Source organism: Nocardioides ganghwensis (assembly GCF_014779655.1).
Lineage (GTDB): Bacteria > Actinomycetota > Actinomycetes > Propionibacteriales > Nocardioidaceae > Nocardioides > Nocardioides ganghwensis.
On sequence record NZ_JACXYX010000002.1, the window covers coordinates 228,038 to 341,145 of the forward strand.

Sequence of the window (113,108 nt, forward strand, 5' to 3'; positions counted from 1 at the left end):
GACGAGGCAGGCAACACCGCGTCTGCCGAGGCGGCAGTGGACCTCGACGCGACCGCCCCCGTCATCACCCCGACGGTCACCGGTCCGACCAAGGGCACCGAGTGGTTCACCGGTGACGTCACCGTGACGTGGAGCGTCGACGACCCGACCTCCGGCGTCGCCACGACCTCCGGCTGCGAGGAGGTCGCCGTGACCGAGGACACCGCCGGGACGACGTACACCTGCTCGGCGACCGATGCAGCCGGCAACACGACGAGCAAGGGCACCACGGTCAAGCGGGACGCCACTGCGCCCGTGCTGACCCTGACGGGCGGACCGGCGCACGGTGCGACGTACGACTTCGGGGACGTGCCGGCCCCGTCGACCTGCGCGGCGAGCGACGCCACGTCCGGCCTCGCGGGTGACTGCAGCGTCACGGCCGGCGGGACCGCGGTCAGCGCGGAGCGCACGCAGGTGGCAACCGTGACCGACCAGGCAGGCAACGTGGCCACGGAGACGCGCACCTATGCCGTCGCCGCCTGGAGGCTGGACGGCTTCTACAAGCCGGTGACCATGGGCACGGCGGTCGTCAACACGGTCAAGGCCGGCTCGACGGTGCCGCTGAAGTTCAACGTCCTCAAGGGCGGCACGGCCATGACGTCCGACATCGGTGCCTCGTTCAGCGCGAAGAAGGTGGGGTGCGACGGCTCGGACGTCCTGAACGCGGTCGAGGAGTTCGTCACCACCGGCAGCACCAGCCTCCGCTACGACGCGGCGGGCGGGCAGTGGGTGCAGAACTGGGCGACGCCAGCGGGCGGGAAGGGCTCCTGCTACCGCGTGACGATGACGACGGCCGACGGGTCCGCGATCTCGGCGGACTTCAAGCTCAAGTAGCACTGGGGGAGCTGCACTGGGGGAAGGGTGGGGGAAGGGGTCAGGGCCCGGGGGCTCCCGTAGGCTCCCGGGCCATGACCCGACTCTTCGGCACGGACGGGGTCCGGGGCCTGGCGAACGCCGATCTCACGGCGGAGCTGGCCCTGGACCTCTCCGTCTGTGCGGCACACGTCCTGGCCGACCGCGGCGAGTTCGAGGGGCACCGCCCCCTCGCCGTGGTGGGCCGCGACACCCGCATCTCCGGCCAGTTCCTCGAGGCCGCCGTCGTCGCCGGCCTCGCGTCGGCGGGCGTCGACGTGCTGCTCCTGGGTGTGCTGCCGACCCCCGGCGTGGCCTACATGACCGAGCGGCTCGGCGCCGACCTCGGCGTGATGCTGTCGGCCTCGCACAACCCGATGCCCGACAACGGCATCAAGTTCCTGGCCCGCGGCGGGCACAAGCTCGACGACGCGATCGAGATCGCGATCGAGCGCCGGATGGGCGAGCCGTGGGACCGGCCCACCGGCGGCAACGTCGGCCGCGTCGACGCCTACGAGACGGCTGTCGAGGAGTACGCCTCCCACCTCGAGAGCACCATCACGCACCCGCTCGTGGGGCTCAAGGTCGTCCTCGACTGCGCGGAGGGCGCCGCCCACGCCGCCGGCCCGCGCGCGCTCGAGGACGCCGGTGCGACCGTCATCGCGATCCACGCCGACCCCGACGGCCTCAACATCAACGACAGCTGCGGCTCGACGCACCTCGAGTCGCTGCGCGCGGCGGTCGTCGAGCACGGCGCCCACGCCGGCTTCGCGCTCGACGGTGACGCCGACCGCTGCCTGGCCGTCGACGCCGCGGGCAACGTGGTCGACGGCGACCAGATCCTCGCGATCCTGTCGCTGTCGCTGCTCGAGCAGGGGCGGCTCGCCAAGGACACCGTGGTCGCCACGGTGATGAGCAACCTCGGCTTCGTCCAGGCGATGCGCGCCGGCGGAGTCGGCGTACGCCAGACCAAGGTGGGCGACCGCTACGTCCTCGAGGCGATGAAGGTCTCGGGCTACAACCTCGGCGGCGAGCAGTCCGGGCACGTGATCCTCAGCGACCACGCGACCACCGGTGACGGCATCCTCACCACGCTCCACGTCATGGAGCGGATGGCGACGACCGGCAAGTCGCTGGCCGAGCTCGCGTCCGTGATGACCCGGCTCCCGCAGGTGCTGGTCAACGTGGCCGGCGTCGACAAGTCGCGCGCCGACGAGGACGCCGTGCTGGCCGCGGCCGTCGCCGAGGAGGAGGCGGTGCTCGGCGAGCGCGGCCGCATCCTGCTGCGGCCGTCGGGCACGGAGCCGATCGTCCGCGTCATGGTCGAGGCCCCCACCCAGGACGAGGCGCAGGGCGTGGCCACCCGCCTCGCCGACGTCGTACGCCGCCAGCTGGCGCTCTAGCCCAGGCGCCCGCCGGGTCGCAGGGCTACGCGTCCCGCAGGGCCGTCAGCACGTCTGCCGCCCGCCGTACCGCTCCTGCACGCTCGGGGACCGAGCCGGCGTACGCGCTGCCGGCCTCGTGCAGCGAGGCGATCTCTGCGTCGAGCACGGCACGCTCGTCGGCGTCGCTGAGGACGCGTCGCTTCGCCTCGGTGGCTCCCGCGCCGACCGGCGCGTCCTCCAGTGCCCCGCTCGCCCGACCGTGCGCCGGCACGGCCTCGGCGTTCTCGAGCGCGGCGAGGGCCGTCCGGATCGTCGACACCGTCTCGGCGTCCCGGGCCCGTCGGGCGTCGAGAAGCGCGGACCGCAGCCGCGATCGCAGGGGGGACTCGGTCGTCATGGCACCACCTTGTCGGGGCGTACGGCTGCGCGCACCCGGATATCCGCATGACGGGCCGCGGCCGCGCGGCTACGGTCGCCGCGTGGTCGACATCGAGCAGATCAACCCCCGCAACGAGGCCGCCCTGCGGGCCTGGTGGGAGGTCGGCCGGGCTGCCACCGCCGACCGCCCCGGAAAGCCGTGGCCGCTGTGGGAGCAGAGCCGGGTCGCGCTGCCGGCGGACAACCCCGAGCGCGGCGTCACGCTCGTCGGCGCGATCGACGGTCGCGAGATGGTGGGCGCCGGGTTGCTCACCCGCACGCTGAAGGAGAACCTGCACACCGCGATGGCCTTCGCCTTCGTCCGGCCGGACCGCACCCGCGAGGGCATCGGCCGCCGGCTCGTCGAGGAGCTCGAGGTCGTGGCCGTCGGCGACGGGCGCCCGACGGTGCAGAGCGAGGCCTACCTGCCGCCCGGCGGCTCGGGGGCCGCGGAGCACTTCGCGCGTGCCATGGGCTACGACGTGGCGAGCCGTGAGTCGATCAAGGAGCTCACGCTCACCGACTTCGTCGAGCGGCGCGACGCCCTGGCCGCCCGGGCACCGGTCCCCGAGGGCTACCGGATCATCACCTTCGACACGGTCTGCCCCGAGGAGCACCTCGCGTCGTTCGGCCGGCTGCTGGGGATGCTGATGTCGGAGGTGCCGCTGGGCGACCTCGACCTGGAGGCCTCGGAGTGGAGTGCCGAGAGGATCCGGGCGGCCGAGCAGCGCCAGGTCGACACGGGCCGGCACGTGCAGACCGCGATGGCGATCGCACCGGACGGATCGGTCGCGGGCGTGTCGGACGTACGCGTCGACGACAGCGACCCGGTCCACGGGCAGGTCGGCATCACGATCGTGGACCCCGCCCACCGCGGCCGTCGGCTCGGGCTGGCGCTCAAGGTCGCGACCCACGACCTGGCGGTGGCCACCTATCCCGACCTGGTGTCGGTCGACACCTCCAACGCCGAGGTCAACACGTGGATGAACGCCGTCAACGACGCGCTCGGATACCGCACGATCGAGACCCTGCTGGAGCTGCAGAAGAAGCTGTGATCAGCGGGCGTCGAGCGGCGGGTCGAGCGCCGCGTCGTAGGTCTCGCGCGCGCCGAGGATCTGCGACAGGTGGGTCTCGGCCCAGTCGGTGAGGGTCTGGATCGGGCCGGTGAGGGAGGCGCCGAGGTCGGTGAGCTCGTAGTCGACGCGCGGCGGCACCTGCGCGTGGACCGTACGGGTGAGCAGGCCGTCGCGCTCCATCGCCCGCAGCGTCTGGGTCAGCACCTTGGCAGCCACGCCGCCGACGCGCACCCGGAGCACGCTGAAGCGCAGGGGGCCGTCCTGGAGGGCGCCGATGACGAGCACCGTCCACTTGTCACCGATGCGGTCGAGCACGACGCGGGTCGGGCAGTCGGGGTCGAAGGCGTCGCCGCGGTCGGGGGTGCTCTTGGTTACCACAGGGTACTTATAGCACGTTGAAGTGCTTGGTTACCAATGGTTACTGTCGCGTCAACCTCCCACGACCCGAAGGACTCCACATGAAGATCGCCCTGTTCGGCGGCACCGGCATGGTCGGCTCCCGCATCGCCGCCGAGGCCGCCGGCCGCGGCCACGAGGTCACCGCGCTCAGCCGCTCGACCGGTGCCGACATGGCCGACGCGGCCGCCGTGCGCGATGCGGCGGCGACCCACGACGTCGTCGTGTCCGCCACCGGCCCGAGCCGCACCGGCGAGCCGCACGAGCCCTGGCTCGCCTCGGTCTCCACCCTCATCGAGAACGCCGCCGACGCCCGCGTCCTCTTCGTCGGCGGAGCCGGCTCGCTGCTCACCCCCGACGGCACCCGCCTGCTCGACACCGACGGCTTCCCCGAGGCGTACAAGGCCGAGGCCACGTCCGGTGCCGCCGCCCTCGACCTGTTCCGTGCTGCCCCCGAGTCGCTCGACTGGACCTTCGTCAGCCCGGCGCCCGTCATCGCTCCCGGCGAGCGCACCGGCTCGTACACCACCTCGCTCGACACCCCGGCCGGTGACTTCATCAGCGCCGAGGACTACGCCGTCGCCCTGGTCGACGAGATCGAGCAGCCGCAGCACCGGCGCCGGCGCTTCACCGCCGCCACCGTCTGACCGTTTCCCTCCGTACGCCGCCGTACGCCTCCCGCGGGTGTGACGTCATGGCGGGTGGTTGCCCCGCCGACCGCCCGCCATGACGTCGTACGACTGCGTCATGGGCGCTGGTCGACGGAGCGACCGCTGCCACTGACGTCGTCCGAGGGCCGCCAGGCGTCCACAGGACACCGTTCCGGACGCCTGTCCACAGGTGCGCGCCCGCGTCCGCGCCGGTGGTCGACGGTGGCGCCGATGCTGCCTCCATGGAACGTAAGCGACATGACCCCAGGCAGCGGCGCCGCATCCTCGGCGAGCTCGACGGCATCGCCGCGCGCCAGGGCGGCGTGGTCTCACGAGCCCAGGCGTACGCCACCGGGCTGACGCGCGGTGAGCTGCGGGCGCAGGTCAGGGCTCGGCGATGGCAGCGGGTGTGGTCCCGGTCGGTGTGCGTCCACACGGGCGAGGTCTCGGTGCTCGGCCGGCAGTGGGCGGCCGTGTTCGAGGGCGGCGACCGGGGGATGCTCGACGGTGAGTCCTCGCTCGTCGCCTCGGGGCTGAAGAACTACGAGACGTCCGTCCTCCGCGTGTCCGTTCCTCGCGGGGTGAAGCCACTGCGGGGCGTGGGGCTCGACATCCGGCGGACCCGACGATGGTCTGCCGACGACCTGGTCGCGACCGGGGTCCCGCGGACCAGGGTTCCCGTGGCTGCCGTTCGCGCGGCGATGTGGGCGAGGAGCGACAAACAGGCGTCCCTGCTGCTCATGATGCCGGTGCAGCAGGGCATGACCACGCCCGAGCACGTCGGCCGCGCACTGCTGGCCGTACGACGCGATCGCCGCCGCGAGCTCATGCACGCGGTGGTCGACGACATGCTCGGTGGCGTCCGGTCCGTGGGGGAGCTCGACTTCGCGCGGGAGTGCCGGCGGCGCGGGTTCCCCGAGCCGGACCGCCAGGTCGTGCGCCGCGGCAAGGACGGGCGCTACTACCTCGACGTGTGCTGGGACGACTTCGGCCTGGTCGTCGAGATCGACGGGATCCACCACTCGTGGGCGACCTCGGTCGTGCCGGACGCGCTCCGGCAGAACGAGGTCGCGCTGGGCAGGGCGACCGTCCTCCGGTTGCCGCTCCTCGGCCTCCGCGTAGCGGCCGACGAGTTCTTCGACCAGGTCGAGCGGGGCCTGCGCGACGGCGGCTGGTGCGCGGCCGCATGACGTCCGGCGCGTACGTCATGGAGCCCGGTCGCCCGGTCAGCCAGCCGCCATGACGACCCAGGCGTACGTCATGGCGCGCGGTCGCCCGGGCAACCAGCTGCCATGACGACAGGCGGGGGCGTACGGCGGCCGGGCGGCGTACGGCCGACGCCTCAGAGCTTGCGCAGCCGCACGTAGCGCACGGAGTGGTCGGTGTCCTTGCGCAGCACGAGGTTGGCGCGCGACCGGGTGGGGGCGACGTTCTGGACGAGGTTGGGCTCGTTGATCGAGTCCCAGATCCGGGTGGCCTGGTCGACCGCCTCGTCGTGGGAGAGCGCGGCGTACTTGCGGAAGTAGGACGCCGGGTCGCGGAACGCGGTCTCCCGCAGCCGCAGGAACCGGTCGACGTACCACCGCTTGATGTCGGTGAGCGCGGCGTCGACGTAGACGGAGAAGTCGAAGAAGTCGCTGACCGCGAGCCCGGTGCGGCCGTCGTCGCGCATCCGCGCCGGCTGGAGGACGTTGAGGCCCTCGATGATCACGATGTCGGGTCGCTTGACGACGACCTTCTCGTCGGGGAGCACGTCGTAGACGAGGTGGCTGTAGATCGGTGCCTCGACCTCGTCCTTGCCCGACTTGATGTCGATGACGAACTTCAGCAGGGCCTTGCGGTCGTACGACTCCGGGAAGCCCTTGCGGTGCAGGATCCCGCGTCGCTCGAGCTCGGCGTTGGGCAGCAGGAAGCCGTCGGTGGTCACGAGCGCGACGTTGGGGTGCTCGGGCCAGTGGGCCAGCATCTGCTGGAGCACGCGGGCCGTGGTCGACTTGCCGACCGCCACCGAGCCGGCGAGTCCGATCACGAAAGGTGTACGCGGCGGTGTCACGCGGTGCAGGAACTCCTCCTGCTCGCGGTGGAGGCGCGAGTTGGCCGCCACGTAGAGGCTCAGCAGGCGCGACAGCGGCAGGTAGACCTGCTCGATCTCGCGCAGGTCGAGCTGGTCGCCGAGGCCGCGGAGACGGGCGACCTCCTCGGGGGTGAGGACCGTCTCGGCGGTGCCGGCGAGCTCGGCCCACGCCGCCCGCTCCAGCTCGACGTAGGGCGAGGCCTCGTTGCCGTTGGTGCCGTTGGTGCCGCCGTTGGTGCCGCCGGGGGAGGGCGACGCGACCTCGGACATGGGTGCGATTGTGGCACCGTGAGGCCCCGCAGCCGCGCAGCGGCCTGCCGATAGACTCTCGGCCCATGTGTGGAATCGTCGGGTACGTAGGTGCCAAGCCGGCCGAGGGAGTGGTGATCGAGGGCCTCAGGCGGCTGGAGTACCGGGGGTACGACTCCGCCGGGATCGCCCTCGTCGACGCCGGGTCGATCGTCTCCGACAAGCGTGCGGGCAAGCTCGCCAACCTCGAGAAGGCCATCGCCGAGTCGCCCCTGCCGCCGGTCACCACCGGGATCGGCCACACCCGCTGGGCCACCCACGGTCCGCCGACCGACCGCAACGCGCACCCGCACGTGGGGCGCGCGCGCCGGGTCGCGCTGGTGCACAACGGCATCATCGAGAACTTCGCCGCGCTCCGCGGGCGCCTCGAGTCGGCCGGGGTCGAGATGGCCTCCGACACCGACACCGAGGTCGCGGCGCACCTGCTCGAGGAGCAGCTCGAGACCGGTGTCGACCTCACCGTCGCGATGCAGAACGTCTGCCGCGGCCTCGAGGGTGCCTTCACCCTGGTCGCCGTCGACTCCCAGGACCCCGACCGCGTGGTCGCGGCGCGCCGCAACAGCCCCCTCGTCGTCGGGATCGGCGAGGGAGAGAACTTCCTCGGCTCCGACGTCGCGGCCTTCATCGAGCACACCCGCGAGGCGATGGAGCTCGACCAGGACCAGGTCGTCACGATCACCCGCGAGGGCGTCGCGGTCTCCGGCTTCGACGGAACCCCGGCCGAGGGCCGCCGCTACCACGTCGACTGGGACCTGTCGGCCGCCGAGAAGGACGGCCACGACTGGTTCATGCGCAAGGAGATCTTCGAGCAGCCGCGCGCCGTCGCCGACTCGCTGCTCGGCCGCCGCGGCACCGACGGGCTGCTCCAGCTCGACGAGATGCGCCTGTCCGACCAGGACCTGCGCGACGTCGACAAGATCATCATCATCGCGGCCGGCACGTCGTTCTACGCCGGGATGGTCGCCAAGTACGCCATCGAGCACTGGTGCCGGATCCCGGTCGAGGTCGAGCTCGCCAGCGAGTTCCGCTACCGCGACCCCATCCTCACCAGCGACACCCTCGTCGTGGCGATCAGCCAGTCCGGCGAGACCGCCGACACCCTCCAGGCGATCCGCCACGCGCGCGAGCAGCGGTCCAAGGTCCTGTCGATCTGCAACACCAACGGCTCGACCATCCCGCGCGAGTCCGACGGCGTGATCTACACCCACGCCGGCCCGGAGATCGGCGTCGCGTCGACCAAGGGCTTCCTCACCCAGCTGGTCGCCTGCTACCTCCTCGCGCTCTACCTCGCCCAGGTCAAGGGCACCCGCTTCGGCGACGAGATCTCCCAGGTGATGGACCAGCTCGAGCGGATGCCGGCCCACGTGCAGTCCGTGCTCGACAAGGCCGAGGAGGTCTACTCCCTCGCCCGCGACCACGTCGGCAGCCGGTCGGTGCTCTTCCTCGGCCGCCACGCCGGCTATCCCGTCGCCCTCGAGGGCGCGCTCAAGCTCAAGGAGATCGCCTACCTCCACGCCGAGGGCTTCGCCGCCGGCGAGCTCAAGCACGGGCCGATCGCGCTGGTCGAGGAGGGGCTGCCGATCCTGTGCGTGGTGCCGCCCCGCGGACGCGACCAGCTGCACGACAAGATGATCAGCGGCATCCAGGAGGTCCGGGCCCGCGGCGCCCGTACGCTCTGCCTCGCCGAGGAGGGCGACACCACCATCGAGCCCTACGCCGACGTTCTGATCACCCTGCCCCAGGTGCCGGTGCTGCTGCAGCCGCTCGTCGCGGTGGTGCCGCTCCAGCTGTTCGCCTGCGAGCTGGCCACCCAGCTCGGCCACGACGTCGACCAGCCGCGCAACCTCGCCAAGTCCGTCACGGTCGAGTAGGACGGCGAGCGACCGTGCCCGTCATCGGCGTCGGCATCGACGTGGTCGACATCGACCGCTTCATGCAGTCCCTCGAGCGCACGCCCGCCCTGCGCGGACGGCTCTTCACCGCGGCGGAGTCGTCGCGCCCGCCCGCGTCGCTGGCGGCCCGGTTCGCAGCCAAGGAGGCGATGGCCAAGGCGCTGGGCGCCCCGGTCGGCATGGCGTGGCACGACGCCGAGATCGTCTCGGAGGAGACCGGTCGGCCCCGCTTCGAGATCCGCGGGACCGTGGCGGCCCGGGCAGACCAGCTGGGCGTCGCGCACGTGCACGTCTCGCTGTCCCACGACGCCGGCATCGCCTCGGCGGTCGTCGTCCTGGAGAGCTGAGGGGAGTCTGACGTGCTGCGCGCACACACCGTGGAGGACGTACGCCGGGCGGAGGCCGCCGTCATGGCGCGGCTGCCCGAGGGCGCCCTCATGCAGCAGGCCGCCGCCGGGCTCGCGGCCGCGGTCCTCGACCTGCTCGGTGGCGGCTACGGCCGCCACGTGCTGCTGCTCGTCGGCCCGGGCGACAACGGGGGTGACGCGCTGTGGGCCGGGGCCCGGCTCGCCGCCCGCGGGGCCCGGGTCGAGGCGCTGCTCCTCGCCGACCACGTCCACGAGGCCGGTCTGGCCGCGCTCCGGGCCGCCGGCGGGACCGCCACCCGCGCCCTCGCCGACCTCGATCCCGCCGCCGACGTCGTCGTCGACGGGATCGTCGGCATCGGCGGCCGTCCGGGCCTGCGCCCCGACGCGGTCGCGGCCCTGGAGGCGTACGCCGGGGTCCCGGTCGTCGCGGTCGACGTGCCGTCGGGCGTCGACGTCGACACCGGGGGGCTCGACGGGCCGCACGTGCGCGCCGACCTCACCGTCACCTTCGGCACCCACAAGGTGGCCCACCTCGTGGACCCGGCCGCCGCGGCGAGCGGGGCGCTCCACCTCGTCGACCTCGGCCTCGACCTCGGCGAGCCGGCAGTCGAGGCACTGCAGCCCGCCGACGTGCGCGCGCTGCTGCCGCGACCCGGCGACGCCGACCACAAGTACACCCGCGGCGTCGTCGGCGTGCGCGCCGGATCGGGCACCTACCCCGGAGCCGCGCTGCTCGCGGTGGCCGGCGCCAACACCGGCCTGGTCGGCATGGTCCGCTACGTCGGCCCCGCGGACATCGCCGACACCGTGCGCTCCGCGCACCCCGAGGTCGTGGGGGAGGGGCGCGTCCAGGCGTGGGTCGTCGGGCCCGGTGGCGGTGACGACGCCGACCGGATGCTCGCCGAGGCCCGCGCCGACGGTGTGCCCGTGGTCGTGGACGCCGACGCGCTGCGCCACGTCGACGGCCCCGTCCGCGGTGGCGTGCTCACGCCGCACGCGGGGGAGCTGGCCGCGATGCTCGGCGTCGACCGCGAGGAGGTGGAGGCCGCGCCCCTGGAGCACGCGCGTGCCGCCGCCCGCCGCTGGGACTGCGTGGTCCTGCTCAAGGGCCACCACACGCTCGTCGCCACACCGGACGGACGGGTCCGCGTCACCACCACGGGCGTGCCGTGGCTGGCCACGGCCGGGGCCGGCGACGTGCTCTCCGGCCTGGTCGGGGCCCTGCTCGCCGCGGGCCTCGAGCCGTACGACGCGGCGTCCGTGGGCTCGTGGCTGCACGGGGCCGCGGCGACCCGCGCGGCCGGGGGCGGCCCGCTCACCGCGAGCCGGGTCGCGGTCCAGATCCCGCGGCTGGTGCGGGAGATCCTCACCGGTTTGGGATGATCGAGCGCATGAGCGATGCCGTGCCGCCGCGCGCCGAGATAGTGGTGGACCTCGCCGCCGTGCGGCGCAACGTACGGATCCTCAAGGACCTCGTCTCTGTGGACGGCCCCGTCGCCCTGATGGCTGTCGTCAAGGCGGACGGCTACGGCCACGGCATGGTCGAGGTCGCGGACGCCGCCCGGGAGGGCGGTGCCGACTGGCTCGGCGTCGCGACGATCGAGGAGGCGCTCGCCCTGCGGGCCGCCGGTGACCGCGGGCACGTGCTCTGCTGGCTCAGCGCGCCGGGCGACGACTTCGCGTCCGCCGTCGCCGCGGGGATCGAGCTCACCGCCTACTCCGAGGCAGAGCTCGAGGAGATCGCCGCCGTCGGTGGCGCCCGGGTGCAGCTCAAGGTCGACACCGGCCTCTCGCGCGGCGGGGCCGCGCGGACGGAGTGGCACGACCTGTTCGCAGTGGCGAGCGACCTCGAGAGCGAGGGCCGGATCACCGTGACCGGCATCTGGTCGCACTTCGCCGCCAGCGACGAGCCGGCCCACCCCGCCAACGACGCCCAGGAGGCCGCCTTCCGCGACGCCCTCTCGCTGGCCGCGTCGGCAGGCCTCGACCCCGAGGTGACCCACCTGGCCAACTCGGCGGCGACGCTCCTGCGTCCGTCGTCGCACTTCGACCTCGTGCGCTGCGGCATCGCGACGTACGGCCTCGACCCGGCGCCCGGCACCAGCCCGCGCATCGGCCTGCGTCCGGCGATGACCGCGCGCGCCCGCCTCGTGATGAGCAAGGCGATCGCGGCCGGTGACGGCGTCTCCTACGGGCACACCTGGCACGCCGCGGAGGACACCACCGTCGGGCTCGTGCCCGCCGGCTACGGCGACGGGGTCCCGCGCGCCGCGGGCAACGTGGCCTCGGTGTGGGTCGAGGACTCGCTGCGCCCGATCCGCGGTCGCGTCTGCATGGACCAGGTCGTGGTCGACCTGCACGGCGAGCTGCCGCCGCCCGGCACCGAGGTGGTCCTCTTCGGCCCCGGCGACCTCGGCGAGCCGACCGCCCAGGACTGGGCCGACGCGGTGGGCACCATCAGCTACGAGATCGTGACCCGCATCGGCGGCCGGTTCGTCCGGCGCCACATCGACACCGACGCCCCTGACGGGGCGAGCGAAGGGACCTCGCGTTGAGCATCAAGGGCCGCATCTTCGGCACCGTCGTGGGCGCAGCCGGCCTGGCTGCGGCCGCCGGCGCGGTCGGCATCGCCCGCCAGAACCGCATCATCGGCAACCGCGCCGCCGGGGAGGAGGTGGCCTTCGGCGAGCTGCACAGCGCGCCGCGCGTGGTGGTCACCGACGACGCCGTCGACCTGCACGTCGAGATCGACGAGCCGGCCGACCACGGCGGCCGTCCCGCCACCGACGACGACCTCACCGTCGTCTTCGTCCACGGCTACTCGCTCAACCTCGACTGCTGGCACTTCCAGCGCGCCGCCTACCGCGGCCAGGTGCGCACCGTCTTCTACGACCAGCGCAGCCACGGCCGGTCCGCGCGCTCCGACGAGGAGCACTGCACCGTCGAACAGCTCGGCCACGACCTGCGCCGCGTCATCGAGCACACCGTGCCCGGCCGGTGCGTGGTCGTCGGCCACTCGATGGGCGGTATGAGCGTGATCTCCCTCGCCGAGCAGCACCCCGACTTCTTCGGCGACAAGGTCGTCGGCGCCGCCCTGATCTCCACCACCGCCGGCGGCCTCGACCCCGGGCGCATCCTGTTCCCGATGGTGCCGCTGGGCCTCGGCGGCCGGTTCGTCGGGCGCGTCGTGCGCACCCTCGACCGCGGCCACCGCGTCGTCGACCTCGCCCGCTCCTGGGGACACGCCGTGGCCGACGTGGTCACCGACCTCTACGCCTTCGGCGACGACGTGCCCGCCTCGCACGTCGAGTTCGTCTACTCGATGCTCAACGCGACGCCGTTCGCGGTGGTCGCCGACTTCTACCCGGCGTTCGCGACGCTCGACCACTTCGAGCACCTCGAGCCGCTGGGTCGGGTGCCCACGGCGATCATCTGCGGCACCGAGGACAAGATCACCTCGGTCGGCCACAGCCGCAAGCTGCACAGCCGGATCCCCGGCTCCAGCCTCCTCGAGTGCGAGGGCGCGGGCCACATGGTGCTGCTCGAGCGCCACAAGCAGGTGACGGCCGAGCTCGACGACCTGATCTCGCTCGCCCAGGCGCAGGAGGCCCGATGAGCGTGGTCGTACGCCGCGTCGGCCCGGAGGCTGCCGCCGAGGTCCTGGCCGTGGTGCAGGAGGCGTTCGGGGCGCGTCCCGTCCTCGACCCGCCCGCGGACGCCCTGGGCGAGGACCTCGACTCGATCCGGCGGCTGCTCGCGCGGCGGGGCGGCCTGCTCGCCACGCTCGACGACGTCCCGGTCGGCTGCGTGGTGCTCGACCCCGACCCCGACGGCCTGGTGCTGCGGCGCTTCGGCGTCACCCCGGCCGCCCAGGGCAGGGGCGTGGCGTCCGCCCTCGTGGAGGCGGCCGTCGAGGCCGCGACCGGCCGGTCGTCCGTGCGGGTCGTCGCGCGCGAGGAGCTCCCCGACACCGTCGCCTTCTGGGAGGCCCAGGACTTCGTCGTCACCGGCCGGCGCAGCCCCTACGTCGAGCTCGCCCGCTGGCTCGGCAGCACCTTCGACGCCCCTGACGCCGAGACGATGCGCGGCCTCGGCGCGCGCATCGGCGCCAGCCTCGTGGCCGGCGACCTGGTCGTGCTCACCGGCGAGCTCGGAGCCGGCAAGACGACCTTCACCCAGGGCCTCGGGGCCGGCCTCCAGGTCCGCGGCCAGATCGCCTCGCCGACCTTCGTCATCGCCCGGGTGCACCCCTCGCTCGGCGACGGACCCGCGCTGGTGCACGTCGACGCCTACCGCCTCGGCTCGCTCGAGGAGCTCGACGACCTCGATCTCGACACCTCGCTCGACTCCGCGGTCACCGTCGTGGAGTGGGGCGCGGGGCTGGCCGAGGGCCTGGCCGACTCGCGACTCGAGGTCGTCATCGACCGCGCCGTGGGCGCCGCCCCGGACGACGACGAGCTCGATCCGCGCCGGGTTTCGCTCCGCTGGATCGTCGGCCAGTAACCTCGACGCCGTGCTCCTCGCCTTCGACACCGCGACCCAGCTGGTCTCCGTCGCCCTCCACGACGGCGAGCGGGTGGTCGTCGAGCTCTCCTCCGACCAGCCCATGAAGCACGGCGAGCACCTCGCCCCGCTCATCGCCCGGTCGCTCGAGGAGGCCGGCATCGTGCGCCAGGACCTCACCGCCATCGCGGTCGGGGTCGGCCCCGGCCCGTTCACCGGGCTGCGCGTCGGTGTCGTGACCGCGCGGACCCTCGGCTTCGTGCTCGACGTCCCGGTCTACGGGGTGTGCTCGCTCGACGCGGTAGCCCTCGAGGTGGTCGCCACCCGGGCGACGCCGGGCAGCTTCCTCGTGGCCACCGACGCACGGCGCAAGGAGGTCTACCTCGCCTCCTACGACGCCGACGGCCGTCGGCTGGAGGGTCCCGTCGTCACCAGGCCTGCCGAGGTGGCCACCGAGGTTCCTGTCGCGGGGGCCGGCCCGGAGCTCTACCCCGACGCGTTCCCGCACGCGATCGCCCCCGTACGCCCGGGTGCCGGCTGGCTCGCCGCCGGCGTCGGTTCCGAGCTCGTAGAATTGCTGGACCCCGAGCCCCTCTACCTGCGACGCCCCGACGCGGTCGCCGGCGCACCCAGAAAGCCCGTCTCGTGATCCGACCCGCCACGCCGGCCGACATCCCGGCCCTCGCCGCGCTCGAGCAGGAGCTGTTCGGGCCCGACGCGTGGAGCGAGGAGCTGATCCGGCAGGAGGTCGAGGGCCCGGGCCGGACCTTCGTGGTGACCGACGACCTCTCCGGCTACGGGGTGACGATGACGGCCGGTGACATCGTCGACCTGCTGCGCATCGGCGTACGCCCCGACGCCCGCCGCTCCGGAGTGGCCTCGGCCCTGCTGGACGAGCTGCTGGTCGGCACCGACGACGCCTCGCGGATGCTGCTGGAGGTGAGCGTGACCAACGCGGCTGCGCTCGGCTTCTACGTCGCGCGCCAGTTCAGCGTCATCGACGTACGTCCGCACTACTACCGCGACGGGTCCGAGGCCCTGGTGATGTGCCGCTGGCTCCCGGGTGCCGCGCGGACGCAGACCGCCACCGCGCACGACTGACGCGACCTCCGCGCGCGACCCGCCTCCGGACGACGAAGGTCCCCGCCCGAGAGCGGGGACCTGCATCTCGAACACCCGATGAGGCGTGGCTCAGTCGAGGACCCCGGGTGCGACGTCGTCGTCGCCGAGCCAGTCCTGGTCGTAGACCAGGCTGTCGCGCTGCTGCGCCTCGTCGCGGTCGCCCCTGCGGCCGCCGCGTCCGGACGCGCCACCGACGCCTGTGCTGCGCGCGCCGCTCGCACCACGCCCGCCCGCACGGGAACCGGCGGTCGAGCCGGTCGCCGCACCGCGGCCGCCGGCCGACCCGGCACCGCCGCGCGCGCCGGCCGAACCAGCGGACCCGGCCGCACCGCGCGCGCCCGCCGAACCTGCCGAACCAGCCGAACCGCGAGAGGTCGGGCTGCCGGCCGTGCCGCTGCGCGCGGCGGGCGAGCCGCTCGAGGCAGCGGGCGTACGGGAGAGCGCGCCGGCGCTGCCGCTGCGACCGGTCGCGCCGATCGGGCGCGTCGGTGCGCTGCCGGCCGATGCGGAGGCCGCCCGTCCGCCGCCCATCATGCCGCTCGCACCGCCGGCCGCGCCCGCAGCGCCGAAGGCGGCTGCGTTCATGCCGCCCGCACCGCCCGCGCCACCGGCCCCGCCCGACGAGGTCGGGGCCGAGACCTGCGGACCCTGGTAGGTCACGCCGCTCTGCTGGCTGCCCCCCACCGTGGTCGTCTCGGTCGGCACAGTGGGCACCGTGATCGGCTGCGTGGGATAGGTCGGGTGGGTGATCGGAGGAGTGGTGATGGGCTGCGGCGGGTTCGTGGTGGTCGTGGTGGTCGTGGTGACCTCGGTGCCGGACGGGGTCCAGCTGTCGAGGTGGAAGCCCTGGGCGTTCTTGCTGCCGCCGCCGGCACCGCCGCCCGTGGTCGGCGGGGCCTGGGTGCCGGGCAGGTAGGGGCCGCCGGGACGGGAGGGGACGTCGTCGGTCGGCTCGGTGGGGTCGTCCTGCCCGTGGATCTCCTTCATCGGCGGGATGGCGCCGAGGAACGCGGCGTCGAGCTCCTTGGTGAGCGCGAGCGACCTGGCCTCCTGCCGGTCGTACTGCGTCTGCCAGGCGTTGCGCTCGTTCTGGCGGGCCTGGGCGGCCTGGGCCTGGGCCTGGAGCTCCTCGGGGGTCGGCTCCACGCCGGGCGTGCCGGCAGGAGCCTGGTAGGCAGCAGGCTTGGGCCCGAGGTCGGCCATCGCGTCGCGGGCGTCCTTGGTGTCGTTGATCTGCTGCCCGACGGTGACGAGGGCCTCGCCAGCGGCGCGGAGCGTGTCGGCCTTCTCGGACATCGACGTGGAGGACTTCTCCATGCCGGCGCGGAGGGCCGGGCCGGTGAGGGTCTGCTCGCCGATGCGGAGCTCGGCCTGCGCGGCGGCGAGCTTGAGGGCGTCGCTCAGGGTCTGGAGGTCCTGCGCCTTGCGCTTCCAGTCGCGGCCGACCACCTGCACGTGCCCGCCGAGGGCACTGTCGAGGTAGGTGTCGAGGTTGATCCGGTTGGGTCCCTTGGTCACGGCGTCAGTCCTGGTTGTCGGTCGGCAGCGTGCACTGGCTGGAGGAGAAGTCGGGTGCGGCGACGCAGTCGGTGGCGACCTCGATCCGGGCGGCCGTGGCCACGCTCTGCTCGGTGGTCTGCTGCACGTCGTTGCTGAACTGCTGGACCGAGGCGCCCATCTCGCGCAGGCCCGCGATCATCCGGTTGAGCTCCTCGCCGACGGCGTCGTGGGCCATCTGGACGTTGGTGGCGAGGCGGTAGCCACCGGTGAAGGACTCGCCGAACGACGTCTGGTGCACGGCGGCGATCGGGTCGTTCTCCAGGCCGGTGGCGGCCATGTCGAACGAGACCAGCAGGGACGAGATGGTCTCGGGGTCGATGTTGAGCCCCAGCATCGTCTGGTTGAGCAGTTCGCGGTCTTCGAGCGGCAGCATGGTCTGTCCTTTCCCCCTGGTCACAGAACCGAAACCAACCTTAGGTGGCTGATCTGGGTGCGCCACCATCGTCCCCCGCGGCTAGGCTCGATGCATGACTTCTCGGGCAGATCGTCCTCGTCGTGCGCTCTCGACGGCCGTCGCGGTGGGCGTCCTGGCCGTCACTGCCGGCTGCCAGTCCTCCTCGGGGGAGTCAGCGAGGGAGCCGACCACGGGCACGCCGACGACCTCCACCACCCCGGTGCCGGTGCCGGTGCCCAGCACCCCTGTCGTCGAGCCGGCCGACGGCAAGGTGGTGAAGGTGCCGGGGGCGTCGATGCGCGCGCTCAGGTCCTACAAGCGGGTCAGCGACTACGGCATCGTCCAGGGCTACAACGACGAGAAGAGCGCACTCACGCTGTCGCCCAACCTGACTCTCGCGAAGTCGCTCGACGGCTTCGCCAAGGAGTGGATCCGCGCCCACGGCGGCCCCCGGGTCATGGAGCGCCAGGACGACGTGGTCGTCGGCGGCAAGTACAACGCGTGGCACGTGATCGACTCCCGTGACGACAACGAGGAGTCCCACTACTACGGCGTGATGTTCCTCGACAGCGCGTGGCTGATCAACATCGCGATCTACCAGGGCGACCCGTGGAGCCTGACGCCCGAGGAGGGCGAGGAGGTCGTCGCGAGCCTCCTCGCGTCGTTCAAGACCGACCTCGACTAGCGGACCTCGGCCATCGTGAGCCCGGACTCTCCGGCGCTCTCGATGCCGAGGCGCTGCACGGTGCCGTCCAACCCGAGGCGGACGATCACGCTGTCCTCGCCACCCGGCCAGACCCGTGCGACCAGGTGGTCGTCGTCCTCCCAGAGGATGTTGGTCTCGTTGACGCCGCCGACCTGGCGGCGGGGCAGCACCAGCTCGAAGTCGACGACCACCTCGCCGGACGTCGCGTCGAGGACCGCCAGCGTCGGTGAGCCGTACTCTCCACCGGACGCGACCGTGCCGACGACGTGCTGACCATCGGGGCTGAAGTGGTCGAGTGCGTAGTCGCAGGTCTCCCACGCTACGGCGCCGCTGGGCGACGTACCGTCGATGACGGCGGAGCACGAGCCCTCGATGTCCGAGCTGATGAAGGCGGCGACCACGCCGGCGACCGGTGACGCCGACCGCGCACTGATCGGGCCGGGCAACGCGGTGGGGGTGTCCCCGTCGGCGATGAAGGTCGAGGTGGTGCCGTCGCCGTGGTTCTGCGTCGCGGCGACCTCCACGTCCGACACGAACCCGATCGGTGCGACCCGGTGCTCCCGCGGGCTCGGCGGGAACTCGAGGTAGGTCGAGATCGGGCCGCCGGCGACCTCGGCGATCTTGACGCGCCACTGGACGTCGTCGTACTCCGACCACGCGACGCGGCTGCCGTCCGGGCTCACCACGACGCCGCCGGTGGGCCCGACCTGGTCCACCAGCTCGAGGTCGGCGTCGAGGACCTCCAAGGTGTAGCTGCCCTCGTCGTTGGCGACGGCCATCCAGCCGTCCCGGTAGGGCGTGACCGTCTCGTAGGCCTTCGGCAGCTGGATCGTGCGCTCGGGAGTGATGAGGCTGGGGCTGTCGACGTCGACCAACGGGACTCCGACCGAGTCGATGACCGCCGCGCTGCGGGGGTCGATGATGACGGTGCCGGTGACTGTGGGGGACGGCGGCTGGGTGGCAGGAGGCACCTCGCTGCGCTGCGCGGGCCCCACCGTGCTGAGCCCGATCGGTACGGCGACGGCCACCATCGCCGCCACGGCGGCGCCGGCCACCGCGGCGCGGCGACGCTGGATGCGGCGGGCGCGCGTACGGACGTCGCCGACCGTGAACGGGTGGCGCTCCAGCGGGTCAGCCGTGCGGTGCAGGGCGTCGTGGACCTGGTCCTCGAGAGGAGTGTGGTTCATCGCGCATCGTCTCCGGACTCGTGGGGGTGGAGCCCATGTGGGTTGAGGGACTGGGGGGCCCGCGCACGCAGGCCCGCGAGCGCGCGGCTGGCCTGGGACTTCACGGTCCCGACGGAGATGCCGAGGGTGTCGGCGATCTCGGCCTCGCTGAGCTGCTCGTAGTAGCGCAGCACGATCACCGACCGCTGCTTGGGAGGCAACGTCTGGACGAACGACCAGAGCGCGCCGCCCATGCCGTCGTCGTAGGTGTCGACGGTGCCGGTCTCCGGCATCGTGTCGGTCGAGTGCTCCTTGCGCTTCCACGCCCGGCGCCACAGCGAGTTGTTCTCGTTGACCATGATCCGGCGGACGTAGCCGTCGAGGGCCTCCCGGTCGCGCACCTTGTCCCACGACAGGTAGAGCTTGGCGAAGGCGTTCTGGAGCAGGTCTTCGGCGGTCGCGTGGTCACCGGCGAGCAGGTACGCCGTCCGGTAGAGGGCGGCCTGGCGCGCGGACATGTACGCCGAGAAGTCAGCGTCCTTGTCGGCTCGCCGGTCGTGCGCTCCCATGTCGACGAGTGTCGCGGTCACCCTGCACCTCCTGCTCGATCTCGGGTGTTCCGTGCTGTGGCGTGTCGGGGTGAGGACGCGACCCGGTCGACGAAGGTTGCATCCGTTTGGGAGGGTCGTGTCACCACGTCGTAGGAGGAACGCTCATGCAGCAGGTCAAGGCCGTCGTCGCGCTCGCCAAGGGTGTGCCGGTGCAGCTCACCACGATCAACGTCCCCGACCCGGGTCCGGGCGAGGCGGTGGTCAAGATCCAGGCCTGCGGGGTGTGCCACACCGACCTGCACTACCGGGAGGGCGGCATCAACGACGACTTCCCGTTCCTGCTCGGACACGAGGCCGCGGGCGTGGTCGAGTCGGTGGGCCCGGACGTGACCGGCGTCGAGCCGGGGGACTTCGTGGTGCTGAACTGGCGCGCGGTCTGCGGCGACTGCCGTGCCTGCAACCGGGGCGAGCCGTGGTACTGCTTCTCGACCCACAACGCCACCCAGAAGATGACGCTCGCGGAGGGCGAGCTGGCCGGCACCAAGCTCTCGCCCGCGCTGGGCATCGGTGCGTTCGCCGAGAAGACCCTCGTCGCGGCCGGTCAGTGCACGAAGGTCGACCCCTCGGCGCGGGCCGCGGCCGTCGGCCTCCTCGGGTGCGGCGTGATGGCCGGGCTGGGCGCGGCGATCAACACCGGCAACGTGGGCCGCGGCTCGACCGTCGCCGTGATCGGCTGCGGCGGTGTCGGGGCGGCGGCGGTCGCCGGCGCCGCGCTGGCCGGCGCCTCGAAGATCATCGCCGTCGACATCGACGACCGGAAGCTCGAGACCGCGAAGAAGCTGGGCGCCACCCACACCGTGAACTCCAGCGAGGTGGACGCGGTCACCGCGATCCGCGAGCTGACCCCGCCGCCCGACGGCACCGGCCACGAGGGCGGCGCTGACGTGGTCATCGACGCGGTCGGTCGCCCGGAGACGTGGAAGCAGGCGTTCTACGCCCGTGACCTGGCCGGCACGGTCGTGCTGGTCGGTGTCCCGACCCCGGACATGAAGGTCCCCGACCTCCCGCTCATCGACGTCTTCGGGCGCGGCGGGTCGCTCAAGTCGTCCTGGTACGGCGACTGCCTGCCCTCACGTGACTTCCCGATGCTCGTCGACCTCTACCAGCAGGGCCGGCTCGACCTCGACGCCTTCGTGACCGAGGAGATCGGCATCGGCGACGTCGAGGCCGCGTTCGACAAGATGCACGGTGGCCCTGACTCCGAGACGGTGCTCCGCTCGGTGGTGGTGCTCTGATGGCCGGGGGTGTGCGTGTGGACCACGCCGTGGTCTCCGGGACCTTCTCGCTGGACGGCGAGACGCACGAGGTCGACAACAACGTGTGGGTGATCGGCGACGACGAGCAGTGCCTGGTCATCGATGCCCCGCACGACGCCGACGCGATCCTCGAGGTCGTCGCCGGCCGGGCCGTGAAGGCGATCGTGTGCACCCACGCCCACGACGACCACGTACGGGTCGCGCCCGAGCTCCGCCGGCGCACGGGCGCACCGATCCTGCTCCACCCCGACGACCGCCCCCTGTGGGAGCTCACCCACGGCGGCGACCAGCCTGATGGGGAGGGCGCCGAGCTGTGGGACGTCGACCTCACCGACGGCCAGACGCTGACGATCGGCGGTGCCGCGGTCACGGTCATCCACACGCCCGGCCACGCACCGGGCGCCGTGTGCCTCTACGTCCACGACCTCGGCTGCGTCTTCACCGGCGACACCCTCTTCGAGGGCGGGCCGGGCGCCACGGGGCGCTCGTACAGCGACTCCGACCTCATCAAGGACTCGATCCGCCGGCGCCTGCTCGACCTGCCCGACGAGACGGTCGTGCACACCGGGCACGGCCCGGACACCACGATCGGGGCCGAGCGGCAGAACCTCTGACGCCGCTCAGGCCGTCAGCCAGCCTGCAGGCGGTCGGAACCACGGTCGCTCCTCGAGGATGCGTCGCCGGCGCTGCTCCCTGAGCTCGTCGAGGTGGACCGCCTCCGCCACAAGCTGTTCGTGCGAGGGGTGGTCCACCGGGGTTCCGTCGAGGAGCCGGTAGAGGTGCCGCAACGAGGTGTGGAAGACGACCCTCGGCGCTCGCCTCCGACGGGAGTGACGACGCCACCACAGGACGTCGGCCGTGGACTCGACCCCACGTGGACGCCACCAGCCGGCGACGTACAGGTCGACGTGCGCCGGGAAGCGGCGCCCGCCGCGGTCGCGCGCCCCGTCGTCGCGCATCGGCTCGACCTCCTCGCCCGTCTCGACGTCGTGGATTCGGCTCCCGAGACCGGCGAGGTGCAGCAGGTGCTGCAGCACCGAGGCCCGCGGACTCGTCCGGCCCGTCTCCCAGCGAGCCACGACGGACTGGGACACGCCCAGGATCGCGGCGAGGCCGCGCTGCGACACGTCGAGCACCCGCCGGACGCGGCGTACGGTGCCCGGGATCCCGCCGTCGAACGGCCCCATGGCGTACCACTCCACCTCCTCGGGGGTCCAGCCCTCCATCTGCTGCCAGTCGAACTCCGTCTCCATGCCTTCCCCCTACGTCGGTGTGTCCCTGCATCACACCGGCGCGCACCGACAGTCGGGAGCGCTTCTCCACAGGCTGCGCGGCCGTCCGGGTCGCCGTCCCCGCGTCGAGGGTCGTCGCGCTCACTCGCGACTGAGTCTCTGAGCGACTCAGTCGCCAGGGGGCGGGCCGGGCGGTGGGGGCGGGCTGGGCGGTGGGGAGCGGGCTGGGCGCGGAGAAGGGGCGATCGGACGATCGGGGAACGGATAGGCGGGAACGGTGCAGCGTGGGTACGGTCGCGGTGTGGGGACCAACGCATTCGTTCCGTCGGACTTCCAGCCGCCGACCTCGCTGGGGACGGAGAGCTTCCGGCTCGCGCCGCTCGGGCCGCAGCACAACGAGTCCGACCACGCGGCCTGGACGTCGAGCATCGCGCACATCCGTTCCACTCCGGGCTACCCGGACGGACGGTGGCCGCCCGCTGAGGGCATGTCGCTCGAGGAGAACCTCGCCGACCTGACCCGCCACGCAGCCGACTTCGAGGCGCGCAAGGGGTTCACGTACACGGTTCTCGACCCGTCGAGCGGTGAGGTGATCGGGTGTGTCTACCTGTACCCGTCGGCGTCGCCCGAGCACGACGTCGAGGTGCAGTCCTGGGTGCGGGTCGACCGGGCCGAGCTGGACGAGCCGCTCGCCGATGCGGTGGCTGCCTGGCTGGAGTCCGAGTGGCCGTGGGAGCGTCCCGACCGACATGGCCGGTGACCGACGACGGGTCGACATCGGTGTCCGTGCCACCATGACGGGATGCGTGCGCGGTCGATCTCCCTCCTGACGACGCTCGCGCTGGTGGCGTCCCTGAGCGCGTGCGACGGCGACGGCGGAGCCGAGGGTCCGGACCGGGGATCGGCGGAGACCGGTGCGGCGGGTGAGCCGACCAGTACGCCGACCGTCCCGCCGACGCCGTCGGAGGAGCTCGGCCTGGTGGAGGGCTGGGGGCCGGACCGGTCCGAGCTGGACCGCGCCGCCAGGATCGTGGGACGGATGCGGTTGCCGGACCTCGCCGGCCAGGTCATCGTCGCCGACTGGCAGGGGACCGAGGCCCCGGTGCGGATGGTGCGCGAGCTGCACCTCGGAGGCGTCATCGCCTTCTCGTCCAACGTCGCCTCGGCCGCCCAGGTCGCCCGCGTGAACACCACGTTGACGCGCCAGGTGCGACGGAAGTGGCCGCTGTTCCTCGGCGTCGACCAGGAGGGCGGGGTGGTCGAGCGCCTGCGCGGCGCGGCGACGAGGTTCCCCACGTTCATGAGCGCAGGGGCAGCGGGGGATGTCTCCCTCACCGAGCAGGCGTACGCGGCGAGCGGAGCCGAGCTGCGCCGACTCGGCTTCACCGTGGACTTCGCCCCCGACGCGGACGTGACCTCCGGGCCCGGCGATCCCACCATCGGGTCGCGCTCGGCCTCCTCGAGGCCGGGTCACGCCGCCGACCACGTGGTCGCGGCGGCCGCAGGGTTCGGTGCGGCGGGCGTGGTGCCGGTCGTCAAGCACTTCCCGGGGCACGGGTCGGTGCCGGCCGACAGCCACCTGACGCTCCCGGTGCAGACCAAGACGTCGGCCCAGCTCGAGGCGACGGACCTGGTCCCGTTCCGCGCGGCCGTCGAGGCGGGGGTGCCCGCGGTGATGGTCGGTCACATCGACGTCCGGGCCGTCGACCCGCGGGTGCCGTCGTCCCTGTCGCGCAAGGTGACGACCGGGCTGCTGCGCGAGGAGCTCGGCTTCGGCGGCCTGGTGGTGACCGACTCGCTGGAGATGGCCGCGGTCACGCGTGGCCGGGACCCACGACGTACGGCCGTGCAGGCGATGCGGGCCGGTTCCGACGTGCTCCTGATGCCGCCGTCGCCGGTCGTCGCGCGTGCCGCGCTGGTCCGTGCGGTCAGGTCGGGGGCGCTGCCGCGGCGTCGCCTGGAGCAGGCAGCAGCCCGTCAGATCGCGTTGCTGACACACCTGGCGGACGCGCAGCAGGAGCAGGCGGTCGCGCCCGCTGACGCGTCGCGGGCGCTGTCGGCGGCCGCCGTGACGGTGACGGACGGGGCGTGCTCGGGTCGCCTGACGGGTGACACGGTCCACCCGTACGGCGACCCCGGGGCCGTCGCCGTGTTCGCCGCCGCCGCTCGGGCGGCCGGCATGACGGTGCTGGTCCGCCAGTCGCCGCCGTCGAAGCTCACCGACGCGAAGCCCCGCCCGGAGCGACGCAAGAAGGAGGGCAAGCGGGCCTTCAAGAGGCGGACGCGGGAGTGGGTGCAGGCGGAGGAGAGACGCGTACGCCGCCTCGCGGCCTGGACCGCCCGGGAGGATGCCCGGCTCGCAGCCGGGACGGCCATCGGCTTCACGGGCTTCCGCGACGCCCCGGTCGACGGCCAGGTCGCCGTCGCCACCGACGCACCGTGGGTGCTCGGCAGGGTCACCGCGCCCACGCGGATCGCGACCTTCGGCGACACGCCTGCGGCGATGGCGGTCCTGGTCGAGGTGCTCCAGGGCCGGGCGACGGCGCCGGGCCGGCTCCCGGTCAAGGTCGCCGGGGTGGCGCGCCCCGGCTGCTAGCCGCAGCCCGGGTCAGAACGGCTCGACCAGAAGTGCCGTGCCATGCCCGGCGACCCGCGTCATCACGAGCGTGGCCTCGTTGTCGCCGCGGAGGGCGAGCCGCTTGCGCAGCTCCTCGGGGACGACCTGCACGCCACGCTTCTTGATCGTCAGGCGGCCGATCCCGCGCTGGTGCAGCGCGGCCCGGAGCGGCTTCTCGCGGTAGGGCAGCTGCTCGAGCACGCGGTAGCCGCGGGCGAAGGGCGTACGGAAGGACGCGTCGCTGGTGACGTAGGCGATGTGCTCGTCGACCAGTCCGCCGTCGACCCCGGCGGCCACAGCCGTCACCAGCCCGGCACGCACGACGGCGCCGTCCGGCTCGTAGAGGTACGTCCCGACCTCGCGCACGCCGGCGCCCGGGTCGTCCTCGTCGGTGAGGGTGGCGAGCCCGCGCTCGCCGATCACGGTGGCGCGACGGTCGGTAGTCGACAGGCCGGGCGACCAGATGACCGCCTCCTTGACCTCGCCGCCGTCGCTGACCCACTCCGCCTCCGCGCCGGGCGGCACGAGGTCGTGGCCGATGCCAGGGGCCACCTTGACGACGGCACGCCGCTGGAGCAGGTCGAGCACCCACGGCCACGGCGGCGTCCAGCCGTCCACGTCGAAGACGCGACCCCGGCCGCCGCGGCGGGCAGGATCGGCGAAGGCGGCGTCGAAGCCGCTCGGGTCGACCGTGGTGGCATCGCCTGCCTGGACCGCGCCGGGGAGCCCGAGAGCGTCGAGGTTGGCCCGCGCCATCGCGACGCGGACCGGGTCGAGGTCGATCCCGGCGGCGACGAGCCCGGCCCGGGCGAAGGCGATCAGGTCGCCGCCGATGCCGCAGCCGAGGTCCACGACGCTGCCGCCCGGGATCGCCGCGGCCAGCCGGGCCGCCCGGTGGTCCGCGACCCGCGTGCGCGTGGCCTGCTCGAGTGCATCGGGGGTGAAGAACATCTGGTGGGCGGCTTCGCCGAACTTGGCCACGCCCTTCGCGCGCAGCTGCGCCTGGGTGGTGGCGGCGGCGGCCTTCTCGGCGTCGGGCTCGAGGCGGCGTACGGCGGCGGCGACGCGCACCGGGTCGCCCGCGTGGTCCTCCCAGGCCCGGGTCGCGTGGACGAGCAGGCGACCACCCTCGGTCGTCCGCAGCCAGTCCAGCGTCTCGAGCTCCACGTGGGCATCCTGTCAGGCGCCGCGTGAGACGCCCGGTGCGGACCGGGAACAGGTCCGGCTAGCACTCGGTTGGTCAGAGTGCTAGCGTCTGTTCTGGCACTCTCGACCCGAGAGCGCCAACGCTCGTGAGCCTGGCACGACCCCCGCGACGGCGTGCCGCCCGGATCGCGAGCCCACGTCCTGGGAGCCCGGGCAAATCGATCCGGTCTCCTGAAGAATCTCGTGCAGAGAAAGTGGAGGTTGATCCGAAGTGTCGGTCAACATCAAGCCCCTCGAGGACCGCATCGTCGTCCAGACGCTCGAAGCCGAGCAGACCACCGCCTCCGGCCTGGTCATCCCGGACACCGCCAAGGAGAAGCCCCAGGAGGGCGAGGTCGTGGCGATCGGTCCCGGTCGCATCGACGACAACGGCAACCGTGTCCCGCTCGACGTCGCGGTGGGCGACAAGGTCATCTACAGCAAGTACGGCGGCACCGAGGTCAAGTACTCCGGCCAGGAGTACCTGATCCTCTCCGCCCGCGACATCCTCGCGGTCGTCTCCTGACGCACCTGGCATCCCGGCCGGCCCCCGCGCCGGCCGGGATCCGTGCACGTCAGGCCCTGATCAACCCTTCCTAGGAGCACACCCAGATGCCCAAGATCCTGGAGTTCGACGAGAACGCCCGCCGCGCGCTCGAGCGCGGCGTCGACGCCCTCGCCAACGCCGTCAAGGTGACGCTCGGCCCCAAGGGCCGCTACGTCGTCCTCGACAAGAAGTGGGGCGCCCCCACGATCACCAACGACGGGGTGACCGTCGCTCGCGAGATCGAGCTCGACGACCCGTTCGAGAACCTCGGTGCCCAGCTCACCAAGGAGGTGGCCACCAAGACCAACGACATCGCCGGTGACGGCACCACCACCGCCACCGTGCTGGCCCAGGCCATGGTCCACGAGGGCCTGCGCGCCGTCGCGGCCGGTGCCAACCCGATGGGCCTCAAGCGGGGCATGGACGCCGCGGCCGAGGCCGTCGGCGACGCGCTGCGCGAGGCCGCCCGCGAGGTCGAGACCCGCGAGGACATGGCGTCCGTCGCCACGATCTCCAGCCGCGACAGCCACATCGGCGACCTGCTCGCCCAGGCCTTCGACAAGGTCGGCAAGGACGGCGTGATCACGGTCGAGGAGTCCAACACCATGGGCACCGAGCTCGAGTTCACCGAGGGCATGCAGTTCGACAAGGGCTACATCTCGGCCTACTTCGTCACCGACCCGGAGTCGATGGAGACGGTCCTCGACGACCCCTACATCCTCCTCCACCAGGGCAAGATCTCCTCGATCCAGGAGCTGCTTCCGGTGCTCGAGAAGGTCATCGCGACCGGCAAGCCGCTCTTCATCCTCGCCGAGGACGTCGAGGGCGAGGCGCTCTCGACCCTGGTCGTCAACAAGATCCGCGGCACCTTCAACGTCGCCGCGGTGAAGAGCCCGGCGTTCGGTGACCGCCGCAAGGCGATGATGCAGGACATCGCCGTCCTGACCGGTGGTCAGGTCGTCGCCCCCGAGGTCGGCCTCAAGCTCGACCAGGTGGGCCTCGAGGTCCTCGGTCAGGCGCGTCGCGTCGTCATCACCAAGGACAACACGACCATCGTCGACGGCGCCGGCGACGCCACCGCCGTCGAGGGCCGCGTCAACCAGATCAAGGCCGAGATCGAGAACACCGACTCCGACTGGGACCGCGAGAAGCTCCAGGAGCGCCTCGCCAAGCTCGCCGGCGGTGTCTGCGTGATCAAGGTCGGCGCCGCCACCGAGGTGGAGCTGAAGGAGAAGAAGCACCGCATCGAGGACGCTGTCTCCGCGACGCGCGCCGCGATCGAGGAGGGCATCGTCCCCGGCGGTGGCTCCGCGCTCATCCACGCCGTGTCGGTGCTCGAGGGCAACCTCGGCCTGACCGGCGACGAGGCAGCGGGTGTCCGCGTGGTCCGCAAGGCGTGCGACGAGCCGCTGCGCTGGATCGCCGAGAACGGCGGCGTCAACGGCTACGTCGTGACCTCCAAGGTCCGCGAGCTCGGCGTCGGCAACGGCTACAACGCCGCCACCGACGAGTACGGCGACCTGGTCGCCCAGGGTGTCCTCGACCCGGTCAAGGTCACCCGCTCGGCGCTCGTCAACGCGACGTCCATCGCCGCGATGCTGCTCACGACGGAGACCCTCATCGTCGAGAAGCCCGAGGACGAGGAGCCGGCCGCCGCCGGCGGCCACGGGCACGGCCACGGTCACTGACCACGGCCGCTCATCGAGCACGCACGGCCCGCTCCGCACTCCGCCACCTCGGCGGGGGCGGGGCGGGCCGTCGCCGTTCCAGGCCGCGGTGTGACGTGCGCGTTACGCCTCGCACCACCTCCCGAAACATCGCCCGGGCAGCATGGGCGACATGCTGTGGAGAGTGCGTACGACCCTGGACGACCGGCCCGGTGCCCTGGCCGAGCTGACGTCCGCCTGCGGCTCGGCGGGTGTGAACATCCTGGGGCTCCAGGTCTTCCCCGGCCTGGACCGGGTGACCGACGAGCTCGTCCTCCGTACGCCCGACGACTGGGAGCTCGCCGACCTCGCGGACCTCGTCGAGCGGTCCGGCGGCACCGGTGTGAGCGTGCTCCCGTGCACCGAGGCCGCGCTGGCCGACCAGCCCACCCGCTACGTGCTGGCGGCGCGGAGCATCCTCGCCGCTCCGGCGACCTTCCCCGACGTCGTGGCCCAGCTCTTCGACGCCGAGGCCGACCCCGACGGGGCGGGTCTCTCGGCGGTGATGGACGGCATGGACCTCGAGATCGGCGACGTCGTGGTCCAGCTGCGGCGTACGGCGCCGTTCACCGCAGCTGAGCACGCCCGCGGCCGGGCGCTCGCCGAGCTCGTCGCGGACGTGCTCGCCGCCTCGGCGGCCTCGGCCGCGCCCGAGCCGAAGGACCTGTCCACCGACGAGGAGCCGGTCCTCGAGGTCCGTGAGGGGGAGGTGTGCGCCGTCGTCGCGGCCGTCGTCGTCGGCCGGGCCGCCTGGGAGGTCGACGACGACGATCACGTGTGGCACGTCGAGCTGGCGGTCGACCCGGCCTGGCGGCGCCGCCGGATCGGGTCGCGGCTGCTCCTCGAGACGGCTCGTGCAGCCCGGGGCTCGGACGCCGACGAGATCGTCCTGCGGACCGCCGCGGACAACCCGGCAGTGCTGCCGCTCGTGCTCGGCACGGGGCTGCGCGGCCGGATCCGGATGGGCAGCGACGACCTCACCGTGCGGATCCCGGTGCGGAGGCTCGCCACGGTCTGACGGGCGTGGTCAGCGGATGATCTCGCCGAGGTGTGCGGTCGCCCCGCTGCGGCCGAACAGCTCCACCTTGCTCCCGGCGGGCGTGGACCACAGGAGCTGGTCGCCGGGAGCGGGCCCCGCGGCGACGTTCCAGGCCGACGTGCCGTCGCCCAGCCGCAGCAGCCGACCCTCCTCGAAGTCGTAGAGGTAGGTGCCTCCCGTCGCCCTGTCGTACGCGGTCATGGTCAGGTAGTCCCCACCCCCGACCAGCTGACCGCCCTCGACACCGCTGTCCTGCACGGTCATGACCTGGTCGCCGTCCGTCGTGACGACCTGGACGCGGTCGTCCCGCACGCCGCCCTCGTAGGTGCCGCAGTACTGCGACATGGCGATGCGGTCGCCCGCCGCGCTGAAGCCGAGGAGGTTGCAGCGCTCCCCGAGGGCGGGGTCGAAGGAGGTCTCCTCGCCGGTGGCGAGGTCGCGCACGTGCACCCGACCGGCGTCGCCGTTCTGCGAGTCGGTCCACACCAGCGCGTCCTGCGTGAAGGCGAACGCGCCGACCCGCAGGCCCTCGTCGCGCACGTCACGCTGCTCGGTGAGCGACACCGACCACAGGTCGTAGGTGTCGCCCTCGGCGTCGGCGTCGTCGGCCTCACCGTCGGGGCCCATCGGCCAGCCGCCCTCCGGGACCTCGCCCCGGGTCGCGAGCACGGGGACGTAGAGGCGCCCGTCCGGGCCGACCCGGGCGCCCCACGGCCCGTCGGTCGCCGGGAGGCCGGTCCAGCGCAACGTGTCCCAGGTGTCGCTCGCACGGTCGTACACGTGCGCCGTCAGGGCCATCGCCAGGTCGTCGCCGGACTCCACCGGCTCGCCGGGGCTCACGAGCACGAGCCGCTGCTCGCTGAGCTCGACGGCCCACAGCTGGCTCTGGCCGATGTCGCGGGCTTCCGTCAGCCAGTCCTTCTCCCCGGTCGCGGGGTCGAGGAGCGCGAAGCGCGGGTAGAGCTGCGTGGACCGCGGACCGTCCCGGAAGAGGACGAGGCCGTCGTCGGTGACCCCGTCGAAGTACTGGCCGTTGTCGGAGTCGAGGTCGTCGTTGGTGTGCGATGCCAGCTCCCGGTAGTCCTGGCCCTCCACCGCCGGCGTGGCCTCGGTGAGGCGCACGGTCGGTCCTGCCGGTCGGGGGACGCCGGCCGCGGCGAGGTCGGCCGGCGCCGGGTTGGTCCAGGCGAGCGACCCGAGGGCGATGGCGCCCGCCGCGAGCGACGTGCCGCCTGCGATCGCGACGCGCCGGACCCGCACCCGGCGCCGCCCCCGCCCGAGCACCGCGGTCAGGTCCGTACGGTCCTGCGGCGGGCTGGCCGACGCCTCGCGCATCAGCTCACGCAGCTCGTTCACCATGACACCGCTCCCTCGGCCTGCTCGCTGGTCGGCGAGTCGCTCAACACGGACCGGAGCGAGAACAGCGCACGCGAGGTCTGGCTCTTCACCGTGCCCTCGGTGCACCCCAGCAGGGCCGCCGTCTCCGCCACCGAGAGGTCCTCGAAGTAGCGCAGCACCACGCACGCGCGCTGCCGCGGCGGCAGGTCGGCGAGGGTGGACATCAGCGCCTGGCGGGTGGCTACGGCGGTGGCGACGTCCTCGCCGCTGGCCGTCGTGTGGTCGGCCTCCTGCGGTCGCTCGGTGCTGGACCGCCGCCGGGCGTGGTCGAGGCACGCGCTCACCACGGCCTTGCGGGCGTAGGCGAGCTCGCCGCCGTTGCGCTCCAGCCGCGGCCACCGGACGTACACCCGGATCAGCCCCTCCTGGACGAAGTCCGAGGCCCGCTCCCAGTCGCCGCACATCAGGTAGGCGGTGCGCCGGAGGTGGGCGCGCGACGACGCGGCGAACTCCACGAACGCCGCCTCGTCACGCAATGTTCTGCTCCATGTCCGTCTGAACGCAGTGGCGCGGCCCGCAGGTTGCACGCACGTCCCGGGAATCCTCGACCACCCCGGGTCACCCGGGCCGGACGCCCCGCCGCCGCACCGTAGAATGTGACCCGTGGAGATCCCGGAGAAGTTCGCTGCGCTCGGCCTCACCTACGACGACGTGCTGCTGCTGCCGGGGGAGTCCGACCTCGCGCCCAGCGACATCGACACCACCACCCGCCTGACCCGCGAGATCTCGATCCGCGTGCCGCTGATCAGCGCCGCGATGGACACCGTCACCGAGGCGCGGATGGCGATCGCGATGGCACGCGAGGGCGGCATCGGCGTGCTGCACCGCAACCTCTCCATCGAGGACCAGGCCCGCCAGGTCGACCTGGTCAAGCGCACCCAGACCGGGATCATCTCCAACCCCGTCACCATCGGCCCCGACGCGACCCTCGAGGAGCTCGACCGGCTCTGCGGCGAGTACCGCGTCTCCGGCCTGCCCGTCGTCGACGTCGACAACCACCTGCTCGGCATCATCACCAACCGCGACCTCCGGTTCACCCCGGTCGCGGAGTGGGCGACGACCAAGGTCGACGAGGTGATGACCCGCGAGGGGCTCATCACCGGCCACGTCGGGATCTCGCGCGACGAGGCGACCACCCTGCTGCGCGCCCACAAGCGCGAGCGGCTCCCGCTCGTCGACGCCGAGGGCCGGCTCAGCGGCCTGATCACCGTGAAGGACTTCGTCAAGGGCGAGCAGTTCCCGCACGCGTCGTACGACGCCGACGGCCGGCTGCTCGTCGGTGCGGCCATCGGCTACTTCGGCGACGCGTGGGAGCGCGCCACCACGCTGGTCGAGGCCGGGGTCGACGTGCTCGTCGCCGACACCGCGCACGGCCACGTCCACCTGCTCCTCGACATGGTCCGCCGGCTCAAGGACGACCCCGCGACCAGGCACGTGCAGGTCATCGGCGGCAACGTCGCGACCCGCGAGGGCGCCCAGGCGTTCGTCGACGCGGGCGCCGACGCCGTCAAGGTCGGGGTCGGCCCGGGCTCGATCTGCACCACCCGCGTCGTCACCGGCGTGGGCGTGCCGCAGGTGACGGCCGTCTACGAGGCGTCGCTGGCCACCAAGCCGGCCGGCGTCCCGCTGATCGCCGACGGCGGCATGAAGCACTCCGGCGAGATCGCCAAGGCGCTCGTCGCCGGCGCCGACGCGGTGATGGTCGGCTCGATGCTGGCCGGCTGCGAGGAGTCGCCGGGCGACGTCGTCTTCGTCAACGGCAAGCAGTTCAAGTCCTACCGCGGGATGGGCTCGCTCGGCGCGATGAGCAGCCGCGGCAAGAAGTCCTACTCCAAGGACCGTTACTTCCAGGCCGAGGTCGCCAGCGACGACAAGATCGTGCCCGAGGGCATCGAGGGCCAGGTCGCCTACCGCGGCCCGCTCTCCGCCGTCGCGCACCAGCTCGTCGGCGGCCTCAACCAGTCGATGTTCTACGTCGGTGCGCGCACCATCCCCGAGCTCCAGGACAAGGGCCGGTTCGTCCGGATCACCTCGGCCTCGCTCAAGGAGAGCCACCCGCACGGCGTCCAGATGACCGTCGAGGCCCCCAACTACAGCGGGTCCTGACGACCACTGGTCCAGACCACTGCGGACACGCCTGCGGCGGCCCCCACACATTGACTACGGTGTCGTCGTATCCAATGGAGCCCGGGCTGGACGTGCGTGGGGCACGTGACGTCGCGGGGGTGACGACGGCGCGGCTCCACCGGATGGCACGTTCGCGTCGACGCCGGCAGGGGGCCGGCGTCGACGGCGGACGCCCAGCGACCGCGACCGGAGGACTGCGAGGATGACCGGCACCGCCGCGCCGCGCCGACGGGCGTACGACGCCAGCGCCCGCCGCGCCGCCGCCGAGCAGCGACGGGCCCACGTCGCCGTGACGGCCGCCGGGCTCTTCGCCGACCTGGGGTGGCGACGTACGACCATCGTCGCCGTCGCCCGCGAGGCGGAGGTCTCACCCGAGTACGTCACCAAGACGTTCGGCGGCAAGCACGGGCTGCTCATGGCGGCGATGCGTTCCGCGTCGTTCGGCAGGAGCGGATCGTTGCGGGACTCCTTCGCCGCGCTGCGGCTCGATGAGGAGCCGGACCCCGCCGTACGCCTGGACCGCTTCGTCGACTTCGCCTGTGACGTGGTGGTGCCGATGGCTCCCTTCGTCCCGGTGCTCGCCCAGGGGGCAGGGGACGACGACCGGATGAGGGACGTCCTGGAGGCCGCCCGGCACGGGCACGTCGAGCTGGTCCGGTCACTCGTGGAACTGCTCGCCACCGGGCCGGTGCACCCCGACACGGTCGACGAGATCGTGGTGCTGACCCGGGCCGAGACCTACTTGACCCTCGCTGACGAACGCGGCTGGTCGGTGGCTCGCTACGCAGCGTGGTTGCGCCGCTCCGTCGCGCAGGCGGTGAACGTCACGGCGTGAACCCGGCGCTGGTCGGCACCGAGTCGTCGACCACGGCCGCCGCCGGGCGTGCCAGCAGGCGTGCGCCGGCGCGGGCGACCACGTAGACCCCGCCGTCGCGGCGGGTGAGCAGTCCCGGTGACAGCGTCAGGTCCCCCGCAGCGCGGGCTCCGCGCCCCACCTGGGAACGCTGCCCGGGCACGGCGCCGCGCACGACGACGGCACCTCCTGCTGCGGTCGCCGCCACGTGCAGGTCGCCGGCCACCTCGCCGACGGCAGGAGAGGCGTACGGCGACCACTGTCCTGACAACCACTCGGGCCGGCTCCACCGGCGGCCGTCGAGGGTGCGTACGCCGAGGCGACCCGTTGCGGTGACCTGGTGCAGACGCGTGGTGCCGGTGCTGTCCGTGGTGAGGGCGGGCGTCGAGGTGGGGGACGCCGGGGGCCCGCCGAGACGCTGCAGGCGGGTGCGCCCCAGCGACTGGGCGAAGGTGGTTCCGCGTTCCGTCACCGCCACGAGCCAGGTGCGTCCGCGGGCGTCGGTGTCGAGGACGGGAGCGGTGTGGGTGCCCCAGGAGGCGGGGCGTCCGACCCGGGTGGGACGGCTCCAGCCGCCGTGCAGGGTGAGGCGTCGGGTGACGAGGGTGCCGTCCGGGGACACGGCCGCCAGCAGGGGGCGCCCGGTGCGGGAGAGCGCGACCGCCGGGCTGGCGGTCGGCGCCGAGCGAGCGACCCGGCGCAGGACGAGCCGGCCGCGGCGAGGCGTGCCGGCCAGCACGCGTCCGTCCCGCGTCGTGGCGGCCAACCAGGGCAGCCCCTTGCGGGAGAGCGTCAGCGCCGGCGCGGCGACGGGCGAGAAGGTGCGACGAGGGCCGACGGTCCGGGCGGGACGGCCCGGACGCGCGAGCCGCAGGGTGCCCCGGTCGTCGACGCGGACGGTCCACGACCCGCCGCGGCTGTCGGGCGCCGCGACCACGGAGCGGTCCGAGCCGACGTACGGCGAGGGGGCGACGTCGTCGAGGTGGAGGTAGCGGAACTCGGCGACGGGGACCGTCCGGGTGCCGTAGCCACCGGGCAGCGCGTGGTTGTACTCCTCGACGGTCACCGTGCCCGGCCCGATGTCGCTGACCCAGGCCACGTGGCCGACCCGGCCCGCGTCGGTCTGCGCGACCGCGCCGATCGCCGGGACGGAGTCGACCCGGTAGCCGAGGCGGCGGGCGACGTCGTCCCAGTTCTCCGCGTTGCCCCAGTGCTCCCCGCGGAAGTGGTTGGCGAAGCCGGCCATGCCGTTGCGCTCGTGGAGACGCCACGACACGAAGCTCGTGCAGTTGCGCCACACGAAGCCCCAGGGGTCGCCGATCGAGCCGTCGATCGACCACACCTGGCGCGCGCACGTCGGCCGCGGTCCGCGGGGGTCGTAGAGGTGGCCGGAGACGGGATCGAGCACCGGGGGCGGGGGCGGAGGCGGTGGTGGTGGTGGCTCGACGCCGGGCGCCGCGCCGCCGGGATTCCCGGGCTGCTGGCCGGACGCCTCCGGGCTCGGCTCAGGCTCCTCGATCGGCGGCTGCGGCACGATGGGGCACTGGCCCTCACCCGCCCACGGGTAGTCGTCCGACGCGTACGCCGCCACGGCGCCCGCCCCCGCCACCCCACTGGCCAGGCAGGTCGCCGCGACGACGCGCGCGAGCCATCGGATCCCCGTCTTCCCCACGTGCTCGACAGTAGGAAGGGGAGCGGTCGCGCGTGACCGGCTTTGCCGACCTGTGCACCGCCCGTTGCCGAAGCCTCACGCGCCGGTGCGCCAGCGTCGTACGACCGGCGCGGAGGACCGCGGCAGCGCGGACGAGCGGTCCCCCCGCATCTCCGTGCCGGGGCCGGTCGCCAGCCGGTAGGGGCCGGACAGCAGCAGGCTGCCGGCGAGCCGCCGCAGCCGTGACATCTCGGCGCGCACGGTCACGGTGCGGCTCGGGTCGTCGAACAGGTCCTCCGAGAGCTGGGTGGCCGTCCGCCCGTCGGGACCGGCGGCCAGGAGGGACAGCAGGATCTCGGCGTGCCGCGGCGACAGGGCGCGCGACCACGAGCCGCTCGGCCCGCTGACGCGCAGGCGTGGGTCGCCGTCGAGGTCGAGCACCAGCGCGGTGGTCGAGGGGTCGGCGGTCTCGCCGTCCTCGAGGCGCAGCAGCCAGCCGCCGTCGAGCGGCTCCGCGGTCGCGTGCCCCAGCAGGGGGAGCCACACGCGGCCGGCACCCAGGCGGTCGGGGAGCGCCACCCGGTCGGGGCTGTGGCTGCCGATGGAGGCGGCCAGGTGGCCGGCGTGGTCGATGGCGAGGGCATCGCCCGTGAGCCCCGCGAGCAGCGGCGCGGCGCGGGCCCGCAGCCGGTCGAGGTCGGCGCGGTGGCGGGCGACCAGCTCGGAGGAGGTCATCTGCGCGGCCAGCTGCACCAGCGCCAGCTCCGCGGGGTGCATGCCGCGGCTCGGGCCGCTGACGTCGAGCACGCCCAGGGTGCGACCCGTCCACGGGTCGACGAGCGGTGCCGCCGCACATCCCCACCGGGTGTGCGACTCGACGAAGTGCTCCGGCCCCTGCACGTGCACCGCGGTGCCGAGCACGAGCGCGGTGCCGATGGCGTTGGTGCCGACGTTGGCCTCGGTCCACGCGGAGCCGCCGACGAACCCGAGGTCGTCGGCGAGACGGCGTACGCCGCTGCTGCCCAGGCGCCACAGCACCCGGCCCTCGGCGTCGGCCACCACGACCAGCTGCCCGGCGTCGACCACCGGGGCCAGGGACTCCGCCAGCCGCGGGACGAGGTCGGCCAGCCCGCTCGCAGCGCGCCGTCGCTCGAGCTCGGACTCGGCCAGCGGCGGGACCTCGGCACCGGCGCCCGGGTCGAGCCCGGCGGCGGCGACGCGGCGCCACGACGCGGCGATCTCCGTACGTGCGCCGGGCGCCCGCGCGGCACCGGACATCGCCGCCTCCCGGCTGCGGTGCAGGTCGCGATCAGTCATGCGTGGGTCCCTCCGGCCGAGCGGATGCAACGTCTCGCAACCCTGTCGCCGCCCGCCGCGGGAGGTGTGTGCTCGGTCACACCAGCGTAGGCGAAGGAGAGACGATGACCCAGACCCTGGATCCCGGGACCGACACCACCACGGGCACCGAGGCCGACCCGCAGGCGCGCGTCGACGCGTGGCTCGCCCGCTTCGAGGCGGCCGTCGCCGCCGGCGACGCGCAGGCGGGGGCGGCCCTGTTCGCGACCGACTGCTACTGGCGCGACCTGGTGGCCTTCACCTGGAACATCAAGACCGTCGAGGGCCGCGACCAGGTGGCCGACCTCATCGGCAGCGTCGGGCAGCGGGTCGCCCCTGCCGGCTTCGCCACCACCGAGCCGCCGGACGAGGCGGACGGCGTGGTGACCGCCTGGATCGGCTTCGAGACCGCGGTCGGCCGCGGCAACGGCCTGCTGCGGCTGACGCAGGAGGACGGGGAGGACCGGGCGTGGACGCTGCTCACCGCCCTCTACGAGCTGAAGGGGCACGAGGAGCCCCGCGGCACGCACCGCCCGATGGGCACCCAGCACGGCGCGACCAAGGAACGGGTGACCTGGAAGGAGCAGCGGCAGGCGGAGGCCGAGAGCCTCGGCAGCACGACCCAGCCGTACGTCCTGGTCATCGGCGGCGGGCAGGGCGGCATCGCCCTCGGCTCGCGGCTGCGCCAGCTCGGCGTACCCAGCCTGGTCATCGACAAGCACCCGCGCCCGGGCGACCAGTGGCGCAACCGCTACAAGTCGCTGTGCCTGCACGACCCCGTCTGGTACGACCACCTGCCGTACCTGAAGTTCCCGGACAACTGGCCGGTCTTCGCGCCCAAGGACAAGATCGGCGACTGGCTCGAGTCCTACGTCAGGATCATGGAGGTGCCCTACTGGTCGAGCACGGTGGCCACCAGCGCCACGTGGTCGGAGGAGACGGGGGAGTGGACCGTCGAGGTCGAGCGCGAGGGCAGGCCGCTGACCCTCCGCCCGACGCAGCTGGTCTTCGCCACCGGCATGAGCGGCAAGCCGCGGATGCCCGAGATCCCGGGCACGGACGTGTTCCGCGGCGACGTGCACCACTCGTCAGCGCACCCCGGCCCCGACGCGTACGCCGGCAAGAAGGCCGTCGTGATCGGGAGCAACAACTCCGCCTTCGACATCTGCGGCGCGCTGTGGGAGCACGACGCGGACGTCACCATGGTGCAGCGCTCCTCGACGCACATCGTCAAGAGCGACAGCCTGATGGAGTTCGGTCTCGGCGACCTCTACTCCGAGCGCGCCCTGGCCGCCGGGGTCACGACGGAGAAGGCGGACCTGATCTTCGCCTCGTTGCCCTACCGGATCCTGCACACGTTCCAGATCCCCGCCTACGAGGCGATGGCGGAGAAGGACGAGGACTTCTACGACCGGCTGGAGCAGGCCGGCTTCCGCCACGACTGGGGTGACGACGGGTCGGGGCTGTTCATGAAGTACCTCCGTCGCGGCTCGGGCTACTACATCGACGTCGGCGCCGCCGAGCTGGTGGCGAACGGCGAGGTGAAGCTGGCCCACGGCCAGGTGACCCACCTGACCGAGGACGCAGTGGTGCTGGAGGACGGCACCGAGCTGCCGGCCGACGTGGTCGTCTTCGCCACCGGCTACAACTCGATGAACGGGTGGGTGGCGGACCTGGTCGACCAGGAGACCGCCGACCGCCTCGGCAAGTGCTGGGGCCTGGGCTCGGACACCACCAAGGACCCCGGGCCGTGGGAGGGCGAGCAGCGCAACATGTGGAAGCCCACCCAGGTCGACAACCTCTGGATGCACGGCGGCAACCTGCACCAGTCGCGGCACTACTCGCTCTACCTCGCGCTCCAGCTCAAGGCGCGCTACGAGGGGATCGAGACGCCGGTCCACGGGCGGCAGGAGGTGCACCACCTAGGCTGAGGCATGACCTCCGCGAAGATCGCCATCGTCGGTGCCGGCGCCGTCGGCTCCACGCTCGCGTACGCCTGCCTGGTGCGCGGCGTCGCGACCACGGTCGCACTGCACGACGTCGACGCCGACAAGGTGCGCGCCGAGGAGCTCGACCTCCGCCAGGGCCTGCAGTTCCTGCCGACCGCCCACGTGGAGGCCTCCACCGACGTGTCGGTGTGCGCGGGCGCGCAGGTCGTCGCGGTGACCGCCGGGGCCAAGCAGCAGCCCGGCCAGTCCCGCCTCGACCTCGCGGCCTCGACGACGAGCATGCTCCGCACGCTCATGCCGGCCCTCGTCGCGGCAGCCCCGGACGCACGGTTCGTGATGGTCACCAACCCCGTCGACGTCGTCACCTACGCCGCGCAGAAGCTCACCGGGCTCGGCACCGAGCAGCTCTTCGGCTCGGGCACGGTGCTCGACTCGGCGAGACTGCGCGGCCTGGTCGCGGCGCACTGCGGGGTCGCGGTGCAGAACGTCCACGCGTACGTCGTCGGCGAGCACGGTGACAGCGAGATCCCGCTCTGGAGCACCGCGAGCATCGGCGGCGTACCCGTCACCGACCTCGTGAGCGAGGCCGACCGCGATGCCATGGCCGCCGAGGTCGTCGGCGCGGCCTACGAGATCATCAAGGGCAAGGGAGCCACCAACTACGCGATCGGCGTCTCGGCGGGCCGCATCATCGAGGCGGTCCTGCGCGACGAGAAGCGCGTGCTGCCGGTGTCCACGCTGCTCACCGACTACCACGGCATCGGCGACGTGTGCCTGTCGGTGCCGACGGTCGTGGGCCGGGGCGGGGCCGAGCGCCGCCTCGAGGTCCCGATGAGCGACAGCGAGCTCGCGGGGCTGCGCGCCAGCGCCGACCGCATCCGCGCCACCGCCCGCGACCTCGGCTTCTGACCCGACGCCGTTAGGCTTCGGCTCGTGACCGAGATCGAGATCGGCCGTGCCAAGCGCGGTCGCCGCGCCTACTCCTTCGACGACATCGCGATCGTGCCCTCGCGGCGCACCCGCGACCCCGAGGAGGTCAGCACCGCCTGGCAGATCGACGCCTACCGCTTCGACATCCCCGTGCTGGCGGCGCCGATGGACTCGGTCATGTCGCCGTCGACCGCGATCGCGCTGGGCCAGATGGGCGGCCTCGGGGTGCTCGACCTCGAGGGCCTCTGGACCCGGTACGACGACCCGACCGGGCTGCTCGAGGAGGTCGCCGGCCTCCAGGGCGCCGAGGCGACCCGCCGCATGCAGGAGATCTACGCCGAGCCGATCAAGCCCGAGCTGATCACCGCGCGGCTGAAGGAGATGCGGGCGGCCGGGGTCACCGTCGCCGGCTCGCTGTCGCCGCAGCGCACCAAGGAGCACGTCAAGGCCGTCGTCGACGCCGGCGTGGACATGTTCGTCATCCGCGGCACGACCGTCTCCGCCGAGCACGTCAGCAGCCAGTCCGAGCCGCTGAACCTCAAGGAGTTCATCTACGAGCTCGACGTCCCCGTCATCGTCGGCGGCTGCGCGACCTACCAGGCCGCGCTCCACCTGATGCGCACCGGCGCCGCCGGCGTGCTCGTCGGCTTCGGGGGCGGCGCCGCGCACACCACCCGTACGGTCCTCGGCGTCGCCGTGCCCATGGCGAGCGCGGTCGCCGATGTCGCCGCCGCCCGCCGCGACTACCTCGACGAGTCCGGCGGCCGCTACGTCCACGTCATCGCCGACGGCTCCATCGGCAGCTCCGGCGACATCGCGAAGGCCATCGCCTGCGGCGCCGACGCCGTGATGATCGGCTCGCCGCTCGCGCGGGCCACCGAGGCGCCGGGCCGGGGCTTCCACTGGGGCAGCGAGGCCACGCACGCCGAGCTGCCGCGCGGCCAGCGCGTCGAGTTCGCCCCGGTCGGGACGCTGGAGGAGATCATGTTCGGCCCCTCCCGCACGGCCGACGGGACCATGAACCTCATCGGCGCCCTGCGCCGCGCGATGGCGACCACGGGCTACACCGAGGTCAAGGAGTTCCAGCGCATCGAGGTCGTCGTCCAGCACTGATTGGGATGACGGAGTCACGAGGTCGTCCAGTGACTCCACGGCTCCGCGACCTGCTCGTCCACAGATCGTCGCTGGCGTCTGGCAGGACCCGCCCCGGCCGCGCAGGGTGGGAGCCATGCGCGAGGACCCGGCCCTGACCGAGCTCGCCAGCCTGCTCGCGCCCCAGTGTGGCGTCGTCTCGCGGCGCCAGGCGCTGGACCGCGGTCTGCAGCCGAACGACCTTCGTCGGCTCGAGCGTCGACGTGACCTGGTCCGCGTCCTGCCCCGTGTGTACGTCGACCACACCGGCGCTCCGACCTGGCTGCAGCGGGCATGGGCCGCGGTCCTCTACGCATGGCCGGCCGTTCTCGTCGGGGAGTCGGCGCTGCGCGCTGCCGACGGCCCCGGTCGTCCCGGGCACGATGCGGGAGCCATCCACGTCGGCATCGCACCAGAGCGCCGGATCCTGGCGGTGCCGGGCATCGTCGTCGTGCGCACGGCCGGGCTCGAGGAGCGGGCGCGGTGGAACCTGGGCCCGCCCCGGATGTCCTACGACGAGGCCGCGCTCCGCGGCGCGCGTTCCTCGAGGGCGTCCTCGCGGACGTGGCTGCCGGGACGTGCTCGGTGCTCGAGCACGCCTACCTCACCGGCGTCGAACGCCCGCACGGCCTGCCGAAGGCTCTGCGGCAGGTACGCGAGGTCACGGCCAGCGGGGTGGTCTGCAGCGTGACCGCGACTTCGAGCGAGACCTCGATGCCGCGGTGGCCGGAGCAGGCACGGTGCGCCTGTCCTGGGGCCAGGTGGTCGGCCGACCCTGCCGGACCGCGGACAAGCTCTCCGCGCTGGTCCGCCGACGAGGTGGCCCGCCGGCGCACCCGTGCGGACCGGGGTGTGCGGTCCGCGTCGTGGCCTGATCGAGGAGAGTGGAGTCACAAGGTCACGGGGCGCCCTTGCGGCTCCGCGTTCCGGCTTCGGTCGGCCTGCGACAATCGGGGCATGACGCTCGCCAAGGCCCTCGATGCCGACCAGCGCGCCGACGCGCTCCACCAGCTCGGGTCGGGCGAGCTCGACGTCCTGGTGGTCGGCGGCGGCATCGTGGGGGTGGGCGCCGCGCTCGACGCGGTGACCCGTGGGCTCAAGGTCGGGCTGGTCGAGCAGCGCGACCTCGCCTCCGGCACGTCCTCGCGCTCGTCCAAGCTTGTGCACGGCGGGCTGCGCTACCTCGAGATGCTCGACTTCGCACTGGTCAAGGAGGCCCTCGAGGAGCGCGGGCTGCTCCTCACCCGGCTCGCGCCCCACCTCGTACGCCCGGTGCCGTTCCTCTACCCGCTCGAGCACGCGTGGGAGCGGCCGTACGTCGGGGCCGGCGTCGCGCTCTACGACGGCATGGCGATGGCCGGCAAGTACGACATGGGCGTGCCCAAGCACAAGCACGTCTTCCGCAAGCAGCTCGCCCGGATGGCGCCCGACATCAGGACGGACACGCTGCACGGCGCGATCCGCTACTACGACTGCCAGGTCGACGACGCCCGGCTGGTGATGACCATCGCGCGCACCGCCGCCAACAACGGCGCGCACGTCGCGACCCGCACCAAGGTGACGGGGTTCCTCCGCGACGGCGAGCGGGTGGTCGGCGTACGCGCCCGCGACCTCGAGGGCCAGCGGGACCTCGAGATCCGCGCGCGGGTCGTCATCAACGCCGCCGGCGTGTGGACCGACGAGGTGCAGAAGCTGATCGGCGGGCAGGCGCAGCTCGACGTCGACGCCAGCAAGGGCATCCACCTCGTCGTGCCCCGGGACCGGATCCGCTCCGAGTGCGGGTTCATCACCAAGACCGAGAAGTCGGTGCTCTTCGTGATCCCGTGGGGCCACTTCTGGATCATCGGCACGACCGACACCGCCTGGGACTACGACCTCGCGCACCCTGCCGCGAGCAAGACCGACATCGACTACCTCCTCGGGCACGTCAACCGTCTCCTCAAGGACCCGCTCGACCACCGCGACGTCATCGGCGTCTGGGCCGGGCTGCGCCCGCTGCTCAAGCCGATGCGCAAGGAGGGTGACATGGGGGAGACCACGAAGCTCTCCCGAGAGCACACCGTCACCAACCCGGTGCCCGGCCTCGTCCTGGTCGCCGGGGGCAAGCTGACGACCTACCGCGTCATGGCGAAGGACGCCGTCGACCACGCCATCCGCGACTTCGACGCCACGCCCGCCTCGATCACCGACCGGGTGCCGCTGATGGGCGCGTGGGGCCACGAGGCACGCACCAACCAGCGGGTCGCGCTGAGCAGGTCGTCGGGCCTCGACGTCGGCGTGATCGACCACCTGCTCGGCCGCTACGGCGGGCTCGTCGACGAGCTGCTCGAGCTCATCCACGAGCGTCCCGAGCTGGGCGAGCCGCTCCCCGGAGCGGAGCACTACCTGCGCGCCGAGGTCCTCTACGCCGCCACCCACGAGGGCGCGCGCCACCTCGACGACGTGCTGGCCCGGCGTACGCGCGTGTCCATCGAGACCTTCGACCGCGGGATCTCCGCGGCCCGCCCGGCCGCCGAGCTGATGGCCGAGGCGCTCGGGTGGGACGAGGCGCAGGTCGCGGACGAGGTCGACCACTACCTGCGGCGCGTCGAGGCCGAGCGGCAGAGCCAGCTCATGCCGACCGACCAGGAGGCCGACGAGGCGCGCGTCAAGGCGCCCGAGATCGTCTGACCCGGACTTGCGGGCCCGGCGCCGGGCCCGTTGGACAAATGTGGTCGAAGTGTCAAATGCTGGGATGAAGTGACCAACCAGTAGCAACCGGGGTCGAGGGCGACCTACGCTGCACGGATGAGTGAGCACAGCCACACCGGCGCGTCCTCCGGCGGCTCGATCAGCGACGGACCCGCCGACCCCGAGCACGACAGCACGGCCGCCTACGGCCTCGACCGGGCGTACGTCGCGAGCCTGACGCGCCGCGTCGTCAGCACCACCGGCGAGACGGCCGCCGTGGCCTCGCCCATCGGGCGTACCCCGCTCGCGCACGTCCCGCAGTCGAGCCCGGCCGACGTGGCCGAGGCGTTCGCGCGGGCGCGCCGGGCCCAGGCGTCGTGGGCGGCGACCTCGATCGACGACCGCGCCGCCGCGCTGCTGCGGCTGCACGACCTGCTCCTCGACCGCCAGGACGAGCTGATCGACCTGGTCGTGTGGGAGTCCGGCAAGGCCCGCAAGGACGCCTACCTCGAGGTCGCGCACCTCGCGCTGACCGCGCGCTACTACGCCCGCACCGCCCACGAGCACCTCGACAGCGTGCGCGTCGGCGGCATGTTCCCGCTGCTCACCCGCGCCGAGGTCAACCGGGTGCCCAAGGGCGTGGTCGGCATCATCTCGCCCTGGAACTACCCGCTCAGCATGGCCCTGTGCGACGGCATGCCGGCCCTGCTCGCCGGCAACGCCGTCGTCGCCAAGCCCGACGCGCAGACGATGCTGACCGCCCTGCTGGCCGCGCAGCTGCTCGACGAGGCCGGCTTCCCGCCGGAGCTGTGGCAGGTCGTCGCCGGCCCCGGCCCCGAGGTGGGCGGCGCGATCGTCGCGCACGCCGACTACGTCTGCTTCACGGGCTCGACCGCCACCGGCCGCAAGATCGCGCAGGGTTGCGCCGACCGGCTCATCGGCTGCTCGCTGGAGCTCGGCGGCAAGAACCCGATGCTCGTCCTCCGCGACGCCGACGTGCAGCGCGCGGCGGAGGGCGCCACCCGCGCGGTGTTCTCCAACGCCGGGCAGCTGTGCGTGTCGATGGAGCGGCTCTTCGTCGCCGACCAGGTCTACGACCGGTTCGTCGACGCCTTCGTCTCGCGCACGCAGGCGATGACCCTCGGCGCCAGCCACGAGTGGTCGGTCGACATGGGCTCGCTGATCTCGCAGGCGCAGCTCGACACCGTCACCGCCCACGTGGAGGACGCCGTCGCCAAGGGTGCGCACGTGCTCACGGGTGGGCGGCACCGGCCCGACCTCGGGCCGTTCGTGTTCGAGCCGACGATCCTCGAGGGGGTGTCGGCCGACATGGAGTGCTTCGGCAAGGAGACCTTCGGCCCGGTGGTCTCGATCTACCGCTTCCACAGCGAGGACGAGGCGGTCGACCGCGCCAACGACGGCCAGTACGGCCTCAACGCCTCGATCTGGACGCGGGACGCCGCCCGCGGCCGCGCGATCGCCCGGCGCATCAAGTGCGGCACCGTCAACGTCAACGAGGCCTACGGCGCGACGTTCGGGTCGCTCGGCGCGCCGATGGGCGGTATGCGCGAGTCGGGCATGGGCCGCCGCCAGGGCGCCGAGGGCATCCTGCGCTACACCGAGTCCCAGTCCGTCGCGACGCAGCGCCTGATGCCGATCGCGCCGATGTTCGGGATGTCGGAGGAGACCAACGCCAAGGTCATGACCGCCGCGCTGCGCGTGCTCAACAAGCTGGGCCGCGCGTGAGCGCCCCGACGCACTACGACGTCCTCGTCGTCGGGTCCGGGTTCGGCGGCTCGGTCACCGCGCTGCGACTCACCGAGAAGGGCTACAGCGTCGGCGTGCTGGAGGCGGGCGCGCGCTTCGAGGACGACGACCTGCCGGAGAACGGCGGGGACGTGAAGAAGTTCCTGTTCCGCCCCGAGGTGGGGCTCTACGGCATCCAGCGGATCGACATCGTCCGCGACTGCCTCATCCTGGCCGGAGCCGGTGTGGGCGGCGGTTCGCTCAACTACGCCAACACGCTCTACGAGCCGCTCGAACCGTTCTACCGGGATCCGCAGTGGGCGCACATCACGGACTGGAAGTCCGAGCTGGCGCCCTACTACGACCAGGCCAAGCGGATGCTCGGCGTGACGGAGTACGCCAGGACGACGCCCGCCGACGTGGCGATGAAGAAGGTCGCGGACGAGATGGGCGTGGGCGACACCTTCCACCCCACGCCCGTCGGGGTCTTCTTCGGCGAGCCCGGCCAGCCCGAGGGAGAGCGGGTGCCCGACCCGTTCTTCGGCGGCGCCGGACCCGACCGCACCACCTGCATCAACTGCGGCTCCTGCATGACCGGGTGCCGCCACAACGCCAAGAACACCCTCGTCAAGAACTACCTGCACCTCGCCGAGCAGGCGGGCGCCGTCGTCCACCCGCTCACCACGGTCACCGACGTCCGGCCCCGCGACGGAGGCGGCTACGAGGTCACCGCCCGCTGGACCAAGGCCAAGCTGTCGCGGCGTACGGCCACGAAGATGTTCACGGCCGACCAGGTCGTGTTCTCCGCCGCCGCGATCGGCACGCAGCGACTGCTGCACCGGCTCAAGGCCGAGGGGTCGCTGCCACGGATCTCCGACCGGCTGGGTGTCCTCACCCGCACGAACTCCGAGGCCATCCTCTGGGCGACGGCCAACGACGACTCGGTCGACTGGTCGGAGGGGGTGGCGATCACCTCCAGCTTCCACCCCGACGAGCACACCCACGTCGAGCCCGTCCGCTACGGCCCCGGCCGCAACGTGATGCCGCTGATGGCGACGGTGCTGGTCGACGAGGTGACGGGCGAGAAGCGGTGGCGCACCTGGGGCAAGGAGCTCTGGCGCCAGCGCAACGGGCTGCGCGACCTCTACTCGCTGAACACGTGGTCGCGTCGGACCGTGGTCGCCCTCGTGATGCAGACCCTGGACAACTCGATCACGACGGTGTGGCGCACGCGCGGCGGCGTCGGCTACATGTCGTCGGTGCAGGGCCACGGCGCACCCAACCCCACCTACATCGCCGCCGCCTACGACGCCGTACGCCGCCTCGCGCGGATCATGGGCGCGCGTCAGGCGTACGGCGCCGTCGGGGAGCCGCTCGGGATGCCGCTGACGGCCCACTTCATCGGGGGCTGCGCGATCGGCGACTCCCCGGAGGCCGGCGTCGTCGACCCCTACCAGCGGATGTACGGGTACGAGGGCCTGCACGTCGTCGACGGCTCGGCGGTCTCGGCCAACCTCGGGGTGAACCCGTCGCTGACGATCACCGCGCAGGCCGAGCGGGCGATGGCGTTCTGGCCCAACAAGGGCGAGGCCGACCCGCGCCCTGCGCTGGGCTCGACCTACCGCCGGCTGGTGCCCGTCGAGCCGAAGAACCCCGTCGTGCCGGACGCCGCGCCGGGTGCGCTGCGCCTGCCGATCGTCGGCGTCAGCTGAGCTGCAAGATTCATCCGGCCGGGCCGTAACCAGCACTCCCAGGGGTCGTTGGGCCGAGTAAGGGGTCCGGCAGTCATGCTCCCTCCCAAGGGTCGGGCTCCGAGTCTCGGCGCTGCTCGCAGGGCTGGGACTCAAGCGTCAGGGCCCGATCACCCTCCCTCCCCGATCGGGCCCTGATGCGATTTCGGGGAGCGACGTCTCGATAGACTCCGCGGCGTGACGCAGCCTGCAGAGCACGACCTGGTCCTCGTCGTCGACTTCGGGGCCCAGTACGCCCAGCTCATCGCGCGGCGCGTACGCGAGGCGCGGGTCTACTCCGAGATCGTGCCGCACACGATGCCCGTCGCCGACATGCTCGCGCGCAACCCCAAGGCGATCATCCTGTCCGGCGGGCCGTCCAGCGTGTACGCCGAGGGTGCGCCCGGCATCGACACGGCCGTCTTCACGGCCGGTGTCCCGGTCTTCGGCATGTGCTACGGCTTCCAGCTGATGGCCAAGGGCCTCGGCGGCGAGGTCGCCCACACCGGCGCGCGCGAGTACGGCCGTACGCCCGTCGCCGTCACCGAGCCCGGCACGCTGCTCGCCGGGATCCCGGGCGAGCACAAGGTCTGGATGTCGCACGGCGACTCGGTCGCCCAGGCGCCGGAGGGGTTCACCGTCCTCGCGTCCACCGACGTCACGCCGGTCGCCGCCTTCGAGGACGTCGGCCGCGGCCTCGCGGGCGTCCAGTGGCACCCCGAGGTGCTGCACTCCGAGCACGGCCAGAAGGTCCTCGAGCACTTCCTGCACCACATCGCCGGTGCCCGGCAGACCTGGACGATGCTCAACATCGCCGAGGAGCAGATCGAGCGGGTGCGCGAGCAGATCGGCGACCGCGGGCTCGCGATCTGCGGGCTGTCGGGCGGTGTCGACTCCGCGGTGGCCGCGGCGATCGTGCAGCGCGCCATCGGCGACCGGCTGCACTGCGTCTTCGTCGACCACGGCCTGCTCCGCGAGGGCGAGGCCGAGCAGGTCGAGCGCGACTTCGTCGCCGCGACCGGCGTCAACCTCCACGTCTACGACGCCCGTGAGACGTTCCTGGCCGCCCTCGCCGGGGTCACCGACCCGGAGGAGAAGCGCAAGATCATCGGCCGCGAGTTCATCCGCGCGTTCGAGGCCGCCGAGGTGCAGGTCCTGGGTGAGGCTGCCGAGCAGGGCGAGAAGGTCGGCTTCCTCGTGCAGGGCACGCTCTACCCCGACGTCGTCGAGTCCGGCGGCGGCGCCGGCACGTCCAACATCAAGTCCCACCACAACGTCGGCGGCCTGCCCGAGGACCTCGAGTTCGCGCTCGTCGAGCCGCTGCGCACCCTGTTCAAGGACGAGGTACGCCTCGTCGGTGAGCAGCTGGGCCTGCCCGCCGAGATGGTGTGGCGCCAGCCGTTCCCCGGGCCCGGCCTCGGCATCCGGATCATCGGCGAGGTGACGGCCGACCGGCTCGACATCCTGCGCCGCGCCGACGCGATCGCCCGCCAGGAGCTGACCCGCGCCGGCCTCGACCGCGACATCTGGCAGATGCCGGTCGTGCTGCTCGCCGACGTCCGCTCCGTCGGCGTACAAGGTGACGGCCGCACCTACGGCCACCCCGTCGTGATCCGCCCCGTCACCTCCGAGGACGCGATGACCGCCGACTGGGCGCGGCTGCCCTACGAGGTGATGGAGCGCATCTCGACCCGCATCACCAACGAGGTCGAGGAGATCAACCGGGTCACCCTCGACATCACCTCGAAGCCGCCGGGCACGATCGAGTGGGAGTGATCCGGGCTGAGGCTCGCAGCATTGCCTCACCACGGCTTGATCTTCGGCCCTCTGACTGTCACGGTCGGCAGATGGCGCACGTGCACGGTCTGCTGCTCGCGGAGTTCGAGGCCGCCGCCTCCCGTGCCGCTGCGGTGCGGCCCGAGGTCGACGAACAGACCGCGCGCGAGCTGATGTCCGAAGCAGCGGAGATGCTGCACAACAGCCTGGCGCTCGAGGCGCTCACCGAGGGCGACGCGGCCGTCGTCGTCCGCAACCTCGCCTCCGACCTGACGGCGCCCGACCCCGGGGCGGCCGTACGGGCCAGGTCCGCGGCGCTCGACCAGGAGCGCGCCGGGCTGGACGAACCCGATGTCGTGGCGGAGACGTACCTCCTGTGTGCGGCGGTGCTCCAGCTCTGACGGGGACGTCCCCGTCGAGGCCCGTTCGGCGTCCGGCTGGTCGCGTCGCTGGCGACGTGCGCCCCTAGCCTGTGGGCATGGACACCCAGTTCGCCGATGACGTGCTGGAGGGCGACGGCTTCCGTCTGAGCCCTCTCGGCCCCGGTGACATCGAGGACGTCACCTCGGCGTGCCGCGACGAGGTCACCCAGCGATGGCTACCGCTGCCACTGCCCTACACCCCGGAGGTGGCCCGCGCGTTCGTCGAGGAGGTCGCACCCGGGATGCGCACGAGCGGTGCAGGTCTGGTGCGACGGATCGAGGTCGACGGCCGCTTGTGCGGCGTCATCGACCTGAAGAAGACCGACTGGCGAGGGCGCACGACCGAGATCGGCTACTGGGTCGCGCCCTGGGCGCGAGGACGCGGCCTTGCGGGCAAGGCGTCGAGAGTCCTTGCCGACTGGGCTCTGACCGATCAGGACATGGCGCGAGTCGTGATCCGCTGTGCGACCGGCAACGTGCCTTCGCAGAGGGCCGCCCTGTCGGCCGGGTTCGTCCACGAAGGAGTCGCGCGGTCGGCCGGGATCGTCCACTCCGGACGCGTCGACCTGGAGGTCTTCAGCAAGATCCCGTCGGATCTGGACGTGGCGTAGCAGCGCAGTGGTGCCGTGCTTCGCGCCCCCTAGGCGTTTGTCTGTCAGGGGGTGCGGTGCGGGGTCATCGTCGGCGGGGTCGCGGGACGCCGGGCGGATCTGGTGGGTCGAGTGCGGTGGTGCCTGATCTGTCGCGTCGGTAGCGGTGGCCGTGGGGGCTGGTCCACTCGAACACCCCGGGCGCGGTCATCCGGTAGTTCCAGGCCGAATGCGTCTTGAGCCGGTGGTGGAACCGGCACAGGCAGGCGAGGTTGTCGCTGCGAGTCGGGCCGGGCTGGGGTCTGCCTTCGGCTTCGGCGTGATGGTCGTAGGCGGTGATGTGGTCGATGTCGCAGCCGCGAGCGGGTCTCGTGCAGGACGGGAACACGCAGGTGCGGTCGCGGAGGATGATCTGCTCGCGGATCCGGTCGGGGACCTCGTAGCCCTGCGCGGTGAGCTGGGTGTTGAGGTCGATGACGGGCTTGATGGTCACCTTCGTACGGGAGTCGGCACACCACGATCGGATCTGGTCGAGCAGCACGAGGCGCTGCCCGTTCTCCATGCGACCCGTGGGGCCGAACACGGTCTGCTCGCCGACCACGGAGGCGTCGAAGTGGGCGTGGATGACGACCTCGCGCGCGGCCGGCAGGTCCGGCCGGTCGTCGGTGGAGTCCACTCGGTCCTGTCTGCTGGTGTCCGGGTGCGGCCCGCTGGCGCGGTCCGTGCCCGGGCCCCCGGGCAGGAGGTCGAGCGCGGTCTGCGTGCGGGCGAGGTCCCCGAGGGCCTTGGCCCGCCGCACGTTGAGCGATTCGGTCGAGCCGAGGGCCTTCTGGAGTTCTGCGTGGTGGGCGACGGCACGGTCGAGGTCGAGGGCATCGGCGATGTCGAGGTCGGCCTCCAGGTGCAGGGTGCCGGCGTAGTGCACGTCGTCGGTGTCCACGGTGACGTGGCGGGGGTCGACGTGCTGCCACCCCTCCTCGGGGTCCTTGGTGGGGTCGGCGGTGGCGAGGTCGTAGCGCTTGATGGTCTCGGCGAGGAGCCGGTCGAGCTGCGCCTGCCCGATCCGCCCGGCCACGGCGGCGACCTGGGAGTCGACGAACCCCGCCGCCTCACGGGTGAGGGAAGGAGCCGCGTGGATAGTGGTCTCCGCGACGGCCCTGGCCCGCCACGCCGGCACCTGCCCGGCGTGGACCTGGCCCCACAACCGCGGGAGCCGGTGGCGCAGCTCGAGGGCGTGGCCGATGAGCTTCTTCGCCGCCGTGGTCGAGATGCCGAGGACGGTGCCGAGCTCGGCGACGCAGAACTCCGCCACCAGCGGAGTCCCGTCGCCGGCGATGGGCTCCTCGTGCTCACACCCCGGCACCGTGAACGAAGCCGCGTCGTGGATCGACTCCGGCGGGTGCAGGTCCGCCCAGCGGGCCGCGAGGACCAGCTGGTCTGCCGCAGCCCGGTGCTCGGCGGCCTTGCGGTCACGGATCGCGGACAGCACATCGGAGGCCGAGAGGTCGTCTGCGACCCCTCGTGCCCCGGCTGCCAGCCCGTCGATCATGTGATCGAGTGTAGTCGTCGGGTCCGACAACGGCCGTGCCCGCGGATGGTTGCCGGCAAGTGCATCTGGACTGGTTTCGACACGGTCGCTGCGCGACCTGCTCAACCGGCGGAGGGCGGGAGCGGGATGGTTTCGAGGCTTGCTGCGCTCGCACGTCGACCACCGAGACTGCAGGCGTCGGGCGGTCAGCCCGACTCCTCCAGGCACGTCTCGTCGGGGACGTTGCGCGGGCAGCCGCGGAGGTCCGAGCCGATGACGAGCCCTGTGAGCAGGGTAGCGAGGACGGCGAGCGCGAGGGCGTACGCAGCGAGCCGCCCGCTGCGGCGTACGAGGGCGTAGATGGCCAAGGGGAGGCCGGCCACGACGCCGGTCGCGAGCAGCAGGACGCGGGTGAGGTCCGGGTCGGTCGCGCGGCCGAAGCCGCCGCCCGTGCAGCCCGAGACGCCGCAGATGGAGAAGCCGGCGACGAGGGCGGGTCCGGCGGCGAGCACCAGCCCCAGGACGACGAGTGCCGCCGCGAGCGGCGCCGAGACGCTACGTGGCTCCATCCCGTCACCCTGCCAGACGTCCAGGATCGGCCCCATGCCGCGCGTCCGATGGCTTCGAGGTCGAGGTCGTCGCCGGCGAGTGACCTCCGGAAGGGTGGTCGCGCCGGCCGCGGCATCGGGTCTAGGTTGCTGGGTGGTCCGACGAAGCTGATCCTCGGGAGGCGACCATGGGCTCCGACACCCTCATCAATGCGACCTGGCTGGACTACCTGCTGGTCGCGATCTACTTCGGCTTCGTCCTCGGCATCGGGGTGATGGCGCGGCGGTCGGTCTCGGACTCGATCGACTTCTTCCTCTCCGGCCGCTCACTGCCGGCGTGGGTGACCGGTCTGGCGTTCATCTCCGCCAACCTCGGTGCGGTCGAGATCATGGGCATGTCCGCCAACGGCGCCCAGCTCGGCCTGCCGACCTTCCACTACTTCTGGGTCGGTGCCGTCCCGGCGATGCTCTTCCTCGGCGTCGTGATGATGCCGTTCTACTACGGCTCCAAGGTGCGCTCGGTGCCGGAGTTCATGTTCCGCCGGTTCGGCACCGGAGCCCACCTGGTCAACGCCATCAGCTTCGCGGTCGCCCAGCTGCTGATCGCCGGCGTCAACCTCGCCCTCCTCGCCGGCATCGTGCGCGCCCTGCTGGGCTGGCCGATCTGGGTCTCGCTCATCGTCGCCGGGGCGGTGGTGCTGTCGTACATCACGCTGGGCGGACTGAGCGCGGCGATCTACAACGAGGTGCTGCAGTTCTTCGTCATCGTCGCCTCCCTGCTCCCGCTGACCCTCATCGGCCTGAACCGCGTCGGGGGCTGGGACGGCCTGACCGAGAAGATCAGCGCCGCCTCGGCGGGCGCGTCCTCGTCGTCCGACGCGCCACCGGCCGAGCAACAGCTGAACGCCTGGCCGGGCGAGGCGCTCTCCGGCTTCGACTCCCCGCTCCTGTCGGTGATCGGCATCGTCTTCGGCCTGGGCTTCGTGCTGTCCTTCGGCTACTGGACGACCAACTTCGTCGAGGTCCAGCGGGCGATGGCCTCCGACTCCATCTCCGCCGCGAGGAAGACGCCGATCATCGGCGCCTTCCCCAAGATGTTCGTGCCCTTCATCGTGATCGTGCCCGGCATGATCTCCGCCGTCCTGGTCGCGGAGATGATCGAGCTCAAGGACGGCGGCAGTCCCGCGGGCGGGGCCTCCGGCGACGTGACCTACAACGACGCCCTGCTCCTGCTGATGCGCGACGTCCTGCCCAACGGCCTCCTCGGCCTCGCGATCGCCGGCCTCCTCGCGGCCTTCATGGCCGGCATGGCGGCCAACATCTCCGCCTTCAACACGGTGTTCTCCTACGACCTGTGGCAGCGCTACATCCGCAAGGACCACTCCGACGACTACTACCTGCGGATCGGCCGGCTGGCCACCGTGGGGGCGACGGTCATCGCGATCTTCACCGCCCAGATCGCGCTCGGCTACGACAACGTCATGAACTACCTCCAGACGCTGTTCGGGTTCTTCAACGCCCCGCTCTTCGCGACGTTCATCCTCGGCATGTTCTGGAAGCGGATGACCCCGACGGCCGGCTGGGTGGGCCTGGTGGCGGGCACGCTGTCGGCCATCGCCGTCGACCGCGCCGCCGCGGCCGGCGTCTTCGAGCTGTCCGGGCAGGGGGTGGCGTTCCTCGCGGCGTCGGTCGCCTTCGTGGTCGACATCGTGCTGAGCATCGTGGTGTCGCTCGTGACCAAGCCCAAGCCCGCCGAGGAGCTCCGGGGCCTGGTCTACTCCGAGACGCCCCGCGAGGACCGCACCGACCCGAACGAGGCGTCGTACCCGTGGTACCGGCGCACTGCACCGCTCGCCGGCATCGCGCTCGCGATGGTCATCGTCCTCAACTTCGCCTTCTGAGAGGGGCCAGCATGTCCACGACGACGTCCGAGACCGACGGCAGGCCCAAGAAGGCCGGCCTCTTCGACATCCGCAACATCATCGGTGCCCTGATGGCGCTGTACGGCGTGATCCTCGCGCTGGCCGGCCTGTTCGGCGAGCACGAGCCGGAGAAGACCGGCGGGGTGAACGCCAACCTCTGGACCGGCGTGGCCCTGCTCGCGGTGGGGCTGGGGTTCTTCGCGTGGGCGAAGATCCGGCCGATCGTCGTACCTCCCGACGTGGACCGCCCCGACGACGACCCGACGCGCCCGGCGCCCCAGCGCAAGAGGCCGCCCGCGCACTGAGCCATGCCCTAGATTCCCTGCATGCAACGTCGCGAGCGCCTCGACCGCCTGGTGGGCGAGCTCACCGACGACCTCGACGCGCGGCTCGCCGCGGTCGACGACGCGCTGGCCGCGAACTACCCCGGTGAGCGCCCCGGGCGCCAGCCCGTGCACACGCTGTACGTCCCGGCCGACCGCTTCCACGCCGACCTCGTGGCCGAGCACGGGGCCGCCGCGCTGGCCGCCGTCGACGCCCACGAGGACCTGCTCCTCGGGGTCCTCGACGACGACCGGGGCCTGCTCGCCCGGGTCCGCGACAAGCTCACCCGCGAGCCCGTCGAGGACCTGCGCATCGACCTCGAGGACGGCTACGGCACGCGTGCCGACGACGAGGAGGACCACGACGCCGAGCGCGCCGCGGCCGAGCTGCGCTCCGCGATCGACGCCGGCACGGCGCCCTCCTTCACCGGCATCCGGGTCAAGGGCTTCGAGGCTCCGACCCGCCGCCGCGGCGTACGCACCCTGACCCTGTTCCTCGCCCGTCTCGTCGCGGACGGCCCGCTGCCCGGCGGGTTCGTCGTGACGCTGCCCAAGGTGACGGCGGTGGAGCAGGTCGAGGCGCTGGTGCACGCGGCCGGCCGGCTCGAGGCGGCGCTCGGGCTCGACGCGGGTGCACTGCGCTTCGAGATCCAGGTCGAGACCCCGCAGTCCATCCTCGGCCCCGACGGCACCGCGCTCGTGGCTCGGATGGTCCACGCCTCCGACGGCCGCTGCACGGGCCTGCACTACGGCACCTACGACTACTCCGCCTCCTGCGGGATCGCGGCCGCCCACCAGAGCCTCGAGCACCCGGTCGCCGACCACGCCAAGGCCGTCATGCAGGCCGCGGCGGCGGGCACGGGCGTACGCCTCTCCGACGGCTCGACCAACGTGCTCCCGGTCGGCGAGCCCGACCAGGTCGCGGCTGCGTGGCACAACCACCTCCGGCTGGTCCGCCGGTCGCTCGAGCGCGGCTACTACCAGGGCTGGGACCTGCACCCCGCGCAGCTCCCGACCCGCTACGCCGCCACGTTCGCGTTCTACCGCGACGGCTTCCCGGCCGCGGCGGCGCGGCTGCGCGCCTACCTCGGTCAGCAGAACTCCGCGATCCTCGACGAGCCCGCGACCGCCCGCGCGCTCGCCGACTTCGTGCTGCGCGGCCTCGACTGCGGCGCCGTCTCGCCGGACGAGGTCAAGGACGCCGGGCTGCTCGACATCCACGCGCTGGCCGGGCTGGCCCACCGCACCAGCGACACCGACGAAGAGGACTGAGATGGGGATCGTGCTGGGACCGAACCGCTACGGCAAGGCGGAGTCGCGGGTCGTACGCATCGTGCGCGACACCGCGCGCCACGAGATCCGCGACCTAAACGTCTCGACGGCGCTCCACGGCGACTTCGCCGCAGCGCACACCGACGGCGACCAGTCGCAGGTCCTGCCCACCGACACCCAGAAGAACACGGCCTTCGCCTACGCCAAGAAGCACGGCGTCGCCTCGCCCGAGGACTACGCGATCGCCCTCGGAGGTCGGCTCCTCGAGGCCACTCCCGCCGCCCGGGGTGCGTCAGTGAAGGTCGAGGAGTACGCCTGGGACCGCATCGAGGTCGACGGGCGGGGCCACGACCACTCGTTCGTGCGGCGAGGGGGTGAGGTCCGCCTCGCCAGGGTCGACGTGGAGCGCGACCGCACCGAGGTCCGCGCCGGGCTCGAGGACCTCGTGGTGCTGAAGTCCACCGGCTCGGAGTTCAAGGACTTCCTGCACGACGAGTACACGACGCTCCCCGACGCGGACGACCGCATCCTGGCGACCGCGCTGCGGGCCGAGTGGACCTACGCGCGCGTCGACGGGATCGACTGGAACGCGACGTACGCCGACGTGCGGGCGATCATGCTCGCCACCTTCGCCACGACCCACAGCCGGGCCCTCCAGGAGACTCTCTACGCCATGGGGCGGGCCGTGCTGGAGGCGCATGGCGACATCCAGGCCATCGCCTTCAGGGCCCCCAACAAGCACCACTTCCTCGTCGACCTGGAGCCCTTCGGCCTCGACAACGCCGGCGAGGTCTTCATCGCCGCCGACCGGCCGTACGGCCTCATCGAGGCGACCGTGGTGCGCGAGGGGGAGCCGTCATGAGCACGACCACACCGGGACTCGAGGCCTTCAACGAGGCCGACGAGCAGCAGGCCCGCGAGCAGCTGCTCACCTGCCTCGACGCGCCCGGCTGGGCCGACCGCGTCCTCGCGGGGCGCCCGTACGCCGACCTCGGCGAGCTCGCGGCCGGCATGGGAGCCGCGGCGGCGACCCTCGACGACGCGGACCTGGAGCAGGCCCTCGCGCGGCACCCGCGCATCGGCGAGCGCGCCGACGCCGCGAAGCACGACGCGGACCACTCGACCCGCGAGCAGTCGGGCGTGGACGCGTCCGACGCCGAGCTCGCCCGGCGGCTGGCCGATGGCAACCGGGCCTACGAGGAGCGCTTCGGCCGGGTCTTCATCGTCAGGGCGGCCGGTCGCACCGGACCCGAGATCCTCGACCACCTCCGGCAGCGCCTCGACAACGATGACGACACCGAGCGCGCGATGACGATCGACCAGCTGACGCAGATCGCGGTCCTGCGCATGAAGGAGGCGTTGTCCTGATGGCCGCCACGACAGCTTCGCTGAGCACCCATGTCCTCGACACGGCGGCGGGCCGGCCCGCCGCCGGCGTCGCGGTCACCCTGGAGACCTCAGACGGCACGGTCCTCGCCGAGGCGGTCACCGACGCCGACGGCCGGATCGGTGACCTCGCCGCCGACCTGCCAGCGGGCGCGCTGCGGCTGCGCTTCGACACCGGCGCCTGGTACGCCGCCCGCGGCGAGGTCACCTTCTATCCCGAGGTGGTGGTGGCCTTCACCCTCTCCGCTGCCGAGCACCACCACGTGCCGCTGCTGCTGAGCCCCTTCGGCTACTCGACCTACCGGGGAAGCTGAGCGTGACGGACGAGCCCGACATCGTGGTCCGCGCCCGGCGGGCGGTCGTCGGAGGCCGGGAGCGCCCGGCCGACGTCGGCATCCGCGACGGTCGCGTCGTCGCGGTCACGGCGTACGGCGAGCTCGAGGCGCCCGAGGTCGTGGAGCTGGCCGACGACGAGGTGCTGCTCCCCGGCCTGGTCGACACCCACGTGCACGTCAACGAGCCCGGCCGCACGGAGTGGGAGGGGTTCGCCAGCGCGACGCGCGCCGCCGCCGCCGGCGGCGTGACCACGATCGTCGACATGCCGCTCAACAGCATCCCGCCGACCACCACCGTCGCGGCGCTGGAGGAGAAGCGCAACGTGGCCGATGGCCAGGTCTGGGTGGACGTCGGCTTCTGGGGCGGAGCGGTCCCGGGCAACGTCGGCGACCTCGCCGGACTGGACGAGGCCGGCGTCTTCGGCTTCAAGTGCTTCCTGCTGGACTCCGGCGTCGAGGAGTTCCCGCACCTCCCGCCGGCCGACTTCGCGGCCGCGATGGCCGAGGTCGCGCGGCTCGGCGCCCTGATGGTCGTGCACGCCGAGGACGCCGACGAGGTCGCCGAGTGCGCCCACGGCACGGCCTACCGCGGGTTCCTCGAGAGCCGACCCGACGCGGCGGAGGAGCGGGCGATCGCGCTCGTCGTCGACACCGCCCGCGCCACCGGCGCCCGCGCCCACGTCGTCCACCTCAGTGCCTCGGGTGCCGTGCCCACCCTGCGTGCCGCCCGCGCCGAGGGCGTCGACGTGTCGGTCGAGACCTGCCCGCACTACCTGCACTTCGAGGCCGGCTCGATCCCCGACGGCGCCACCGAGCTCAAGTGCTGCCCGCCGATCCGCGACGCCGACAACCGCGACGCGCTGTGGGCCGCCCTCGGCAGCGGCGACATCGACATGGTCGTCAGCGACCACTCGCCGTGCACCGCCGAGCTCAAGCGCTCCGAGACCGGCGACTTCGCCGACGCCTGGGGCGGCATCGCCTCCCTCCAGCTCGGCCTGCCGGTCGTCTGGACGTCCGCGCGCGAGCGCGGCGTACCGCTGGCCGACGTGGTGCGGTGGATGGCGACGGCCCCGGCCCGTCGCGTCGGACTGGCCGGCAAGGGCGAGATCGCCGTCGGCGCCGAGGCGGACCTCTGCGTCTTCGCCCCGGACGAGGCATGGGTCGTCGACCCCGCCCGGCTGCACCACAAGAACCCCGTCTCGGCCTATGCCGGGCGTACGCTCACGGGCACCGTGCGGGCCACCTGGCTGCGCGGGCTCCCGGTCGACGTGTCGGCCGGGCCACGGGGTCGGCTGCTGAGGAGACGTGCATGAGCTACTGGGTCCCGCGGGGCGGGCTGGCGGCGCAGACCGACCTGACCACCGGCCAGTCCGGCCGGGCGGTCTTCACCGAGGCGTACGCCGTGATCCCGCGCGGCACCCTCAGCGACATCACCACCAGCCGGCTGCCGCACTGGGACGACACCCGGCTGTGGGTGATCGCGCGGCCGCTGTCGGGCTTCGCCGAGACGTTCAGCCAGTACGTCGTCGAGGTGGCGGCGGGCGGCGGGTCGGACCGGCCCGACGACGACCCCGACGCCGAGTCCGTGCTGTTCGTCGTCGACGGGTCCGCCGAGATGCGGATCGGTGGCGCGGACGGGGGAGGGGCGCACGCGCTGCGCCCCGGGTCGTACGCCTTCCTCCCGCCCGGCACGACCTGGACGCTGCGCAACACCTCCGGCGAGACCGCGACGTTCCACTGGATCCGCAAGGCCTACGAGCGCGTCGACGGCGTGGAGGTCCCCGAGGCGTTCGTGGTCCACGAGGACGACGTGGCGATCGAGCCGATGCCCGACACCGGTGGGGCGTGGGGCACGCAGCGCTTCGTCGACCCGCTCGACGTGCGGCACGACATGCACGTCAACATCGTGACCTTCGAGCCCGGCGGCGCGATCCCGTTCCCGGAGACGCACGTCATGGAGCACGGCCTCTACGTCCTGGAGGGCAAGGCGGTCTACCTGCTCAACCAGGACTGGGTGGAGGTGCAGGAGGGCGACTTCATGTGGCTGCGCGCCTTCTGCCCGCAGGCCTGCTACGCCGGGGGACCGGGTCGCTTCCGCTACCTGCTCTACAAGGACGTCAACCGGCACCCGCGGCTGCGTCCGTACGGCGGCTGACGCCGCGACTGGGCGGTGACCGATCTCACTGCCGACGTGGCCCGCGTCACGTAGGATGAGAGGTGGCAGGTCGTCGTTCCGCATGGACAACCGGCGGCCCGTGACTCCCAACCATGCGAGCGCCGGGCACCCCTGCCCGGGCCGAGGGGAGGACCGTGGCCGAGCCACAGATCACCGTCAACGGGCAGCCGCGTCCGCTGGCCGGCGTGCCGGCCCACACCAACGCGCTCGACTTCGTGCGCGGCCTCGGCCTGACCGGGGCCAAGGAAGGCTGCGCCGAGGGGGAGTGCGGCGCGTGCGCGGTGCTGGTGGCGCGTCCCGACGGGGACGGGAGCCGCTGGGCGCCGGTCAACGCCTGCCTCGTGCCCGCCCTCGCGCTCGACGGCCAGGAGGTGGTGACCGCCGAGGGTCTCGGCGGCCCCGACGACCTCCACCCGGTCCAAACCGGGCTGGCCGAGGCCGGCGGCTCCCAGTGCGGCTACTGCACGCCGGGCTTCGTGTGCTCGATGGCAGCCGAGTACTACCGCCCCGACCGGACGCCCGGTCCCGACGGGTTCGACGTCCACGCCATCGGCGGCAACCTGTGTCGCTGCACCGGCTACCGGCCCATCCGCGACGCTGCCTGCGCCCTAGGTTCCCCGTCGCCGGCCGACCCGCTGGCCGGGCGCCAGGACCGGCCCGCACCGCCGCCGGCCCCGACCCGCGTCGACGGCTTCGCCCGCCCGGCCGACCTGGCCGAGGCCCTCGCCCTGCTCGCCGAGCACCCCGACGCGACGGTCCTCGCCGGCTCCACCGACTGGGGCGTGGAGGCCAACCTCCGCGGCCGGCGGGCGGCGTACGTCGTCGCGGTCGACCGCCTTCCCGAGCTGCGCGACCTCACGACGGGCGCGGACGGGGTCGAGATCGGCGCCGCCCTCACCCTCAGCGAGGTCGAGGCCGCGCTCGGCGACGACGTGCCGCTGCTCGCGCAGGTGTGGCCGCAGTTCGCCTCGCGGCTGATCCGCAACGGCGCCACCATCGGCGGCAACGTCGCCACCGCGTCCCCGATCGGCGACCTCGCTCCGGCGCTGCTGGCGCTGGACGCGCGGCTGGTGCTCGCCTCGGCCGCCGGCGACCGCGAGGTGGCGCTGGCCGGCTTCTTCACCGGCTACCGCGAGACCGTGCTGCGCCCGGCCGAGCTGGTCCGCGCGGTCCGCGTCCCGACCCCGCTGGCCGCGCACACGACGTTCCGCAAGATCGCCAAGCGCCGCTTCGACGACATCTCGAGCGTGGCCGTCGCGGTCGCGCTCGACGTGGTCGACGGCACCGTCGCCCGCGCCCGGATCGGCCTGGGCGGCGTCGCGGCCACCCCGGTGCGCGCGCTGGCCACCGAGGCCGCCCTCGAGGGCAGGCCGTGGGACCTCGACACGGTCGAGGCGGCCTCCGCCGTCCTCGCGGGAGAGGGGACGCCCATCGACGACCAGCGCGCGAGCGCTGCCTACCGCTCGGCCATGCTGGGCAACGCCCTCAAGGCCTGGTGGGACCAGGCATGGCAGGGAGGAGGGTCCGCATGAGTGACCTGTCCCGCCGGCCCGACGACGCCGCGGTCGGTCGCGCGCTGGCCCACGAGAGCGCCGCCCAGCACGTCACCGGCCACGCGCTCTACACCGACGACCTGGTGCACCGCACGCCCCACGTCCTCCACGCGCACCCGGTCTGCTCGCCGCACCCGCACGCCCGGGTCACCCGTCTGGACACCTCGCGGGCGCTGGCGGTCGAGGGTGTGGTGCGCGTGCTGACCGCCGACGACGTGCCCGGCACCAACGACGCGGGTGTGAAGCACGACGAGCCGCTGTTCCCCGAGATCGTGATGTTCGTCGGGCACGCGGTCTGCTGGGTGCTGGGGGAGACCCTCGAGGCCGCGCGGCTGGGCGCCGAGGCGGTCGAGGTCGACTACGAGCCGCTCCCCGCGATCGTGTCGCTGACCGAGGCGATCGAGGCAGAGAGCTTCCAGGGCGGGCAGCCCGTCGTCGCCAGGGGCGACGTCGAGCAGGGCCTCGCGGGCGCGGCCCACGTCTTCAGCGGCGTGACCGAGATGGCCGGACAGGAGCACTTCTACCTCGAGACCCACGCCTCGCTCGCGCTGGTCGACGAGGCCGGCCAGGTGTTCGTGCAGAGCAGCACGCAGCACCCGACCGAGACGCAGGAGATCGTGGCCCACGTGCTCGGCCTCGACAGCCACCACGTCACCGTGCAGTGCCTGAGGATGGGCGGCGGCTTCGGGGGCAAGGAGATGCAGCCGCACGGCTTCGCTGCGGTCGCCGCGCTCGGCGCCGTCCTCACCGGCCGGCCGGTCCGGCTCCGGCTCAGCCGCACCCACGACATGACGATGACCGGCAAGCGGCACGGCTTCCACGCCCAGTGGAGGGCCGGCTTCGACGACGACGGACGCCTGACGGCGCTCGAGGCGACGTTGACCTCCGACGGCGGCTGGAGCCTCGACCTCAGCGAGCCCGTGCTCGCGCGGGCGCTGTGCCACGTCGACAACGCCTACTGGATCCCCCACGTGCTCCTCCACGGCCGGGTCGCCCACACCCACAAGACCTCCCAGACCGCGTTCCGCGGCTTCGGGGGGCCGCAGGGGATGCTGGTGGTCGAGGACGTGCTGGGCCGCTGTGCCCCACTGCTCGGCATCGACCCGGTCGAGCTGCGCCGCCGCAACTTCTACGTCGAGGGCCAGGCCACTCCCTACGGGCAGGTGGTGCGCCATCCCGAGCGCGTCGCCGCCGCGTGGGACCAGGTGATGACGACCGGCGAGGTCGAGCGGCGCCGCAGGGAGATCGCCGCCTTCAACGCCGCCCACGAGCACACCAAGCGTGCCCTGGCGGTGACCCCGGTGAAGTTCGGCATCTCGTTCAACTTCACCGCGTTCAACCAGGCGGGTGCGCTGGTGCACGTCTACAAGGACGGCTCGGTGCTGATCAACCACGGCGGCACCGAGATGGGCCAGGGCCTGCACACGAAGATGCTCCAGGTCGCGGCCACCTCCCTCGGCGTACCGCTCGGCAAGGTCCGCCTGGCGCCGACCCGCACCGACAAGGTGCCCAACACCTCCGCCACCGCAGCGAGCTCGAGCGCCGACCTCAACGGCGGCGCCGTCAAGAACGCCTGCGAGCAGATCCTCTCGCGCCTGCGGCAGGTCGACGCGGGGCGCGGCCTGCCGTGGGAGGACCTCGTCCGCGAGGCCTACTTCAGCCGGGTGCAGCTGTGGGCGGCGGGCTTCTACCGGACCGAGGGCATCCACTGGGACTCCACGGTCATGCGCGGCCACCCGTTCAAGTACTTCGCCTACGGCGTCGCTGCCGCGGAGGTCGAGGTGGACGGCTTCACCGGCGCCTACCGCACCCGGCGCGTCGACATCGTCCACGACGTCGGCGACAGCCTCTCCCCGCTCGTCGACCTCGGGCAGGTGGAGGGCGGGTTCGTGCAGGGCGTGGGCTGGCTGACGCTGGAGGACCTGCGGTGGGACGAGTCGTCGGGTCCCGGCCGCGGCCGGCTGACCACGCAGGCGGCCAGCACCTACAAGCTCCCGAGCATCGGCGAGCTGCCCGACGAGCTCAACGTCGCGCTGCTCGAGCACGCCCACGAGGACGGTGTGGTCTACGGCTCCAAGGCCGTCGGCGAGCCGCCGGTCATGCTCGCGTTCGCGGTCCGCGAGGCGCTGCGCGAGGCGGCCGCGGCCTTCGGGCCGGACGGCACCAGCGTCGACCTCGCCTCCCCGGCCACCCCCGAAGCGGTGTTCTGGGCGGCCGAGCGCGCGCGGAGCGCCGGGTCCGACCACGTGGTCGAGGGCCTGCCCGGCGCCGTCCCCGACCGGCCCGACCCGACGGCGCCGGCCCTGCACCCGCGGTCCGAGCAGGCCGACCGCGGCACGGCGGGGGGCTGACGTGCACTGGCTGGCCGCAGTCGAACGACTCCGCGCGGAGCGGGAGGCGGGCGTGCTCGTCACCGTCGCCGACGTGCGCGGGCACGCCCCGCGCGACGCCGGCGCCAAGATGGTCGTCGCGGCCGGGCGCTCGTGGGGGAGCGTCGGCGGGGGCAACCTGGAGGAGACCGCGCTCGTCCGGGCCCGCACGATGCTCGAGGCGTACGCCGTCGCACCCGAGCAGCTCGTCCTCGGGCTGAGCGACAAGGCGCGCACCGACCACGGGCGGCAGTGCTGCGGCGGCGAGGTGACGCTCCTGCTCGAGCCGCTGCCCGTCGTCCCGGCGGTCGCGGTCTTCGGGGTGGGCCACGTGGGGCTCGAGCTGGCCCGCATCCTCTCCGCCCACGACCTCGACCTGCACCTCGTCGACTCGCGCGCCGAGCAGCTCACCGACGAGCGCCTCGCCGTGCTCGAGGCGGGGACGGCGCGCGTACGCGTGCACCACGCACCGGTGCCCGAGCTCGCGCTCGGATCCGTCCCGCCGGGCACCCACGTGCTGGTGATGACCCACGACCACGCCGAGGACTTCGCCCTCTGCGACGCCGCGCTGCGCTGCACCCACCTCGCCACGATCGGGCTCATCGGGTCGGACGCCAAGTGGGCACGCTTCCGGTCCGGACTGGCGGTCGAGGGGCACGACACGGCACACGTCGACCGGATCAGGTGCCCGATCGGGCTGCCAGGGCTCGACGCCAAGGAGCCGGCCGCGATCGCGGTGTCGGTCGCGGCGGAGCTGCTCCAGGCGTTCGCCGCCGACCGCTCGCGAGCGAAGGCATGAGCGTCCCGGTCGTCTACCGCGCCCGGGCCTACGACACCCCCGACGACCCGTTCGACCCCGCGACCGCCGCCCCCGGCTTCCGCTACGACGACGACCTCGGCCTCGCGGTGTCCGACGACGGGGTGATCGTCATGCGGGGCCCGTACGCCGCCGTCGCGGCCGCGCACCCGGGCACCCCGGTGCTCGACCTCCGCGCCGGCCTCCTGCTGCCGGGACTCGTGGACACCCACGTGCACTTCCCCCAGGTGCGCGTCATCGGCGCGCTCGGCATGCCGCTGCTGGAGTGGCTGGAGCGGTGCGCGCTGCCGGAGGAGGTGCACCTCGGGTCGCCCGACTACGCCGCCACCATCGCCGAGGAGTTCGTCGCGAGCCTCATCGCGGCGGGGACGACCACCTCGCTCGTCTTCGGCTCGCACTTCGCACCGGCGGTCGACCTGCTGCTCGCGGAGGCGGAGCGCTACGGGCTGCGGGTGACGACCGGGCTGGTCGTCAGCGACCGCATCCTCCCCGAGCCGCTGCTCACCACCCCCGACCGCGCGTACGCCGAGGCCCTGGGGCTGGCGAGCCGCTGGCACGGACGCGGCCGGATCCGTTATGCCGTGACGCCGCGCTTCGCGCTGTCCGCCTCCGACCCGGTGCTCGCGGCCTGCGCCTCCGTGCTGGACGAGGTCGGCGGATCGCTGTTCACCACCCACGTCAACGAGAACTCAGCCGAGGTCGCCACGGTCGCCGGGCAGTTCCCCCACCGCGACCACTACGTCGACACCTACGACCACCACGGGCTGCTGGGGCCGCTGTCGGTGCTGGCGCACGATGTGCACCCCACCGATGCCGAGCTGGACGTGATGGCGGCGCGCCGCACCTCCGTCTCGTGGTGCCCGACGAGCAACTCCGCCCTCGGCTCCGGCATCTTCCCGCTGCGGCGCCACCTCGCGGCGGGCGTACGGGTCGCGCTCGGCAGCGACGTGGGCGCGGGCACCGGGTTCTCGGTGTTCAAGGAGGGCCTGCAGGCCTACTTCCTCCAGCACCTGCTCGGCGACGACGGGATGCCGCTCGGCGCCGGCCACCTGCTGCACCTGAGCACTGCGGCGGGAGCGGCCGCGCTGGGGCTGGCCGACACCGTCGGCGACCTGTCGGAGGGCAAGCAGTTCGACGCCGTGCTGCTCCGGCCGCCGCCGGGCACGGCGCTCGACCTCGGGCTGCGGCACGCCGACTCCCCGGAGTCGGCGCTCGGCAAGGTGTTCGCGCTCGCCGGGGACGCCGACGTCGCCGAGGTGTGGGTGGGCGGCGACCAGGTCGCCTCCGGCGGTTTCGTCCGGCCCGTCACTCCCCGCGAGCCAGCAGCACCTCGTAGGCCTGCAGGGTGAGGAAGTCCGGGTAGTCGTCCCCGAGCGCGCACCCGACGAACAGGCGTCGCGCGTCGGGGTCGACCGAGCCCAGCGAGGCCTCCAGCGCCGCGTGCTCCTCGTCGACGAGCCGCTCGACCAGGGCCCGGTCGATCACCTCGCCGGTGTCGAGGGTGGCGCCGGTGTGGACCCACTGCCAGACCTGCGAGCGGGAGATCTCGGCCGTCGCCGCGTCCTCCATGAGGTTGTCGATGCCCGCCGCGCCGTTGCCGGAGAGCCACGCGTGGAGGTAGTGCATGCCGATCCGCACGTTGCCGCGCAGCCCTTGCTCCGTACGCTCCCCGGGCGTGCGGTCCACGGCGAGGAGGTCGGCCGCGGTGACGGCGACGTCCTCGCGGCGTACGTCGAGCTGGTTGTCCCGGGGGCCGAGGACGCCGTCGAACACCTCGGCGCACAGCGGGACGAGGTCCGGGTGGGCCACCCACGAGCCGTCGAAGCCGGCGGTCGCCTCGCGCGTCTTGTCCTCGCGCACCTTGGCGAAGGCGCGCTCGTTGACCTCGGGGTCGCGCCGGCTCGGGATGAAGGCCGCCATGCCGCCGATGGCGAAGGCGCCGCGGCGGTGGCAGGTCTGCACGAGCAGGTCGCTGTAGGCCCGCATCATCGGGGCCGCCATCGTCACCGCGTTGCGGTCGGGGAGGGTGAAGTCCGCCCCGGCGTCGCGGAAGTTCTTGATGATGCTGAAGAGGTAGTCCCAGCGGCCCGCGTTGAGCCCGGCCGCGTGGTCGCGCAGCTCGTGGAGGATCTCGTCCATCTCGAAGGCCGCGGTGATCGTCTCGATCAGCACGGTCGCCCTGATCGCGCCGTGGGGGAGCCCCAAGGTGGCCTCGGCGTGGGTGAACACCTCGTCCCACAACCGCGCCTCGAGGTGCGACTCCATCTTGGGCAGGTAGTAGAAGGGCCCGCGCCCCTGCTCGTGCAGCTCGCGGCCGTTGTGGAAGACGTGGAGCCCGAAGTCGACGAGCGCCGCGACCACGGGCCGCCCCTCCCGGGTCAGGTGCGCCTCGTCGAAGTGCCAGCCGCGCGGACGGGGCAGGACCACCGGTGCGGTGGCCGGGTCGGCGACGGCGTACTCCCGGCCGTCGGGCGAGGTGAACGCCAGGCACCCGCGGGTGGCGTCGCGCAGGGTGAGCTGGCCCCCGACGACGTTGCGCCAGTGGGGAGTGTTGGCGTCCTCGAGGTCGGCCAGCCACACCCGGGCGCCGGAGTTGAGGGCGTTGATCGCCATCTTGGGGTCGGTCGGGCCGGTGATCTCCACCCGCCGGTCGCGGAGCGCCTCCGGCACCGGCGCCACGGTCCAGTCGCCCGCGCGGACCGCGGCCGTCCCGGGGAGGAAGTCGAGGGTGGCCGTCCGGGCGACCTCCGCCCGGCGGTCCCGGCGCGCGGCCAGCAGCTCGTCACGGCGTACGTGGAAGCGCTCGTCGAGGTCGGCGACGAAGGCGAGCGCCTCGGTCGTGAGGACCTCGTCGGACCGGTGGACGGACGGGGCGGAGACGACGAGCTCGGTCATCCGCCCACGCTAGCCGTCCCGGCCGGGTGGTGGCGGGACGGTGGACCAGTCCAGTGACACCTCTGCGACCCGTTTTGGTAACGAAGCGGCAACGGGGCGGGCGACGGTCTGGACGTGATGACCGTCACTCCATATGTTGTCCGGAACAACATATGCCCGTCGGCTGAGGACACTAGCCGACGTGCACGAAATCGCTAGGAGGCGGTTCGCGTGAAGCGGAAGCACAACTTGGTCCTCGTCACCCTCGTGGGTGCGGCCCTGACCCTGACGGCATGCGGCAGCGACGACGGCGGCAGCACCGGCAGTGGCAGCGACGACAGCGGCAGCGCCGCCGAGGTCGGCAAGGTCGGCGTCATCCTCCCCGACACCGAGTCCTCGGTGCGCTGGGAGAGCGCGGACCGCCCGGCCCTCGAGGCCGCCTTCGAGGAGGCCGGCGTCGACTACGACATCCAGAACGCCGAGGGTGACGCCGAGCGGATGACCCAGATCGCCGACACCATGATCGGTGACGGCGTGACGGTCCTCGCGATCGTCAACCTCGACTCCGAGTCGGGCGCGGCCATCCAGGAGAAGGCCGCCTCGCAGGGCGTCGCCACCATCGACTACGACCGCCTCACCCTCGGCGGCTCGGCGGAGTACTACGTCTCCTTCGACAACACCGTCGTCGGCGAGCTGCAGGGCCAGGGCCTCGCGGACTGCCTCGGCGACAAGGAGGCGAACATCGTCTACCTCAACGGCTCGCCCACCGACAACAACGCGACGCTGTTCGCCGAGGGCGCCCACAGCGTGCTCGACGAGATCGACAGCTACACCGTCGTCGGTGAGCAGGCCGTCCCCGACTGGGACAACGAGGAGGCCGCCACGATCTTCCAGCAGCTCTACACCGCTGCGGACGGCAAGGTCGACGGCGTGCTCGCCGCCAACGACGGTCTCGGCGGCGCCGCGATCAGCATCCTCGAGGGCAACGGCCAGGCCGGCAAGGTCCCGGTCACCGGTCAGGACGCCACGGTCGAGGGCCTGCAGAACGTGCTCGCGGGCACCCAGTGCATGACGGTCTACAAGTCCGCCACGCAGGAGGCGCAGGCCCTGGCCGACGTCGCCATCGCGCTCGCCAACGGCGAGGAGGCAGAGGTCACCGGCACCACGGTCGACTCCTCGGACGACACCGAGGTCCCCTCGATCCTGCTCGAGCCGCAGTCCATCACCAAGGACAACGTCGGTGACGTGATCGAGGACGGTGGCCAGAAGGCCGAGGACGTGTGCACCGGCGAGTTCGCCGACCTGTGCGCCGAGGCCGGCATCTCCTGATCACCTGACGTGGGACGGCGTCCGGGCGCTCGACGCCCAGGCGCCGTCCCACCCCCAGATCCGTCCGCCGACATGGCCCTCCGTTCTGTCGATGCGGACAACAAATTCTTTGCGATCGGAGTAGTTCCATGGCTGAACCGCTGCTCGAGCTGCGCGGCGTCAACAAGAGCTTCGGTGTGGTGCACGTGCTGCACGACGTCGACTTCGCCGTCTATCCCGGCCAGGTCACCGCGCTCGTCGGCGACAACGGCGCCGGCAAGTCCACGCTGGTCAAGATCATCGCCGGCATCTACGGCCGCGACAGCGGTGACTACCTGTTCGAGGGCAAGAAGGTCGAGGTGCACGGCCCGCGTGACGTGGCCGCCCTCGGCGTCGAGGTCGTCTACCAGGACCTCGCGCTGTGCGACAACCTCGACATCGTCCAGAACATGTTCCTCGGCCGCGAGGAGACCAAGGGCCTCGGCCTCGACGAGGTGACGATGGAGTCCCGCGCCCGCGAGACCCTCGCGTCCCTCTCGGTCCGCACGGTGAAGTCCGTGCGCCAGAGCGTCGCCAGCCTGTCGGGCGGCCAGCGCCAGACCGTGGCGATCGCCAAGGCCGTGCTGTGGAACTCCAAGATCGTCCTCCTCGACGAGCCGACGGCGGCGCTGGGCGTGGCCCAGACGCGCCAGGTGCTCGACCTCGTGCGCCGCCTCGCCGACCGCGGGCTCGGCGTGGTGCTGATCTCGCACAACATGGGCGACGTCTTCGAGGTCGCCGACCGCATCACGGCCCTCTACCTCGGCCGGGTGGCGGCCGACGTCCCGGCGAAGGACGTCACGCACAGTCAGGTCGTCGAGCTGATCACAGCCGGACGCTCCGGCGACCTCGGCATCGCCGAGAACCCCGCGACAGCGACCGTCTGAGAAGGACCGGAGACACATCATGAGTGCTGACACCGACACCGCGTCCGCCCCCAGCGGCTTCGACAACGACAACCGCCAGGCCGCCACCATCGGCGACTCTGCGCGCGACTACCTCAACCGCCTGCGCGGCGGCGACATGGGCTCGCTGCCGGCCATCCTCGGCCTGATCTTCCTCTTCGCGGTCTTCTCCTCGCTCAACGACCGCTTCCTCACGACCTACAACATGGCCAACCTGGTCATCCAGGCCGGCTCGATCATCGTGCTGGCCATGGGCATCGTCTTCGTGCTGCTGCTCGGCGAGATCGACCTGTCGGCCGGCGTCGCGGGCGGCGCGTCGGCGACGATCATCGCGCTGATGCTCATCGACTACGACTGGACGTGGTGGATGGCCACGCTCGCCGGCGTGGCGGTGGGTGCGGTGATCGGCCTGGCGATCGGCTCGCTGGTCTCCATGCTGGGGATTCCCTCGTTCGTCGTGACGCTTGCGTTCTTCCTCGCCCTCCAGGCGGTGCCGCTGCGGCTGATCGGCTCGGGCGGGTCGCTCCGCTTCAACGACGAGGTGCTGCGCGGGCTGTCGATCAAGAACGTCCCGGTCACCGCCGGCTGGATCGCGGCGATCCTGATCGTGGTCGGTTTCGCCGCGCTCTCGCTCTGGCGCTACCGCTCGCTGTCGGCCAAGGGCCTGGTCCACGAGCCGCTCGGCCTCGTGGTCGTCAAGATCGTCGTGCTGGCCGCAGTCGTGCTCGGCCTGACCGCGCTGCTCAGCGCCAACCGTGCGCCCAACCCCAACTTCAACATCAGCGGCATCCCGTGGGTGGCACCGGTCGTCATCGCGCTGCTGCTCTTCTGGACCTTCGTGCTGACCAAGACCCGGTTCGGCCGCCACCTCTACGCCGTCGGCGGCAACGCCGAGGCCGCGCGCCGCGCCGGCATCAACGTCCTGCGCGTCAAGATCATGGCCTTCGTCATCTGCTCCTCGATGGCGGCGATCAGTGGCCTGCTGGCGGCGTCCTACACCGGCAAGGTGTCCCCTGGCTCCGGTGGTGGCAACGAGCTGCTGTACGCCGTGGGCGCGGCCGTGATCGGCGGCACCAGCCTCTTCGGTGGCCGGGGCCGGGCGATGGACGCCGTGATCGGCGGTCTCGTGATCGCGACCATCCCCAACGGCCTGGGCCTGCTCGACCAGGCGAGCTACATCAACTTCCTCGTCACCGGCGGCGTCCTGCTGCTCGCGGCGAGCGTCGATGCCATCTCGCGTCGTCGTCGGTCCTCGGCGGGCGTCTAGGTCACGAGCATGACCCCGCAGCGGCGCGCGGGCCTCGGCACCAACCAGGAGGCCGTCCGGCGCCACAATCTCGGAACCCTGCTCCGGCACGTCCACGGGGCCGGTCAGATCTCGCGCGCCGAGCTGACCAGCCTCATGGGGCTCAACCGCAGCACCATCGCCGGCCTGGTCGGCGAGCTGGAGTCGCTCGGGATCTCCGAGCACGCCACGCCGATGGGCGGCGCCCGGCAGGGAGCCGGGCGCCCGTCCGCGGGCGTGCGCATCGCGGCCGGGGGCCCGTACGTGATCGCGGTGGACCTCGGGGTCGACCGGGCCGTGGTGGCCCGGGTCGGCCTCGGGGGCCGGGTGCTCGCGCGTGCCCAGGCGCCCGTGCACAGCCACGGCGAGGCGTGGCAGGTCGGAGCCTCGGTCGCCGCCCTCATCCGTCAGGTCGTCGAGGACGCCCCTCCCGCGGCGGCCCTCGTCGGCATCGGGATCAGCGTCCCCGGCCTCGTGCGCCGCCGGGACGGGCTGGTCCGGCTGGCGCCCAACCTGGAGTGGCACGACGTGTCGTTCGGCGGGATCGTCCTCGCCGCGCTGGGCCTCGACGTGCCGGTGTCGCTGGCCAACGACGCCGACCTCGGTGCCCTCGCCGAGCACGTCCGCGGCGCGGGCGTCGGGGTCGACGACCTGATCTACGTCTCGGGCAACGTCGGCGTCGGCGCCGGTGTCATCGCAGGCGGCGTACGCCTCGAGGGGGCCGGCGGCTACGCCGGCGAGGTCGGGCACCTGCGGTTCAACCCGCAGGGTCGCCCCTGCCACTGCGGCAACCTCGGGTGCTGGGAGACCGAGGTGGGCGCGCACGCCATCGCCGAGGCCATCGACTGCCCTCCCGACAAGGTCGCCCAGCTCGACGAGGTGCTCGAGGGGTTCACGGAGCCGCCGCGCGAGCTGCGCGCGACCGGCACCGCGCTGGGCCACGGGCTGGCGAGCATCGTCAACACGTTCAACCCGCGCCTCATCGTCCTCGGCGGCTACTTCCGCTCGCTCTACCCGCTCGTGGGGGCGGAGGTCGACTCCGGCCTCGCCGACCGGGCACTCCCGGCCCCTCTCGAGTCGGTGACGCTGGTCCTGCCGGCGCTGGGGTCCGACTCCGCGCTGCTCGGTGCGGCGGAGATCGCCCTGGAGCCGCTCTTCGTGGACCCGGTGGCGGCCCTCGGTGCAGCGCTCGTCGACGTACGGTCCCGGCTCGCGGGCTGACGGTCCCGGGCCCGGGGCGGGGGTCGCCGCTCAGGCGGTGAGGTCGCGCTCGCCGGCGAAGACCGGTCCGAGCGACTGCTCGGCCGCGCCGAGGGCGGCGGCCCGGATGCCGAGGCTGCTCGGGCGCAGCTCCGGGCGGACCTGGGCGGGGGAGGCGAGCCGCTCGTCGAGGGTGCGTCGAGCGGGCTCGAGGACGAGGTCGCCGAGCGCGGCGAAGTAGCCGCCGAGCACCACCACCTCGGGGTCGAGGATGCTGCTGAGCATGGCGATCCCGAGGCCGAGGTCGTGGCCCACCCGCGCGAGCCCGGCTCGTACGGCCGGGTCGTCGGCGGCCCGGGCGGCCACCGACTCGGCGCTGCGCAGCGGGGTGTCGAGCTCCGGCATGCCGACGGCGGCGAGCATCGCGTGCAGCCCGACCGACGCCTCCCAGCAGCCGCGGCGGCCGCAGCCGCACACCGCGGCGGAGTCACCCACGGGCATGTGTCCGACCTCACCGGCGAAGCCGGCCCCGCCGCGGACGAGCTCGCCGTGCTGGAGGATGCCGGCGCCGATGCCGACCGTCCCGGTCAGGTAGAGCGCGTGCCGCACGCCGCGGGCCGCCCCGTGGTGCGCCTCGGCGTACGCCGCGCAGTTGGCGTCGTTGCTCACCTGGACCGTGCCGGGGACGAGGGCGCGGAGGGCCTCGGCGAGGTCGTGGCCCTCGACGTCGAGGTTCGGCGCCCAGGCGACCGTACGGTCGTCGCCGCGCACCAGGGCCGGGACGGCCAGCGTCGTGCCGACCACCTCCCGGCCGTCGACGCGCTGGCCGACCACGTCGCGCACGAGGCCGGTCAGGGCGTCGGGACCGGTCGCCGGCCGGCTGTCGCCGAACAGCACCGTGCCGGCGAGGTCGAGCACGACGGCGGAGACGTAGTCGACGTTGAGCTCGAGGCCGAGGCCGACGAAGCGGTCGCCGCGCAGCGCGACGGGTCGCCCGGGACGACCCCGGGCGCCCGGTCGCGAGTCCTCCTCGACCACCGCCCCCGCGGCCTCGAGGCCCGCCACGATGACGCCGACCGTGGCCTTGGCCAGCCCCGTGAGCTGCGCGAGCTCGGCGCGCGAGGACGCTCCGTGCTCGCGCAGCGCCCGCAGGACGGCGGCCGTGTTCTGCCGGCGCAGTCCCTCGGTCCCGGCGTTGCGAGGTTGCACTGTCAGCGGACGCCGTACAGGTGCTCGAGGGCCAGCTGGTCGAGGTGCTCGAAGGCACCGCCGCGCGCGGCCAGCACCTCGGGGTCGGCGAGCTCGGCATCGAGCAGGCCGGGCCACCCCTCGCCGTCGCCCACGGTCGGGACCGACAGCTCGGGCACCTTCGCCGCCTCGAGCGCGGCCTGCACCTCGGGGTCGGCGCGGAAGGCCTTCACCTTCTCGCGCAGGATGAGGTAGTTGCGCATGTTGGCCGCGGCCGAGACCCACACGCCGTCCTCGTCCTCGGTGCGCGCGGGCTTGTAGTCGAAGTGCACGGGGCCGTCGTAGCCGCCCTCGAGCAGCGCGTCGACCACCCAGAACGCGCCCCGCACGTTGCCGGCGCCGAAGCGGAGGTCCTGGTCGTACTTGGGGCCGTTCTGGCCGTTGAGGTCGATGTGGAAGAGCTTGCCGGCCCAGATCGCCTGGGCGTAGCCGGCGGCGGCGTTCATGCCCGCCATCTCCTCGTGGCCGATCTCGGGGTTCACGCCGACCAGCTCGGGCCGCTCGAGGCGCTCGATGAAGGCGAGGGCGTGGCCGATCGTCGGGAGCAGGATGTCGCCGCGCGGCTCGTTGGGCTTGGGCTCGATCGCGAAGCGCAGGTCGTAGCCGTTGTCGGTGACGTAGTCGCCGAGGACGTCGAAGGCCTCCTTCATGCGGTCGAGGGCCACGCGGGTGTCCTGCGAGCCGCCGTACTCGGCACCCTCGCGGCCGCCCCACGCGACGTAGACCTTGGCGCCGAGCTCAGCGGCGAGGTCGATGTTGCGCATGACCTTGCGCAGCGCGAAGCGGCGGATGTCGCGGTCGTTGTTGGTGAAGCCGCCGGCCTTGAAGACCGGGTGGCTGAAGAGGTTGGTGGTCGCGGTGGTGACGACCAGGCCGGTGTCCTCGAGGCCCTGCTTGAAGCGGGCGATGATCTGCTCGCGGGTGGCCTCGTCGCTGCCGAAGGGGATCACGTCGTCGTCGTGGAAGTTCACGCCGTAGGCACCGAGCTCCGCGAGCTTCTCGAGGGCGTGGACGGTGTCCATGTGCGGGCGGGTGGCGCCGCCGAACGGGTCGACGCCCTGCCAGCCGACGGTCCAGAGGCCGAAGGAGAACTTGTCCTCGGGGGTCGGGGTGGGGATCTGCGTGCTCATGGGGGTGCTGCCTTCCGTTGCGGGGTTCGAGGGGTGGATCAGGAGGTCCAGGGGGCGGTGCGCTCGCGGAGGTCGGCGTACGCCTCGCGGACGTGGGGGGTGGGCTCTGCGTCGAGCACGGTGCCCTCGCGCTCGGGCCAGGCGGGCGGCGCGTGCGATCCGGCGAGGGCCCAGGCGGCCTGGCGGGCCGCACCCAGGGCGACGTACTCGCCCTCCGGGGGCAGCACGACCTCGCGGCCCAGCACGGCGGGCGCCAGCGCCCGCAGGGCGGCGCTCCTGGTCGCACCGCCCACCATGAGCAGGCGCCGGGGCTCCTGCCCGGTGGTGGCGACCAGGCGGTCGACCGCGTCGGCGAGCGAGCAGAGCAGCGCCTCGTACGCCGCGCGGGCGAGGTCGGCGCGGGTCGTGGCCGGCGTCAGTCCCGTCCAGGTGCCGACGGCGCCGGGGCGGTCGGGGGAGCGCTCGCCGCCGTAGTAGGGGAGCAGGGTGACCCCGCCTGCGCCGGGCGTCGAGGACAGGGCGAGCTCGGCGAGGCCGTCGTGGTCGACGCCTAGCCAGCGGGCCTGGAGGTCGAGGATGCCGGCGGCGTTGAGGGTGGTGACCATCGGCAGGTAGCCGCCCGCGGCGTCGGCGAAGCCGGTGACGACGCCCGTGCCGTCGGCGACCGGGTCCGGGCTGATCGTGGACGCCACGCCGGACGTGCCGACCGAGACCAGCAGGTCGCCGGGGGCCAGCGCCATGCCGAGGGCGGCGCCCATGTTGTCGCCGGTGCCGCCCGCGACGACTGCTCCGCCGCGCGACTCGGCGGCGACCGCCCCGGGCGCGACGATGCGGGGAAGGTCGACCTCGTGCCCGAGCGCGAGGGCCGCGAGGTCGGGGCGCCAGGCGTCGTCGGGTGCGGAGAAGTAGCCCGTGCCGGACGCGTCGCCGCGGTCGGTGAACGCGCCGGTCCCGGGGGCGCTCAGGTGGAGGGACACGTGGTCGTGCGGCAGCCGTACGGACCGCACGCGCGCGGCGTGGTCGGGCTCGTGGTCGCGCAACCAGCGCAGCTTGGAGGACGTGAAGGAGGCGACCAGGACGCTGCCCACGGCGTCGGCGCAGGCCTGCGGGCCACCCATCTCGTCGACGAGGTCGCGAGCCGCCGCGGCGGAGCGGGTGTCGTTCCACAGGAGCGCGTCGCGCACCGGTGCGCCGGAGTCGTCGACGGCCACCATGCCGTGCTGCTGGCCGGCGACCGAGACGGCGTCCGCGCGCTCGAGCAGGCCCTGGGTGGCCGCGTCGACGGCGTGCAACCACGCCGTGGGGTCGACCTCCGTGCCGGGCGGGTGGGGAGCGGTCTGCTGCGCCACGACCGTCCCGTCGGCGGCGTCGACGAGGAGGGCCTTGGTCGATTGCGTCGAGGAGTCGACGCCGAGCACGAGGGTCACGGGATCTATTTAGTACGACACTCGAACTAAAGTCAATGGCCTGCCGGGTGCGCGCTGGACCGGTCCGGCTCGATAACCTCCTCGCGATGCTCCGCGCCCGCTCCTCCTCCCTCGCGCTCGCCGTCGCCCTGGTCGCCGTCGGGCCGCTGCTGTCCGCGTGCACCGCCGACGAGCCCACGGTCGCCCTGCTCGTCGCCGACGGCACCGACTCCTCGTCGCGGGCCGTGGACGTCGACGTGTTCACCGAGCGGGTCGAGGCGACCTGCGACGAGTGCCGGGTCCGGGTCTACGACGCCGAGGGCGACGCGGACGCGCAGAAGAGCCAGGCCCGACAGGCCGAGGCGACGTCCGCCGACGTGGTCGTCGTCGTGCCGGTCGAGCCCGACGACCTCGGGACGCTCACCGGCAGCGGCCTGCCCGTCGTGTCGCTCGGCGAGCTCGTCCCCGGCTCCGACCGCCATGTCGGCCTCAGGGGCGGAGCCGTGCCGAGCCAGTCGGGCAGCGACCTCGAGGCTGCCCGTGACGTCCTCCTCGGCGAGGAGGAGTCGATGACCTACGTCCCCACCCGCGCCATGAGCGAGCGGGCCGCCGACGTCGCCGTGGCGTTCCTCGCCGACGCGCCCGCGGCCGACGGCGAGGTCGTCGACGGCGTGGAGTCCTGGCTCTACCGCGACCGCGAGGTCACCGTCGACTCGCTCACCTCGGTGCTCGTGGCCCAGGGGGTCGTCGACCTCGACGAGCTGTGCAGCGGCACCACCGAGAAGCGCTGTGCGAGGCTGGGGCTGCGATGATCGAGATCCTCACGCCCGGCCAGGTCGACAAGGCCCGCCGCACCGGCGCCCTCGTCGGCGACATCCTCGCCACGCTCCGGCAGCGCAGCGAGGTCGGCACCAACCTGCTCGACCTCGACCGGTGGACGGCCGAGATGATCCGTGACGCCGGCGCGGAGTCCTGCTACGTCGACTACGCCCCGTCCTTCGGCCGCGGCCCGTTCGGCCACTACGTGTGCACGGCCGTCAACGACGCCGTGCTGCACGGGCGCCCGCGCGACCAGCGCCTCGCCGACGGAGACCTGCTGACCCTCGACCTGGCCGTACGCCTCGACGGCATCGCCGCCGACTCCGCGATCAGCTTCGTGGTGGGGGAGAGCCGCCCTGCCGGGAGCGTCCACCTCATCGAGACCACCGAGCGCGCGCTCGCCGCCGGCATCGCCGCGGCCGGGCCCGGCGCCCGGATCGGGGACCTGTCCCACGCCATCGGCACCGTGCTCACCGACGCGGGCTACCCGATCAACATGCAGTTCGGTGGCCACGGCATCGGCACGACGATGCACCAGGACCCGCACGTCTCCAACGCCGGCCGACCCGGTCGCGGCTACCAGCTGCGCCCCGGGCTGCTGCTCGCGCTCGAGCCGTGGATCATGGCCGACACCGCCGAGCTGGTCACCGACGACGACGGCTGGACGCTTCGCAGCGCCACCGGGTGCCTCACGGCCCACAGCGAGCACACGATCGCGATCACCGAGGACGGTGCCGAGGTCCTGACGCTGCCAGGCTGGCAGCCGGCCTGACATGGCTGGTGCCGGATGCCGGGCGACCACTGGCCATGACGTCCGACAGCGACGTCATGGCCCGCGGTCGCCGGCGCCACCACCGGCCATGACGTCCGGCCCGCTCCTGGCCGCCGGTCCGGACGCCCGCCGCTAGTGCACCGTCTCCAACGGTGCCTCGGCCTCCGTCGCGGTGAGCGGGGCGTCCTCCCGGTCGAGCCTGCTGGGCCACCAGATCTTCCCGCCCAGGTCGAGGTTGATCGCGGTGACGAGCACGGACCGCACGATGAGCGTGTCGATCATGACGCCCAGCGCGACGGCCACGCCCAGCTCGGCGAGGAAGACCAGCGGCAGCGAGCCCAGGACGAGGAAGGTCGCCGCCAGCACGACACCGGCCGAGGTGATCACCCCGCCCGTCGAGGCCAGCGCGATGAGTGAGCCGCGGCGGGTGCCGTGGGTCGCGGTCTCCTCGCGGACCCGGGTCATCAGGAAGATGTTGTAGTCGATGCCCAGCGCCACGAGGAACACGAACGCGAACAGCGGGAACCCCGGGTCGGACCCCGCGAACCCGAAGACGTACTCGAACAGCAGCGCGGAGATGCCCAGCGCCGCGCCGAACGACAGCACGACCGTCGCGATGAGGATGAGCGGCGCGAGCAGCGCCCGCAGCAGGCCGATGAGGATGAGCAGCACCACGACCAGGACCAACGGCATGATCACCCAGCTGTCCCGCACCGACGCGATCTTGGTGTCGAGGTAGAACGCGGACCCACCGCCCACGAGGGCGTCGGCACCGTCCACCGCGTGCACCGCGTCCCGCGTGTCCTCGACGACGCCGGCCGCCGTGGAGGAGGAGATGTCGGCGTCGATCGTCGCCTCGAACCAGACCCGGTCGCCGGACAGCGGCTGGACCTCGCCGGGCGTGCCGAGCAGCTCGATGCCCGCCAGGGACGCGACCACCTCGTCCGCACGAGCGGCGTCGGTCACGACCTGCACGGTGTTGGAGTTGTCGGAGAGACCGTGCTCCTCGAGCAGCTTCTGGCCCTTGATGGAGTCGAACTCCTTGGTGTAGGTGTCCTCGGTCGCGAGGCCCGAGGTGTCGAGCCGGAACAGACCCAGGCAGGCCAGGAGCAGCAGGCCGGTCGTGGTCACCCACACGCGGCGGGGGCGGTGGCTGATGCGCCGGCCGACGCCGGCCCAGAGGCCGTCGGCGGTCGGCTCGGGGCTGCCGAAGCCGGGACGCTTGGGCCAGAAGACCCAGCGCCCGCAGATGACGAGCAGGGCGGGGAGCAGCGTGACCATCACCAGCATCGTCACGACGACGCCGATCGCGGCGACCGGACCGAGGCCCGCGGTCGAGTTGAGCTCGGCGAAGGACAGGCACAGCATGCCGACCGCGACCGTCGCGGCGCTGGCGAGGATCGCGGGGGAGGCGCGGTGCAGGGCGAACGCCATCGCCTCGTGGCGGTCCGCGTGGCGCCGCAGCTCCTCGCGGTAGCGGGCGACCAGCAGCAGGGCGTAGTCGGTGCCGGCCCCGATCACGAGGATGCTGAGGATGGCCTGGCTCTGGCCGTTGACGGTGAGACCTGCGTGCTTGGCCAGCAGGTAGACCAGCCCGGTGGCGATGGTGTTGGCCACCACGGCGCAGATGATCGGGAGCAGCCACAGGACCGGGCTGCGATAGGTGAAGAGCAGGATCACCACGACCACGCTGAGCGTGATCAGGATGAGGTCGGTGTCGATCCCCTCGAAGGCCTCGGCCGAGTCGGCCGCCTGCCCGCCGAACCCGGCCAGGTGGACCTCGCCGCCGTCGAGCGTCGCGATCTCGCGGATCTCGTCGGCGGCGTCCGGGATGGCGGCCCACCCGTCAGCGCCGAAGTTGAGCACGAAGTAGAGGTACGCGACCTCGCGGTCGTCGGAGACGAGCGTCGGGACGGGTGCTCCCTGTGCTGCCGCTGCCTCGGCGGCGGCCGGCGTGAGCACGCCCTGCTCGGTGACGCCGTCCATCTCCGCGATCTCCGGCCCGTCGGCCTCCAGCTGCGCGAGGTCGTCGTCGGTCAGGCCGCCGTCGCGGTGGTAGACCACCAGGGTCGGGATGTCGTTGGGGTCGACGGACTCCGACAGCTCGTCGAGCACCTGGGTCGACTCGGCCGACTCGGGCAGCCACGACGACGCCTCGTTGTTCTGGACGTCCACCAGCTGGGTGGAGAACATCCCCATGAAGCCGGTGACCACGACGACGACGGCGAAGATGATCCACTTGGTGACCGGGCCGGTCAGCGACCCTGCGATCCGACGGTGCATGTCCTCAGTCGAGCAGCCGGGGCTCCGTGCGCGCATCGGTAATTGCCCCGAGGTCTAGACAGGGTTCATCCCCCGGACTCCCCGTCGGGGTCTAGCGCGTCTGGAGCCCGAACGGCGCGCGGAGGTCCATCGTGCCGCGGCGAGGTGCCACGGCGAACTCCATCGACCCGTCGACGCCGAGCCGCACGACCGCCCACCTGTCGGCCTGGTAGGTCACGACGAGCACGTGCTCCGGGTCCTCCCAGACCTCGTCGAAGTACGTCGCCGAGCTGCCGTCGCGCGCCGAGGTGAACGAGTGCTCCACGGAGCCGTCGGCGGTCGCGAGCACGTCGAGCGAGCCGGGACCGAAGCCGTCGGCGTACGCCGGGGTGCCGAGGACGCGGCGGTTGTCCGGCGAGAGGTCGGAAAGCTGGTTGTCGCAGGTGCGCCACCGCACCGCCGAGCTGCGCAGCAGGGCGCTGCACGAGCCGGTGTCGCTCAGCGACGTGATGCCGCCGAGCCACCTGCCGCGCCCCGTCGACACCAGCCGCAGGCGCGGCACGCGGTCGACGATGCCGTGCGAGGAGGTGTACCAGGCGCGGCGCGGGCCGTTGACGTGGACGGTGCAGCCGTTGCTGGTCGCGCTCTCCTTGCAGTCCTCGCCCACCAGTGCGACCGCGCGCGCGGTGCCGCTGGTCGGGACCGGGGTGAAGGACAGCACGCGGTCGCCCTGCCGGTCGACGGACCACACCTTGCCGGCCCTGCCGGCGAAGGCGACCGCCCGCCCACGGGCCGACACTGCGAGCCCGTGGCCGCTGCGCCACACGCGGCGCCCCGGCGAGCCGTCGGCCCCGACCCACTGCGTACGCCGCCCGTAGCGGGTCTGGACGACGTAGCCCGACCCCATCGGCGCGAGCTCGTCGACGGCGCCCGCCACCGGGGTCCGCGTGCCGGTCGTGCCGTGGATGACGGTCCGGCCGCCCCGTCGCTCGCTCCACGCGACCGCCGGCGGGTCGCCCTGGGGGAGGTCACGGACGTCGAGGACGGTGCGGGGCGCGGAGCGGTCGTCCGGGCCGGGCGCGGACAGGGCGGGAGCGGCCGTCGAGAGGCCGGCGGACAGCGCGATCGCGCACGCCACCAGGAGGGTCCGGGAGCTGGTCGTCATGACAGGGAGACGTCGTGCACGGCCGCGAGGTTGCGTGGTCAGCCCGAGAACGCCGGCGGCAGCTCCAGCCCTTCAGCGGCGAGCACCTCCCGCAGCCGCTCGGGGCGGTTGGTGATGAGCCCGTCGACGCCGAGCCGCACGAGGTGGCGCATCGTCGCCGTGTCGTCCACGACGTACGGGATGACGGCGAGCCCGGCGGCATGGGCGGCGTCGACGAGGGCGGCGGTGGTGAAGGGCCGGTACGCCGGGTCGTCCACGCCGGAGGTGTAGGGCGAGCCGTGGATCGGGGAGACGGCGGTGAAGCCCTCGTCCGCCGCGGCGCGCACGAAGTCGGCGCCGACCTCGAGCCCGTCGAACCAGGGCGAGGGCGCCTCGGTGGTGCCCCTGAGGTACTTCGGCGAGACGAGCAGGTTGCGCCCGAGGAGGGGCTCGGCGTCGCCGACGCGGCGCAGCACGCCCCAGTCGAAGCACTGGATGCTGGTGCGCGCGACGAGGTCGTCGACCCGGAGCGCCTCGACGACCCGCGCCACGAACTCCGCGCGCGACGTCAGGCCGCTCGCGTCGATCGCGTCGTACTTGATCTCCAGGTTGACCCCCACCGGGTCGGCCTCGCGCTCGTCGAGCAGCGCCGCGACCTGCCGCAGCAGCGGCATGGTCGGCGGGAGGGCGGAGCGGGTGAGCTCGCGGATCCTCCGGGTGTCGTCGAGGACCGGGTCGTGGGCGACCACGACGTCGTCCTCGGCGGTGAGGTGCACGTCGAGCTCGAGAGTGGAGACCCCCAGGGCCAGGGCGCGCCCAAAGGCTTCGAGCGTGTTCTCGGGCCAGAGCCCCGCGCCGCCGCGGTGGGCCTGGAGGTCGAAGGGCGCGGGTCTCGAGGCTCGCTCCGCTCGCACCTCAACCAGCGGAGCCGTAGAGCGAGTCGACCACGTCGGCGTACTTGGTCTTCACCACGCGCCGCTTGAGCTTGAGCGTCGGGGTGAGCTCCTCGGACTCCGCCGTCCACTCGTCGGCCAGCAGCTCCCAGGCCTTGACCTGCTCGGGGCGTGAGAGGCGCTCGTTGGCCTTGTCGACGGCCGCCTGAGCCATCGCGCGGATCTCCGGCTTGGCGGACAGGTCGGCGAGGTCGGTGAACTCGATGCCCATCCTCGCCGCGACCAGCGGGGCGATCTCGCCGTCGAGCGTGAGGATCGCGACGACGTACGACCGGTCGTCGCCGAGCGCCATGGCGTGGCCGATGATCGGTGACTCCTTGAGGTAGTTCTCGATGTTGGAGGGCGCGATGTTCTTGCCGGCGGAGGTGATGATCAGCTCCTTCTTGCGGTCGATGATCGAGTAGAAGCCGTCCTCGTCGACCGTCCCGATGTCGCCCGTGTGGATCCAGCCGTCCTCGTCGATGAGGTCCCGCGTGGCCTGCTCCTGCAGGTGGTAGCCGGGGGTGTTGACCGGACCGCGGCAGAGGATCTCGCCGTCCTCGGCGAGCCGGACCTCGATGCCGGGGTTGGGGCGCCCGACCGTGCCGAGCTTGAAGGCGCCCGGGCCGTTGGAGGTGAAGGCGCCGGTGGTCTCTGTCATGCCGTAGACGTCGTAGACCTGCAGGCCGAGCCCGCCCATGAACTTCGCGACCTCGAGCGGCATCGGCGCTGCTGCACTGGCGGCCCAGCGCACCTGGTCGAGCCCGAGCAGGAGCCGCAGGAAGCCGAGGATCGCCTCGTCGGCCCTGGCGTACGCCTCCTCGACCTCGGGCGTGATCTGGTTCCCGTACTCGTGGGCCTGCGTCCAGGCCAGCCCGGCGGCCATCGCGTTGGTGACCAGCTCGTGGTTGGCGGGGTCCGGGTCCTCGGCGAGCTTGGCGGAGATGCCGGTCTTGATCTTCTCCCACACCCGCGGGACCCCGAAGAACGCGGTCGGGTGCACCTCGCCGAGCGCGCCGAGCAGGCCGGCCGGGTCGGGGATCGCGTGCACGTGGTTGCCGAGGAACGGGGGAGCGTACGTCGCCAGCACCCGCTCGGCGATGTGCGCGAGCGGGAGGTAGCTGATCGTGCGCTGCGGTCCTCGGAGCCCTGCGGCGTCGAGGGTGGAGACGGCCTCGTACATCACGTTGTGGTGGGTGAGCACCACGCCCTTGGGGTTGCCGGTCGTGCCGGAGGTGTAGAGGAAGGTCGCCGGGAGGTCGGGTGTGATCCGTTCCATCCGCTCCTCGACGCCGCTCGTGTCCCCGCCGCGCGCGAGGAGGTCGTCCCACGTCATCACGCGCGGGTCGTCGACCCGGTCGGCGTCGGCCAGCATCACGACGTGGCGGATCGAGTCGACCTCGTCGAGCGCCTTCTCCCACCGCTGGTAGCGGTCGTGGTCCTCGAGCACCACGACGACGGGACGCGACTCGCCGGCGATGAACGCGACCTGGTCCTGCGCGAGGGTGTTGTAGATCGACATCGGCACGGCCGCGGCGGTCATCGCGCCGTAGTCGGCCAACGTGTGCGCGGTGCGGTTGGCGGCCATGATCGCCACCGGGTCGCCCTTCTCGACACCGAGGGCGATGAGCGCCGCGGCCACCTGCTGGGTCAGCTCCCACGTCTCGGTCCAGGTGATCGTGGACCACGCCTCGCCCTCGGGCACGTCGAACCGGTCGGAGAACGCCGGCTGGTCGCCGTACTTGTCCGCGGCCTGGCGCACCGTGGCCGGCATGTGCAGGCCGAGGATGCGCGCCTCGTACTGCTCCCGTACTGCCAGGACGTCGGGGTCGGGCGCGAGATCGGGGTCGGGCATCTCCGGCTCCTCTGGTGCGGGGGTGTGGCGGGGGTCACATCATCATGGGACCCCGGGCCGCGTGGCTAGGGCCCTGGGCGACACGGCCGGACGTGCCGGGGCGGAACTGGTCCAGACGTCTCGTCGTCCTGCTGCCGGCGCCCGCGGACGGACGTAGCCTGAAAGTCCGAGTCCCTTCCTCGATGGAGGCGCGCCATGAACCGCCGTCGTGCACCACTCGTGACGGCCGTCGTCACGCTCGTCGTCCTGGTCGTGTCACTCGCCTCGGCGCCCGCCGGAAGCGCCCAGCCAGAGGTCGGCCCTGGCGCTGTGAAGGGCGTGGTGACCGATGTCGGGGGTGCCCCGGTGCCCGACATCGTGGTGTCCTTCTACCGCGGTGGCAGCCTCGTCGGCCAGGACGAGACCGACGCGACCGGGGCCTACGAGGTGGCCCCCCTCCAGCCGGACACCTTCGGCTACTACGTGGAGTTCTACGACCCCGACGGCGAGTTCGCCACGGAGTGGTACGACGACCGGAGCCCCGGCGACTTCCTCTACGTCCCGGTCTCCGTCGCGGCCGACACGACGAGGACCGGGATCAACGCCGTGCTGGAGGCCGCGGCCACCATCACCGGGCGTCTGACGACTGCGACCGGGGCACCGCTCGTGGGCGGGAAGGTGTCCATGTGGCTCGGCGCGGGGGGCGGTTACTGGTCGTGGCGCACCGTGTACACGACCGACGCCAACGGTCGCTACACCATCGACCGGCTCAAGGCGCGCACCTACCTCGTCGAGTTCTACGACCCGGCGACCGGGATCCAGGAGTTCTGGGACAACGCGTCGAACCTGTACGCCTCGACCCCGATCGCGCTGGCGAGCGGCAGCACGGTGACGGCCGACGCGATGCTCGGCGGCACCATCGCCAACACCCGGGCGCCGACCATCAGCGGGACGCCCGAGGTGGGCAAGGCGCTCACCGCGTCCCCGGGTGCGTGGACTCCTGCGGGCATCGCGCTCAGCTACCGCTGGGTGGTGGGAGATGACAGCGACCCGACCGACGACCCGACGGGCGCCGTCTACGTGCCCCGTGCTGCCGACGTCGGCAAGACCATCCGGGTCCGCGTCACCGGCACTGCACTGGGCTGGCTGCCGGGCTCTGCACTCTCCGCCCCGACCGGGCCCGTCGCGCCTCCGGCCGCGGTCGTCAACGTGGTGCGTCCGCGCATCAAGGGCGTCGCGAGGACCGGGCGCACCGTCTGGGTCTCCCGCGGCGAGTGGGAGCCCGAAGCGGTGGCGCGTTCCTACCAGTGGTACGTCGCCGGCCGTCGCGTGCGCGACGCCACCCTGCGTCGGTTCGTCCTCAGGCCCGCCCACGTCGGCAAGCGGGTCAAGGTGCGGGTCCGCGCCACGGCCGCGGGGCACAGCCCCGTGACGGTGTGGACCAGGACCGTCCGCGTACGCCGCTGACCGCCGCCGTCACTCCACCGCGGCGGTTGCGGGGCGGGTCCGCACCTGGGCCTGCACCTCGCCGAGCCGGACGAGGAACGCGCGCTCGTCGAGCCGCTTGCGCCGCAGCCACGCGGTCACCTCGTCGTTGCACTTGCTCGCGTTGCACGACCGGCACGCCGGCACGACGTTGAGCAGCGTGTAGCGGCCGCCGCGCGAGATGGGCAGCACGCAGTCCTTCTGCAGCGGCGTGCCGGTCGCGCCGCAGTAGGCACAGCCGCCCCACGCGTCCTGCAGCGCCGTCCACTCGGTCGGGGTGAGGTCGTGCTCGACGGCGGCGATCCGCCGCTTGCGACGTACGGCTGCCCGGGCGCGGCGGGTGCGGGCGGCAGGCATGGGCTCAGGGTAGGGGCGGTGGTGCCGTGACCGGGTGAGGCGCGAGCGTACGGCGGGCGTACGGGTAGGTTCGGCGCATGGCACCCGACGACTCCACCACCGACGACATCGTCGCCGAGGCGGCGCTCCAGCTGTGGTCGGCGGCTCAGACCGACTTCGACCCCTTCGAGGTCCCCTCCGAGGAGTGGCCCGAGACGGCCGTGCCGGTCCGCGACGCCGACATCGCCGTCGACACCCACCTCGAGGTCCAGGACGTACGAGAGGCGCTCGGGCGCCTCGACGGCGTGAAGGTCGTCGTGGGTCGAGAGGCCGGCACGTGCAGCGTCCTGCGAGTGATCCCCGACGCCACCGCGCTCTGAGGCGGGGGACACGAGATGGTCGCGAGTCGGTCAGCCCGCGAACGCAGGGCGGGCGTGCAGGCAGGGCCCCTGGCGCGCGTGAAGATCGACCTCGACGGCGACCAGCAGTTCCTCTACCGGATCAGCTGCACCACCTGCGTCGCGCGCGGACGCTCGCCGTGGTCGACACACCGCGCGGGCGGCGACAACGGCTTCATGGCCGCGATGGACCGCTGGACCTTCCACCTCGTCGAGAAGCACCCCGGCGAGGACGCGCCGTGCCTGGCCTTCCTCGCCGAGGCCCAGCAGCGCCTGCACGAGAAGCGCGAGCAGACGCCGGGATGACCCCGGAGGATGTGGTCAGGGGGCCGGATGTCGACCATGCTGCGGTGGTGCCCCCCTCCGATGACTTCCGCAACGAGCTCGCCGACGCGGCGCGTGAGATGCAGGACGACGACAGCCCGAAGGAAGCGATGGAGCGGGCGGTGAAGATCGCCACGCAGATCATCCCCGGGTGCCAGGCGGCAGGGATCTGCGTGGTGCACCGCGGCGAGCGCATCGACACGCACGCCGCGAGCGACGACCTCGTGCGCGAGATCGATGCCCTGCAGCACGAGCTGAGCGAGGGCCCCTGCCTCGACGCGCTGCGCGAGGACCACACGGTCGTGAGCGACGACCTGGCGACGGATGCCCGATGGCCGCAGTGGGGTCCCCGGGTCGTCCAGCAGCTGGGCCTGGCCAGCAGCGTGAGCTACCGGTTGTACTCCACCGACAAGGACCTCGGCGCGCTCAACCTCTACGGCGCCGAGGTCTCGGCCTTCACCGCCGAGGACGTCGCGGACGGTCTCGCGCTCGCCGCCCACGTCGGTGTCGCGCTGGCCGCCGCGCAGCAGGTCGAGCACCTGGAGTACGCCTTGCGTGGCCGGACCGTGACCGGTCAGGCCACGGGCATCCTGATGGAGCGCTTCGACCTCTCTCCCGACCGCGCCTTCTCGGTGCTGAGCCGCCTGTCGCAGCAGAAGAACGTCAAGCTGCGCGAGATCGCCGAGCAGATCGTGACGACCAGGACCCTCCCGACGGTCTAGGGGCCACCCGGAGCGCCCAGGCGGGAGACATGGGTCACGATCCGCATGGGGGGTGGGGCCAGGGGTACGTAGGCGTGCGTTCTCAAACAGCGGGCACGTACTGAACACCTCCACCCACAGGAGACAGCACATGTCCTCGAACCAGACCACCACCGAGCACTCGCACAACTACGACACCCCGGCGCGCCGCATCAGCACCGAGACGAAGTCGTCCTACAAGACGACCGAGCTCATCGCCTACGTCGCGTCCGTCCTCGGCGTCCTCGTCGCGTCCGCCCTGGCCGACGAGGCCAGTGACTTCGGCACCCAGGAGGCGTGGTTCTACATCAGCCTGCTCACCATCGGCTACATGGTCAGCCGCGGCCTCTCGAAGTCCGGCAGCCGCGACTTCTACGACAGCTCCGCCGACCGCCACTGAGCGACTGCCACTGAGGCGAGCACGTAGCCGCACGTCGAACCGTCCCCGGGTCATGGACCCGGGGGCGGTTCTTCGCATGGGAGGCGTGTGGTGGCGTTCACTAGGGTCGACGCGTGCAGACAGACGTCGTCGTGGTGGGTGCCGGACTCGCCGGGCTGCGCTGTGCGCAGGCGCTGGCCGCGGCCGGTCGCGAGGTCGTCGTGCTCGAGGCGTCCGACCGCGTCGGCGGTCGCATCCGCACCGACCGGGTCGACGGATTCCTCGTCGACCACGGCTTCCAGCTGCTCAACCCCGCCTACCCCGCCGTACGCCGCTGGGTCGACGTCGACGCCCTCGGCCTCCAGCCGTTCGGGGCCGGGGTCACCGCGCGGAGCGAGCGCGGGCTGGAGGTGCTCGGCCACCCGTTCCGCAGCCCCGGCCTGCTGCCGCGCACCCTGACGTCAGCCGCTCGTCACCCCGGGGAGGTGGCAGCCGTGGCGCGCTGGGCAGCACCGCTGGCGCGCCCGCGACCGGGTCGCTCGCTGTCGGAGGTGGTGGAGCGGCGCCCTGACGTGGACCGGCGTACGGCTCTCGACCGGGCGGGCGTGGACGGGTTCCTGCGGCGCGTGGTCGACCGGTTCTTCGCCGGCGTCCTCCTCGAGGACGACGGCAGCACCGCCGACCGGTTCGCGCTCCTCCTGACCTGGATGTTCGCGCGCGGCGTGCCCGCGCTGCCGCGCGACGGCATGGCCGCGCTGCCGGCGCAGCTCGCGGCCGGGCTCGGCGACCGCGTCCGCCTCGGCCGGGCGGTGCGCCGCGTGAGCGGCACGACCGTCGAGACCGACGACGGCACGTGGAGCGCCGCCGAGGTCGTCGTCGCCACCGGCGCCCCCGAGGCTGCCGCGCTGACCGGCGTCGACGCGCCGGCCACGAAGGGCGTCACCACCGTGTGGTGGTCGGTCCCCGACGCCCCGGACACCGACCTGCTCCACGTCGACGCGAGGCCCACCCCGACCGGCCCGCTGGTCAACACCGCCGTGGTCTCGCGCGCCGCGCCGTCGTACGCCCCACCCGGCCGCCACCTCGTCCAGGGTTCCGCCCTGCTCGGACCCGGCCGCGACACCGGCGAGTCGTCGATGCGACGCCACGCCGGCGACCTGCTCGGCACCGGCACCTCCGGCTGGGAGGTCGTCGCGCGCCACGACGTGCCCCACGCCCTCCCCGCGCAACCGGTGCCCTACAACGCGACCCGTCCGGTGCGGCACGGCGACGTGCTCGTGTGCGGCGACCACCGCGACACGGGCTCGATCCAGGGCGCGCTGGTCAGCGGCCAGCGCGCGGCCGCAGCCGTGCTGGAGGGCCGGCCGTGAGCGGCACCGGCGAGGTGGTCGTGGTCGGCGCCGGGCTGTCGGGCGTGGCGTGCGCGCGCGAGCTGCAGGCTGCGGGGGTCGGCGTACGCCTCCTCGACCGCGGCCACGTGCCCGGCGGCCGGATGGCGTCGCGGACGCTGTGGGAGCGGCGCGTCGACCTCGGGGCGTCCTACTTCACGGTGTCCGACGACGGGTTCGCCGCCGTCGTCGACGACTGGGCACGCCGCGGCCTGGCCCGCGAGTGGACCGCCACGTTCGACGTCCTCGGCGACGAGGAGCGCGACTCGACGAGCGGACCGATGCGTTGGGGCGCCACCCACGGACTGCGGTCGCTGGTCGAGGACCTCGCGACCGGTCTCGCGGTCGAGCGGCGAGAGATCGAGTCGATCGACGAGGTCGGCGCGGACGAGGCCGACGTCGTCGTGCTCGCGATGCCCGACCCCCAGGCCCGTCGCCTCGTGGGCGACCACCCGGTCGCGGCGTCGCTGGATCGCGAGTGGGAGCCGGTGATCGCCGTCGCGGCACGCTGGGCCACCCGCGGCTGGGACCTCGACGGCGCCTTCGTCAACGGCGATCCCGATCTCGGCTGGATCGCCGACGACGGTCGTCGTCGCGGGGACGGCGCGCCGGTGCTGGTCGCCCACACCACGCCCGAGCTCGCCGCCCGCCACCTCGAGGACCCGACCGGTGCCGCACCCGCTGCGGTGCAGGCGCTGCGGCGGCTGCTCGACCTCGGCGAGCCCGAGGACGTCCACGTCCACCGCTGGACCTTCGCCCGACCTGTCGGCGAGCGCACGGACCCGTTCGCGCTCGTCGAGGGCGACCGGCTGGTGGGCGTGTGCGGCGACGGCTGGGGCGCCACGCCCAAGGTCGAGACCGCCTGGCTCTCGGGCGTACGGCTCGGGCGGGCGCTGGCTGAACGGCTCGGCTAGCCGCCCAGCCTCGCGAGGTCGCGCTCGGCGTAGAGCCGGTGCTGCCACTCCTCGTTGAGCACCACGCGGAGGCAGTGGCCGACGGACAGGTCCTCGGCGTCGCGCAGGAAGGGCGTCGCGGAGGTGACACGACGGGTGAGGCCGACGTCGTCCATCCGCTCGAGCAGCTCGGCCACCGTCGCCCGGCGCTGGCGGCGCAGCGCCAGCACCTCGTGCAGCTCGGGCCGCGCACGGCGCTCCCAGGGGACGCCCTCGTGGACGGGCGCCTCGTCCCAGGGGAGGTCGAGGGGGTGCCACGGCGACGGGAAGCCGTAGACGACGCCGCTGATCCAGCAGGCGTGGGCGAAGCCGAGGTGGCGCAGCGTCTCGATGAACGACCACTCGCCGTCGACCTGCTCGTGCAGCTGCTCCGGCGGGAGCACCCGGGCGCGGTCGAGCGTCTCGCCCCAGAGCCGGTCGAGGATCGCGAAGGCCTCGCGGAAGCCGTCGGCGGTCGTCGGCCGCATCGCCGCCCGCTCGGGATGGCGACGGTCGAGCTCGGCCTCCACCAGGGGACCGACCTCCACGCCGTTGACGACCAGGCGGCCTATCTCGCCGCTGATCTCGAGGTCCGGGACCTCGACGCCGGTCATCCTCACCTTGTCGAGCCAGGCGGAGTGGATGCGTACGCCGCTGAGGTCGACGTCGGTGAAGGACGCCCCGGTCAGGGAGACGTCGTGGAAGGTCGCACGCTGCAGGTGCACCTTCTCGAAGCGGGAGTCCGAGAGGTCCTGCTCGGTGAAGTCGGTCATGGCCGACAGGTTAGGGCCGGATGCGGACGTTCAACGCCCGGATCGCCTCACCAGGTCAGCTCGATCTCGATCTCGTTGTCCTCGCCCAGCTCGACCTCGACCTTGAGCCTCACCTCGTCGGGCACCGCCACGGTGACCCGGCCGCCGCCGCGGGTGAACTCGACCGAGTTGTGCCTGGCGAGCGAGTCGGCGAGGTCGCGCAGCCGGGTGGCCGCCTCCTCGCGGGTCATGGTGCGGGTCTCGTCCATCTCGAAGAGGTCCATGTCCCGAACCTAGCCACCGGCTGGGAACAGCCCGGCGCTTCCCGGCACCGGCCGTCCGGTCAGTCGGCGAGCACGGCTGGCTTCGCCCCGGCCGGGATCGGCTGCTCGAGGACCTGCGCCGCGACGCCCCACTCGTCCTGCGCGACCCAGGAGCGTACGTCGGAGAGGACCTCGGCGAACGCAGCGCGGCGCAGCTCGGGGGTCACGTCCATCGGCTGGGCGTTGAAGAACGTCTGGTCGGCGATGCCGACGAAGCCGAAGATGGTGCGCAGGTAGGGCTCGAGGAAGTCGAGCGATGCCAGCGGGCCCGAGTAGTCGCCCCCGCGCGAGGTGACGCAGACCAGCTTCTTGCCGTGCACCAGGCCGTGGGGAGCGCCGTGCTCGTCGTACTGGAACAGGTAGCCCGGCTGCACGATGGCGTCGATGTAGTACTTCAGCGCGTAGGGCACGCCGAAGTTCCACATCGGCACCGTCAGGAGGTAGACGTCGGCGGCGAGGAACTCCTCGATGGTCCGCTCGATGCTGCGCCACGAGCCGCGAGCGGCCTCGTCGATCGGCTGTCCGGTCATCAGGGCGTACTTGGTCTTGATGTTGACGCCGGCGACGGCAGGGAGGTCCGCGCTGAAGAGGTCGAGCGTCTGGACCTCGAGGTCGTCGTACTTGGCGTGGAGCTCCTCGAGCAGCACGCCCGAGATGCGCCCGGTGTGCGAGGCGAGCCCGCGTGGGGTGGCGACGATGTGCAGCAGGCGTTTGGTCATGGACGGGCCCTCCTGGCGGCACCGGTGGTGCCGAAGGCTCCATCGTCGTCCTGACCACGGCGTCCCCGACAGTCCGGTCTGGACCGCGGTCGCCGGCTACAGGCCCAGCATCCGCCCGATGATCTCCTTCTGGATCTCGGTCGTCCCGCCGTAGATCGTCTGGATCCGCGAGTCGGTGTAGGCCTTGGAGATCGGGTACTCGTCCATGTAGCCGTACCCGCCGTGCAGCTGCACGCCGGCGTCCACGACGCGCTTCTGCAGCTCCGTCGTCCACCACTTCGCCATCGACGCGAGCGACGTGTCGACCTCGCCGGCATTCAGCCTGAGGACGCAGTCGTTGATGAAGACCCGGGCGATGTGGGCCTCGGTCGCCATCTCCGCCAGCACGAAGCGGTTGTGCTGGAACTTCCCGATCGGGCGGCCGAAGGCCTCGCGCTCCTTGGCGTACGCCAGGCACAGGTCGAGGACGTGCTCGACCGCGGCGACCGCGATGCAGCCGATCGAGATGCGCTCCTGGGGGAGGTTCTCCATCAGCGAGATGAAGCCGGATCCCTCGGCGCCGAGCAGGTTCTCCTTGGGCACGCGCACGTCGGTGAACGACAGCTCGGCGGTGTCCTGCGCGTGCAACCCCATCTTGGCGAGGTTGCGACCGCGCTCGAAGCCCTCCATCCCGCGCTCGACGACCAGCAGCGAGATGCCCTGGTGCCCGGCGTCGGGGTTCGTCCGGCAGACCACGACCACCAGGTCGGAGAGGATGCCGTTGGAGATGAAGGTCTTCGACCCGTTGAGGACGTAGTGGTCGCCCGCGTCGACCGCGGTCGTACGGATGCCCTGCAGGTCCGAGCCCGCGCCCGGCTCGGTCATCGCGATGGCGGTGACGAGGTCGCCGGAGACGCAGCCGGGCAGCCAGCGCTGCTTCTGCTCCTCGGTGCCGAGCGAGGAGATGTAGGGGACGATGATGTCGGTGTGCACGGCGAAGCCCGGGCCCGAGGCGCCGGCGCGTGCCGACTCCTCGGCGAGCACCATGTTGTAGCGGAAGTCCTTGATGCCGGGCCCGCCGTACGCCTCGTCGACGTCGAAGCACAGCAGCCCGCGCTCGCCCGCCCTGTGCCACACCTCGCGGTCGACGATCCCGGCCTGCTCCCACGCGGCGTGGTGGGGCGTGACCTCCTTCTCGAAGAACGCGCGTGCGACGGCACGGAAGTCCTCGTGCTCCTGCTCGAGGATGCTGGGGCGCTCAGGCATGTGGTCTCTCTCCGTGGGTGGGGCGGGCGCGGGCCACTGCCCGCGCCGCGACGTAGGCGGGCTCGCGCAGCGCCGTGACGAAGGCGTACTGCTCGAGCCCGGTGAGGGGATGGGTGATCGGGTCGAACCGGTCGGTGGTGTCTGCCTCGACCCACGTCACGTCGATGTGGCCGACGGGCTGCCAGTCGCCGGTGCCGAGCGCGAGGTCGAGCGCGTACGTCGTCGGGGGCAGCCCGTCGCGCGGCTCCGACTGCGGGCTCAGGCGGAAGGTCACGGCCCGGCCGCCGGCCCGGGCGGGGACGAGCGTCGTCAGCCGGCCGAAGCGGCCCGGTCCCCGCAGGGTCATCAGGTAGCGGCTCCACCGCCGCCCGCCGGTGCTGGCGAAGAGCAGGTCGGCGTCGCCGCCGTCGGGCCCGGCACCCTCGAGCCTGAGGGCCAGTCCCTCGATGTCGGGCCATCCCCTCGGGAGGCCCATCGACCGCGACCACCGCGTCCGGCAGGGCCGGGTGCCGGCCCGGGTGAGGGCCTCGACGTCGAGGGCGGGTGCGGGGTGGGTGACGGTGAGCCGGCCCGTCCCGCGGTGGCCGACGGGGTGCAGGGCCTTGTCACGCCGGAGCAGACCGGTGAGCGCGGCGGCAGCTGCGAGCAGGACACCGGGCAGCGCACCGGCGAGGGACTGGGGGGATCGGTCGGTCATGGTGCCCCGTACCCCTTGGCCACCCCGGACACGCGGTTGAGCTCCTCGAGCATCGACAGCGGCCCGAGGTCCTCGAGCCGGTGGCCGTGGGGATAGGTGGTCGGCCGGTGGACGTACGCCGTGCGCCGCGGCGGCGCGAACCGGAGCAGCCGGCCGCGCAGCCGCAGACCGCCCCGTACGGCCCGGACGATCCACCGCGGCTGGCGCGGCAGGCCGAGCGCCTCGCGCAGCGGCTCGTCCATCACCGCGATGGTGACGCGGCGCAGCAGCGGGCGCAGCGGGGGAGGGGCGACCTCCTTCGCGATGCGGGTCGACGCCTCGGCCAGCCGCGTGGCAGCCGGCGTGTGGGAGAAGTGCCGGCGCTCGTGGTCGACGAGCAGTGCGAGGTAGCCGTCGTACGTCGTGGGCAGGTCCTTGAGGCCCATCAGCTCGCCGAAGCGGGTGGTGACCCTGGTGATCGCCGCGAGCTCGTGCGGGTCGAGCGGTCGCCACCCGTACGCCTCGATCCACCGGACCGGGCCGACGATCGTCGTCGCGAGGACGTAGGCGAAGTCCTCGGCCGCGATGTCGTAGTGCCCGTGGATCCGGTTGAGGCGGCGCAGCGCGGCGTGCGAGCGCGGTGAGTCGATGCCGTCGAGCGTGGCCTCGTCACCGATCAGGATGGTGTCGTCGTAGCGCTTGACGCCGTGGTCGGCGAACTCGCGGGTCCGGTCGAGGAGCTCGGCGATCGAGGGGACGCCGTAGTCGCGCATGAAGGCGATGCCGGTGCCCTGGACGTAGTCCCACGGGAACTCGAAGCGCGCCGTGAGCCGCAGGATCTCGTCGTGGTCGACCTCCGGGTCCAGCGACCGGATCCGGCGGAGGTTGTCGTAGCGACCGGGCGCATGCACGAGGCTCAGGAGACCCATTCCTTGAGCTGCGCCACGGTCGCGGCGGGGTCGTCGCTGACCGGGGTGATGTTGAGGTCGGTGACGCCGGCCTCGCGGAAGGCCTCGATGCGCTCCTTGACGTAGGACTCCGGTCCGACGAGGTTGGCGGCCTCGAGCCACTCGGCGGGGACGAGCGCCGCGGCCTGGTCCTTCTTGCCGGCGAGGTAGAGGTCCTGGATCTCCTCCGCCTCCTTCTCGTAGCCGTAGGCGCGCGCGACGTCGTTGTAGAAGTTCTTGCCCCTCGCGCCCATCCCGCCGACGTAGAGGGCGAAGACCGGTCGCGCGAAGTCGAGGAGCGCCTTGGTCTCCGGGCCCTCGCCGATGGCGACCATGCCGCCGGCCATCACCTGCAGCGGCCCGAGGCCGCCGAGCCGCTTGGCGTTGCCCCTGGCGAGCGCGTCGCCCCACACGAGGTGGGCCTTCTCGGGGTGGAACAGGTGCGGGATCCAGCCGTCCGCGATCTCGGCGGTCTGCTCGACGTTCTTGGGGCCGAGGGCGGCGATCCAGATCGGGATCGTGTCGCGCTCGGGCCGGGTGAGGAGCTTGAGCGGCTTGCCGAGTCCCGTGACCGCGCCGTGCTCCTTGGTCAGCGGGAGGTGGAACTCGCCGTCGGCCGACAGGGGCTCCCGCTTGAGCCCGCTGCGGATGATCTCGACGATCTCCGCGGTCCGCGCCATCGGCCGGCTGTAGGGCACGCCGTGGAAGCCCTCGATCACCTGCGGCCCGCTGACGCCGAGGCCGAGGATCGCGCGGCCCTGGCTGACGTTGTCGAGGCCGGCCGCCGTCTGCAGCAGGGCGCCGGGGGTGCGGGAGTAGATGTTGAGGATGCCCGAGCCGATCTGCACGGTCTCGGTCCGCGCCGCGAGGTAGCCCATCAGCGTCGGTGCGTCGAAGCCGTACGCCTCCGCGACCCACACGCTGTCGAGCCCGGCCCGCTCCAGCGCGACCACGTCGTCGGCGGCCTTGCGCGGGTTGCCGTCGTACATCAGGAGGGAGGCGAGGCGCATGCGGCAATCGTGACAGTTTCACTGTCACGATGGCAAGGGTGGGTCAGTCCTGGGGGCACACGGACCGGTAGGGCTGGGCGGGCAGGTACTGCGCCCACTCGGCCTCGGTCAGGTCCCGGCCAGCCATCTGGCACGCGAAGTCCAGCGCCCGGTCGAGATCGGTGTCCCACCGGTAGACGCGACCGTCGTACGACGCGATCGCCACGTCGTGGGTGTCGCCGATGAACTGCGCTCCTGCCGGCACCGGCTTGCCCCGGTGAGGCGGGTACACCGTGCCCAGCAGGTCCAGCGTCGCGGCATCCCAGAGGCTGACCCCGCCGTCCTCCGCACCGGACACCAGGCGCTCGCCGTCATCGGAGTAGCTGAGCCACAGGATCACTCCGCCGACGCTGGTGGATCGCTGCTCGTCATCCCCGGTCGCGACGTCGATGGTGATGATCTGACCGGTGTCGCCCGCCACCGCAACCGTCGAGCCGTCCGGGGAGCCCGCCGAAGCGAACGCGAACAGGTCCACCGCACCCTCGGACGAGACCACTCCGGCGTCGACGTCGATCACCCGCCAGAGCATCGACGTCCCGTCGTCGGAGGCCTCGTAGACCACTGCGGCTCTCCCGCGCCCGAGCGGGATCGAGCAGCAGAACGCGGGAACGTCGACGGGCTCGCCCCGCGTCAGCAGGGTCTCGGCGTCGACGACGTAGGTCGGGCCGTCCCAGCTGCCGGCGAGGAGGCTGCGACCATCATCGACGTAGCTCAGGGAGTGGATGCCTCCCTCGACGATCTTCCACGTCCCGACCACCTCGCCGGTGGCGGAGTCGAGGACGCTGGCGATGTCCGGCTCGGTGCACTCCTCGCAGTGTGCGGCGTACCGACCACCGTCGGGGTGCCAGGTGCCGTAGGACCAATGGCCCTCGTTGGTCGGAAGACGGGTCGCGGGGGTCGCGTTCCCGGTGACGGTGCCGACGAACCGGACCCACCCCTTGCCCGCGTCGTCGAGCCAGCGATAGGCGACCTGCTGCCCGTCAGGGGACACGTCGGCATGCGCGAACCTCTCGACGCCGCTGACCCGGGCGGTCTGCTGCAGGTAGGTGTCAGTGGCGGACAGGTCCCAGGTACGCAGCATGGAGTCACCGCCACCCCCGTGGACCAGGTCGTTGTCCGGACTGAAGCCGACGCCCCACGGATCGAAGGTGGTCCACCGTTCCTGTGGCCGGCCGGTGGCGGTGTCCCAGACGATGAGCTGTCCGTCGCGTGAGCTGGTCCCCACGAGCGTGCCGTCGGGCGAGAACCGGATGTCGGGGGAGACCACGTCCCGGTGACCTCGGAGCCTGGCGACCGTGTCGCCGCTGGCGGCGTCCACCAGCAACGCGTCCTTCTCCGTGACGTTGTCCTCGACCGCGAGAAGGGTCCCGTCGTCGTTGATGTCGAGGGCCAGGAACGACATCACGTCCTCCCGCCGCCAGATCCGCTTGCCCGTCGAGACACGGTGGGCGGTGAGAGGCGATGACGTGTAGAGCGTCTCGCCGTCGGGGCTGAGAGCCAGGCCTTGGATGATGTCGCCGGTTGGCACGCGAGTGGGGGACCTGGACGGCGAGCGCAGGTCCCAGACGACGGCGTAGGTCGACGAGGCGGCGGGGCCGGCTGTCTGCACTGGAACAGTCCGGAGCGCGGCCGCGAGGTAGCGTCCGTCTGCACTGAACTGGACATCGAAACCGACGGTAGGTGTGCCTCCGGGAGGGGCGAGCCTCGTGCCCGTCGGTTGCATGGTGTCCGGGTCCAGCAGGCGCACGGGTTCGCTCGACTCCACGCTTTCCAGGACGACCGCCAGCTGGCTGCTGTCGGGGCTGAAGGCCCCGAGGAGCCATGCCTGTTCGTCCTCAGGGGCGCGGCCGGCGTCATAGCTGCGCAGCAGCCGGTTGGTGGAGGCGTCGTAGAGATGCATCCGGTTGGCCTCGTCGGAGGCAGCGATCCAGCGGCCGTCGGGACTCACGCTCAGGCCCTCCAGGTAGCCGCCTTCGGGCGGCGCCGACCGGACCAGGCGCGGCTGCCTGGCCAGCGCGGAGACCAGGTTGACCCGGGTCTCGGGCGACTCGTCCAGGCGTGCGCCGGCGGCCGCGAGGAGCAACGAGAGGTCGATGTCGTCGGTGAGCTGGGACCGGAGGCCCACCCGTCGCGCGTCAGCCGAGACGGCTGCCTGTTCCGCCCGGGCGGCATGGTCCGCGGCGCGGTCGGACTGGACCGCGGCGATGCCGCCGGCGGCGAGCGCGAGGACCAGGAGCACCGCCGCGCCGCCGAGGACGATCCGGAGCCGGCGGATCAGCCGCGCCTGGGCACGGGCGTGCTCGGCCGCGTTGCGTTCCTCGGCATCAGCGGCCTCCAGAGCCGCTGCCAGGAAGGCGTGCTCGGTGTCGGTGAGGGTGGGGTCGGCACGCGACTGCCAGTCCAGGACCCGAGTCAGCCTGACCCCGCGGTACAGCTCGCTGTCCGGACGCCCGAGGGTGTCCCAGGCATCGGCGGCACCGCTCAGGTGGTGCCGGATCCGTTGTCCCTCGACGTCGTCGTCGAGCCAGCCCCGCAGCCGCGGCCACGCCCGCGCCAACGACTCGTGGGTGATCTCGAGGACACCCTCGTCGCTGGTCACCAGTCGTGCGGCGACCAGCGCCTCGACGAGCTGGTCGTGGGCGGGAGCGACGAGGCGGCGCGGCACGCGGGTCCGCACCGCCTCGCCCTCGGCTCCCGGAGAGACCAGCCGCAGGACGAGGTCGCGCAGCTGTCGCCGCTGCTCCGGCTCGAGCCGGCCGTAGAGCTGCTCGGCGGACTGGGCCACGGCGCCGTGGATGCCGCCGGAGGCCCGATAGCCCTCGACGGTGAGGGTGCTGCCCTCACGGCGTCGCCACGTCTCGAGCAGCGCGTGGGAGAGCAGGGGCAGGGCCCCGCGGTCGTCCCGCACCTCGTGCAGGAGGACGTCCACCAGTCCGTGCTCGATGACCAGCCCGGCCTGTTCGGCGGGCCGCTCGATCGCCTGGCGCAGACCGTGCTCGTCCAACGTCCCGACGAGGTGCAGCCCGCCCTCCACCAGCCGGCTGAAGCCGGCGTGCTCGGTCACCTGTCCGATCCGGTCACCTCGCACGGTGACGAGCACGGGCCGCCGTCGCGACTCCTCGACCAGCCGGTCGAGGAAGGTCCGCCTCTCCTCCAGGTCGTCGCACAGGCTGAAGACCTCCTCACCCTGGTCCACGGCGAGGACGGTGCCGGGCGGGGCGTCCTCCTCCAGCGCGGTGAGCGCCTGCATAGGCTCGGGGCCGGGTGTGAGGAGGACGACGCGGTGACCGCGCCGACGGAGGGTCGCGAGCACGCCTGCCCGAAGGAGGGACGACTTGCCCGAGCCGGAAGGCCCCACGAGGGCGACGAACGAACCTCGCTCGAGGATCGTCAGGCACGCGGCGACGTCCGCGTCCCGGCCGAAGAAGCGTTCGGTGTCGTCCACGTCGTAGGCCTTGAGCCCCTGCCACGGACACTGTGCCGCCCCGGCCCGCGGCTGCGGGACGAGGAGCCGTGGGTCCTGGGTGAGGATCGACTGCTCGAGGGCGAGCATCTCCGGTGACGGGTCGATGCCCAGCTCCCGGGCGAGGACGGCGCGCAATTGGCGCAGCGACCGCAACGCCTCGCCCGGCGCTCCCGTCTGGTACTGCGCGAGGACGAGGAGCTCCCAGCGCCGCTCCCGCAGCGGCGCGGCCCGCACCAGGGCGTGCGTCTGCGCCAGGACCTCACGGGCACGGCCGCTGCGGAGCATGGCGTCGACGTGCATCTCCTGCGCCTCGAGGCGCAGCTCCTCGAGCCGGCCGGCTGCTCGCCGGGCGGGTGGCCAGTCGGGAAGGTCTGCGAAGGCGGGACCGTGCCACTGAGCGAGGGCCTTCTCCAGCAGGAAGGCCACGCGGTCGCTCTCCCCCATCGTCAGGAGTCCGCGCGCCCGGGTCACCTGCGCCTCGAACTCGTTCGCGTCGAGGTCGTCGAGGGGCACCGCCAGGACGTAGCCGTGGGGCGACGTCTCGATCGCCTGGGTGCCCAGCACCTTGCGGAGCCTGACGATGCATGACTGGAGGTTCTTGGCCGCCGACGGTGGCGGATGGTCTCCCCAGACGGCGTCGACGAGCTCGTCGACGCTCACCGGCTGCCCCGGCCTCGTAGCCAGGGCCTGCAGCACGACTCGGTCGTGGGGGCCGAGACGGCCCGATCCGTCGACGGTCAGAGGACCGAGGACTTTGATCCCCACCCCGTCAGCGTCCTCGGCGTGGCGGCCCCGGTCAACGCTGCCTATACCGGGGCTGTACCGCTCCTGCGCCGGATGTGTACCGGCTGGTGAGCAACTGGACACCTCGAGCCGAACGGCCCGGTAACCCATCGGATCAGGAGATCACCATGAACAGCATCAAGAACACCTTCGCCGCCGTGGTCGCCGCCGCCACGCTCAGCCTCGCCGCCGCCTGCGGCGACCTGGAGGAGCCCGCCACGGGCGCCGACACCTCGGTCGAGAAGAGCAACGGCCCGGCCGCCAAGCTCCCGGTCCGCGACCACACGAACCGGATGGACTTCGGGGACGGCGAGGCGACGCTGCCGGCGGAGCCGAAGCGCACCAGGGACACCAACTCGTCGCGACTCGACTTCGGTGACGACGGGCGCCCGTGATGAGCGCCTACTCGATCGGCTCGGACTCGCCGCGCTGGTGGTGGCCGCCGGCCGCCGCCGGCGCGGCGGGGGCGGCCGCGATCGCCGCCATCCTCGTGCTTCCCGCCAACAGCACTGCTCCCAACGGGACGATGCCGCAGGCCCCACCGGCACCGGCGGGCGACCTGTGGTTCTCCACGATCGACCCAGGCGTCGGCCGCCAGTGCTTCGCGATCCCGGCCCGAGGCGTTGCCTCGTTCGAGGACCACCCGCGCTGCGGGCAGCGCCCGGTCGTGGCGCCGTGGTCCGGGACCGACGTACGCCCCGGCCTCGACCCTCGCCCCTGAGCCCATGAAGACCGCCACGCGCGCCGGCCGGGCCCTCGGTGCGGGGTCCCTCGTCCTCGGCGTGCTGTCCGTCTCCGCGTGCGACCTGCCTGTCGGCCCGCCCGACCGCGACATCGGCTACGAGCACAATGTCGGTGCAGGCTACTGCGGACAGGTCTCGCGGAACGGCAGGTCGCCGAAGTGCTCGGTCCACTCCGCGCTCGTGAGGTCGCGGCCCACCGCGCGGCAGGCGAACTCCACGGCGCTCTCCCTCGAAAGGTCCCAGTCGTAGGCCAGGCCAGTGCCCCAGTCCAGGATCCGGGCCGTGCGGCCGTCGGGGAGGAAGGCGCCGGTCAGCACCGAGGCCTCGGGCCCGACCAGGGTCGCGACGGGGGTGACAGTGGCGGCGTCCCACACCGCGACGAGCCCGTTCGGGCTCGACGACAGCAGCTGGGTCCCGTCGGGCGAGAACACGACCTGCGACCTCTGGTCCCCGGCCCACTCCCGCGCCGGCGCGACGCGTCGCCCGGTCGACAGGTCGATGACCTCCACCTTGCCCCGGGCCCCGGAGAGGGCCCCGTCGCCGTTGTCCCCACCGCCGACGGCCGCGTACCTGCCGTCCGGTGACACGTCGAGCCACTGGTGGTAGCGCATCTCCAGCTCACCCCGGTCCACCACGACGCCGCCGACCAGGTCGACGACCGCCCAGCCGCTGTTCGGGACGACGAAGCGGCCCGTGGCCTCGACCCCGCCGAGCAGCACCACGGCAGTACGACGATCCGGCCTAGCGACGACCCAGGACACGGGCTCACCGAGCTCCACGGGCGTCCCCACAGGCTCCAAGGTGGTGCCGTCCAGCAGTGTGACGGTCCCGTCGAGCGCGGACACCGCCAGCCGGCTGCCGTCAGCGGTGTAGTCGATCTCGGTGATCCGTTGCCCGGCAAGGACCGTGCGCTGGCCGGTCGGCTCGCCGTCCGCGTCCCAGATCCGGATCTCGCCGTCCGAGGTCGTCGCGAAGTGGCGCCCGTCCGGGTGGAAGGCGCCATAGGTGTGGCGGTAGCCGAAGAGAGGCGGGATCCTGCCCACGCTGCCTTCCCTGTAGTCGGTGACGGTCCAGGCGAAGTCGGCCAGCACCACCGAGCGCTCACCGCCTGCAGCCATCACGCCGAAGGCACCGCCGCGCTGCGACGACGTCGGGACGGTTCGGACGTAGCCCCGCTCCCCGGTGAGGTCCCACTTCCGCAGCGCGGCGCCGCCTCGCCCGGTGGCGAGCAGGAACGTCCCGTCGGCGGAGTAGTCGACGGCGTTCGCGTTTCCGCGATCGACGGCGAACTCCCTGTGCGGGCGGTCCGGGTGGCCGAGCCGCCACTCCTGCACGTCGCGCTGGTTCAGGGTGGTCACGATGAACCTCCGCTCGTCCGGGGCGATCCGCAGCGAGCCGACGTACCCCTCGGTGGGATAGCTGGCACGCACCCGGCCGCTGACGCCGTCGAAGACCCGCGTCGTGTTGTCGTCGATGCCGATGACCGCCTCGCCGCCACGGAGCGCGTCGAGCGACCAGATGTAGTGGCGGCCGCCCGGGTCCAGCGAGCGCGAGAGCCCGGTGCCCACGGAGTGTCTCGTCAGGGGGTGGGAGGTGAAGAGCACCTCTCCCCGCTCGTCGAGCGCGACCTGCGGGTGGATCGCGCCGGCGTCCATCCCGAACCGGCGGGGCGGCGCCTGGCGCTCGAGGTCCCACACCAGCGCCGCGCCGACGAGTGCCGCGGCTTCGGACTCCGACGGGCCCTGAAACCCGGCGGCGAGGTGGCTCCCGTCGCCGCTGAACGTCACGTCGGTCGCCTGCCACCCGCGAGGTGGAAGGCCGCGCAGCGGGCGGGCCGGGGCGAGGCTCGGCACCGTGAGCAGGGCCAGCGGCCGGCGGTCGTTCGCGCTCCTCGCGACCGCGAGCCACCGCCCGTCGGGGCTGAACGTGAGCTGCCGGCCGAACGCAGGGCCCCAGACGACCAGCGGATCCCCCAGTCGGCGCTCGCCGGCGAGCTCGCCGCTCTCGGCATCGTAGAGCCGCAGGTGGTGCGACTCGTCCAGGACCGCGACGAACCGTCCGTCCGCGCTGGCATCGACGGACAGGGGGAGGTCACCCTCGATGGGAGTGGAGGAGACGAGCTCCGGCCGCTTCGTGATCGCGGCCAGGAGGCTGTTGTGGGTGCCGGTGGCGGGATCCATCCGCACGCCGGCGACCGCGAGCAGCAGCGAGGTGTCGATGTCCCCCGTGACCAGCGCGCTGGCGCCGGCGCGCCGCGCGACGGCTTCGATCTCCGCCGCCGCGGCAGCGTCCGCGCTGTCGCCCGCCCGGTCCCACTGGGTGAGCGCCACACCTCCTCCTGCGACGGCGAGCAGGAGCAGCACGGTGGCGACGGCGAGGACCTGACGCAGTCGTGAGATCAGCCGTGCCTGCTCCCTCGCCCGAGCTGCTGCGCTCTGCTCCTCGACGTCGGCCTGCGCGCGTCCGGCCTCCAGGAAGTCGCGTTCGACTGCGGTGAGCGTCGCTCCGGTGGTGGTCCACCAGTCCAGGGCACGGGTGAGCCGGACACCCCGGTACAGCTCGCTCGCGGGACGTCCCAGCGTGTGCCAGGCATCCGCGGTCGAGCTCAGGTGGTGCAGGATCCGACGGCCGTCGACGTCGTCCTCGAGCCACCCACGCAGTCGCGGCCAGGCCCTGGCCAGGGACTCGTGGGTGATCTCGAGGACGCCCTCGTCGCTGGTCACGAGCCGCGCCGAGACCAGCATCTCGATCAGCCGGTCGTGCTCGGCGTCGGTGCCGATCAGCCGGCGCGGCACACGGGTCCGCACGGGTTCGCCCTCGGTGCCGGGGGAGAGCAGCCGGAGCACGAGGTCGCGGAGCGCCTCGCGCAGGTTCGGCTCGACCTGGGCATAGAGGCGCTCCGCAGACTGTGCCACCGCGTCGTGGATCCCGCCGCTGGCGCGGTAGCCGTCGACGGTGAGGGTGCTGCCCTCCCGCCTCTTCCAGGTCTCCAGCAGGGCGTGGGACAGGAGCGGCAGCGCTCCGGGGTCGTCCCGGACCTCGGTGACGAGGAGGTCGACCAGACCGGGCTCGAGGATCAGCCCGGCCTGTCGAGCGGGCCCGACCACGGCCTGCCGGAGGCCGGCCTCGTCCAGGCCGCCGACGAGGTAGAGACCGCGTTCGACGAGCCGGCTGAAGGCGGGGTAGGCGGTGAGGTCCGCAAGATGGTCGGCACGCAGCGCCACGACGACGGGGCGGCGCGGGGCCTCCTCAGCCAGGGCGTCGATGAAGGCGCGAGCCTCGTCGGGGTCCTCGCAGAGGGTGAACAGCTCCTCAGCCTGGTCGACCAGGAGGGCATCACCGGATCCGGACGCGGTGAGCGCCGACAGGGTCTGGACGGGATGGCGGCCCGGCGTGATCGTCACCACCCGGGTGCCGCGCTGCCGGAGGCGTGCCCCGATCCCTGCTCGCATCAGCGACGACTTGCCCGAGCCCGACGGGCCCACCAGCGCCAGCAGTCCCTGCGCGTCGAGGATCGCCATCCCGGCCTCGATCTCACCCTCGCGGCCGAAGAACCGGTCCGCCTCCGTGACGTCGTACGACTGGAGGCCCTGCCACGGGCAGGTCGGGTGCGCCACAGGGGCCTCGTCGTGCTGGAGCGCGGGGTCCTGCCGCAGGATGGACTGCTCGAGGGCCACGACCTCGGGCGCGGGATCGATGCCGAGCTCACGGGAGAGGACCGCCCGGAGCTGCCGGATGGTGCGCAACGCCTCGCCCTGGGCCCCGGTCCGGTACTGGGCCAGGGCGAGCAGCTCCCATCGGCGTTCTCGCAGCGGAGCCGACCGGACCATCTCGTGAGCCCGGGCCAGGGCCTCGCGCGCGCGACCGCCGCGCAGCTGGGCGTCGAGCAGGAGCTCCTCGGCGTCTCGGCGAAGCTCCTCGAGGCGGCCGGCCTCGCGGCGCGCGGGCGGCCACTCGTCGAGATCCGCGAACGCGGGGCCGCGCCACAGGCGCAACGCCTGCTCCAGCAGGAAGCAGACGCGGTCGGCCTCGCCGAGCTCGAGGAGCTCGCGAGCCCTCGAGACCTGGGCCTCGAAGCGCTGGGCGTCGACGTCGTCGGCGGGGGCACCGAGCCGGTAGCCGTCGGCAGTGGTCTCGATGGCGTCGGTACCGAGGACCCTGCGCAGCCGGACGATGCACGACTGCAGGTTCTTGCGGGCCGAGGCGGGCGGAGCGTCTCCCCAGAGCGCGTCGGTCAGCTCGTCGGCCGTGACCGAGCGTCCCTGGCGGACGGCCAGGGCCTGGAGTACGACACGGTCCCGTGGGCCGAGACGTCCCGAGCCGTCCACGGTGAGCGGGCCGAGGACCTGGATGCCCACCGCTCCACGGTGCTCCCGACTTCGGGTCGCGTCAACGCGGCGGATACCGGACGGATACCGCTGGGGGGCCTGTCGGATACCGGCGCGGTCGAACGTCGAGCGGTCGGAGCGCCCGCTCCGGCGGATCCACGACATCGGAAGGACCAGACCATGGACATCATCAGCACTGTGCGCGCCTGCCTGGTGGCAGCATCGTTCGGCGTCGCCAGCCTGACGCTGAGCTCCTGCGGCGACGAGGTGAGCCCACCCGCCCAGGACATCGGCGTCGAGCTGCCGGAACCGGCTACCCAGCCCTTCGAGCCGCCGGAACCGACCACCCGGCACTACGAGCCCGCCTGCAACACCCGAGCAGCGGTCAGGCCCTGCCCGGAACCGAACCCGGCCGGCAGCGGGACCCGCAACCGGATGGACTTCAACGACGAGTTCGAACCCGGACGGTGAGGCCCGCGGCCAGGGCACCCACGACGTCACCCCTCGACGTACGCGGCTCCGTCCAGCACGGCGGTCAGCGCCTCGGACCCCGGGGGGACGCCCAGCAGCGTCGCGGTGACGAACTCGGCGGCGTACGCCTCGAAGGTCCGCCCGTGGCGCAGCATCGCGTGACGGGCCCCGGGCACGGCGACGAAGCCGACCTGCGCGGTCGCGGCGAGGCGGCGCGCGAAGTCGGCCGACCTCGACAGTGGAGCGATGCGGTCGTCGGTGCCGTGCACCACCAGCACGCGGGTGCCGCGCAGGTCCGCGCGGTCGGCCGGCGTCACCCAGGGGTTGAGGGCCACGACGCTGCGGACCTGCGGGTCGCTGCCGCCCAAGAGGGCAGCGCGGCCGCCGAGGGAGTGGCCGACGAGCGAGACGGGGAGGTCGCCGTGCCGGGCGGTGACCTGCTCCAGCGCCCACGCGAGGTCCATGACCGGCGTGGTCTGCGAGTCCCATCCGCGGTGGGTGTTGAGCAGGCGGTGGACGGCCAGGCGCGAGCGACCGGCGCGGGCGATGCGCCGGGCGACCGGCACCATCCGCAGCACCGACAGCTGGGCCGGGCTCACCATCACGCGGTCGCCCCGGCTCGCCCCGCCGTGCAGCACGACCACGACCCCCTCGGGGTCGCGTGGCGTGCGCACTGGGACGAGCCGGGCACCGGTCATCCGGAGAGGCCGGGGATCCGGGACGTGATGCCGTCGAGCACGTTGGTCGGGCGCTGCTGCTCGCCGAGCTTGGCATCGACGACGATGATCGCGCCGGTCAGGGCAGGCACGACCCACTGGAGGAGGTGCAGCTGCCGCTGCGCCTCGGCCACGGCGGGCGGCGTGGCGGCAGCGGGCTCGGTGCCCGACTCGGCCGGCACGGCCGTGTGCTCCGAGACGCGCCGGCCCAGCACGCGGCTGTACGCCGTCACCCCGAGCGCGGCGGCCATCAGGCCGGTCTTGAGGAGTGAAGCGCCGGCCACTCCGCCCTGCCCGGCGACGCGGCCCTTGTTGCCCAGCAGCAGGCCGGTGCTGCCGACCAGGTGGGCGCCGATCGCCGCGGCGTTGACCGGGGTCCACCGGTCCCAGCCGGTGTTGGCGACCGAACCGACCCGCGCGGGCGCGTCAGCCTCGCTCGCTGCAGGGTTGAGGGCGACGGCGTTGGCCAGAGTCCCGCCGAACCAGGCCGCCAGGCCGACGTCGTTGAGCGTGCGGGACAGGGTGTTGTCGGACATGTGGGGTCTCCAGACCTCGGGTGCGGGGAACCCGCTCCGTACCCGAGGGCCCTCGTCCCATTCGCCGACGGCCGAGCAGTCTCAGCGGCCGAGGCCCGCCACCACCTCGGCGCCCGGGAGGTCGGCGAGCAGGGGACCCGGGACCAGCAGCTTCGAGCGGCGCACCCCGCTGCCGAGCACGACCACCGGCTCGTCGAGGAGGGCCTCGTGGACCAGCACCCGCCAGCCACCGGGCAGCCCGAGCGGTGTGATGCCGCCGTACTCCATCCCGGTCTCCTCGACCGCCCGGTCCACCGGCAGGAACGAGGCCTTGCGCACGTCGAGCATCTTGCGCACGAGCGTGTTGACGTCGGCGCGGGTGTCGGCGCGCACGACGCACGCGGCGACTCGCTCGTCGCCGGCGCGCGAGCCCGCGACGACGACGCAGTTGCCGCTCGCCGTCATCGGGATGCCGTACGCCTCGCTCATCGCCGCGGTGTCGGCGAGCTCCGGGTCGATGTCCACCACCGCCACCTGCGCGGCGCCCGGCCAGCCGGCCAGCGCGGCGGCGACGGGCGCAGCGACCAGCGAGGCGTGCTCCGCGGCGGGCAGGGACTCGAGAGTGGGGAACGAGGGCAGCGTCACGCGGTCATCATGCGGCATTCACCCTGAGGACACCGGGCGACCACCGCCCGGTCCCGCGGGGCGGCAACGGTGGAGCCATGACGGTGACCCGCGAGGCGGTGCACGCGACCTCGTCGTTGGTCCTCACCCCCGCCGTGGTTGCGCACCGCGGCGCCAGCGGGCACCGTCCCGAGCACACCCTCGACGCCTACCGGACCGCCATCCGGATGGGCGTCGACGACATCGAGCTCGACCTCGTCTCGACCCGGGACGGCGTGCTGGTCGCCCGGCACGACCTCGAGCTCAGCGCCACCACCGACGTCGCACAGCACCCCGGGCTCGCCCACCTGCGCCGCAGGCTCGTCGTCGACGGGGTGGCACAGGAGGGCTGGTTCGTCCAGGACCTCACGCTGGCCCAGCTCAAGACCCTCGCCGCCCGCGAGCGGATGCCGGCCACGCGTCCGGCCAGCGCGGCGTACGACGGGGTCGAGGGCGTGCCCACGCTCGACGAGGTGCTGGCGATGGTCGGCGCGGAGTCGTCGCGCCGGGGCCGTGCGGTCGGGGTGATGCTCGAGCTCAAGCACGCCGCCCACCACGACGCGATCGGGCTGCCGCTCGACGTGCCGCTGCTGCGCGACCTGGCCTGCCACGGCCTCGACCACCCCTGGGCGCGGGTGACGCTGATGGCCTTCGAGGCCCCGGTCCTGCGGCGGCTGGCCACCCGCACCCGGCTGCCCGTCGTGCAGCTCCTCGATGCGGGCGAGGTGGTGACGGCCGACGACCTGGACCGGATCGACGAGTACGCCGACGGCATCGGCCCGCATCGGGCGCTCGTGCTGCCACGCGACGCGGCGGGAGCGATCGGCGCGTCGTCCACCCTCGTGCGCGACGCACACCGCCGCGGGCTCACCGTGCACGTGTGGACGGTCCGTGGCGAGAACCGCTTCCTCCCCACCAACCTGCGCCGCGGCGACGCCCCGGACGCGCTCGGCGACATGGCGGCTGAGGTACGCGCGCTGCTCGCCGCCGGCGTCGACGGCGTCATCACCGACCATCCCGAAACGGCGCCCGCCGCGGTGCGCGCAGCGGTCCCGCACCGGCGTACGCTCGGGTCGTGACGCACGACTCCGCCACCTCGACCGCCCTGCTCGAGCGCATCCGCGCGTCCGTGATCGGCGACGACCAGGTCATGCAGGGCCCCTACGGCCCGCGCCGGGTGACCTACGCCGACTACACCGCCTCCGGTCGCAGCCTGACCTTCATCGAGGACTTCATCCGCACCGAGGTGCTGCCCGCCTACGCCAACACGCACACCGAGGCCAGCGGCACCGGCCTCCAGACGACGCGCCTGCGCGAGGACGCGCGCCGGATCATCCGCGACGCCGTCGGCGGCGACGACGAGACCGTCGTGGTCTTCTGCGGGTCGGGCAGCACGGCGGCGATCGACAAGCTCATCGGCATCCTCGGCCTCCGCATCCCCGCCGCGCTCGACGACCGCTACCACCTCAGCGACGCCATCCCCGCCGACGAGCGACCCGTGGTGTTCATCGGCCCGTTCGAGCACCACTCCAACGAGATCCCCTGGCGCGAGACCATCGCCGACGTCGTCACCATCCACGAGGACGCCGACGGACGGGTCTCGCTCGACCACCTCCGCGAGGAGCTCGAGCGCCACGCCGACCGCCCGCTCAAGATCGGCTCGTTCTCCGCGGCCTCCAACGTCACCGGGATCGTCACCGACACCGAGGGCGTCGCCGACCTGCTCCACGAGCACGGCGCACTGAGCTTCTGGGACTTCGCCGCCTGCGCGCCCTACGTCGACATCGAGATGTACGGCCCCGGCCGCTCGCGCAAGGACGCCATCTTCATCAGCCCCCACAAGTTCATCGGGGGCCCCGGCACCCCGGGCGTGCTGGTCGTACGCCGCGAGCTGATGGCCAACCGGGTGCCGGTGGTGCCGGGCGGCGGCACCGTCATGTACGTAAACCCGACCGAGCACCGCTACCTCGACGACAAGGCCCACCGCGAGGAGGGCGGCACGCCCGCGATCGTCGAGTCGATCCGCGCCGGGCTGGTCTTCCAGCTCAAGCAGGCCGTCGGCGTGGAGACGATCCAGGCCCACGAGGAGGAGCTGCTGCGCCGCGCGGTCGATGCGTGGGTGGCGGAGCCGACGATCCAGATCCTCGGCAACCTCGACTCGCAGCGGCTCTCGATCGTGTCCTTCGTCGTCAAGGCCCCCGACGGGACCTACCTCCACCACAACTTCGTCGTGGCACTGCTCAACGACCTCTTCGGCATCCAGACCCGCGGCGGCTGCTCCTGCGCCGGCCCCTACGGCCACCGGCTGCTCGACATCGACCTCGACCGCAGCCACGCCTTCGAGGCGCAGATCGCGACGGGCTGCGAGGGCATCAAGCCCGGCTGGGTGCGGGTCAACTTCAACTACTTCGTCGACGACGAGGTCTTCACCTACGTCGTGGAGGCCGTGCGGCTCGTCGCCCGCGACGGCTGGCGGCTGCTCGGCGACTACCGCTTCGACCCGCTCACGGGTCTGTGGCACCACCGCACCGGCCCGGTCGAGCCGCCGATGCGACTGGCCGACGTCACCTACGCCGCCGACGGGACGATGACCTGGCCCGCCCACACGCAGACGGCCCCCGTCTCGGTGCTCCGGGAGCACCTCGACGAGGGCCGCGCGATCATGGCCGCCGCGTCGCCGCCGGACTGGTCCGACACCGGTCACCTCGACCAGGGCTTCGACGACCTCAGGTGGTTCGCGCTGCCGGCCTGCTCATTGGTGTGAGGACCGGCGCGTGCCCCACACGGTGGCCGCGAGACCGGCGGCACCGGCCGCCAGCCACGGGATCGGCATCAGCCAGTTGAGCTCGGAGGTCTCGACGACGTCGCCCTGGACGAGCGCCCACACCAGCACCATGCCGGCGAAGGCGACGCCCATCACGAGGTGGCCGACGTTGACCGGGTGGAACCCGCTCGGCTTGTCGGGGGCGTCGAGGGGGCCGACCATCGGCTCGTCGTAGCCGTACAGGTCCGTGTCGTAGCTGCTGCTGTCACTCATGTCTGCGCTCATTTCCGGTGCTCCTCAGGCCGCTTCGCGGACGATGATCTCGCCGAAGACCAGGTCGATGCCGATGCTCATGTCGGGGGCCCCGACCCCTCCGTCACGGGAGCCGCCGACGCTGATCTCGAAGCCGTCGGTGCGCCTGTCGAAGACCCGGCTGTCACCGCCCACGACGTCGGTCGTGACGTCGACGTCGACCCCGTCCGGGACGATCACCTCGACGGTCCCGGCGAAACCGTCGATCGTGATCTCCCTGCCGTCCAGGGACTCGACGTCGTCGATCTCGGACAGGTCGAGCACGAACTCGCCGCCGCCGAAGTCGTAGGTGCTGTCGACCTCACCGGCGCTGGTCGGGGTGTGGACGTGGACACGCTCCTCGGGGAAGTGCGAGCTCGCGGTGGCGCCAGCGGTGACCAGGGCAGCCACGAGGCCCAGGGCGATCAGGCCGCCGGCGCGGCCCCACACGGAGCCGACGACCAGCATCAGCGCCGTGATGCCGAGCGCGAGCGCGGGGTAGGCACTGTCCGCCACGTCGACGCCGGCCACGTCGACCACGCCGAGGACACCCTCGGCCAGGGCGATCAGGGCGAGCGTGAAGAAGAACAGGATCGGTCCGCGCTTGCGGGGGTTCCGCGGGCGGGGCCCCCGGGCGTACCCGTCCCAGCCGCCCGGGTCGGCGGGGGGACCGTACGTCTCCCCGTACCCCTGCCCGTACGTCTCCCCGTACCCCTGCCCGTACGTCTCCCCGTACGACCCGGGTGCCGCGCCCGGTGCCGTCTGCGGACCCGATCCCTGGCGGTGCAGGAACCAGACGGCCAGCGCGGCGAGGATCGCCAGCGGCCACGGGAACCAGAACGCGCCGGCCCAGTCGCCGAGCGCGGCGATCAGCGCGAGCACACCCACGCCGGCCAGCGCGATCGCGCGGCTGCGGCGGTCGAGGCCGAGCGGCTCGTCGTCGGTGCCCTCCTCGGGCACCAGGATCCAGCCGGCGACGTAGAGGAGGAGGCCGGCGCCGCCGAAGAACACGCCCACCACGAGCGCCACCCGGACGATGATCGGGTCGATGTCGAGGTGACGCGCGATGCCGCCGGCCACACCGGCGATGTGACGGTCGGTGACGCTGCGGCGCAGGCGGCCGAGGTCCTTCATCTCGTCGCGGGTGACCCGGGGGCCCGACGAGGGCCGGCCCGAGGCGGGCTGACCGGGCGCGGGCTGGCCGGGCGAGGGCTGCTCGGCGTCGGTGTCTGGTGCGGGGCTGGCGTTGTCCATGGCTCCACTCTCGTCCGCGGACGCCGCTCCCACCATCGGGGACAGCCCTGATTCGTCGCCCGATCCGCAGGCGTCGGAGCGGGGGCCGGCTCAGGGTCGCCTCGGGGTCAGTCCTCATGGTCGCGCGCCTGCGCGCCTGCGACGATGGGGACACGATGACCCACCCCACGTCCACCTCCCACGCGGCAGGCCCGCCGGGCCGCCCGATGCGCCCCGGCGGGCCGCGTCGCGCCTACCGCGACCTCACCGCGCCGATCGCGGGTGGCGTCGCGTCCGGCCTGGCCCGGCACCTCGCGCTGCCGGTGCTGTGGGTCCGGGGCTTCTTCGTGGCCACGGCGTTCCTGGGTGGCTTCGGCCTCATGCTGTACGCCGGGCTGTGGGTGTTCCTGCCCGCGGACCAGCACTTCGAGGTCGGCGCGCCCGGCCTGGAGAGCGCGACCCGCACCGGCAAGCGCCCCGGCCGGCGCTCGCGGCTGCGCGACGCCGGCCCGGCCATCGCGCTCGGCGCGCTGTTCTTCGGCGTCGTCCTCGGCGTGGAGGGCATCTTCGGCCAGGGCGTGCTGTTCTGGCCGGTGGTCCTCGGCGTCGCCGGCATCGCCCTGCTGTGGCGCCAGGCCGACGAGGCGCAGCGCGAGCGGTGGATCGACTCGTCGGGGCGCATCGACCCCTTCCGTGCCGTCTTCGGCAACGGCGGATGGGCCGCCTACGCCCGGATCGCCGCGGGGCTCGGTCTCATCGTCACCGGCCTGCTCGTCTTCGCGATCGCCGCTGGGCAGGCCACCTTCGCCGTCCCGGTGCTGGTCGCCGGCCTGCTCGGCCTCGTCGGGCTCGCCATCGTGGTCGGCCCGTGGGCCAAGCGGCTCATCGACGACCTCGGCGCCGAGCGGGTGGAGCGGGTCCGGACCCAGGAGCGTGCCGACATGGCCGCGCACCTGCACGACTCGGTGCTGCAGACGCTCGCGCTGATCCAGAAGAACTCCCACGACGCCACGACCGTGGCGCGCCTGGCCCGCTCGCAGGAGCGCGACCTGCGCCAGTGGCTCTTCGAGGCCGAGACGACCGACGCCACGACGCTCGCCGGTGCGCTCAAGGAGATGGCCGCCGACGTGGAGTCGCAGCACCCGGTGGTCGTCGACGTGGTGACCGTCGGCGACTGCGACCTCGACGAGGCCCTGCGCCCGGTCGTCCTCGCCGCGCGGGAGGCCGTCGTCAACGTCGCCAAGCACGCCGGCACCCAGCGTGCCGACGTCTACGCCGAGACCACCTCCGGCGCCGTCGACGTGTTCGTGCGCGACCGCGGCGCCGGCTTCGACCTCGGCGCGGTCGCGACCGACCGGCACGGCGTACGCAGCAGCATCGTCGACCGGATGGAGCGCCACGGCGGGCGGGCGGACGTACGCTCTGCCCCCGGCGAGGGCACGGAGGTCCGCCTCCACATGCCCCGCCACTCCCACCCCCAGCAGCCCCAGTCACAGCCCCAGCCCCAGCCCCAGGCGCCCGACGAGGAGACCCGATGACCGAGACCGCCAGCGCAGGACCCGTGCGGGTCGTCCTGGTCGACGACCACGCGATGTTCCGGGCGGGGGTGCGCGCCGAGCTCGCCGCCAGCGGTGCCGGCGTGGTCGAGGTCGTCGGGGAGGCGGCCGACGCCGACGCGGCCGTGGACGTCGTGCGCGAGCTGCGGCCGCAGGTCGTGCTGCTCGACGTGCACCTGCCCGGCGGGGGAGGCGTCGAGGTGATGCGCCGGCACCCGTCGGCCGACACCCTCTACCTCGCGCTGTCGGTCTCCGACGCCGCCGAGGACGTCATCGGCACCATCCGCGGCGGCGCGCGCGGCTACGTCACCAAGACCATCACCGGCCCCGAGCTGGTCGACGCGATCACCCGAGTCGCCGGGGGAGACGCGGTGTTCTCGCCGCGGCTGGCCGGGTTCGTGCTCGACGCCTTCGCCGGGTCGATCGACGTCGCAGCCGTCGACGAGGACCTCGACCGGCTCACCGAGCGCGAGCGGGAGGTGATGCGCCTGATCGCCCGGGGCTACGCCTACAAGGAGGTCGCCAAGGAGCTGTTCATCTCGGTCAAGACGGTCGAGACGCACATGTCGTCGGTGCTGCGCAAGCTCCAGCTCTCGAGCCGTCACGAGCTGACGAAGTGGGCCTCGGACCGCCGCCTCCTCTGAGCCTGGGCCGCCTCCCATCGGGTGGGCGACGTTTGACACCGGGGCCTCGGAGGCGGTGGGGTCGAGGGATCCCCACCCCCACTCGGGAAGCGAGGCCGCCGTGGCCGACTCCACTGCCACCGTTCCGGACACCGGCGACGACGAGGACAGCCTCAAGCGGTCCATCACCGGGGCGCAGCTGTTCTTCTACACCCTCGGCGACGTCCTGGGCTCCGGCATCTACGTGCTCATCGGCCTGGTCGCCGCCGCGGTCGGCGGCGCCTTCTGGATCGCCTTCGCGGCCGGTGTCACGGTCGCGGCCATCACCGGGTCGGCCTACGCCGAGCTGGTCACCAAGTACCCCCAGGCTGCGGGCTCCTCGCTCTACGTGCAGAAGGCGTTCGGCAACAAGGCGCTCACGTTCCTCGTCACCGTGTCGTTCCTCTCCGCGAGCTTCGCCGCCTCC

At 72.8% G+C, this 113,108-nt stretch carries 104 protein-coding genes (2 of these 104 running past the window's edge); 66 read left to right on the forward strand and 38 right to left on the reverse strand.

The features are described 5' to 3' along the window. Positions 1–873, forward strand: the 3' end of a protein-coding gene (locus IEZ24_RS03335; RefSeq protein ID WP_129453428.1) for a PxKF domain-containing protein. The gene continues 1,386 nt to the left of window position 1, outside the view; 873 of the gene's 2,259 nt are visible here — the last part of the coding sequence; its start codon lies off the left edge, out of view; the stop codon is at positions 871–873. 74 nt (positions 874–947) lie between these two features. After that, the gene (gene glmM / locus IEZ24_RS03340) at positions 948–2,294 is read left to right on the forward strand and encodes a phosphoglucosamine mutase (protein WP_129453429.1); all 1,347 of its coding nucleotides are present in this window, start codon (positions 948–950) and stop codon (positions 2,292–2,294) included. 25 nt (positions 2,295–2,319) lie between these two features. On the opposite strand, the gene IEZ24_RS03345 is transcribed toward glmM, so the two are convergent. Continuing rightward, the gene (locus IEZ24_RS03345) at positions 2,320–2,673 is read right to left on the reverse strand and encodes a GatB/YqeY domain-containing protein (RefSeq protein WP_129453430.1); all 354 of its coding nucleotides are present in this window, start codon (positions 2,671–2,673) and stop codon (positions 2,320–2,322) included. Between the two features lie 82 nt (positions 2,674–2,755). On the opposite strand from IEZ24_RS03345, the gene IEZ24_RS03350 reads away from it, so the two are divergent. Continuing rightward, positions 2,756–3,748, forward strand: coding sequence for a GNAT family N-acetyltransferase (locus IEZ24_RS03350; protein ID WP_129453431.1), 993 nt, complete (start codon positions 2,756–2,758; stop codon positions 3,746–3,748). Here IEZ24_RS03350 and IEZ24_RS03355 read toward each other — a convergent pair whose 3' ends face one another. After that, complete coding sequence (locus IEZ24_RS03355) at positions 3,749–4,147, reverse strand: winged helix-turn-helix transcriptional regulator (RefSeq protein WP_129453432.1); 399 nt, start codon at positions 4,145–4,147, stop codon at positions 3,749–3,751. 80 nt (positions 4,148–4,227) lie between these two features. On the opposite strand from IEZ24_RS03355, the gene IEZ24_RS03360 reads away from it, so the two are divergent. Then, entirely contained in the window at positions 4,228–4,812 is a 585-nt protein-coding gene (locus tag IEZ24_RS03360; RefSeq protein WP_129453433.1) for an NAD(P)-dependent oxidoreductase, read from the forward strand. A 245-nt stretch (positions 4,813–5,057) separates the two neighbouring features. Next, positions 5,058–6,005 (forward strand): hypothetical protein, encoded by a 948-nt coding sequence (locus IEZ24_RS03365; RefSeq protein ID WP_129453434.1) that lies wholly within the window; start codon positions 5,058–5,060, stop codon positions 6,003–6,005. A 152-nt stretch (positions 6,006–6,157) separates the two neighbouring features. Here the strand turns inward: IEZ24_RS03365 and coaA are convergent, their stop codons facing one another. Then, positions 6,158–7,159 (reverse strand): type I pantothenate kinase, encoded by a 1,002-nt coding sequence (coaA, locus tag IEZ24_RS03370; RefSeq protein WP_129453435.1) that lies wholly within the window; start codon positions 7,157–7,159, stop codon positions 6,158–6,160. A 65-nt stretch (positions 7,160–7,224) separates the two neighbouring features. Here coaA and glmS point away from each other — a divergent pair, with 65 nt between their 5' ends. Genes glmS through IEZ24_RS03410 form a run of 8 tightly spaced genes read left to right on the forward strand, consistent with a single transcriptional unit; the run spans position 7,225 to position 15,062 of the window. Next, entirely contained in the window at positions 7,225–9,069 is a 1,845-nt protein-coding gene (gene glmS, locus IEZ24_RS03375) for a glutamine--fructose-6-phosphate transaminase (isomerizing) (RefSeq protein WP_129453436.1), read from the forward strand. A 14-nt stretch (positions 9,070–9,083) separates the two neighbouring features. After that, on the forward strand, positions 9,084–9,437 hold the full coding sequence (locus IEZ24_RS03380) for a holo-ACP synthase (protein ID WP_129453437.1): 354 nt from the start codon (positions 9,084–9,086) through the stop codon (positions 9,435–9,437). 12 nt (positions 9,438–9,449) lie between these two features. Then, entirely contained in the window at positions 9,450–10,841 is a 1,392-nt protein-coding gene (locus IEZ24_RS03385) for an NAD(P)H-hydrate dehydratase (protein ID WP_129453438.1), read from the forward strand. 8 nt (positions 10,842–10,849) lie between these two features. Beyond that, positions 10,850–12,013, forward strand: coding sequence for an alanine racemase (gene alr, locus IEZ24_RS03390; protein WP_129453439.1), 1,164 nt, complete (start codon positions 10,850–10,852; stop codon positions 12,011–12,013). Further along, positions 12,010–13,074, forward strand: coding sequence for an alpha/beta fold hydrolase (locus IEZ24_RS03395; RefSeq protein WP_129453440.1), 1,065 nt, complete (start codon positions 12,010–12,012; stop codon positions 13,072–13,074). Before alr ends, IEZ24_RS03395 begins: the two co-directional genes overlap by 4 nt. Next, a complete protein-coding gene (gene tsaE / locus IEZ24_RS03400; protein ID WP_129453441.1) occupies positions 13,071–13,961 on the forward strand; it encodes a tRNA (adenosine(37)-N6)-threonylcarbamoyltransferase complex ATPase subunit type 1 TsaE in 891 nt (296 codons plus the stop codon). The genes IEZ24_RS03395 and tsaE overlap by 4 nt, the downstream gene beginning before the upstream one ends. Before the next feature lie 10 nt (positions 13,962–13,971). Continuing rightward, the gene (gene tsaB / locus IEZ24_RS03405; RefSeq protein ID WP_129453442.1) at positions 13,972–14,610 is read left to right on the forward strand and encodes a tRNA (adenosine(37)-N6)-threonylcarbamoyltransferase complex dimerization subunit type 1 TsaB; all 639 of its coding nucleotides are present in this window, start codon (positions 13,972–13,974) and stop codon (positions 14,608–14,610) included. Next, entirely contained in the window at positions 14,607–15,062 is a 456-nt protein-coding gene (locus tag IEZ24_RS03410) for a GNAT family N-acetyltransferase (RefSeq protein ID WP_165355959.1), read from the forward strand. The genes tsaB and IEZ24_RS03410 overlap by 4 nt, the downstream gene beginning before the upstream one ends. A 90-nt stretch (positions 15,063–15,152) precedes the next feature. Here IEZ24_RS03410 and IEZ24_RS03415 read toward each other — a convergent pair whose 3' ends face one another. Next, positions 15,153–16,601 (reverse strand): hypothetical protein, encoded by a 1,449-nt coding sequence (locus IEZ24_RS03415; protein WP_191192811.1) that lies wholly within the window; start codon positions 16,599–16,601, stop codon positions 15,153–15,155. 4 nt (positions 16,602–16,605) lie between these two features. Beyond that, positions 16,606–17,016, reverse strand: a complete 411-nt coding sequence (locus tag IEZ24_RS03420; RefSeq protein ID WP_129455525.1) for a hypothetical protein — start codon at positions 17,014–17,016, stop codon at positions 16,606–16,608. A gap of 94 nt (positions 17,017–17,110) precedes the next feature. Here IEZ24_RS03420 and IEZ24_RS03425 point away from each other — a divergent pair, with 94 nt between their 5' ends. Continuing rightward, a complete protein-coding gene (locus IEZ24_RS03425; protein WP_129455526.1) occupies positions 17,111–17,722 on the forward strand; it encodes a hypothetical protein in 612 nt (203 codons plus the stop codon). Here IEZ24_RS03425 and IEZ24_RS03430 read toward each other — a convergent pair. Together IEZ24_RS03430 and IEZ24_RS03435 are read right to left on the reverse strand one after the other, a co-directional pair. Further along, positions 17,719–18,930: a hypothetical protein gene (locus IEZ24_RS03430; protein ID WP_129455527.1), complete on the reverse strand. Its 1,212-nt coding sequence runs from the start codon at positions 18,928–18,930 to the stop codon at positions 17,719–17,721. The genes IEZ24_RS03425 and IEZ24_RS03430 overlap by 4 nt on opposite strands. Continuing rightward, positions 18,927–19,499, reverse strand: a complete 573-nt coding sequence (locus tag IEZ24_RS03435; RefSeq protein ID WP_242498511.1) for a SigE family RNA polymerase sigma factor — start codon at positions 19,497–19,499, stop codon at positions 18,927–18,929. The genes IEZ24_RS03430 and IEZ24_RS03435 overlap by 4 nt, the downstream gene beginning before the upstream one ends. 125 nt (positions 19,500–19,624) lie before the next feature. Between IEZ24_RS03435 and IEZ24_RS03440 the strand changes: the two genes are divergently transcribed. Next, positions 19,625–20,755 carry an S-(hydroxymethyl)mycothiol dehydrogenase gene (locus IEZ24_RS03440; RefSeq protein WP_129455528.1) on the forward strand — a complete coding sequence of 377 codons (1,131 nt, stop codon included), beginning with the start codon at positions 19,625–19,627 and terminating at the stop codon, positions 20,753–20,755. 17 nt (positions 20,756–20,772) lie between these two features. Continuing rightward, positions 20,773–21,390 carry an MBL fold metallo-hydrolase gene (locus IEZ24_RS03445; RefSeq protein WP_439116363.1) on the forward strand — a complete coding sequence of 206 codons (618 nt, stop codon included), beginning with the start codon at positions 20,773–20,775 and terminating at the stop codon, positions 21,388–21,390. A gap of 6 nt (positions 21,391–21,396) precedes the next feature. On the opposite strand, the gene IEZ24_RS03450 is transcribed toward IEZ24_RS03445, so the two are convergent. Further along, entirely contained in the window at positions 21,397–22,029 is a 633-nt protein-coding gene (locus IEZ24_RS03450; protein ID WP_129455530.1) for a helix-turn-helix domain-containing protein, read from the reverse strand. A gap of 280 nt (positions 22,030–22,309) precedes the next feature. Here IEZ24_RS03450 and IEZ24_RS03455 point away from each other — a divergent pair, with 280 nt between their 5' ends. Together IEZ24_RS03455 and IEZ24_RS21950 are read left to right on the forward strand one after the other, a co-directional pair. Next, positions 22,310–22,768, forward strand: a complete 459-nt coding sequence (locus IEZ24_RS03455) for a GNAT family N-acetyltransferase (protein WP_129455531.1) — start codon at positions 22,310–22,312, stop codon at positions 22,766–22,768. A gap of 42 nt (positions 22,769–22,810) precedes the next feature. Further along, on the forward strand, positions 22,811–24,604 hold the full coding sequence (locus IEZ24_RS21950) for a glycoside hydrolase family 3 protein (protein WP_129455532.1): 1,794 nt from the start codon (positions 22,811–22,813) through the stop codon (positions 24,602–24,604). Between the two features lie 12 nt (positions 24,605–24,616). On the opposite strand, the gene IEZ24_RS03465 is transcribed toward IEZ24_RS21950, so the two are convergent. After that, positions 24,617–25,792: a class I SAM-dependent methyltransferase gene (locus IEZ24_RS03465; protein ID WP_129455533.1), complete on the reverse strand. Its 1,176-nt coding sequence runs from the start codon at positions 25,790–25,792 to the stop codon at positions 24,617–24,619. 250 nt (positions 25,793–26,042) lie between these two features. Here IEZ24_RS03465 and groES point away from each other — a divergent pair, with 250 nt between their 5' ends. The 3 genes from groES to IEZ24_RS03480 all read left to right on the forward strand — a co-directional run bounded on the left by groES (position 26,043) and on the right by IEZ24_RS03480 (position 29,081). Further along, positions 26,043–26,336: a co-chaperone GroES gene (groES, locus tag IEZ24_RS03470; protein ID WP_129455534.1), complete on the forward strand. Its 294-nt coding sequence runs from the start codon at positions 26,043–26,045 to the stop codon at positions 26,334–26,336. A gap of 86 nt (positions 26,337–26,422) precedes the next feature. Then, entirely contained in the window at positions 26,423–28,045 is a 1,623-nt protein-coding gene (gene groL, locus IEZ24_RS03475; protein WP_129455535.1) for a chaperonin GroEL, read from the forward strand. 151 nt (positions 28,046–28,196) lie between these two features. Next, a complete protein-coding gene (locus IEZ24_RS03480) occupies positions 28,197–29,081 on the forward strand; it encodes a GNAT family N-acetyltransferase (RefSeq protein WP_224744771.1) in 885 nt (294 codons plus the stop codon). A gap of 9 nt (positions 29,082–29,090) precedes the next feature. On the opposite strand, the gene IEZ24_RS03485 is transcribed toward IEZ24_RS03480, so the two are convergent. Then, complete coding sequence (locus IEZ24_RS03485; RefSeq protein ID WP_129455537.1) at positions 29,091–30,461, reverse strand: hypothetical protein; 1,371 nt, start codon at positions 30,459–30,461, stop codon at positions 29,091–29,093. Then, entirely contained in the window at positions 30,455–30,976 is a 522-nt protein-coding gene (locus IEZ24_RS03490; protein WP_129455538.1) for a SigE family RNA polymerase sigma factor, read from the reverse strand. The genes IEZ24_RS03485 and IEZ24_RS03490 overlap by 7 nt, the downstream gene beginning before the upstream one ends. Positions 30,977–31,103: 127 nt before the next feature. Here IEZ24_RS03490 and guaB point away from each other — a divergent pair, with 127 nt between their 5' ends. Continuing rightward, a complete protein-coding gene (gene guaB, locus IEZ24_RS03495; RefSeq protein WP_129455539.1) occupies positions 31,104–32,606 on the forward strand; it encodes an IMP dehydrogenase in 1,503 nt (500 codons plus the stop codon). Between the two features lie 223 nt (positions 32,607–32,829). After that, positions 32,830–33,462: a TetR/AcrR family transcriptional regulator gene (locus tag IEZ24_RS03500; protein WP_129455540.1), complete on the forward strand. Its 633-nt coding sequence runs from the start codon at positions 32,830–32,832 to the stop codon at positions 33,460–33,462. Here IEZ24_RS03500 and IEZ24_RS03505 read toward each other — a convergent pair. Both IEZ24_RS03505 and IEZ24_RS03510 read right to left on the reverse strand, forming a co-directional pair. Next, positions 33,452–35,152, reverse strand: a complete 1,701-nt coding sequence (locus tag IEZ24_RS03505; protein WP_129455541.1) for a CHAP domain-containing protein — start codon at positions 35,150–35,152, stop codon at positions 33,452–33,454. The genes IEZ24_RS03500 and IEZ24_RS03505 overlap by 11 nt on opposite strands. Positions 35,153–35,227: 75 nt before the next feature. Further along, on the reverse strand, positions 35,228–36,448 hold the full coding sequence (locus tag IEZ24_RS03510; RefSeq protein WP_129455542.1) for a GAF domain-containing protein: 1,221 nt from the start codon (positions 36,446–36,448) through the stop codon (positions 35,228–35,230). A gap of 104 nt (positions 36,449–36,552) precedes the next feature. On the opposite strand from IEZ24_RS03510, the gene IEZ24_RS03515 reads away from it, so the two are divergent. The 10 genes from IEZ24_RS03515 to IEZ24_RS03560 all read left to right on the forward strand — a co-directional run bounded on the left by IEZ24_RS03515 (position 36,553) and on the right by IEZ24_RS03560 (position 49,431). Further along, positions 36,553–38,397: a flavin-containing monooxygenase gene (locus IEZ24_RS03515; protein ID WP_129455543.1), complete on the forward strand. Its 1,845-nt coding sequence runs from the start codon at positions 36,553–36,555 to the stop codon at positions 38,395–38,397. Between the two features lie 3 nt (positions 38,398–38,400). Further along, positions 38,401–39,324: an L-lactate dehydrogenase gene (locus IEZ24_RS03520; RefSeq protein WP_129455544.1), complete on the forward strand. Its 924-nt coding sequence runs from the start codon at positions 38,401–38,403 to the stop codon at positions 39,322–39,324. Between the two features lie 24 nt (positions 39,325–39,348). Beyond that, the gene (locus tag IEZ24_RS03525; RefSeq protein ID WP_129455545.1) at positions 39,349–40,458 is read left to right on the forward strand and encodes a GuaB3 family IMP dehydrogenase-related protein; all 1,110 of its coding nucleotides are present in this window, start codon (positions 39,349–39,351) and stop codon (positions 40,456–40,458) included. 115 nt (positions 40,459–40,573) lie between these two features. Further along, a complete protein-coding gene (locus IEZ24_RS03530; protein ID WP_207206842.1) occupies positions 40,574–41,167 on the forward strand; it encodes a hypothetical protein in 594 nt (197 codons plus the stop codon). A gap of 266 nt (positions 41,168–41,433) precedes the next feature. After that, complete coding sequence (locus tag IEZ24_RS03535) at positions 41,434–43,146, forward strand: glycerol-3-phosphate dehydrogenase/oxidase (protein ID WP_129455546.1); 1,713 nt, start codon at positions 41,434–41,436, stop codon at positions 43,144–43,146. Positions 43,147–43,263: 117 nt separating this feature from the next. Further along, positions 43,264–44,892 carry a succinic semialdehyde dehydrogenase gene (locus IEZ24_RS03540; RefSeq protein WP_129455547.1) on the forward strand — a complete coding sequence of 543 codons (1,629 nt, stop codon included), beginning with the start codon at positions 43,264–43,266 and terminating at the stop codon, positions 44,890–44,892. Further along, complete coding sequence (locus tag IEZ24_RS03545; RefSeq protein ID WP_129455548.1) at positions 44,889–46,604, forward strand: GMC oxidoreductase; 1,716 nt, start codon at positions 44,889–44,891, stop codon at positions 46,602–46,604. Before IEZ24_RS03540 ends, IEZ24_RS03545 begins: the two co-directional genes overlap by 4 nt. Before the next feature lie 216 nt (positions 46,605–46,820). Next, a complete protein-coding gene (gene guaA, locus IEZ24_RS03550) occupies positions 46,821–48,398 on the forward strand; it encodes a glutamine-hydrolyzing GMP synthase (protein WP_129455549.1) in 1,578 nt (525 codons plus the stop codon). Positions 48,399–48,469: 71 nt separating this feature from the next. Next, positions 48,470–48,799, forward strand: a complete 330-nt coding sequence (locus tag IEZ24_RS03555; RefSeq protein WP_129455550.1) for a hypothetical protein — start codon at positions 48,470–48,472, stop codon at positions 48,797–48,799. 77 nt (positions 48,800–48,876) lie between these two features. Continuing rightward, positions 48,877–49,431, forward strand: a complete 555-nt coding sequence (locus IEZ24_RS03560; RefSeq protein ID WP_129455551.1) for a GNAT family N-acetyltransferase — start codon at positions 48,877–48,879, stop codon at positions 49,429–49,431. Positions 49,432–49,495: 64 nt separating this feature from the next. Here IEZ24_RS03560 and IEZ24_RS03565 read toward each other — a convergent pair whose 3' ends face one another. After that, positions 49,496–50,959: an HNH endonuclease signature motif containing protein gene (locus tag IEZ24_RS03565; RefSeq protein WP_129455552.1), complete on the reverse strand. Its 1,464-nt coding sequence runs from the start codon at positions 50,957–50,959 to the stop codon at positions 49,496–49,498. 185 nt (positions 50,960–51,144) lie between these two features. Next, positions 51,145–51,507: a hypothetical protein gene (locus IEZ24_RS03570; RefSeq protein WP_129455553.1), complete on the reverse strand. Its 363-nt coding sequence runs from the start codon at positions 51,505–51,507 to the stop codon at positions 51,145–51,147. Positions 51,508–51,674: 167 nt separating this feature from the next. Between IEZ24_RS03570 and IEZ24_RS03575 the strand changes: the two genes are divergently transcribed. The 12 genes from IEZ24_RS03575 to IEZ24_RS03630 all read left to right on the forward strand — a co-directional run bounded on the left by IEZ24_RS03575 (position 51,675) and on the right by IEZ24_RS03630 (position 64,988). Next, positions 51,675–53,387 carry a sodium:solute symporter family protein gene (locus tag IEZ24_RS03575; RefSeq protein WP_129455554.1) on the forward strand — a complete coding sequence of 571 codons (1,713 nt, stop codon included), beginning with the start codon at positions 51,675–51,677 and terminating at the stop codon, positions 53,385–53,387. An 11-nt stretch (positions 53,388–53,398) separates the two neighbouring features. Beyond that, entirely contained in the window at positions 53,399–53,713 is a 315-nt protein-coding gene (locus IEZ24_RS03580; protein ID WP_129455555.1) for a hypothetical protein, read from the forward strand. 21 nt (positions 53,714–53,734) lie between these two features. Then, positions 53,735–55,003: a DUF6986 family protein gene (locus tag IEZ24_RS03585; protein ID WP_129455556.1), complete on the forward strand. Its 1,269-nt coding sequence runs from the start codon at positions 53,735–53,737 to the stop codon at positions 55,001–55,003. 1 nt (position 55,004) lies between these two features. Further along, positions 55,005–55,865 carry a factor-independent urate hydroxylase gene (gene pucL / locus IEZ24_RS03590; RefSeq protein WP_129455557.1) on the forward strand — a complete coding sequence of 287 codons (861 nt, stop codon included), beginning with the start codon at positions 55,005–55,007 and terminating at the stop codon, positions 55,863–55,865. Next, positions 55,862–56,371, forward strand: a complete 510-nt coding sequence (uraD, locus tag IEZ24_RS03595; protein WP_129455558.1) for a 2-oxo-4-hydroxy-4-carboxy-5-ureidoimidazoline decarboxylase — start codon at positions 55,862–55,864, stop codon at positions 56,369–56,371. The genes pucL and uraD overlap by 4 nt, the downstream gene beginning before the upstream one ends. Then, a complete protein-coding gene (uraH, locus tag IEZ24_RS03600; protein ID WP_129455559.1) occupies positions 56,371–56,703 on the forward strand; it encodes a hydroxyisourate hydrolase in 333 nt (110 codons plus the stop codon). Before uraD ends, uraH begins: the two co-directional genes overlap by 1 nt. 2 nt (positions 56,704–56,705) lie before the next feature. Next, positions 56,706–58,037, forward strand: coding sequence for an allantoinase AllB (gene allB / locus IEZ24_RS03605; RefSeq protein WP_207206843.1), 1,332 nt, complete (start codon positions 56,706–56,708; stop codon positions 58,035–58,037). Further along, positions 58,034–58,879 (forward strand): bifunctional allantoicase/(S)-ureidoglycine aminohydrolase, encoded by an 846-nt coding sequence (locus IEZ24_RS03610; protein WP_129455561.1) that lies wholly within the window; start codon positions 58,034–58,036, stop codon positions 58,877–58,879. The genes allB and IEZ24_RS03610 overlap by 4 nt, the downstream gene beginning before the upstream one ends. 155 nt (positions 58,880–59,034) lie before the next feature. After that, on the forward strand, positions 59,035–60,432 hold the full coding sequence (locus IEZ24_RS03615; RefSeq protein ID WP_129455562.1) for a xanthine dehydrogenase small subunit: 1,398 nt from the start codon (positions 59,035–59,037) through the stop codon (positions 60,430–60,432). After that, positions 60,429–62,804, forward strand: coding sequence for a xanthine dehydrogenase molybdopterin binding subunit (gene xdhB / locus IEZ24_RS03620; RefSeq protein WP_129455563.1), 2,376 nt, complete (start codon positions 60,429–60,431; stop codon positions 62,802–62,804). Before IEZ24_RS03615 ends, xdhB begins: the two co-directional genes overlap by 4 nt. Position 62,805: 1 nt before the next feature. Next, positions 62,806–63,621: a xanthine dehydrogenase accessory protein XdhC gene (gene xdhC, locus IEZ24_RS03625; protein ID WP_129455564.1), complete on the forward strand. Its 816-nt coding sequence runs from the start codon at positions 62,806–62,808 to the stop codon at positions 63,619–63,621. After that, complete coding sequence (locus tag IEZ24_RS03630) at positions 63,618–64,988, forward strand: guanine deaminase (protein ID WP_129455565.1); 1,371 nt, start codon at positions 63,618–63,620, stop codon at positions 64,986–64,988. The genes xdhC and IEZ24_RS03630 overlap by 4 nt, the downstream gene beginning before the upstream one ends. On the opposite strand, the gene aceB is transcribed toward IEZ24_RS03630, so the two are convergent. Further along, positions 64,945–66,534, reverse strand: coding sequence for a malate synthase A (gene aceB / locus IEZ24_RS03635; protein WP_129455566.1), 1,590 nt, complete (start codon positions 66,532–66,534; stop codon positions 64,945–64,947). The two genes, IEZ24_RS03630 and aceB, sit on opposite strands and share 44 nt — an antisense overlap. Positions 66,535–66,744: 210 nt before the next feature. Between aceB and IEZ24_RS03640 the strand changes: the two genes are divergently transcribed. From IEZ24_RS03640 to IEZ24_RS03655, 4 genes are all read left to right on the forward strand, one after another. Then, entirely contained in the window at positions 66,745–67,842 is a 1,098-nt protein-coding gene (locus IEZ24_RS03640) for a sugar ABC transporter substrate-binding protein (protein WP_129455567.1), read from the forward strand. 128 nt (positions 67,843–67,970) lie between these two features. Next, positions 67,971–68,747, forward strand: coding sequence for an ATP-binding cassette domain-containing protein (locus IEZ24_RS03645; protein WP_129455568.1), 777 nt, complete (start codon positions 67,971–67,973; stop codon positions 68,745–68,747). 19 nt (positions 68,748–68,766) lie between these two features. Beyond that, positions 68,767–70,032 carry a sugar ABC transporter permease gene (locus IEZ24_RS03650; protein ID WP_129455569.1) on the forward strand — a complete coding sequence of 422 codons (1,266 nt, stop codon included), beginning with the start codon at positions 68,767–68,769 and terminating at the stop codon, positions 70,030–70,032. Positions 70,033–70,041: 9 nt separating this feature from the next. Then, positions 70,042–71,271: an ROK family protein gene (locus IEZ24_RS03655; protein WP_129455570.1), complete on the forward strand. Its 1,230-nt coding sequence runs from the start codon at positions 70,042–70,044 to the stop codon at positions 71,269–71,271. Between the two features lie 30 nt (positions 71,272–71,301). Here IEZ24_RS03655 and IEZ24_RS03660 read toward each other — a convergent pair whose 3' ends face one another. Genes IEZ24_RS03660 through IEZ24_RS22215 form a run of 3 tightly spaced genes read right to left on the reverse strand, consistent with a single transcriptional unit; the run spans position 71,302 to position 75,055 of the window. After that, entirely contained in the window at positions 71,302–72,459 is a 1,158-nt protein-coding gene (locus IEZ24_RS03660; protein ID WP_129455571.1) for an ROK family transcriptional regulator, read from the reverse strand. Between the two features lie 2 nt (positions 72,460–72,461). Further along, a complete protein-coding gene (gene xylA / locus IEZ24_RS03665) occupies positions 72,462–73,628 on the reverse strand; it encodes a xylose isomerase (RefSeq protein ID WP_129455572.1) in 1,167 nt (388 codons plus the stop codon). A gap of 38 nt (positions 73,629–73,666) precedes the next feature. Beyond that, on the reverse strand, positions 73,667–75,055 hold the full coding sequence (locus tag IEZ24_RS22215) for an FGGY-family carbohydrate kinase (protein WP_129455573.1): 1,389 nt from the start codon (positions 75,053–75,055) through the stop codon (positions 73,667–73,669). 86 nt (positions 75,056–75,141) lie between these two features. On the opposite strand from IEZ24_RS22215, the gene IEZ24_RS03675 reads away from it, so the two are divergent. After that, the gene (locus IEZ24_RS03675; protein ID WP_129455574.1) at positions 75,142–75,846 is read left to right on the forward strand and encodes a type 1 periplasmic-binding domain-containing protein; all 705 of its coding nucleotides are present in this window, start codon (positions 75,142–75,144) and stop codon (positions 75,844–75,846) included. Continuing rightward, the gene (gene map, locus IEZ24_RS03680) at positions 75,843–76,625 is read left to right on the forward strand and encodes a type I methionyl aminopeptidase (protein ID WP_129455575.1); all 783 of its coding nucleotides are present in this window, start codon (positions 75,843–75,845) and stop codon (positions 76,623–76,625) included. The genes IEZ24_RS03675 and map overlap by 4 nt, the downstream gene beginning before the upstream one ends. A 132-nt stretch (positions 76,626–76,757) precedes the next feature. Here the strand turns inward: map and IEZ24_RS03685 are convergent, their stop codons facing one another. The 4 genes from IEZ24_RS03685 to IEZ24_RS03700 form a co-directional block, all read right to left on the reverse strand. Next, positions 76,758–78,908, reverse strand: coding sequence for an MMPL family transporter (locus tag IEZ24_RS03685; protein ID WP_129455576.1), 2,151 nt, complete (start codon positions 78,906–78,908; stop codon positions 76,758–76,760). Between the two features lie 91 nt (positions 78,909–78,999). Continuing rightward, a complete protein-coding gene (locus tag IEZ24_RS03690) occupies positions 79,000–80,052 on the reverse strand; it encodes a hypothetical protein (protein WP_129455577.1) in 1,053 nt (350 codons plus the stop codon). A gap of 38 nt (positions 80,053–80,090) precedes the next feature. Further along, on the reverse strand, positions 80,091–80,945 hold the full coding sequence (locus tag IEZ24_RS03695; RefSeq protein WP_165356097.1) for a glycerophosphodiester phosphodiesterase family protein: 855 nt from the start codon (positions 80,943–80,945) through the stop codon (positions 80,091–80,093). A gap of 1 nt (position 80,946) precedes the next feature. Continuing rightward, entirely contained in the window at positions 80,947–82,818 is a 1,872-nt protein-coding gene (locus IEZ24_RS03700) for an AMP-dependent synthetase/ligase (protein ID WP_129455579.1), read from the reverse strand. A gap of 195 nt (positions 82,819–83,013) precedes the next feature. On the opposite strand from IEZ24_RS03700, the gene IEZ24_RS03705 reads away from it, so the two are divergent. Then, positions 83,014–84,264: an MSCRAMM family protein gene (locus IEZ24_RS03705; RefSeq protein WP_129455580.1), complete on the forward strand. Its 1,251-nt coding sequence runs from the start codon at positions 83,014–83,016 to the stop codon at positions 84,262–84,264. Between the two features lie 9 nt (positions 84,265–84,273). Here the strand turns inward: IEZ24_RS03705 and IEZ24_RS03710 are convergent, their stop codons facing one another. Further along, entirely contained in the window at positions 84,274–84,639 is a 366-nt protein-coding gene (locus tag IEZ24_RS03710) for an HNH endonuclease (protein ID WP_129455581.1), read from the reverse strand. A gap of 77 nt (positions 84,640–84,716) precedes the next feature. On the opposite strand from IEZ24_RS03710, the gene IEZ24_RS03715 reads away from it, so the two are divergent. The 6 genes from IEZ24_RS03715 to IEZ24_RS03740 all read left to right on the forward strand — a co-directional run bounded on the left by IEZ24_RS03715 (position 84,717) and on the right by IEZ24_RS03740 (position 88,761). Then, the gene (locus tag IEZ24_RS03715) at positions 84,717–84,998 is read left to right on the forward strand and encodes a hypothetical protein (RefSeq protein WP_129455582.1); all 282 of its coding nucleotides are present in this window, start codon (positions 84,717–84,719) and stop codon (positions 84,996–84,998) included. 54 nt (positions 84,999–85,052) lie between these two features. Then, on the forward strand, positions 85,053–85,322 hold the full coding sequence (locus IEZ24_RS03720) for a hypothetical protein (RefSeq protein WP_242498512.1): 270 nt from the start codon (positions 85,053–85,055) through the stop codon (positions 85,320–85,322). A 47-nt stretch (positions 85,323–85,369) separates the two neighbouring features. Further along, positions 85,370–86,062: a GAF and ANTAR domain-containing protein gene (locus tag IEZ24_RS03725; protein WP_165356098.1), complete on the forward strand. Its 693-nt coding sequence runs from the start codon at positions 85,370–85,372 to the stop codon at positions 86,060–86,062. A 130-nt stretch (positions 86,063–86,192) separates the two neighbouring features. Further along, positions 86,193–86,480 carry a hypothetical protein gene (locus IEZ24_RS03730; RefSeq protein WP_129455585.1) on the forward strand — a complete coding sequence of 96 codons (288 nt, stop codon included), beginning with the start codon at positions 86,193–86,195 and terminating at the stop codon, positions 86,478–86,480. 113 nt (positions 86,481–86,593) lie between these two features. Continuing rightward, positions 86,594–87,829 (forward strand): NAD(P)/FAD-dependent oxidoreductase, encoded by a 1,236-nt coding sequence (locus tag IEZ24_RS03735; RefSeq protein WP_129455586.1) that lies wholly within the window; start codon positions 86,594–86,596, stop codon positions 87,827–87,829. Next, positions 87,826–88,761: an NAD(P)/FAD-dependent oxidoreductase gene (locus IEZ24_RS03740; RefSeq protein WP_129455587.1), complete on the forward strand. Its 936-nt coding sequence runs from the start codon at positions 87,826–87,828 to the stop codon at positions 88,759–88,761. The genes IEZ24_RS03735 and IEZ24_RS03740 overlap by 4 nt, the downstream gene beginning before the upstream one ends. Here IEZ24_RS03740 and IEZ24_RS03745 read toward each other — a convergent pair. From IEZ24_RS03745 to IEZ24_RS03780, 8 genes are all read right to left on the reverse strand, one after another. Further along, a complete protein-coding gene (locus IEZ24_RS03745) occupies positions 88,758–89,552 on the reverse strand; it encodes a DinB family protein (protein ID WP_129455588.1) in 795 nt (264 codons plus the stop codon). The two genes, IEZ24_RS03740 and IEZ24_RS03745, sit on opposite strands and share 4 nt — an antisense overlap. Positions 89,553–89,599: 47 nt before the next feature. Next, complete coding sequence (locus IEZ24_RS03750; RefSeq protein ID WP_129455589.1) at positions 89,600–89,815, reverse strand: amphi-Trp domain-containing protein; 216 nt, start codon at positions 89,813–89,815, stop codon at positions 89,600–89,602. Between the two features lie 59 nt (positions 89,816–89,874). Then, a complete protein-coding gene (locus IEZ24_RS03755; RefSeq protein ID WP_129455590.1) occupies positions 89,875–90,573 on the reverse strand; it encodes an FMN-dependent NADH-azoreductase in 699 nt (232 codons plus the stop codon). A gap of 96 nt (positions 90,574–90,669) precedes the next feature. Continuing rightward, complete coding sequence (locus IEZ24_RS03760; protein ID WP_129455591.1) at positions 90,670–91,818, reverse strand: acyl-CoA dehydrogenase family protein; 1,149 nt, start codon at positions 91,816–91,818, stop codon at positions 90,670–90,672. After that, positions 91,811–92,515 carry a hypothetical protein gene (locus IEZ24_RS03765; protein ID WP_129455592.1) on the reverse strand — a complete coding sequence of 235 codons (705 nt, stop codon included), beginning with the start codon at positions 92,513–92,515 and terminating at the stop codon, positions 91,811–91,813. Before IEZ24_RS03765 ends, IEZ24_RS03760 begins: the two co-directional genes overlap by 8 nt. Further along, positions 92,512–93,423 carry an oxygenase MpaB family protein gene (locus tag IEZ24_RS03770; protein ID WP_129455593.1) on the reverse strand — a complete coding sequence of 304 codons (912 nt, stop codon included), beginning with the start codon at positions 93,421–93,423 and terminating at the stop codon, positions 92,512–92,514. The genes IEZ24_RS03765 and IEZ24_RS03770 overlap by 4 nt, the downstream gene beginning before the upstream one ends. Beyond that, on the reverse strand, positions 93,411–94,451 hold the full coding sequence (locus IEZ24_RS03775) for an LLM class F420-dependent oxidoreductase (RefSeq protein WP_129455594.1): 1,041 nt from the start codon (positions 94,449–94,451) through the stop codon (positions 93,411–93,413). The genes IEZ24_RS03770 and IEZ24_RS03775 overlap by 13 nt, the downstream gene beginning before the upstream one ends. A gap of 43 nt (positions 94,452–94,494) precedes the next feature. Continuing rightward, positions 94,495–98,850 (reverse strand): nSTAND1 domain-containing NTPase, encoded by a 4,356-nt coding sequence (locus IEZ24_RS03780; protein ID WP_129455595.1) that lies wholly within the window; start codon positions 98,848–98,850, stop codon positions 94,495–94,497. 17 nt (positions 98,851–98,867) lie between these two features. On the opposite strand from IEZ24_RS03780, the gene IEZ24_RS03785 reads away from it, so the two are divergent. Then, complete coding sequence (locus IEZ24_RS03785; protein ID WP_129455596.1) at positions 98,868–99,134, forward strand: hypothetical protein; 267 nt, start codon at positions 98,868–98,870, stop codon at positions 99,132–99,134. Further along, the gene (locus IEZ24_RS03790; protein WP_129455597.1) at positions 99,134–99,460 is read left to right on the forward strand and encodes a hypothetical protein; all 327 of its coding nucleotides are present in this window, start codon (positions 99,134–99,136) and stop codon (positions 99,458–99,460) included. The genes IEZ24_RS03785 and IEZ24_RS03790 overlap by 1 nt, the downstream gene beginning before the upstream one ends. A 141-nt stretch (positions 99,461–99,601) precedes the next feature. On the opposite strand, the gene IEZ24_RS03795 is transcribed toward IEZ24_RS03790, so the two are convergent. Further along, positions 99,602–103,840 (reverse strand): nSTAND1 domain-containing NTPase, encoded by a 4,239-nt coding sequence (locus IEZ24_RS03795; RefSeq protein ID WP_165356100.1) that lies wholly within the window; start codon positions 103,838–103,840, stop codon positions 99,602–99,604. 150 nt (positions 103,841–103,990) lie between these two features. Here IEZ24_RS03795 and IEZ24_RS03800 point away from each other — a divergent pair, with 150 nt between their 5' ends. Next, a complete protein-coding gene (locus IEZ24_RS03800; RefSeq protein ID WP_129455599.1) occupies positions 103,991–104,281 on the forward strand; it encodes a hypothetical protein in 291 nt (96 codons plus the stop codon). A gap of 26 nt (positions 104,282–104,307) precedes the next feature. On the opposite strand, the gene IEZ24_RS03805 is transcribed toward IEZ24_RS03800, so the two are convergent. The 3 genes from IEZ24_RS03805 to IEZ24_RS03815 all read right to left on the reverse strand — a co-directional run bounded on the left by IEZ24_RS03805 (position 104,308) and on the right by IEZ24_RS03815 (position 106,157). Beyond that, on the reverse strand, positions 104,308–104,955 hold the full coding sequence (locus IEZ24_RS03805; protein ID WP_242498514.1) for an alpha/beta hydrolase: 648 nt from the start codon (positions 104,953–104,955) through the stop codon (positions 104,308–104,310). Positions 104,956–104,975: 20 nt separating this feature from the next. Then, positions 104,976–105,533: a hypothetical protein gene (locus IEZ24_RS03810; protein WP_129455601.1), complete on the reverse strand. Its 558-nt coding sequence runs from the start codon at positions 105,531–105,533 to the stop codon at positions 104,976–104,978. 81 nt (positions 105,534–105,614) lie between these two features. Further along, positions 105,615–106,157 carry a YbaK/EbsC family protein gene (locus tag IEZ24_RS03815; protein WP_242498515.1) on the reverse strand — a complete coding sequence of 181 codons (543 nt, stop codon included), beginning with the start codon at positions 106,155–106,157 and terminating at the stop codon, positions 105,615–105,617. Positions 106,158–106,234: 77 nt separating this feature from the next. On the opposite strand from IEZ24_RS03815, the gene IEZ24_RS03820 reads away from it, so the two are divergent. Further along, on the forward strand, positions 106,235–107,254 hold the full coding sequence (locus IEZ24_RS03820; RefSeq protein ID WP_129455603.1) for a glycerophosphodiester phosphodiesterase family protein: 1,020 nt from the start codon (positions 106,235–106,237) through the stop codon (positions 107,252–107,254). Then, positions 107,251–108,939, forward strand: coding sequence for an aminotransferase class V-fold PLP-dependent enzyme (locus tag IEZ24_RS03825; protein ID WP_242498516.1), 1,689 nt, complete (start codon positions 107,251–107,253; stop codon positions 108,937–108,939). Before IEZ24_RS03820 ends, IEZ24_RS03825 begins: the two co-directional genes overlap by 4 nt. Here IEZ24_RS03825 and IEZ24_RS03830 read toward each other — a convergent pair. Both IEZ24_RS03830 and IEZ24_RS03835 read right to left on the reverse strand, forming a co-directional pair. Next, positions 108,928–109,212 carry a hypothetical protein gene (locus tag IEZ24_RS03830; RefSeq protein WP_129455604.1) on the reverse strand — a complete coding sequence of 95 codons (285 nt, stop codon included), beginning with the start codon at positions 109,210–109,212 and terminating at the stop codon, positions 108,928–108,930. The genes IEZ24_RS03825 and IEZ24_RS03830 overlap by 12 nt on opposite strands. Positions 109,213–109,236: 24 nt before the next feature. Then, entirely contained in the window at positions 109,237–110,484 is a 1,248-nt protein-coding gene (locus tag IEZ24_RS03835; RefSeq protein ID WP_165356101.1) for a PspC domain-containing protein, read from the reverse strand. Between the two features lie 155 nt (positions 110,485–110,639). On the opposite strand from IEZ24_RS03835, the gene IEZ24_RS03840 reads away from it, so the two are divergent. From IEZ24_RS03840 to IEZ24_RS03850, 3 genes are all read left to right on the forward strand, one after another. Continuing rightward, a complete protein-coding gene (locus IEZ24_RS03840; RefSeq protein ID WP_191192812.1) occupies positions 110,640–112,001 on the forward strand; it encodes an ATP-binding protein in 1,362 nt (453 codons plus the stop codon). Beyond that, positions 111,998–112,663 carry a LuxR C-terminal-related transcriptional regulator gene (locus IEZ24_RS03845; RefSeq protein WP_129455606.1) on the forward strand — a complete coding sequence of 222 codons (666 nt, stop codon included), beginning with the start codon at positions 111,998–112,000 and terminating at the stop codon, positions 112,661–112,663. Before IEZ24_RS03840 ends, IEZ24_RS03845 begins: the two co-directional genes overlap by 4 nt. Before the next feature lie 100 nt (positions 112,664–112,763). After that, on the forward strand, positions 112,764–113,108 hold the 5' portion of the coding sequence (locus IEZ24_RS03850) for an APC family permease (protein WP_129455607.1). Its footprint extends 1,089 nt past the window's final position; the window shows 345 of its 1,434 coding nt (coding positions 1–345); its start codon is at positions 112,764–112,766; the stop codon falls past the right edge of the window.

Bases quoted from the DNA above. Each gene is read 5' to 3' on its own strand.
- glmM (WP_129453429.1), top strand. From the start codon at position 948: ATGACCCGACTCTTCGGCACGGACGGGGTCCGGGGCCTGGCGAACGCC.
- IEZ24_RS03345 (WP_129453430.1), bottom strand. From the start codon at position 2,673: ATGACGACCGAGTCCCCCCTGCGATCGCGGCTGCGGTCCGCGCTTCTC.
- IEZ24_RS03360 (WP_129453433.1), top strand. From the start codon at position 4,228: ATGAAGATCGCCCTGTTCGGCGGCACCGGCATGGTCGGCTCCCGCATC.
- IEZ24_RS03365 (WP_129453434.1), top strand. From the start codon at position 5,058: ATGGAACGTAAGCGACATGACCCCAGGCAGCGGCGCCGCATCCTCGGC.
- coaA (WP_129453435.1), bottom strand. From the start codon at position 7,159: ATGTCCGAGGTCGCGTCGCCCTCCCCCGGCGGCACCAACGGCGGCACC.
- glmS (WP_129453436.1), top strand. From the start codon at position 7,225: ATGTGTGGAATCGTCGGGTACGTAGGTGCCAAGCCGGCCGAGGGAGTG.
- alr (WP_129453439.1), top strand. From the start codon at position 10,850: ATGAGCGATGCCGTGCCGCCGCGCGCCGAGATAGTGGTGGACCTCGCC.
- tsaE (WP_129453441.1), top strand. From the start codon at position 13,071: ATGAGCGTGGTCGTACGCCGCGTCGGCCCGGAGGCTGCCGCCGAGGTC.
- IEZ24_RS03420 (WP_129455525.1), bottom strand. From the start codon at position 17,016: ATGCTGCCGCTCGAAGACCGCGAACTGCTCAACCAGACGATGCTGGGG.
- IEZ24_RS03425 (WP_129455526.1), top strand. From the start codon at position 17,111: ATGACTTCTCGGGCAGATCGTCCTCGTCGTGCGCTCTCGACGGCCGTC.
- IEZ24_RS03430 (WP_129455527.1), bottom strand. From the start codon at position 18,930: ATGAACCACACTCCTCTCGAGGACCAGGTCCACGACGCCCTGCACCGC.
- IEZ24_RS03440 (WP_129455528.1), top strand. From the start codon at position 19,625: ATGCAGCAGGTCAAGGCCGTCGTCGCGCTCGCCAAGGGTGTGCCGGTG.
- IEZ24_RS03450 (WP_129455530.1), bottom strand. From the start codon at position 22,029: ATGGAGACGGAGTTCGACTGGCAGCAGATGGAGGGCTGGACCCCCGAG.
- IEZ24_RS21950 (WP_129455532.1), top strand. From the start codon at position 22,811: ATGCGTGCGCGGTCGATCTCCCTCCTGACGACGCTCGCGCTGGTGGCG.
- groL (WP_129455535.1), top strand. From the start codon at position 26,423: ATGCCCAAGATCCTGGAGTTCGACGAGAACGCCCGCCGCGCGCTCGAG.
- IEZ24_RS03480 (WP_224744771.1), top strand. From the start codon at position 28,197: ATGCTGTGGAGAGTGCGTACGACCCTGGACGACCGGCCCGGTGCCCTG.
- IEZ24_RS03485 (WP_129455537.1), bottom strand. From the start codon at position 30,461: ATGGTGAACGAGCTGCGTGAGCTGATGCGCGAGGCGTCGGCCAGCCCG.
- IEZ24_RS03500 (WP_129455540.1), top strand. From the start codon at position 32,830: ATGACCGGCACCGCCGCGCCGCGCCGACGGGCGTACGACGCCAGCGCC.
- IEZ24_RS03510 (WP_129455542.1), bottom strand. From the start codon at position 36,448: ATGACTGATCGCGACCTGCACCGCAGCCGGGAGGCGGCGATGTCCGGT.
- IEZ24_RS03515 (WP_129455543.1), top strand. From the start codon at position 36,553: ATGACCCAGACCCTGGATCCCGGGACCGACACCACCACGGGCACCGAG.
- IEZ24_RS03520 (WP_129455544.1), top strand. From the start codon at position 38,401: ATGACCTCCGCGAAGATCGCCATCGTCGGTGCCGGCGCCGTCGGCTCC.
- IEZ24_RS03530 (WP_207206842.1), top strand. From the start codon at position 40,574: ATGCGCGAGGACCCGGCCCTGACCGAGCTCGCCAGCCTGCTCGCGCCC.
- IEZ24_RS03535 (WP_129455546.1), top strand. From the start codon at position 41,434: ATGACGCTCGCCAAGGCCCTCGATGCCGACCAGCGCGCCGACGCGCTC.
- IEZ24_RS03540 (WP_129455547.1), top strand. From the start codon at position 43,264: ATGAGTGAGCACAGCCACACCGGCGCGTCCTCCGGCGGCTCGATCAGC.
- IEZ24_RS03555 (WP_129455550.1), top strand. From the start codon at position 48,470: ATGGCGCACGTGCACGGTCTGCTGCTCGCGGAGTTCGAGGCCGCCGCC.
- IEZ24_RS03560 (WP_129455551.1), top strand. From the start codon at position 48,877: ATGGACACCCAGTTCGCCGATGACGTGCTGGAGGGCGACGGCTTCCGT.
- IEZ24_RS03565 (WP_129455552.1), bottom strand. From the start codon at position 50,959: ATGATCGACGGGCTGGCAGCCGGGGCACGAGGGGTCGCAGACGACCTC.
- IEZ24_RS03570 (WP_129455553.1), bottom strand. From the start codon at position 51,507: ATGGAGCCACGTAGCGTCTCGGCGCCGCTCGCGGCGGCACTCGTCGTC.
- IEZ24_RS03575 (WP_129455554.1), top strand. From the start codon at position 51,675: ATGGGCTCCGACACCCTCATCAATGCGACCTGGCTGGACTACCTGCTG.
- IEZ24_RS03580 (WP_129455555.1), top strand. From the start codon at position 53,399: ATGTCCACGACGACGTCCGAGACCGACGGCAGGCCCAAGAAGGCCGGC.
- IEZ24_RS03585 (WP_129455556.1), top strand. From the start codon at position 53,735: ATGCAACGTCGCGAGCGCCTCGACCGCCTGGTGGGCGAGCTCACCGAC.
- pucL (WP_129455557.1), top strand. From the start codon at position 55,005: ATGGGGATCGTGCTGGGACCGAACCGCTACGGCAAGGCGGAGTCGCGG.
- uraD (WP_129455558.1), top strand. From the start codon at position 55,862: ATGAGCACGACCACACCGGGACTCGAGGCCTTCAACGAGGCCGACGAG.
- uraH (WP_129455559.1), top strand. From the start codon at position 56,371: ATGGCCGCCACGACAGCTTCGCTGAGCACCCATGTCCTCGACACGGCG.
- IEZ24_RS03610 (WP_129455561.1), top strand. From the start codon at position 58,034: ATGAGCTACTGGGTCCCGCGGGGCGGGCTGGCGGCGCAGACCGACCTG.
- xdhB (WP_129455563.1), top strand. From the start codon at position 60,429: ATGAGTGACCTGTCCCGCCGGCCCGACGACGCCGCGGTCGGTCGCGCG.
- IEZ24_RS03630 (WP_129455565.1), top strand. From the start codon at position 63,618: ATGAGCGTCCCGGTCGTCTACCGCGCCCGGGCCTACGACACCCCCGAC.
- aceB (WP_129455566.1), bottom strand. From the start codon at position 66,534: ATGACCGAGCTCGTCGTCTCCGCCCCGTCCGTCCACCGGTCCGACGAG.
- IEZ24_RS03645 (WP_129455568.1), top strand. From the start codon at position 67,971: ATGGCTGAACCGCTGCTCGAGCTGCGCGGCGTCAACAAGAGCTTCGGT.
- IEZ24_RS03650 (WP_129455569.1), top strand. From the start codon at position 68,767: ATGAGTGCTGACACCGACACCGCGTCCGCCCCCAGCGGCTTCGACAAC.
- IEZ24_RS03655 (WP_129455570.1), top strand. From the start codon at position 70,042: ATGACCCCGCAGCGGCGCGCGGGCCTCGGCACCAACCAGGAGGCCGTC.
- xylA (WP_129455572.1), bottom strand. From the start codon at position 73,628: ATGAGCACGCAGATCCCCACCCCGACCCCCGAGGACAAGTTCTCCTTC.
- IEZ24_RS03675 (WP_129455574.1), top strand. From the start codon at position 75,142: ATGCTCCGCGCCCGCTCCTCCTCCCTCGCGCTCGCCGTCGCCCTGGTC.
- map (WP_129455575.1), top strand. From the start codon at position 75,843: ATGATCGAGATCCTCACGCCCGGCCAGGTCGACAAGGCCCGCCGCACC.
- IEZ24_RS03685 (WP_129455576.1), bottom strand. From the start codon at position 78,908: ATGCACCGTCGGATCGCAGGGTCGCTGACCGGCCCGGTCACCAAGTGG.
- IEZ24_RS03690 (WP_129455577.1), bottom strand. From the start codon at position 80,052: ATGACGACCAGCTCCCGGACCCTCCTGGTGGCGTGCGCGATCGCGCTG.
- IEZ24_RS03700 (WP_129455579.1), bottom strand. From the start codon at position 82,818: ATGCCCGACCCCGATCTCGCGCCCGACCCCGACGTCCTGGCAGTACGG.
- IEZ24_RS03705 (WP_129455580.1), top strand. From the start codon at position 83,014: ATGAACCGCCGTCGTGCACCACTCGTGACGGCCGTCGTCACGCTCGTC.
- IEZ24_RS03710 (WP_129455581.1), bottom strand. From the start codon at position 84,639: ATGCCTGCCGCCCGCACCCGCCGCGCCCGGGCAGCCGTACGTCGCAAG.
- IEZ24_RS03715 (WP_129455582.1), top strand. From the start codon at position 84,717: ATGGCACCCGACGACTCCACCACCGACGACATCGTCGCCGAGGCGGCG.
- IEZ24_RS03730 (WP_129455585.1), top strand. From the start codon at position 86,193: ATGTCCTCGAACCAGACCACCACCGAGCACTCGCACAACTACGACACC.
- IEZ24_RS03745 (WP_129455588.1), bottom strand. From the start codon at position 89,552: ATGACCGACTTCACCGAGCAGGACCTCTCGGACTCCCGCTTCGAGAAG.
- IEZ24_RS03750 (WP_129455589.1), bottom strand. From the start codon at position 89,815: ATGGACCTCTTCGAGATGGACGAGACCCGCACCATGACCCGCGAGGAG.
- IEZ24_RS03755 (WP_129455590.1), bottom strand. From the start codon at position 90,573: ATGACCAAACGCCTGCTGCACATCGTCGCCACCCCACGCGGGCTCGCC.
- IEZ24_RS03760 (WP_129455591.1), bottom strand. From the start codon at position 91,818: ATGCCTGAGCGCCCCAGCATCCTCGAGCAGGAGCACGAGGACTTCCGT.
- IEZ24_RS03765 (WP_129455592.1), bottom strand. From the start codon at position 92,515: ATGACCGACCGATCCCCCCAGTCCCTCGCCGGTGCGCTGCCCGGTGTC.
- IEZ24_RS03770 (WP_129455593.1), bottom strand. From the start codon at position 93,423: ATGGGTCTCCTGAGCCTCGTGCATGCGCCCGGTCGCTACGACAACCTC.
- IEZ24_RS03775 (WP_129455594.1), bottom strand. From the start codon at position 94,451: ATGCGCCTCGCCTCCCTCCTGATGTACGACGGCAACCCGCGCAAGGCC.
- IEZ24_RS03780 (WP_129455595.1), bottom strand. From the start codon at position 98,850: ATGGGTTACCGGGCCGTTCGGCTCGAGGTGTCCAGTTGCTCACCAGCC.
- IEZ24_RS03785 (WP_129455596.1), top strand. From the start codon at position 98,868: ATGAACAGCATCAAGAACACCTTCGCCGCCGTGGTCGCCGCCGCCACG.
- IEZ24_RS03790 (WP_129455597.1), top strand. From the start codon at position 99,134: ATGAGCGCCTACTCGATCGGCTCGGACTCGCCGCGCTGGTGGTGGCCG.
- IEZ24_RS03800 (WP_129455599.1), top strand. From the start codon at position 103,991: ATGGACATCATCAGCACTGTGCGCGCCTGCCTGGTGGCAGCATCGTTC.
- IEZ24_RS03810 (WP_129455601.1), bottom strand. From the start codon at position 105,533: ATGTCCGACAACACCCTGTCCCGCACGCTCAACGACGTCGGCCTGGCG.
- IEZ24_RS03820 (WP_129455603.1), top strand. From the start codon at position 106,235: ATGACGGTGACCCGCGAGGCGGTGCACGCGACCTCGTCGTTGGTCCTC.
- IEZ24_RS03830 (WP_129455604.1), bottom strand. From the start codon at position 109,212: ATGAGTGACAGCAGCAGCTACGACACGGACCTGTACGGCTACGACGAG.
- IEZ24_RS03835 (WP_165356101.1), bottom strand. From the start codon at position 110,484: ATGGACAACGCCAGCCCCGCACCAGACACCGACGCCGAGCAGCCCTCG.
- IEZ24_RS03840 (WP_191192812.1), top strand. From the start codon at position 110,640: ATGACCCACCCCACGTCCACCTCCCACGCGGCAGGCCCGCCGGGCCGC.
- IEZ24_RS03845 (WP_129455606.1), top strand. From the start codon at position 111,998: ATGACCGAGACCGCCAGCGCAGGACCCGTGCGGGTCGTCCTGGTCGAC.